The following is a 115,343-nucleotide window of genomic DNA, read 5'->3' as shown; positions in this document are numbered from 1 at the left end:
AGGTCTGGCAGCAAGATTTTCTGAAGCTGGATTTGCCGGCTGAGCGCTTTGACGGGATCTTCGCCAATGCGGTGTTGTTTCATATCCCGCGTCAGGAACTGCCTAGGGTGTTGAAGGAATTGCGCGGGGCTTTGAAGCCGGGTGGGGTGTTGTTCAGTTCCAATCCGCGTGGCGAGAATCAGGAAGGGTGGAATGGGCCGCGTTATGGGGCGTACCACGATCTTGAGACGTGGCAGCAATTGCTGACGGCGGCGGGGTTTGTAGAGTTGGAGCATTACTACCGGCCGGCGGGGCTGCCGAGGGAGCAGCAGCCTTGGTTGGCGAGTGTTTGGCGTAAGGTGTGAAGACTTAAGACTTGCTGTGTCCGTACTGGTGCCTTCGCGAGCAAGCCCGCTCCCACATTTGACCGAGTTGTTCAGACGAACGCGGTCAAATGTGGGAGCGGGCTTGCTCGCGAATAGAGCGCGCAGCGCTCTGCTTTACCGGGCCTCTTTCTTCGGTTCGCGGATTTTGTACCAGGCCACATAAAGCGCCGGCAAAAACAGCAGCGTCAGCAACGTCGCAATAATAATCCCGCCAATCATCGCGTAGGCCATCGGCCCCCAGAACACTTCCCGGGCGATAGGAATCATCCCCAGGCTCGCCGCCGCAGCCGTCAGCAGAATCGGCCGGCGACGATGCTCCGTGGCTTGCACCACCGCATCCCACGGTGCATGACCGTCCTTCTCCAGGGCATCGATCTGCGTCACCAGAATCACCGAGTTGCGGATGATGATGCCGATCAGCGCCAGAATCCCCAGGATCGCCACAAAGCCCATCGGCGTGCCCGTCGGGATCAGCGCTATCACCACGCCAATCAGCCCGAGCGGCGCGACGCTGGCCACCAGGAACAGCTTCTGCACGCTGTGCAACTGGATCATCAGGAAGGTCGCCATCAAAAACAGCATCAACGGCACAACCTTGGCAATCGGCCCCTGGGCCTTGCCGCTTTCTTCGACGGTGCCGCCGGTGGCGACCTTGTAGCCCACCGGCAAACTGGCGGCGAATTTGTCGATGTCGGGTTGGAGTTGTTTCACCAGATCGGTCGGCTGAATTTCGTCGCGCACCGCAGCCTTGATGGTGATGGTCGGTTTGCGGTCGCGGCGCCAGACCAGCGGTTGCTCAAGTTCATAGCGCACGGAGGCGAACGCCAGCAACGGAATCGACGTGCCGCCCGGCGTGACGATCTGCAAATTCTGCAGGGTTTCCGGGGTGCCGCGTTCGGCGTCTTCCGCACGCCCCACCACGTTGATCAAGTAGATATCGTCATCGACCTGAGTCACTGGTGCACCGACCACGATGCTGTTCATCAGGTTGGCCACGTCTTCCGACGACAGTCCCAATTGCCGTGCCTTGTCCTGTGCGATGTCGATGCGCAGGACTTTGCCCGGTTCGTTCCAGTCGTAAATGATCTCGCCGATGTGCGAGTTTTTATCCAGTTCGGTGGCCAGGGCGATGGCGTGCTTGCGCACCTGATCAATGTCCTTGCCGCTGACCCGGTACTGGATCGGCCGCCCCACCGGCGGGCCCATTTCCAGCGCCTGGACGTAGCTGCCGATACCGACAAAATCCTTGCGCAGCCGCTCGCGCAAGCGCTGGCTTAGCGCGTTACGCGATTCCAGACCTTTGCTGACGATCACCAGTTGCGCGTAGTACGGGTTCTGCAATTGCTGGTCGAGGGGCAGGTAGAAACGGATCGCACCTTCGCCGATGTAGGTGCTCCAGCGCACGATGTCCGGGTCGCCCTTGAGCGTCGCCTCGAGCTTGTCCACCGCCTTGCGGGTTTCGGCGATCGAGGCGTTTTGCGGCAGGTTCAGGTCGACGAGGATCTCCGGACGGTCCGAAGACGGGAAGAACTGGTTCTGCACGAACTGCATGGAAAACACCGACGCCACAAACAGCGCAACGGTGATGCCGATCGCCCACCAGCGATTGCGCATGGCCCAAAGCAAGCCGTAATTGAACGCCCGACCGATGCGCCCCGGTTCTGCGTCGTGAGGTTTCACATTGGCGCTGAGGATGTGCACGCCGATCACCGGGGCGAACAGCACCGCGACAATCCACGACACGATCATGGCCACCGCGATCACCGCGAACAGCGTGAAGGTGTACTCGCCGGCCGAGCTCGCGTTCAAGCCGATGGGCACGAAACCGGCCACCGTCACCAACGTACCGGTGAGCATCGGGAACGCGGTCGAGGTGTAGGCGAACGTGGCCGCTTGCTCCTTGGTCTCGCCCATTTCCAGGCGCGTGACCATCATTTCGACAGTGATCATCGCGTCATCCACCAGCAGTCCGAGCGCAATGATCAGCGCACCGAGGGAAATCCGCTGCATGGTGATGCCGCTGTATTCCATGAAGACAAAGACCATCGCCAGCACCAGCGGAATCGAGCACGCCACCACCAGACCGGCGCGCACGCCGAGGCTGATAAAGCTGACGATCAGCACGATCACCACCGCTTCGAACAGTGCGCTGGTAAAGCCGCCGACGGCTTTTTCCACCACTTCGGCTTGGTCGGAAACGTTGTGCACGCCGACGCCCACCGGCAGATCGGCAGTCAGGTCGGTCATGCGCTGGTGCAGCGCTTTACCGAACGCCTGAATGTTGCCGCCCTTCTTCATCGCAATGGCGAGGCCGATGGCTGGATGGCCGTTAAAGCGGAATTCCGGTGTCGCCGGGTCAACGTAGCCACGGCTGATGTCGGCGACATCGGCGAGGCGGTAGAAGCGGTCGTTGAGTCGCAGGTTGACGTTTTCCAGGTCTTTCTCAGAGGCAAACTGCCCCGTCGTACGCACGGAAATCCGCTCGGGGCCTGCCTCGATCACCCCGGCCGGGGTCACCGCGTTTTGCGATTGCAGGCTCTGCACCACCTGACGCTGATCGATGCCCAGCGCCGCCAGTTTGCGGGTGGAGAAGTTCAGGTAGAGGACTTCGTCCTGCTCGCCGACCATCTCGACCTTGCCCAGCCCCGGCACTTCGCGGATCTCGGCGCGGACCTGCTCGACGTAATCGCGCAATTGGCGCATCGACAAACCGTCGGCGGTAAAGGCGTACACCGAACCAAACACATCACCGAACTCATCGTTGAATCCCGGTCCTTGCAGGCCTTGGGGGAAGTCGCCGCGAATGTCGTTGATCTTCTTGCGCACCTGGTACCAGATTTCCGGAATGTCCTTGGCGCTGGTGGTGTCACGCAAGTTAACGAAGACCGTCGACTCACCGGGGCGGGTGTAGCTTTTCACGTAGTCGAGAGAATCGAGTTCTTCGAGTTTTTTCTCGATCCGGTCAGTGACCTGCTTGAGGGTTTCTTCCTGGGTCGCGCCCGGCCAGCGGGTCTGGATCACCATGGTTTTGATGGTGAACGACGGGTCTTCCTCGCGGCCCAGGTTCAGGTACGAGAACACGCCCATCAGCAGCGCGACGAACATCAAATACCAGACAAACGACTGATGCTTGAGGGCCCATTCGGATAAGTTGAAACTCCCTTTCATTGCGGGCTGTCCTCATCGATTTTTACTTTTTGCCCCGGTTTCAGGCTGTTCACGCCGGCACTGACCACTCGCTCGCCGGACTTCACGCCGTTGGCCAGGACCATCGTTGAATCCGTGCGGCTGATCAGGCTGACGTCTCGCGGGGAAACGGTTTGGGTCTGCGGATCGACGACCCAGATCCGCGACTTGCCATCGACTTCCTGAAGCGCGGTCAGGGGCAGCTCGATACGCGGTTTGATCGTGGAGCTGAGGGTCACGCTGATCGCCGTGCCCAGGCGAAACCCCGGCGGCGTGTCGGCCAGTGTCAGGCGGGCGCGACGGGTGCGGGTGGCGCTTTGGGCTTGAGGTTCGATTTCGCGAATGATGGCAGTGGTGGTGACGCTCGGCTCGAGCTGGACAGCCACCTGAAACACCACGTCTTCCGGCAACTGGTCGACCAGGGTGTCTGGCAGGTCGATCACCGCTTCCTTGATGTCCGGCTGCGCCAGGGTCACCACTTGCTGGCCGGCGCTGACGACTTGCCCGGCTTCGGCGTTCCACGCGGTGACGATGGCCTTGTGATCGGCGCGCAGTTCGACGTAGTTGAGCTGGTCCTTGGCCTGATCGACCGCAGCCTTCGCTTGATCGAGGGAGGCCTGGGTGGTTTTGAGATCGGTCTGTGCGATGTCGAGTTGCGCCTGGGCACCCACGCCACGATCGAACAACTCTTGCTGACGCCGGGCGTTGGCCTGGGCGTTGATGAGTTGCGCCTGGACGTTGGCCAGATCGCCCTGAGCGGAACGCAACTGGTTCTGCTGATCGGTGGGGTCGAGCGTGGCGAGCAGCGCGCCCTTATCGACTTCGGCACCGACATCGACATTACGGCTGGCGATACGCCCCGGCACCCGGAAGCCGACATTGGTTTCATACCGGGCCTGGATGCTGCCGGCGAAGCGGCCCAGGCTTTCTTCGTCCAGGGACTGGACCTTGATGGACAACACCGGGCGCACTGGCTCCGGTGGCGGTTCTTTTTTCGAGCAGGCCACCAGCATCACACCGGCGCAAACCAGTAACAGACGCTTCATGGCTGGGCTCCCTCGGCTAAATCCTTATAGGTGTTTTCGGCGATTTCCACCTTCACGCCGGGGTGCAGTAACTGGCCGCCGGCGATGACGACTTTTTCGCCCCCCTTCAGACCGGCGCTGATGATCACTTTGCCGGTCAGGTAGCGACCGACCGTGACGGTGTGCAGCTGTGCCTTGCCCTCATCGTCCACCAGCCACACGGCCGGGTCGCTGAGATTTTTCGTCAGCGCCGACCAGGGCAGTTCGACCGCCGATTTGCCCGGCGTCTTGGCCGTGGCACTCACCACCGAACCGAGCTGCATGCCTTCCGGCAGTCCGTTGAGAGTGACTTTGACCTGCACCGTGCCGGTCTGCGCAGAGACGGCCGGGGTGATTTCCCGAACGGTGCCGGTGGTTTTGATCTCAGGTTTGTCGAGCAGGCTGACGACCACCGTTTTACCCTCTGGCGGCTCTGTCAGCAGCGATTCGTAGACGTTGAACACCGCATCGCGCTCACCGTCCCGGGCCAGGCTGAAAATCGGCACGGTGGCCTGCACCACCTGGCCGACCTCGGCCTGGCGTGCGGTAATCACCCCCGGCGCGTCGGCGACCAACGCGGTGTAGCTCAGTTGCTCACGGGCGTTGGCCAGTTGCGCCTGGGCCGCCGTCAGGGCGCTTTGGCTGCTGCGCAAGGCGGCTTGGGCGGAATCGTATTCGCTTTGGCTGGTGTAGCCCTTGGGCAGGAGTTTTTGCTGGCGAACAAACGCGGCGGCGGTCTGTTTGACCCGGGCCTGTTCGGCAACAACCTGCGCCTGAGCCGAGTCGACGCTGGTTTGCAGGTCCTTGGGATCGAGCTTGGCCAGCACTTGTTTAGCCGAAACCCGATCACCGACATCGACTGTACGCTGGATGATCTTGCCGGCAACGCGGAACGACAGGTCGGTCTGGACCCGCGCCTGAACATCACCGGTCAGGGTCACCGTCGCCGCGTAATCCGCAGGTTTTACTTCCTGCACGAATACCCGCGGACGGTCCTTTTCGACCGGCTTTTTATCGCCACAGGCGCTCAGCAGGACAAGGAGGCTCAGGCCAACCACTGTTTTCAATCCGGGACCCACCATGCAGACTCCTTTGCGTAGCACGAACGTGCCAATGGCGATACGACTGTGAGCTTAGAACAGGGTTCCCAGGGTGCACCTCACGGGTTGAAATAAAGCCTGGCGCACGATGACGTCGACAATAAAGCAGAATCGCGCGCCACGCAGCAGGAGAATCCCGAGTGCAATTGCATTGTGCTGGAGAAGATTCTGGGCCAAACCGGGGCAGCGGATACTGGATGATCCGGTGTGGTATTGGCCGGACTAATCAGCACCTGTTAAACCGAATCGCGAGCAAGCTCGCTCCCACAATGATCTTCAGTGGACACAAAATCTGCGTCTACTCCGAAACCTGTGGGAGCGGGCTTGCCCGCGATGGCGGCTGAAAGATCACTGCAAAGGTTGAAGTATTACCCCTGCCACTTCCCACCCTCGACAATCACGCTCTCAGGCTTGGTGTCATCGCTCAGTTCTTTGCGCACATATTGGTCATACAGTTTGAGCAAAAACTTCTCTTCACCCAGCTTCGCCAACTCGACATTCACCCAATCGCGCAGCTCGATGTTGCCCTTCTTCACTGCCGGCGCAATCGGTGCTTCAGCGCCCAACGTCTGGGTCAGCACGCGATAGCCAGGGTTCTGTTTCGCCCAGCTGAACAGCACCAGATTGTCCTGCGCATACGCATCGCCGCGCCCATTGGCCAACGCTTGCAGGGATTCAGAGTTTTTCTCGAACTTCAGCAGTTTCCAGTCCGGGTGGTTCTTGGTCAGCCAGATGTCGGCCGTAGTGCCAGTGGTGACGATGGTGGTGCGGGTCGCCAGGTCATCAAGGTTTTTCACCGAACTGGCCTGCGGCACCAACGCCTGCACCGCCACCTTGAGGTTCGGATTGGTGAATTCCACCGCTTCCTTACGCTCCGGGGTAACGGTCATGTTGGCCAGAATCAGATCGACCTTGTCGCTTTGCAGGAACGGAATCCGGCTCGCCGGTTCTACCGCGACGAACTCGACCTTGTTCTCATCGCCCAGCAGATCTTTGGCGAATTGACGGCCGATGTCGGTATCGAAACCGACATAACGCCCGGCTTCATTGACGAACCCAAACGGCGGTTTATCGGTGAAGACACCGACGATCAACTTGTCCCGGGCTTTGATTTTTTCCAGATAACTGGCACTGGTGGCCGCCGGTTTGGCGGGTTCTTCGGTTTTGTTGCAACCGGCCAGCAACGCGAGGCCGAGCAGCGGGAGTAGCAGCAGAGACGACTTGGCAGTTTTCATAGCAGTTCCAGTTCCTTTGTTTGAGTCGTTTTGGGTAGTGCGGCGACGTAGGAGAACTTCTCCAGGAACTGCTGCGCTCGTGCGGTTTGCGGGTTCGTAAAGAAAATCTCGGGAGGGTTTTGCTCAAGGATTCGCCCGGCATCCATGAACACAATGCGGTCAGCCACGGCGCGGGCGAAGGCCATTTCGTGGGTGACGATCAACAGGGTCATGCCCTCGCGGGCCAGGCCCTGAATGACTTCCAGCACTTCCTTGACCATTTCCGGGTCAAGGGCGGCGGTGACTTCATCGAACAACATGACTGTCGGGTTCATGCACAGCGAACGGACGATGGCGATGCGTTGCTGCTGGCCACCCGAGAGCTGACGCGGGAAGGCATCTCGCTTGTCCGAAAGTCCCACGCGCTCAAGCAACGCTTCGGCCTGGGCACGGGCCTCGCGGCGGTCGCGCTTCTGCACTTTGACCGGGCCGAGCAGCAGGTTGTCGAGCACGCTCATGTGCGGAAAAAGGTGGTAACTCTGGAACACCATGCCGATCTGCTGCCGAACTTCGCGCCAGTCGGTGCCCTTGTCCAGCAACTCGCGACCGGCAAAATTCAAGCTGCCGCTGTGGGCGACTTCAAGACCATTCAGGCAACGCAGCAAGGTGCTTTTGCCGCAGCCGCTGGGGCCGAGGATGACGATCACTTCGCCCGACTTCACTTGCAGGTCGATGCCGTCAAGCACCTGCTGCTCGCCGAAAAACTTGTTGAAACCCTTGAACTCGATCAATGCGCTCATGCTTGCGTCCAGCTCCGCTCCAGCACGCGCGAGGCGGCCGAGAGCGGGTAGCAGATGAAAAAGAAAAACAGGAACAGTGCGCCGTAGATCAGCACCGATTCGTAAGTGCGCTCGATGATCTGCTGGCCAACCTTGATCACGTCGACCACGCCGATCAGCACCGCCAGCGAGCTGGTCTTGATGATCCGCGTGTAGACGTTGATGGTCGGTGGCGTCATGCGTTTCAGCGCCTGGGGCAGCAGCACGTAACCGTAGAGTTGCGGGCCGTCCAGGCCAATCGACAACCCCGCTTCACGCTGCCCGCGCGGCAGCGAATGCAGCGCGCCGCGCACCACCTCCCCGACTTCGCTGGCGCCCCACAGCGACAACACCAGCACCTCGCACCAGAAGCTCGGAATGCTCAGGCCGAAAAAGATCGGCAGGCCAAAGAACAGCAAGTACAGCCAGACCAGCACCGGAATTGCGCGGAACAACTCCAGATAAACCCGCAGGATTGCGTTCAGCCATGTCGAGTTCAGCGTGCGCAGCACACCGTAAAGCACGCCACCAACGGTGCTGATGGCGATGCTCAGGAAAGAGATCGACAAAGTTTGCGCGGCGCCCTTGCCCAGTTGCGGCAACGACACCCACAGCAATTCAAGACCCGAACTGGCCATGCTGGAGCCTCCTTTCCAGACGGCTGAGCAGTAGCGACAGCGGTAGAAACAGCAGCACGCAAATCAGCGTCAGCACGGCGAGCATTTCGTAGGTTTTGTAGTAGAGCGCGATGTAGCTCTTGGTGGTGTAGAGAATCTCCGGCACCGCCACCGCCGAGACCACGGTGGTTTCCTTGAGCAGGAAAATGAAATTGGCGAACAGCGACGGCAGGCTGAGGATGCCGGCCTGCGGCAGGATCACGTAGCGCAGCAATTGCCCGTGGGACAGGCCGATGGACCGCCCGGACTCGAGCTGCGCCTGAGGCACCGCGTCGACGCCGGCACGCAGCACTTCAGTGAGGTAGGCGCCGCCGAGGAAGGTCATGGTGATGATCGCCGCCGCAAAGCCCGAGACCTTGATGCCCAGCGCCGGCAAGGCGAAGTAGACGAAGAACAGTTGAATCAACAGCGGGGTGTTGCGCGCCAGTTCCACATACAGCCCGACCAGGCGCTGCAAGTAAGGCGTGCGGAACACCAGAATCGTCGCGTTGATCAGCGCCACCAGCAGCGATGTGCCGATGGCGATAAAGCCGACCTGCAACGTCACGCCCACGGCTTTAAGAAACGCCGGCAAGGTGCTGAGGATAAATGCGTAATCGAAGTTCATTGAACATCCTGGACGCCGCAGGGTAAGCGACGGTGGTGCAGTCCATGGGCAGTGGATAACTACCCCGCAGGCATCGACTTTAAAGGTATAAAAAGAAGAATTTAAATACCGTTAAAGCATATTGATATCACGCAAAAAACTATCTTCCGCATTTGCCGCGGCAGCGGAAGACGACTATTTTTCTTTGCGCTGTAGGAAGGATCTTTTTTTCAAAATACCCCTCCAAGGACGGACCGATTTTGGCCAGACTCCCCCGGCCGAACCATCACAAGGAAGAGAAAATGGCTGACGTAAAAGTGCCACAGCGGCTGGATCCGCAGGACATCGTGAAGTTGTTGATGGCGTTGCGCAGGGCTTTGAATACGCGGGGGTAGTTAGAACCTACCCTCACCCTAGCCCTAGCCCTAGCCCTCTCCCAAGGGGAGAGGGGACTGACCGATGTGTTTGTTCGAAATTCTGCGACCTGCAAGTTCAAGTCGAACTCAGGACTTGAAAGGCATGAAGATCTGCTCCCTCTCCCCCGTGGGGAGAGGGCTGGGGTGGCTCTCAAGCCAACTCATTTCCCAAATGCCCTCCAGCACCCAACAAAAAAACGCCGACGCTATATCAGCCGTCGGCGTTTGAAACCTTGAAGGGGTTTACCTCGCGAATCAGAACGCCGGCAATACCGCGCCGCTGTACTTCTTCTCGATGAATGCTTTCACTTCAGGACTGGTCAAGGCCTTGGCCAGTTTCTGGATGGCAACGCTGTCCTTGTTGTCCGGACGGGCCACCAGGAAGTTCACGTAAGGCGAATCTGCACCTTCGATTACCAGCGCGTCTTTAGCCGGGTTCAGACCGGCTTCCAGCGCGTAGTTGGTGTTGATCATGTCCAGGTCGACCTGGTCCAGAACACGCGGCAGCATGGCCGATTCCAGTTCCTTGAACTTGAAGTTGTGCGGGTTCTTGGCGATGTCTTTCGGGGTGGCCAGAGCGTTTTTCGGGTCTTTCAACTCGATCAGGCCAGCCTTCTGCAGCAGGATCAGGGCACGACCGCTGTTGCTGCCTTCGTTCGGGATAGCGATGGTTGCGCCGTCTTTCAGCTCAGCCAGGGTTTTGACTTTCTTCGAGTAGCCGCCGAACGGTTCGACGTGCACGCCGATCACGGTCACCAGGTGGGTACCTTTGCCTTCATTGAAGCTCTTCAGGTACGGCAGGGTCTGGAAGTAGTTGGCGTCCAGACGCTTCTGGTCGACCTGCACGTTCGGCTGAACGTAGTCGGTGAAGACTTTGATTTCCAGGTCCACGCCTTCTTTGGCGAGGGTTGGTTTGATCAGTTCAAGAATCTCGGCGTGTGGAACCGGGGTCGCCGCAACCACCAGTTTCTCGCCAGCCTGAGCCAGGCCCGCGGTCAGGGCAGCCGCCAATGCGGTGAACAACAGAACCTTTTTCATGCAGTGTCCTTATCGAAAATCGCGGTCGTGATCGACGACGGCTTGTTTATTACGAGTGGTTTTTGTAAGTGCTAATGAAGTGCTATCGCTGGCGTGACGCGGACAATACCGGGATTTTTTATTCCCGAACAATATCTTTTATTCACTTTCATATTCCATTTTGTTCATACAGATCGCTACAGCGTCTGCGTCAGGCTTTCGAGCAATTGCTTGAGTGCAGATCGCTCGGCAGCCGTGCCGTTTTTAATCAGCCGAGCCGCTTGTTGCTCGATCTGCACCAAAGGCGGCGGCGCCTCGGGCAGGTTCAAATGCTCCGGCAAAATCTCATCGCCGGTGCTGACCAACAACGCAAAGTGAATGACGTTTTCCAGCTCCCGGGTGTTGCCCGGCCAACTGTGTTGCTCTAACAAATGCTGCGCGGCTTCGCTGATCAGCGGCACCGGCAGGTCCAGGCGTTGGCTATAGATGCCGAGGAAATATTCGGACAGCGACAGAATATCGCCCACCCGCTCACGCAAGGCCGGCAGTTCGAGCTGGCCTTCGCTGAGGTAGTGGTAGAGCCGCTCATTGAATTTTCCGGCGGCCACCGCTTGGGCCAGGTCGATGCTGGTAGCAGCGACCAGGCGCACGTCCACCGGGCTTGGTTGGTGAGCGCCGACCCGAGTGACTTCGTGGTTTTCCAGCGCCGCGAGCAATTTGATCTGGATCGGCAGCGGCAGGTCGCCGATCTCATCCAGGTAGAGCGTCCCGCCGTTGGCAGAACCGAACCAACCCGCGCGACTGCTGGCCGAACCGCTGTAACTGCCAGCGGCATAACCGAACAATTCAGCATCAGCGTAGGTCGGACTGATCGCGCCGCAGTTGACCGAGACGAACAACCCGCCGCGATCACTCGCACGATGGATGTGCCGCGCGAGCAACTCCTTGCCGCTGCCGGTTTCGCCACGGATCAACACCGAGATCGAGCGTGGCGCCAATAGCTCCAGCTCCTGGCGTAGCTGACGGGAACGCGGATCGACAAACACCAGCGCCTTGGCGCGAATGCTCAGGGGACTTTTTTCTGCGTCGGGGAAGGTCAGCAGCGGCTGACCGAAGGCTTCAAAACTCATGGCAGACTCCCGCCCTGAACCGCCGGGAGACGGGGGCGATTTTAAAAGAAGAAAAGGTTCAAGCACGTCGCAGGGCGTGGTGTTCCATTCGGTTTTGCAGGCGATAGAGATAGGCAAAACCCTGCTCCCAGCGCTGGTGACCGGACTTCACGTTGATGTGTCCCGCACCCGACAAAATCCCCGCCTCGGCGCCCCACTGACGAGCCAGTTCCAATGCACGCGGTGTGCTCACGGCGCTGTCGTTGTCGGAGCTGACAACCTGACTCGGGAACGGCAGCAGGTGGGTCGGAATCGGTGCGAAATTGCGCAGGGCCGGTGCGCAGGCCGCACGCTCGACGTCCGCGGGGGCGACCAGCAAGGCGCCGCGAACCTGACGTAAAAACTGCACGGGCGCGGTGGCCGCCCAATGCGCGACAGTGATGCAACCCAGGCTATGGGCGATCAGGATCACCGGCGTGCTGTCGGCGGCAATCGCCTCAGCCAGTGCCGCGACCCAGTCTTCACGACGCGGCGTCAGCCAGTCGGCCTGCTCCACCCGCGCGCTGTTCGGCAGGCTGTTCTGCCAATGGCTTTGCCAATGATCTTCTGGCGATCCTTGCCAGCCCGGCACAATCAGATAGCGAATTGATTCGTTGCGCATGGGGGAACTCTCCTGCTGCGTGTCTGTTCCTGAGCAAGTATAGGGAGGAGAGTTATATTCGTTAAGGAATAAGAAGCTATTTATTAAGACTCATAAGGAATATGCAGCACTTTTGAACAGACAAAAAAGGGGCCGCACCCTGCCAAGGAGACGGCCCCGGAAACTCAAAATCTGCTAGCGCGAACAACATCACTGGATGGGATGATTGACTGAAACGGTTAGCCAATAAAGGAATATTTAATTACTTTATTAGGCCTAAATCGCATATATCGATCACTCCTTGCGTCACAACTTAGCGCCCCTTTGGGTCAAATTGATGACCAACGTTTTGAGTTTCCGAGTGCATCGATCAAGCCTGAGCGGCACGAACCTCCTGCGCCTCTGCTGTTTCCTTGCGCACAAACCGGTTCGCCCGCCCAAACGTTCCGAAATCATTGAACCGCACGCCCATCTCGCGCATCACTTTATGCGCCACCGGCACGGTCATCTGACGGATGTAAAACGGTTCCTTGACCACGAAGTGATGGATGCCGTGACTGCTACCGAAGTTGAAGCAGAACGCCTGCAACGGCCACATCCACCAAGGGTTCAGCACTTGGGTCTGCTGGATCACATTGCCCGGCTCCACGTCACCGTAGTAGTGCATGTTCGAGCTGACGAAATGCAGGCAAAAGGTACGCAACACGTTCGGGCCGATGATCACTACGGCAGCGATATCGATGACTTGCATCACCGACAACGTGGTCGCCGACCATTCGATCGACGTCCCCATCAGATAGGCCATGCCATTGGCTGCATGGAAGCCCAGAAACATGTACCACGCCCCCCAATGCACCAGCGCCAGCGGCGCGTAGACCTTCAGCGCGCGCTTGATGATGCTGATCTTGTGAACCCAGGTCTTGGCCCGCAGCATACGAATGAACGCTGACATCACGTTGTCACCGACCATCAACAGCCGCGCAAATCCCCAGGGTTCGCCGTTGGTGATGGCGCGCTCTTCCATGTCGGATTCTGTGCCGGAGACTTTGTGGTGATTGAGGTGCAGATGTCGACGAATCCACGGATTGATCGTGCTCGGCCGCGCCAGCCACACCAGTCCCATCATCAGGTTGTGCGGCACACGCTGTTTGCGGAAGTACATGCTATGTATCAGGTCGTGTTCCAGCTCGTGGGTCAGCGAGGCAAAAAATGCGTTGAGCAACAGGCATGCCCACCAGGCCATGTCCCCGGTCATGTAGAGCGCCGCCGAGCCAATCATGCCGACCAGCGCGAAGGCCAGAATGCCCGCGCCCAAGGCGTCCTGATGGTTGAGAATCGGGTAGCGCTGACGCAGTTCGACGCCCTTGGCCAGCACCACTTCACGAATATGCGCTGATCGTTGTGCTGCATTCAGTCGCTGGGGACTTGCAGAAGTACCGTGCATGCTTCCATCCTCTGGTTATTGATGTTCGCATCCTGCCTTGTGAACCCTCGCAAAGCGGTAGCCGTGAACGCCAACCTGTTGACCGGAAGCGCCAATCAGCATGACTGAACCGACCTCCCTCGCCAGCTGGACCCGCGCCCTGCGCAAGCAACTCGATGCCCTGGGCCTCGACAGCACCGCCCTGTGCCAACAGGCGGGGCTCGACCCGCAACTGATGGACGACCCGAACGCCCGTTACCCGTTGTCCGGCACCACGCGTCTGTGGGAAATCGCGGTGCAGGTCAGCGGTGATCCGGCGATTGGTTTGCGCGTATCGCGCTTCGTCAGCCCCACCACGTTTCACGCACTCGGTTATGCGCTGGTCGCCAGCGGCAGTCTGCGAGAAGTGTTCGAGCGTATCGTGCGTTATCACCAGGTGGTCAGCGATGCCCTGGATCTGGAACTGACCCGCGCCGAGGACCGCTACCGCTTCCGCCTGAAGATCCCGCCTGGCAATCCGGCCCCGGCCTTCGAAGCCATCGACGCCTTCACGGCGATTTACGTACGCACCTGCCGCAATCGCCTGGGCCGCGATTACGCCCCGCTGGCGGTGTACCTGCGCCGCCCGGAACCGGCGGACCCGCATCAATGGCACAAAGTCTTCCGCTCACCGGTGTACTTCGCCGCCGATGAAGACCGACTGGAATTCGCCGTCGTGGACTTCGACAGCCACCTGGACGACGCCAACCCGGAACTGGCCGAACACAACGAAGCCGTGCTCAAGCGCACCCTCGCCCAACTCAAACCCCTGACCTGGGAACGCAAGGTTCGCGACGCCATTGAGGAGCAATTGCCGGAAGGCGAGCCCAGCGCCGAACACATCGCCCAGGCCCTGCACCTGAGTTTGCGCAGCCTGCAACGGCATCTGGCGGACGAGGGTTGCCGGTTCGATACGCTGCTCAACGAAAGCCGCGAGAATCTGGCGCTGCTGCACCTGCGCGATCCGCAATGCTCATTGAGCGAGATCAGCTACCTGCTGGGATTTGCGGACACGAGCAGCTTCAGCCGCGCATTCAAGCGCTGGACCGGGATGACACCGGGGCAGTTTCGGGATGGGTTGCGGTAATCAGCTTTTGAGCAAGCTGCGCGCTATGCCTGATTTCCACTGTTCGATCATCGCTTCGCCAACCATGGCAAAGGCGCCATTACCCCTGATGTAATCAACCATTTCTGCCATCGCTACATCCATTCCATGAACGACTTGCTGCAGCAATTCATTGCACCGTCCCTCGGTCAGGTTGCAAGCCGACCGACCAAAACGCATCAACATTTTGTGTTTGGGCCACGCCTTTGATCCGCCTAGCAGCAACGCCATGCTGTCTGCCTTGATGTAGACCGAAGTCGTGACGATGTCATAGGCCGGAGCCAGTCTGATTTGCGCATCAGCCCCGCAATGTTCGTACAGCACACCGAAGTTCTTGAGGTGAGCATCGCCATTCTTCAGAGCAGATGACAACGCCACTATTTTGAAAAAAGACTCAAGGGCGTTATTGAGCAATGGCGGGGAGACAAATTCCTTGATCTGCCTCGCGGCGCCTTCGTACGAACCATCGTATTTGGCCTTCGAAGGCCAGGCATTGAGCACGCAAAAATCCTCAAAGCCCAAATAGCCTCTTTCACTCAGATCGAAACGTTCGACGACCAGAAATTTACCGTGATCGCTCAGTTCGAAAACCGGCACTTCAAGGCCCGAATGCAACGCAGCCCTCATGCAGAAGTATTCGTTGGCGGCGAGTTCCGGGTATTCCTCTGGCCGGAACGATTTGACCAGATGCGTTGCCCCGCGATGGGTCAATCGATCGACAGTTGTCGCACTGTCACGGATAAGCACCTTCGGCTGCACACCGGAAACGCCCGAATATTGGCCATAGGTGTGCAGCAAATCTTCGAACAAACCTTGCGCACCGTCATGAACCAGCAGATCCGCAAGGCTGGTTTCAGGGAGCCGGTCGTTCGCCTCTTGCGCGTTTTTAATTCCCACTCGCCCAAGCTGGTGCGGGCCGACGATCGCCAGCATCGCGAAGTCGTCAAACCCTCGAATCGCTTTGCTGAAGCGACGAGTCAATTCATCGCGCAGAGAACCTTCCGGCAGATTCATCTCAAAAACCGGCGGGACTCCTCGCTCCCACGTGTAGCTCTCGAGGCGAGCGGGCATGGTCAATGAGACGGCATTTTCTTCTAGCGCGTCTTCGGCGTAGGCAAACACTGAATCAATGCGAGACTGACCACGGCCGAGGGTTCCGACCGTTGTGCCGGAAACACTGATGTGCAGCCGGTCCTTTTCCTGCTGCTCACCCATGGAAGTTCACCTTTTTGAGGGTGTCCAATGTAGGACGCATCGACCGCCGCGGCACGGCCGTCAGTTCGTACCCGAAGCCATTGAGGATCGCTTCAACCTTGCGCAGGCCAATTTCGGAAATGGTGTTGTTCTCAATACCCGAAATCGTGGAACGGCTCATGCCGTACTGCTTTGCCAGGTCCTGTTGAGACATTTTTCGTTCTTTGCGCAGCAACCTGATCAGTTCGCCGAGGTTTTCCATTCCACTCACCCGCATCATATACAGTGCATATTTACTGAAATGTTTTATTTGCATTGTATTTAATGCATAACCAAGTCGAAGTCTAGCTCATTGATTGATCGGACCCGGTTTCAGCGCCCCCGATCCCGCCGCAACAACTTGCGCACTCGCTTCACCAACTCGCTCACGGCAAACGGCTTGAGCAGGTAATCATCCTCATGCAACTCCAGGTCGCGCAGGCGATCCTCGATACCGTCCTTGGTGGTCAGGAACAGCACCGGCGTATCACCGAGCTTGCGGATCTGCTGCAGCAACTGCCAGCCATTGAGCCCCGGCAGCATCACGTCGAGGATGATCAGCTCGTATTCGCCAGACTCGATGAAACGACGGCCGTCCATACCGTTGACCGCCACATCGACTGAGTAACTTGCCTCGTTCAGACCTTTAGCCAGGAGTTTGGCGGTCTCAGGTTCGTCTTCCACTAACAGCACACGCATGGCACACCTCGATTGTCGTCATCACAGGCTAGGCGCCTTCGCGCCCAAAGCCCACCCCTAACGCCGGGTTTCAGATAATCGCCAACTTCCGCAATCGTTGCGCATCCAGAATCTCGATCTCGCCGTACTTGAGATTCACAATCCCCTGCCCCTGCAAGTCCTGGAGAATCTGGTTGGTGGTCTGGCGCGACAGCGACAGCATCGACGCCAATTGTTCCTGGGGCAGTTGCAACACCCGTCGCGGCGGGTCGATTTCGCCGTAACCCTCGGCGATCATCAGCAAGCGATGCGCCAGTCGAGCGGCGGTTGGCATGAGGCTCAGTTGTTCGAGATTGATGAAGGTCAGGCGCAGTTTCTGGCTCATCAGCAATGCCAGTTGCCGCCAGTACGCCGGTTGTTCATCAAGCAACGTCAGCAGCACGGTTTGCGGAATGTGCAACAGGACGCATTGACCCAGACCGAACGCATCATGAGTGCGCGGCTGACCATCAAACAGGCAGATTTCGCCGAACCAGTGGGGCGACTCCACCAGGCTCAACAGCGCCTCCTTGCCCTGCTCGCTCACGGCGCCGATGCGCACCGAACCTTCGAGCACCGCGTACAGCCCGCACGGTGGATCGCCGCGCTTGAACAGCCGCTGGCCTGGCGACAACCGCCGCACCCTGGCGGCGGCCAGCAGACTATCCTGTAAAGAAACAGGTAAATGGCTGAACCACTGCCCTTTATCCAGCCGCGAACGCCAAACCTGCATGCCCATGAAAACTCCTGGAGATTGTCGCCTGCCTGACAGAGCGAAATGTGGACCCGGGGCATGATCCATCACCCAACAGGAGGAACAACAATGAAAAGCCTCGTCGACCATCTCAGTCAATACGCCGCCTACCACCGTGACCCGCGCAATATTGCCAGCCACTTTATCGGTATTCCGCTGATTGTGGTGGCCGTGGCGGTATTGCTGTCGCGGCCGCAATGGGCCGGGGGCTGGGTTTCGCCGGCGGTGCTGGTCGCGCTGGCGTCGGCGTGGTTTTACCTGCGCCTGGAGTTGCGCCTCGGGGTGTTGATGACCGTGTTGCTCGGCCTGTGCATTTGGGCGGGTCAGGTTCTTGCGCAGCAAAGCACGCTGGTCTGGCTGGCGAGCGGCATCGGGATGTTTGTGGTGGGTTGGGCGATTCAGTTTGTCGGTCATCACTACGAAGGACGCAAACCGGCGTTTGTCGATGATGTGACGGGGTTGATTGTCGGGCCGTTGTTCGTGGTGGTTGAGTTGGCGTTTTTGCTGGGGTTGCGGCATGACCTCAAAGAGCAGATCGAGGCGCGGGTGGGTGGCGTGCGAATCAATCCGAATCGCGCTGCCATATAGATCGCTTTCGCGGGCAAAGCTCGCTCCTACAGGGATATCCGTGACCTGTAGGAGCGAGGCTTGCCCGCGAAGCTTTTGCTTTAGATGTTGGCGACTTTCTGCCAGACCTTGGGCTTGAAGAACAGCGTCTCGCCCTTCGCCAACCCGATCAGGCTGTCGTGATCTTTCACCACCTCGGCCTCGATCAATTCGCTCTGGCCTTCGACCTTCAGCGTCACCCGTGTCGTCGCGCCCAACGGACGAATATCCCGCACCTCGGCCGCGTGGTGATCCTCCAGCTCATGACGCGACAGCGACACTTCGTGAGGACGGAACAGCACATGGTTGTCTTCACCCAGATGCAGCCGGTTCGAATCGCCCAGGAAGTGATAAACGAAATCGCTGGCCGGGTTTTCGTAAACGTCGCCCGGTGAGCCGATCTGCTCGATCACGCCCTTGTTCATCACCACGATGCGGTCGGCGACTTCCATCGCTTCTTCCTGGTCGTGAGTCACGAACACCGAGGTCAGGTTGATGTCTTCGTGCAGCCGCGCCAACCAGCGACGCAGTTCTTTACGGACCTTGGCGTCGAGGGCGCCGAAGGGCTCGTCGAGCAGCAGGACTTTCGGTTCCACCGCCAACGCGCGAGCCAGGGCGATACGCTGACGCTGGCCACCGGAGAGTTGCTCCGGGTAGCGATCCGACAGCCAATCCAGTTGCACCATATTCAGCAGTTCGTGGACTTTCACCGCGATCTGGCTTTCGCTCGGGCGCTGGTTTTTCGGTTTCATGCGCAGGCCGAACGCGACGTTGTCGAACACCGTCATGTGGCGGAACAGCGCGTAGTGCTGGAACACGAAACCGACGTTGCGATCACGCACATCATGGCCGGAGACGTCTTCACCGTGGAACACGATGTTGCCCTTATCCGGGGTTTCCAGACCGGCGATGATCCGCAGCAGGGTGGTTTTGCCGCAGCCGGACGGGCCAAGCAGCGCCACGAGTTCGCCGCTTTGAATGTCCAGGCTGATGTTGTCCAGCGCCTTGAACGCGTGAAAATTCTTGCTGACGTTACGCACTTCGATCGACATGACTTATTCCTCCGCGGCGCTGGCGCGCAGGCGGTTAATACGGTTTTCGCTCCACTGCTTGAGCAGCAGGATGAAGAGCGCCAGGATCAGCAACAGGCTCGCCACGGCGAACGCCGCCACGTGGTTGTATTCGTTGTAGAGGATCTCGACGTGCAGCGGCAGGGTGTTGGTCACCCCGCGAATGTGCCCGGAAACCACCGACACCGCACCAAACTCCCCCATGGCCCGCGCCGTACACAGCACCACGCCGTAGATCAGGCCCCATTTGATGTTGGGAACGGTGACGTGCCAGAACATCTGCCAGCCATTGGCCCCGAGCAAACGCGCGGCCTCTTCTTCCTGCGTGCCTTGTTCCTGCATCAGCGGGATCAGTTCGCGCGCCACGAACGGCACGGTGACGAAGATCGTCGCCAGCACGATGCCCGGCAACGCGAAGACGATCTGGATGTCATGGTCCTGCAACCACGGACCAAACAGGCCCTGAGCACCGAACATCAGCACGTAGACCAGACCGGCGATTACCGGCGACACCGAAAAAGGCAGGTCGATCAGCGTGACCAGCATGCTCTTGCCGCGGAACGAGTACTTGCTCACGCACCACGCGGCGCTGACACCGAACACCAGGTTCAGCGGCACTGAAATCAGCACGGCGATCAGCGTGAGTTTCAGGGCCGACAAGGCGTCGGGTTCGAAAATCGCGGTGAAAAATGCGCCGAGGCCATTTTTCAGTCCCTGGGACACCACGATGAACAGCGGCAGCAACAGGAACAGCGCAAAAATCAGCCAGCCAAGGCTGATCAGGATTCGCCGCGAAGTGGCACTGCCACGGCGGGCGGCGTTGGCCGAGGAAGCGGCGCTAATAGACGATTGGGACATTTTCGCGCCTCCTTATGGGGTTTCGATGCGCCGCTGCAGCAAGTTGATCAGCAGCAACAGGACGAAGGAAACCACCAGCATCAGTACACCAATGGACGTGGCGCCGGTGTAATCGTACTGGTCGAGTTTGACCATGATCAGCAGCGGCAGGATCTCGGTTTTCATCGGCATATTGCCGGCGATGAAAATCACCGAACCGTACTCGCCGACCCCGCGGGCAAAGGCCAACGCAAAACCTGTCAGCCACGCGGGCAACAACGCGGGCACCAGAATATGACGGAAAACCTGCAACGGTTTTGCACCCAGGCACGCCGCCGCTTCTTCCACTTCACGAGGGATATCAGCCAATACTGGCTGTACGGTACGTACTACGAATGGAAGTGTCACAAAAGTGAGGGCAAGGGTGATGCCGAGGGGGGTGTACGCGATCTTGAAACCCAGGTCCGCTGCAAACTGACCCACCAAACCGGTGGGGGTGTACAACGCAGTGAGCGCGATACCGGCCACCGCAGTGGGCAACGCGAAGGGCAAGTCGATCATCGCGTCGATGACTTTGCGTCCCGGGAAGGTATAGCGCACCAGCACCCAGGCCAGCAGCGTGCCGATGATGCCGTTGATGATCGCGGCATAGAGCGCGGTGCCGAAACTGAGCTTCAACGCCGCCAGCACCCGTGGCGCCGAAATAATTGCCCAGAACTGGTCCCAGGTGAGTTGAGCGGCATGCACGAACATCGCCGCCAGTGGAATGAGCACAATCAGGCTGAGGTACACCAAGGTGTAGCCCAGCGTCAGCCCGAAGCCGGGTATGACGGGGGAGATACGACGCGACATAAAAGTCCTTGGTTGAGAACGCGCAAAGCCTCGAATCGGAATTCGAGGCTCGTTGATGGCTTATTTCAGGTTATTGCGCCTGATAAATCTGGTCGAACACGCCACCGTCGTTGAAGAATTTCGGTTGAGCGGTTTTCCAGCCGCCGAAATCCTTGTCGATGGTCACCAGGTCCAGTGTCGGGAACTGTTTGGCGTACTTGGCGGCAACATCCTTGTCACGTGGACGATAGAAGTTTTTTGCCGCGATTTCCTGGCCGGCCGGGCTGTACAGGTGCTTGAGGTACGCTTCGGCGATCTCGGTGTTGCCCTTTTTCTCGGCGTTTTTGTCGACCACGGCCACCGGAGGTTCGGCGAGGATCGACAGCGATGGCACGACAATGTCGAACTTGTCAGCGCCGCCGTCTTCTTTCAAGGCCAGGAAGGCTTCGTTTTCCCAGGCCAGCAACACATCGCCCTGACCGTTGTTGACGAAGGTAATAGTCGAACCGCGAGCACCGGTGTCCAGCACAGGAACGTGCTTGAACAGGGTTTGCACGTATTCCTTGGCTTTCGCTTCGTTACCGCCATTGGCTTTCAGGCCATAGGCCCACGCCGCGAGGAAGTTCCAACGTGCGCCGCCGGAGGTTTTCGGGTTCGGGGTGATGACTTCCACGCCGTTCTTGGTCAGGTCGCCCCAGTCCTTGATGCCTTTAGGGTTGCCCTTGCGCACCAGGAACACGATGGTCGAGGTGTAAGGCGTGCTCGCTTCCGGCAGACGCGTCTGCCAATCCGATGGCAGGGTCTTGCCGAGCTTGGCGATTTCGTCGATGTCACCGGCCAGGGCCAGGGTCACCACGTCGGCACGCAGACCGTCGATCACTGCCCGACCCTGCTTGCCCGAACCACCGTGGGACTGCTGGATTTTCACACTGTCGCCAGCGTGGTCTTTCTGCCAGAACTTGACGAATTCAGCGTTGTAGTCCTGATACAGCTCGCGAGTCGGGTCGTACGACACGTTAAGCAGTTCGTAATCCTTGGCAACCGCGGAACCAGCAAAAAGGGCACTGGCCAAGGCGGCCAAAGCGAAATGACGAATCGACGACATGGTGAAAGCTCCTGGAATTCTGATTGTGTTGGCTTTTTCTTATGGTGTGCTGGTATCGGGTTGCCGGTTTTTAACTCGGTTTGTTGCTTGGGTTCTGCAACCGGAATTTTTCTTTGCGTTCGATCTGGACCACCTGGGCGTTGTGCACGGTGATTTCCACTGCGCCAAAACGCAGATCGCGCAAGGCGCTCTGGATCTCACGCAAAATGGTTGCTTCGTCCTGGCCGTCAACGCTACGTAGGGATGCGCTCATGGTGCTGCTCCTTCAACTAGAGGTTGCCTGGCAGTGGCGGGACTGCTTGCGGCGTGAAACCAATAGTAGATAAGCGCAGATATTCTTAAAAAGACTATTTAAGAATTTTAATATAACCAAAAACTGATAAAGGACCGGGGACAGGGACGCGGAGCGTCCCGGGCGGCATTCCCACTCAGAGGGGGGGGGAACGATCAGTGCTGAAGAATCAATGGAGCACCCTTCCAATCCACTTGCCCAGCCGGCACTGGCCGTCCAAACCAGTACCCCTGCCCCAGATCGCAGCCGTGTTCGAGCAGAAAGGCCGCCTGCTCGACCTGCTCGATCCCCTCGGCATGAACCTGCATCCCCATGCTCCGGGCCAGCGCGATGATCACCCGCACAATCGCCGCGTCATCTTCATCCCACGGCAACCCGGCAACGAAGCCCTGATCGATCTTGAGTTTCTGTACCGGCATTCGCTTGAGGCGCAGCAACGACGAATAGCCTGTACCGAAGTCATCGATGGCCAGCCGCACACCTAATTCGCGCAACCTGTGCATCTGCTCCAGCGCGACTTCCGGGTCATCCATCACGGCGCTCTCGGTGACTTCCAGCTCCAGACAGGCAGGATCCAGCCCGGTTTCGTGCAGCACCTTCGCCACCTGCCCAAACAGCTCACGGCGGGCGAACAAACGAGAAGAAACATTCACCGCGACAAACGACAACACCACCCCAGCCTGCTGCCATTGGCACATCTGCTCACACGCCTGGCGCATCACCCAGGCATCAATTTCGGCGATCAGACCGGTGCGCTCGGCAATGGGAATGAATTCTGCCGGCGACACCAACCCTCGCTGCGGATGCTCCCAGCGCACCAATGCCTCGACGCCGATCAGGCGGCTGGTCTTGAGGTCGTGAACCGGTTGGTAATAAACCCGCAACTCCTGCTGCTCCAGTGCACGGCGCAATTCGAATGCAGTCTCGACCCGTTGCTGGGCATGGGCGGTCAATTCTTCGGTATAGAGGGCGTAGCCGTTGCGGCCGGCCCCCTTGGCCTTGAACAGCGCCGAGTCGGAGTTGCGCAACAGCTGCTCGGCGCTCAAGGCGTCGCCGGGGAACAGGCTGATGCCCACGCTGATATTGACGAACAACTGATGCCCGTCGATCTGGAACGGTTCTTTTAGGCCATCGATGATCCGCTGAGCCAGCGCCGCCGCGTGCACCATTTGCGGACAGCTTTCAGCCAGCACGGCGAACTCGTCACCGCCAAGGCGCGCCAGCGTGATCCCCGGACCGACCATCGCTTTCAAACGCTCGGCAACGCCCTTGAGCAACTGGTCCCCAATGCTATGCCCGAGGCTGTCGTTGATCATCTTGAAGTGATCAAGATCAATCATCAGCAACGCGCAGCCGCGCTTGTGGATCTGCGCCGAAGCCAGAGCCTGCTCGGTGCGGTCGGTGAACAGCAAACGGTTGGGCAGATCGGTCAGCGGATCGTAGTGAGCCAGGTGCGTCAGCTCATGTTCGGAGTTCTTGATTGCGCTAATGTCGGAAAACACCGCCACGTAATGGCTGCGCCGCCCGTTCTCGTCGTCAATGATGCGGATGGTTTGCCATTGCGGGTAGATCTCGCCGCTTTTGCGGCGGTTCCAGATTTCCCCGCTCCACTCGCCGGTGCTGTTGAGTGTCGCGAACATCGCCCGGTAGAAGCCCGGCGGGTGATGACCGGACTTGAACAAATTGGGTTGCTGACCCAGCACCTCCTCACGCTGATAACCGGTGATTTCCATAAAGGCCCGGTTCACATGAACGATCAGGCCTTCGCTATCAGTGACCAATACCCCTTCACGCGTGCAATCGAACACCGCGGCCGCCTGACGCAAACGCTCGCGCTCTTCAGTGCGCTCACGCAATTTGGCGCCGATCCCCAGGCAACGAAACAATCGCGCCCGCGCGAGAAAAATCAAACCGGCACTGAATGCCGCCCAGGCATAACCGTTGATCAGTTGCCATCGCATTAGCTCAGCAGAGCTATCGAAGAAACTGTTCAATAAATGACCGCTGAACAGCAGCCAACCTATAGAAACCAGAAGGTAAAGCAGGGCTGCACGCAAAGCATCGCGATAGGTGGCAGACATTCGGCTATCCATGTCCCTTCAAAATGGATGGAATTATAGTTTAAAGAAACATCCAGCCACTCTTATCTGAAAGGGCGACTGGTTTTATCTGTGAGCTAAGTGATAATGCAACGGCTGTTTTTTTCTTTATCGAGGGCGCAATAGCCTATGTGGTACGAAGGTTTTCTCGGCTTGTCGCCCTGGTCACTGGTGGCAGTCACCCTGCTGATGACCCACGTGACGATCATCGGCGTCACGGTCTATCTGCATCGTTATTCAGCCCATCGCTCGCTTGAGCTCAATGCTGGCCTGAAACATTTCTTCCGCTTCTGGCTGTGGCTGACCACGGCACAGAACACCCGTGAGTGGACCGCTATCCACCGCAAGCACCATGCCAAATGCGAAACCGTCGATGACCCGCACAGCCCGGTCATCAAGGGCCTGTCCACCGTTCTGCGCAAAGGTGCCGAGCTGTACCGCGCCGAGGCGGAGAATCCGGAGACCCTGCGCATCTACGGCAAGAACTGCCCCGAAGACTGGATCGAGCGCAACCTGTACAGCCGTTTTCCGCTGCTGGGCGTGGCGATCATGGGCGTCATCGACCTGCTGCTGTTCGGCACCATCGGCATCACCATCTGGGCGATCCAGATGATGTGGATCCCGGTCTGGGCCGCTGGCGTGGTCAATGGCCTGGGCCATGCCATCGGCTACCGCAACTTCGAATGCCGCGATGCGGCGACCAATCTGGTGCCTTGGGGCATCCTGATCGGCGGCGAAGAACTGCATAACAACCATCACACCTACCCTAATTCGGCAAAACTGTCGGTGAAGAAGTGGGAATTCGATCTCGGCTGGGCCTGGATCCAGGTCTTCAGCTTCCTGCGTCTGGCCAAGGTTCAGCGGGTCGCGCCCATCGCCCATCGGGTCGAAGGCAAAGGCAACCTGGACATGGACACCGCCATGGCGATCCTCAACAACCGCTTCCAGATCATGGCCCAGTACCGCAAATTGGTGATCGCACCGCTGGTCAAACAAGAGCTGGAAAAGGTCGATCACTCGGTCCGTCACCAGTTCCACCGCGCCAAGCGCCTGCTCTCGCGGGAAACCAGCCTGCTGGATGACAAACACCACATTCGCATCCAGACCATGCTCGAGCACAGTCAGGCGCTGAAGGTAATTTACGAGAAACGCCTGGCCTTGCAGCAGATCTGGGTCAAGACCAGCTCAAATGGTCACGACATGCTGGCCGCCATCAAGGATTGGGTACACGAAGCCGAAGCCAGCGGAATTCAATCCCTGCGCGACTTCGCCGATCAGTTGAAAACCTACTCCCTGCGCCCCGCCGCTGTCTGACGCCGTTGATCGGTGCGCCCCGCTCATGGGCGCACCCTTCGGAACTAAGCTCCAAATCCCCTATCTCAAAAGACACTTCGCCATCCAGGCGGGCTCTGGTATTGGCCGCTTTCGAACCTCGAGCGGCACACGCCCTTTGAGATTTGTGTCGATGCTCAATAAAAGCCTACAAGACTCATCCCTCCCGCAGTGGCCCGAAGCCGCGCAAACCCTGCTGGCGCTGATGCATGCACAAGGCGAAGTGGCGCGCTTGAGCGAACGCGAACAACTGTTCAGCGCGCTGCTGGTGAGCGTCAACGCGGTGCTTTGGGCTTTCGACTGGGAATCCCGTCGGGTGCTCTATGTCAGCCCTGCGTATGAACGGATTTTCGGCCGCTCCGCTGGCTTGTTGCTGTCCGACTACAACCAATGGCGCGACAGCATTTACCCCGACGATCTGGACTATGCCGAACGCAGCCTGGCCGAAGTACTGGTGAAAGGTTCCGTTGAAGACCGCGAATACCGAATCATTGCCGCCGACGGCCAGGTCCGCTGGCTCAGTGACAAGTGCTTCATCAACCGTCAGGCCGAGCCGGGGCAACCAGTGATCATCGTCGGCATTGCCGAAGACATTACTGACAAGAAGCAGATGGAAACCGAGCTGCAACGCCTGGCCACCACCGACGTGCTGACCCAGAGCAGCAACCGTCGACACTTCTTCGACTGCGCCCACCGTGAATTCGAACAGGCACGGCACCAAGGCACGCCGCTGGCCTTCCTGCTTCTGGACATCGATGACTTCAAAGTAATCAACGATACCTACGGCCACCAGGAAGGCGACAACGTGCTGCAACGAATCGCCGAGAGCGGTCGCGCGGTGTTGCGTCGCGGTGATGTGTTCGGGCGAGTTGGCGGTGAGGAATTCGCAGCCGTGTTTCCCGGCTGTGCGACAGACATGGCCATGCAAGTGGCCGAGCGCCTGCAACGGGAGATTCAGCGCTTAAGCTTCAGCCATGGCGACCAGACATTCGGCATCACCGTCAGCCAGGGCCTGACCAGCCTCACCGACGAGGACGAAAGCGTCGATAGCCTGTTTGCCCGCGCGGATGCGGCAATGTACAAAGCCAAACACCAGGGCAAGAACCGCATCGTTTCCGGCTAGGTTTTTGGATCGTTCCCACGCTATGCGTGGAACGATCTACTTCTTGCGCAAGCGCATCAATTCCGGCAACCCAATCTTGAGCAACCGCGCCGTCCGGCTTTTCGCCAGTTCCTCAATGCCCTCATGCTCGGTCAGTCGCGCCAGTTGCGCAGCCATGTTCATCACCAGCGCTTCGCGGGAGTAAACCCCGCCACCGAGCTGGTAGACCGCCGCAATCAGCTCTCGCAGCTCCAGCGGCAGGCGCCAGCGAGTGCGAAGCGCCGAACCATAGCCCGCGCCGAATTCGGCCAGCGCCTCGCCGACCTCCTCCCACTCATCCAGCTCACCACCGGCCTGCCTCCATTCCTGCAAACACCGCAACAGCGCAAGGTCGCCGAGGCGATGCAACATGCCGGCGCAATAACAGCGCTCCTGATCCAGATCCAGCAAGCGCGCCAGGGTCCGGCCATACTCGGCGGTGCGCAGCGACAGCTCCCAATAGCGCTCGGCATAGTCGGCCAGAAACGGATCGCTGAGACGGGCGCTGCGTTTGAGGGCCAGCCCCAGAATCAGGTTCATGCTTTGCCCGGTGCCGAGGCGGTGCAGTGCCTGGGACAGGGTCTGCGCCGCGGCTCCCAAGTGATGGGCAGCACTGTTGGCGGCGGCGATCAGCACAGCGGTGATTTGCGGATCGGTACGGATCTCGTCATGCAGCACGGTCAAATCGAGGCCATTGGGATTGAGGCTGCGTTTGACCGCCAACTGCACGTCAGTCATCAACGGCGCACCGTCCGCAGACTCTCGACGACGCTCCAGGTACACCGACAAGGTCATGCCCGTCGCCAATGACGGCGTCTCGCAAGATAGCTCTTCACCAGCGTTCAGCAGCAAGTCCTGCAGACGGTGGGTCAGGCTTTCCATGTTCAGGGGTTTGGTCAGGTACGCCGCAGGCGCCAGGGGCAAGACTTCGCGCACACTGGCGCTGTCGTTGCGGCTGCTCATCAGAATGAACGGCAGGGGTGGATTGCGCTTGCGTTGGCGAACATTGCGCAAGACATTCAAACCATCGACGCCGGGCAGCTCCCAGTCGACGATCACCAGGTCGTAAGGATTTTCCGCCAACAGGTGCAGCGCTTCCTGACCATCGGCACACAGATCCAGCCGTGCGTCGCAGCGCACATTCAACAAAACCTGCTGGAGCAGGTCGCGGGACCAGGGGTCGGCCTCGGCAATCAGCACACGCGGTGCAGCGGGTAACACCACAACAGTCATTTACACACTCCAAAGGTAGTGCCTGCACCTTAGTCAATGCTGGCCATTCGATACAGCGCATTCGCCATCGATGTGTTCCTGGGACACAAAAAAACCCGCCGAAGCGGGTTTTTTTGTCGATCAGTTCACAAATCGATCAGAGCTTGGAGATCACAGCTCGGAGAAGCACTCTTCGATGATCGCCAGACCTTTGTCCAGTTGCTCGTCCGGCGAAGTCAGCGGTACCAGGACGCGCAGAACGTTGCCGTAAGTGCCGCAGGACAGCAGGATCAGACCCTTGTCGCGAGCCTTGGCCACAACAGCGGCTACCGCTGGAGCATTCGGCTTGTGGCTGTCGCCGTCAACGAACAGCTCGACCGCGATCATCGCGCCCAGGGCACGGACTTCGCCGATCACCGGGTACTTGGCCTGGATGGCCTTGAGGCCAGTGACCAGACGCTCGCCGACAGCCTTGCAGCGGTCCAGCAGGTGCTCTTCTTCGAACACTTCCATCACGGCCAGAGCCGCGGCGCAAGCGATCGGGCTACCAGCGTAGGTGCCGCCCAAGCCGCCTGGAGCAATGGCGTCCATGTATTCGGCCTTGCCGCAAACACCGGCCAACGGGAAGCCGCCAGCGATGGATTTGGCGAAGGTGGTCAGGTCGGCAGCAACGCCCATCTGTTCCATGGCAAAGAAAGTACCGGTACGACCAGCGCCAGTTTGTACTTCGTCAGCGATCAGCAAGATGCCGTGCTGGTCGCACAGAGCGCGCAGACGCTTCATGAACTCTTTTGGCGCGACGTAGAAACCACCTTCGCCCTGAACCGGCTCGATGATGATTGCAGCGATGTCACGCGGCTCGGCGTCGTTCTTGAAGATGCGTTCGATGCTGGCGATCGAATCGTCGATGCTCACACCGTGCAGTTCGTTCGGGTACAGCGCGCGGAAGATGCCGCCTGGCATCAGGCCCATGCCGGCCGAGTAAGGCACGACTTTACCGGTCAGGCCCAGGGTCATCATGGTGCGGCCGTGGTAAGCACCGGTGAACGCGATCACGCCAGCACGGCCAGTGGCGGCACGTGCGATCTTGATGGAGTTTTCCACGGCTTCGGAGCCGGTGGTCACCAGCAGGGTTTTCTTGGCGAAATCACCTGGCACCTTGGCGTTGATTTTTTCGCACACTTCTACGTACGGCTCGTAAGCCAGTACCTGGAAGCACGTGTGGGTCAGCTTGTTCAGCTGCTCGGTCACGGCGGCGATGATTTTCGGGTGCACGTGGCCGGTGTTCAGTACGGCGATACCGCCGGCGAAGTCGATGAACTCGCGACCTTCAACGTCGGTCACGGTGGCGTTCTTCGCGGACTCGGCGAAGATCGGGTGAATCTGGCCAACACCGCGTGGTACAGCGGCTTCGCGGCGTTTCATCAGGGATGCGTTAGTCTTGCTCATAAAGTCCTCATTCACCGCTCATCGGGCGGCGTGGTTCAAGGAAAATGCGGCGGGGAGGCAACTACGGCAGCATGCGATGATCGACTGCCACAGCTTTCCCGGCCACAGAGAAAATTCCGTTTGAAGCACGCAAAGGGACAGCGCTCTCGTGCCCTTTGCGTTTGAAGCAATGCCTTGCCGGGCTTATCCCTTGGAGCTTAGATGCCCAGGCAGAGGTATTTGATTTCCAGGTAATCTTCGATGCCGTACTTGGAGCCTTCACGGCCCAGGCCCGACGCCTTGATGCCGCCGAACGGCGCGACTTCGTTGGAGATCAACCCGGTGTTGACGCCGACCATGCCGTATTCCAGGGCTTCAGCCACACGGAACACACGACCCAGGTCGCGAGCATAGAAGTACGAAGCCAGACCGAACTCGGTGTCGTTGGACATCGCGATCACTTCGGCTTCGTCTTTGAAGCGGAACAGCGGAGCCAATGGACCGAAGGTTTCTTCCTTGGCCACGGCAGCGTTCTTCGGCACGTTGGTCAGGATGGTCGGCTCGAAGAAGTTGCCTTCCATGACCTTGCCACCCGCCAGAACGGTTGCGCCTTTGCTGATCGCGTCAGCAATGTGTTCTTGAACCTTGGCCACGGCTTTTCCGTCGATCAGCGGGCCAGTGGTGGTGCCTTCTTCCAGACCGTTACCGATCTTGAGTTTGGCCACCGCCACTTTCAGCTTCTCGGCGAACGCGTCGTAGACCGAATCCTGAATGTACAGACGGTTGGCGCAGACGCAGGTCTGGCCGTTGTTGCGGTACTTGGAAATGATCGCGCCTTCGACGGCCTTATCCAGGTCTGCGTCGTCGAACACGATGAACGGCGCGTTGCCGCCCAGTTCCAGGGACACTTTCTTGATGTCCTTGGCGCATTCAGCCATCAGCTGACGACCGATTTCGGTCGAGCCGGTGAAGGACAGTTTGCGTACGATCGGGTTGCTGGTCAGCTCGCTGCCGATGTCGCCGGCGCTGCCGGAAACAACGCTGAACACACCGGCAGGAATGCCGGCACGCTGGGCCAGTTCAGCCAAAGCGAATGCGGAAAACGGAGTTTGCGAAGCAGGCTTGAGCACCATGGTGCAACCGGCGGCCAGGGCCGGGCCGGCTTTACGGGTGATCATCGCGGCCGGGAAGTTCCACGGAGTGATTGCAGCGGTCACGCCGATTGGCTGCTTGATCACGATCAGGCGCTTGTCTGGCTGGTGACCCGGAATCACGTCACCGTAGACGCGCTTGGCTTCTTCAGCGAACCACTCGATAAAGGAAGCGGCGTAAACGATTTCGCCCTTGGCTTCAGCCAATGGCTTGCCTTGTTCGAGGGTCATCAGGCGAGCCAGGTCGTCCTGGTTCTCGATGATCAGTTCGAACCAGCGACGCAGCTTGTTGGCGCGGTCCTTGGCGGTCAGTGCACGCCAGGCCGGCAGCGCTTTGTCAGCGGCTTCGATTGCACGGCGGGTTTCGGCAGCGCCCATTTTCGGCACGGTGCCCAGAATGTCGCCCGTTGCCGGGTTGGTGACATTGATCGTCTGACCATTGTCCGCATCAACCCAAGCGCCATCGATGAAGGCTTGTTGGCGGAACAACTGGGTGTCTTTAAGCTGCATGTCGGCTTTCCTTAACAGCACCGCGGCCAGCGCGGAGCGAATTATGATTGTAGAAAGGCGCCTTATAGGCTGCCGTCAGGGAAATCATTCACCGGGCTGAAGCACATAAATAGCGCACTGATTGAAACTCGTGCGGTTCAGCACCCAGACAAGAGCGTTTGAAATCTCAAACGAATCCTAGGATCAAAGGGGGTAAAGGACAATAGCCTGTTCGAAAAAAAGAACGAAAACGCCGCATTTGCCTAATTTTTCTGATCAACGTAGCAATCGCAGGTTACGCTTTGGAAAAACGCAGGCGATTCAGCAGCATGGACGCCCGCAGTGCATATGAGTATCATGGCGCCCGCATCGCACCAGTAGCTCAGCTGGATAGAGTACTGCCCTCCGAAGGCAGTGGTCGTGGGTTCGAATCCCGCCTGGTGCACCAAACGTAGAAACGAGAAAGCCTCAGATCTTAGGGTCTGGGGCTTTTTTGTGGGTGTTGCTTCGTCCTGAGTAAGGTTTACACCTTCTGGCTTCTTTTCAGGAAGGTGCAATGGCAGTGGTCAGGCATGCACCTCACGATCAAGAACCTCAGCTACCCACTGATTGATACTCTTGTGGGCTAGCTGTGCTTTTACGGCGACAGTTGCGTGGAGTGCCGGCGCTAAACGCAGACTGAGGTGGCCAGAATAGGGCTTCTGCGGCGTGCGCCCGAGCTTGGCGCAAGTCTCCAGATAATCAGTGACGGCCTCTTCAAATGCATCTCGAAGCTCCCGTACTGACTCGCCATGAAATCCAACAATATCTCTGATACCAGCAATATGGCCGACAAACAGGCCATCTTCCTCGCTGTATTCAATTCGGGCGGCATAGCCTTTGTAATTCATTACGCTCATGGGGTGACTCCTGCTTGTTCAAGGAAAGCCCGAGCATCACGAACCTGGTAGGGCTTTGCTTCTTTGTCCGGGTGTGGTCGGTGAAAGGTGGCGACCACACCGTTCAGCTCAAAGCGCACCCGGGACCCATTGCCTTCAATGGTCTTGGCGCCAGCGGCACCGAATAAAGACTCGATACGGGCCCACTCCAGCGCGGCTGGGGTCGGCCTTGAGAATACTGCTTTCAGGGTGCTGAGCTGTTTGTTATTCATGGTATGAAATTATGATACCGCGCAAAAGAAAGCAACCGTGAATCCTGACTCATCGGCCCTGTCCACACCCCAAGCGCATGGCGACCAATTGATGCTCCCAGCTGGAAAGTGGCTTCGTCCTTAAAATACAAACGCCCGATGCGATGCATCGAGCGTTAGGGTGAAACAGGTGTAAACCTATTTCAGGACTAGACAATCGTCGGGATCTGCAATCTGAAAGAGTAGCGCTTCCTACGAGCCGCTTTGCTCTGCATCAATGAGCGCATCAATCTCTGCAAACACTGTTTCGGCAGCAATATTAGGACGTGGATCGATACGGCTAGCTGCAATGGCTTCAATAATTGCGGAAGCTTGTAACCGATCAAACTGTGAGCCCGTGTCATCGTCGGAAACGGGCTTAATGCGGTTATTCATTCAGTCGTCCAATCGAACTCGTCGTATTCATCATCCTCTTCGTCCTCAACCTCTTCATCATCAAGGACATCTTCCTCAAACGCTTCTTCTGCCTGCTTCGCCAGCAGAAACTCCTTACGACTCTCAGTAACAGCTCGCCGTAATTCCTCGCCCTTCTGCGGGCAGTTGAGCATTTGGGCGATGCGGTCGATTTTTTTCGCCATGGCTACCTCCAACGCATCGGCTATGGGTCGATAGTGCGCGCTTTCGGGTGTCGATGCCAAATGACTGACCGCTCTGCCTCTCAGTTTTTCTGCAAATCCTTGAGTCTGGCCGTGAGATTTTCCTTGGGAAAGCGTTTGTGCAATGTCGCCATCAGGTCAGCGGCCGCTTGAGCCTGACCAGCCTTTTGCAGGCGGATCACTTCCCTTAATTGATCGTCGATAAACTTTGCCGGCGCTATCGCCGGGCGTTTGCTGACTTTCGCTTCGTCAGCCATTTCAACGCTGATCGATTCGCTCTGTGCTGGGGCGGCAAGATCGGCCATTGGGGCCGCAAGCTCTGGCGCGGACATGGCGCCGGCCGGGGCAGCCAGAGAACGCGCTACCGATGATGGTGCTTCTTTTTTGGCGACCGGTGCAGACGCCTTAGGTGCAGGGGCGAAGTCGTAACTCGGCGGTTGCTCCTCCGTGCGTTGCACCAGTGCAAGCATCAGGGCGACACCGACGAGGCTGGCAAATGCGACTTGCCAACGGGGTTTCTGGCAGGCTTGGACCCTGCGTTTCCACAGACCCGGCTTCTGCACAGGGACTTCTCGGTGTGCGGCCGCCAGGAGGAAAGCGTCGAGATGGGCCGGCGGTTCGCTGGTCGCGTGTTCACGATAGTGCTTCAACACTTCGTCTTCTGGCGTAGGACGGGCGTCAGTCATGTCAGTACCTCCTCGGCCAGCAGCCGACGCAGTTTTTGCTGGGCGTAGCGCAAGCGGCTTTTGACGGTTTCCAGCGGTGTTTCGGTGAGGGTGGCGATCTGCGGCAGGTCGAGATCGCCGTGGGCGCGCAGCAGGAACACTTCGCGCTGGTCAGCAGGCAGGTTTTGCAGGGCCGCTTCGAGGCGCTGATTGTCGCGGCTAAGGCTCAGCAGTTGTTCGGGATCAGCAGCGTCATCGCTCAGCGCGTGGAGCTGTTCGTCATAGCTGTCGTGCAAGGGGTTGTGGATTCCGTGTTTGCGCCAGTGATCGATCAGGCGGTTGCGGGCAATCTGGTAAAGCCAGGTACGAAAATTCGCCCGGCCTTGTGGCTGACTGGTGCTGCGGATCAGGCTCAACCAAGTGTCCTGGTAAACCTCTTCGGCCAGCTCGGACTTGCCGCTCAGGCCGAGCAGGAATCGGTAGAGCCCTTGGCGATGACGGGCGTACAGAATCTCGAACGCCGGCCCGTCGCCTGTGCGATAACGGGCCAGCAGCGATTCGTCGCTCGGTTCAGGTGCAGACATGTCAGTTGTAGCCTCCTTTAAGCGGCTCACTGTTCGATGCAGTCGTGGTTCGCAGACTTTGCGCCAACTCCACCAATTGCACGAACTCTGCACGCAGACCAAATCGATCCTCGCCCCGCGCTCCGCGAGCCAAAGTCTCGGTGTCCTTCAGGCTGAAATCGCCGGTATAGCGCCCGTCCTTGAGCTGCTGGGAAAACGCCGCCACGGCCGCCGCAAATCGCAGGTCGTCGCTGGCTTTGACTTCCAAAGCACCCGCAATGGGTCGTTCGATCAAACGACTATTCCCACCTTCCGGCAGCTGATAACGCACACGCAGCATCGCCAATTCCCCGTTTGTACCGGATGCCACCGACTCCGACTTTCCATACCGCAACGGCTCCAACCAACCCTTCTCGCCCTTGGGCACAATTTCGTACAACGCCGTCACCGTATGTCCTGCGCCGATTTCACCGGCATCGACCTTGTCGTTACTGAAATCCTCACGCTTCAACGCACGGTTTTCATACCCCAACAGCCGATATTCGCTGACCTGCGCCGGGTTGAACTCCACTTGCAGCTTCACGTTCTTCGCCACGACCGCAAGGGTCGAACCGAGCTGATCCACCAGCACCTTGCGCGCCTCGCGCAGGTTGTCGATGTAGGCATAGTTGCCGTCGCCCGCATCGGCCAACTGTTCCATCAGGTGTTCATTGTAGTTATCCACACCAAAACCCAATGTGGTCAGGGAAACACCGGTCTTGCGCTTATCCACAGCCATTTGCTTGAGGCTGTCGAAGTCGCTGATACCGACGTTGAAGTCACCGTCGGTGGCCAGCAGGATGCGGTTGATGCCCTTGGGGATAAACGCCTGCTGCGCCATTTGATAGGCCAGTTCGATGCCTGACGCCCCAGCGGTGGAGCCGCCGGCGTTTAACTGATCGATGGCGGTACGAATTTTCGCTTTGTCGCGTCCGGACGTCGGCTCCAGCACCACACGCGAATCGCCGGCATAGACGACCAATGAAACCCGATCCTGCTCGCGCAATTGATCGACCAGCAATTTCAGGGTGCTTTTGACCAGCGGCAAACCTTCGCGTCGGTCCATCGAGCCGGACACGTCCACCAGAAACACCAGGTTCGCCGGGGCCAGTTCCGCGACCGCGCGGTCCGAGGCCTTGATGCCGATGCGCAGCAATCGGGTATGCGGGTTCCACGGCGACGGCGCCAGCTCTGTGGTCACGCCGAAGGGGGAGCCATCGGTGGGCAATGCGTAATCGTAGGGGAAGTAATTGACCATCTCCTCCAGTCGCACCGCACCTTCCGGTGGTAAGCGCCCCTGATTGAGCAAGCGGCGGACGTTGGCGTAAGCGCCGGTGTCGACGTCGGCGCTGAAGGTCGAGACGGGCGCTTCGGCCACGCTGTGAATCGGATTATCCGCCAACGCTTGATACTGCTCCCGCTGCTCATCCCGATATCCCTGTGGAGATGCCTCGCCCGCCAGCATCGGCGCATAGCTCGACATCGGTGCCGGACGCACGCTGCGCTTGGCCATCGAAGTGTCTGCCATGACCGCCTCGCTGCGCACCACGACTTCAGTCGGCAGCGCACCTTGAGCCGGTGGCGGAGCCGAGGCGGAATCAGGCGTGGATGAAACGCCGCAACCGGCAATGGCCAGCAGCAACCCGGCGGCGAAACCCTGGGCGGCCGGGCGGAGGAAATGCAGAGGGAGGGACATGGGGGCTGACCTCAGGAGGAAGTTGATCCATTCATCCTCTGAGACGAGCCCCTTTTCAGGTTCGGGTTAAACCGGCCGAAAAAATTTCAGCGGTGATAACGCCGCACCACACTGCTGTTTTTCAGCACATGGCCTTTGATTTTTTCCAGTAGCTGCGCGCGCGTCAGGCCGGCGGGCAAAGCTTCCGGCGCCAGGTCCAGGGCATAGAGCTGGATGATGTAGTGGTGCGCACTGTCGCCGACCGGCGGGCAAGGGCCCATATAACCGGCGGTGCCTTTGCTGTTGGTGCCACTGACGCCTTCAAGGGCGGATTTTGCGCCGACGCCGGCGGCAATCTGATGCGTCGTGGCTTTGATGCCGTAATGCACCCAGTGATCGACGCCTTGGCCTTTTTGGCCGTCAGGATCGTGCATGACGATGGCGTAACTGAGAGTGCCCGGTGGGCCGGCGTTCCAATTCAAGGCCGGTGACTGGTTGTGCCCACCACAATTGGGCGCATCGCTGGCGGCAGCCGAGGTGAACAGTCGATCGTCGGTGACACCTGGGATGTTCAGGGTAAAGCGCTCCTGGGCCTGCGCCGGAAATTGCACGCAAAGGGCGACTGCAACGGCCGCCAGCCAAGGGTTCAGAGAGGTCAATCGGGTCATACCGGAGCACCTTGTGCGGGTGGGGCCGTCGTCGGCGTGCAAACTATAGCCGGACCGTTCATTCGGTGGCAGCGGGAATTGGCTGAACCTCAAGATAAGCGCCAAACTCTTAAGTGAAACGCTTGCCTGGAGAGTGATCATGGCACTGCATCGCGTCGCCCGTTTCGCCGATGTGTCCGAAAACCGGGGCCTTGAGGTCCAGATCGCAGACACGAAAATTGTCCTGTTGCGGGTGGGCGATCAACTACGCGCCTTTCAGGGCGAATGCCCCCATGCCGGGGCGCCGCTGGCCGAAGGCGCACTGTGCGACGGACGTTTGATCTGCCCGTGGCACAAGGCTGTTTATCGGATCGAAGACGGTGCGCTGTGCGAACCACCGGCCCTGGACAGCCTCAAGCGCTATCCGCTGGAAGTGCGCGGTGACGAGGTCTGGGTCGACGATCAGCCGATGTCCGACGCTCATACCCCACCGGCCGACGACGCGCGAACGTTTGTGATCATCGGTGCCGGTGCGGCAGGCACGGCGTGTGCGGCAGCATTGCGCGAAAAGGGCTTCGGTGGCCGAGTGCTGTTGATCGACCGTGAAACCGACGCCGGTTACGACCGCACGGTCTTGAGCAAATTCGTGATTGCCGGGGAGATGCCGCCGGAAGAAGTCCCGCCACTGCGTGATGAAAGCTTTTACCGCGAACAGCGCATTGAGCGAATAAACGCTGAAGTGACGAGCCTGGACGCCGCGAACAAAACGTTGCACCTGTCTGATGGTCAATCGCTGAGCTACGACGCTGCCCTGCTCGCCACCGGTGGCACACCCAATCCGCTTACGCTGCCTGGCGCCGACCTGCCGCAAGTGTTCGTGCTGCGGTCGAAGGATCAGGCGCAGCGGATTCTGGGTTCGGCAAAACCAGGCCAACGGGCGGTGATCATCGGCGACAGCTTTATTGCGATGGAGTCCGCGTCGTCCCTGCGTCAATACGGCCTGGACGTCACCGTTCTGGCCCGCCACGCAGTGCCTTTTGCTAAACAGTTTGGCGACGCCGTCGGTAAGGCGATTCGTGCCCTGCACGAGGCCAACGGTGTGGTGTTTCATACGGATGGCAACGCAACGCACATCGAAGGAACAGCCAACGTCGAAGCGGTGCGCCTGGACAACGGTCAACGTTTACCCGCGGATCTGGTGTTGGTCGGCATAGGCGTCAGCCCGGCAACCGCATTTACCGGCCTTCCCCTGGAAAAAGACCAGTCGCTGAAGGTCGACGGCGGGATGCGCGTGACCGATGGGCTTTGGGCCGCCGGCGATATCGCGACCTTCCCGCTCAACGGCCAGCCCCAACGGATCGAACATTGGCGTCTGGCACAGCAACAGGCACGGATCGCGGCGATGAACATGCTCGGCGGCGACGAACATTACCTCGACGTGCCCTATTTCTGGACCTGGCACTTCGGTAAAAACTACGACTACCTCGGCCACGCCGCGACCTGGGATGAGGTCGAGTTCAAAGGCGATCCTGACCACCCTCCCTTTATCGGCCTGTTCGGCAAGGACGGGTTGGCGGTCGCTGCAGTGGCTTGCGATGAAGAACGTGCGATAGCGCTGCTCGCCGAACGGATGAAACGGCCGTTGTCGGTGGACGAGGCGTGGCGGCTGATTCGGGACCTGAATTAACGGGATGTGGGAGTCCTTCGGCTTCCAGCGGGAGCAAGCTCCCTGGCCACAAGCCAGACAGCAAAACGCCCGGCGTCTGCGTTGCGCAGAGGCCGGGCGTCGGTCTGTAAGCCTCGGCTTTACTCGACGGCGACGTTACCGCCGAATTTGCTCATGACAAACCCGACAAACTCTTCGACGGTCATCTTCTGGCCGTTGAATTCCACCTGATTGTTGGCGTAGTGCAGTTTGGCGACGATGTTGTTGTCATCCAGTTTTGCCAACTGCGTACCGACTGCCATGCTGCCAAACATATCGGCGGTGGCAGTGGCCTGATCGGCGATGAGCTTGGCGTCGGTCTGACCCTCGATTTGCGACTGCACGCTCAGCAGGTCAACGAGCATTGGCTTGGACACTTTCACGTTGACGTCCAGCAGCGCGATCAGTTGTTGGGTCAACTGGTCCGGCGGCAGGTCCATGGATTGTGGTTTGGTCAGGTCAAGCACCAGGTTGGCGCGACTTTCGCCATTGGGGGTGTTGAACGACAGATTCTCCAGGGCGACCTGCGGACCGGCGGCCAGCAGTTTCTCCAGGCCGGTTTTGACCTGCGCCTCTTCGGCCGGGGTCAGGACCAGCTCTGGCGCCGGTTCACCCGCAGCGACAGCCTCAGCGGCGGCCCGCTCGTACGGCTGCAGTTTGGTCTGGTAAATCTGCATCAGCGACATTGTTGCCGGGATGTCGAGGTTCTTCAGGCTCATGGCCATCTGCGCAGAACCGACAGCCTTGCCGTTCAGGCTCACCTCACCCACCTTGTAATCGGCACGCCCCGAAGCGCTGGTACCGGATTCCTCGGTCTGGTTCTTCATTTCAAATTTCTTGAAACCCAAGACCGACTGCTTGGCGCCGAAGGTGGTCTTGCTGTCGGTCAGCTCGACGGTATTCTCGCCGGTGTAGTAGCCGTAGGTACTTTTAGTCAGGTTGCTGGCCACGGTCAGGCCGTTCAGTTCAACCTTCACCGGCGTCTGATCTTCAGCCACCGTGCTCAGGGTCAGGCTGTCCATGTAACCGTCGGCCTTGACCTTCTGCGCTTGAGCGCTGGCGGCGACATCGAGGTTCAGCCCGGAAAATTTCAGGTTGGACTTGTCGTCCAGCGCCACGTCCAGCGGCAGCAATTGCAGGGTACCGTTGGTGGCATTGTCGTAGCCGATGTTGACCACACCCGTGAGCGGGGATTTGTCTTTGGCAGCGACGAACCACTTCTCGGTGGTCGGAGTTCTTTCCAGTTCGTAGTGACTGGTGGCCAGGACCGGCAGCCACTTCAACGACATCAGGCGCGAAAACGGCAGCGGACCGTGCTCGATGCGATCGACGAACAGCAACTCCACCGGAGCTTCACCGAACATCTCGCCTTCGCCCTTGAGGCGGTAGTGCGCGGTGCTGCTGAACACATGGCGCTCCAGCGATACCAGCTCCAGCGACGCCGTGCCGTTGGAACCGACCAGCGCGGCTTGCAGCTCTTTGTTGGCGTCGGCGATCGAGGTGTTCAGCACACCTTCGAGTTTGGTGCCGGTGTACCAGGCACCGCCGGCGCTGATTGCACCGATGGCAATGACGATTCCAAGAAGCACGCCTGCTGATTTATTCATGAATGACCCGATCAATGTCCGTTGTTTGAAGTGTGGTCGTCTTCCCTGAACCCATGACGGGTTACGGTCACGACTGCGCTAAAAGAGCGATGGAGATTAGCATCAGGCGCACCAGGCGACCCAATGATTAAAGGTTAAAGAGTGTCTATGGACCGTATGCAGGGGTTGAGAGTTTCGGCGGGTATGAAATCGCCTTCGCGAGCAGGCTCGCGAAGGCGTCAGTGCAGGCGACATCCATTCAGGAATACTGAACCTCAATCTCATCAAGCTGATGATCAAAGCTCTTGAGCCGTGCGGTCCACGTATAGACCAGCACTTCGAAGTCGCGATTGATCACCGCCGTGCCGCTTGGGGATTCCGAGCGGGGGTCGCAGAAGTCCAGTTGATAACGTTCGCGGGCCATGGCGGTGGCGACATCGGAGAGTTCACGGGCGTTATTGAGCCAGTGCCAGCCGTCGTCGGACACTTGCTTGTCCAGCGCCTGGCATTGTTTTTTCAGGGTTTCGAGGCTTTTTTCCAGCGGCGTGCCGGTGAGTTCGCCCATGACTTCCTGGAACGTACGCCCCGGTTGCCAGTAACTGCCCCAGAAATACCGATCGAACACCGTTTCGACACGGCGCAGCGCGACTTTGGTGTCCCAGATGAGCACAAGGGTCTTGCCTTGTTCGAGCTGTCTTTTTTTGATGCGTGCGCCCTGGACTGAAGCCCAGGCCACCACCACGATTGCCATCACGGCAATCAGTGCCGCGGCGCTGTCGAGGAACACCAGCGCTTTGTCGATCTGGTGGGCCAGCATGATGCCGTAGAAATAAGTGGCCGACAGCAACACCAATGCCGCTATAGCGCACCAGAAGCCGGGAGCATAAGGGTTTTTCATTATTGGAATCCCCATGACCAACGCGAGCCTTGATTGATGAGTTCGACGCGCGACCTCATCAAGTCAAAGCATAGCAACGGCCTCAGGGTTTGCCGGAGTTCGTGCCTTGCGTTCGTCCGCTTTCCCAGCCGCCACCCAAGGCCAGGAACAAATCGATCTGGCTCATGGCAACCTGCGTGCTGGCGGAAGCCAGTTGCGCCCGCACGTCGGTGTAGGTGCGGGTCGCTTGCAAGTCTGCCAGGAACGATGCGCGGCCGGCCTGGAAGAAGCGGTGGGTCTGATCTGCCGCCAGTTGCGCCGATTGCTCGGCATCGGCCAGTGCGTCGCGACGTTGTAACAACGCGGAGTACTGTGCCAGGCCGGTTTGGGTCTCGCGGATGGCGTTAAGCACTACGCCATCGAAATGTGCCAGCGCGCCTTGGGTCGTTGCTTCGGCCTCGCGGATTCGCGCCCGGGAGCCGTTGGACGGCACGGTCCAGGTGAGCAACGGCCCGAAGCCCCAGCGATTGGTCGCCGGTTTGCCGAGGTTTTCCAGGATGCCGACGGTACCCACGGTCGCGCCGATGCTGATGTCCGGGTACAACTCGCCCGTGGCGATGCCGATGCCGGCGGTCGCGGCAGCCAATCGACGCTCGGCCTGCCGCACATCGGGACGGCGCTTGAGCAACGTCGCACCGTCACCGACCGGCAACAATTGCGCAATCTTTGGCAGTTCGGCGCAGCGGTCAGTGCCGGCCGGCAGTTGATCCAGCGGTTTGGCCAGTAGCATCGACAACCGGAACAACCCGGCCTGACGCGCCGCCTCATAACGCGGCATGTCGGCGCGCAGGGATTTGAATTGGGTTTGCGAGCGGGTGACCTGGGTTTCATCGCCACGCCCGGCGTCACGCAAACGCTGGATCAGCGTGGTGCTCTGGGCTTGCAAGTCGAGGGAATGCTGGGCGATTTCCTGCTCTTCGTTGGCCGCGCAGACTTGGGTGTAGGCCCGGACCACATCGGCTACCAAGGTGATTCTCGCGGTATCGGCCGCGGCTTGGGTCGCATCGGCATTGGCCTTGGCCGCCTCGATGCCGCGCTGCAACGTGCCGAACAAATCGAACTGATACGAGGTGGTAATGCCAATGTCGCCGACGTTGGCCACCGGCACTTTCTCCGGCAGCAGGAATGCTTCGCCAGATTCCTGCAAACGCTGGGCGCCCATCTTTACCCCGCCGCTCCAGCCACCTGCCGCTTGAGCTTCATCGACCTGCGCACGCGCCCGGGAAAGGTTCGCCGCCGCCACGCGTAAATCAGTGTTGGAGGCCATGGCCTGCTCGACCAATTGATCGAGGCGCGGGTCCTGATACAAGCGCCACCAATCGCTGGGCACGGGTGCCGAGACGACATTTTTGCCGTTCACCGCCAAGTCGCCCTGCAAGTCTTCACGGTGTACGGCGGCCTCATCCGGCACGTGATAATCCGGCCCGACCACCTGGCAGGCCGACAGCAACAGACCTAAACCGGCGATAGCCAAACCCGAAGCCCTGCTCATTTCGCGGGCTCCTGGGTTTGATCGTCAATGATCGACACGGTGGCGGTACGCCCGGCGATCATGCGGAAGTCCGCCGGCACGTCATCGAATGCAATCCGCACCGGAATCCGCTGCGCCAGCCGCACCCAACTGAACGCCGGGTTGACGTTGGGCAGCAGGTTGCTGCCGCTGCTGCGGTCGCGGTCTTCGATGCCGGCGACGATGCTTTCCACATGCCCGCGCAGGCGAGCGCGGTCGCCGATCACCCGAATATCGACGCTCTGGCCGACATGAATGCCGTCCAGTTTGGTTTCTTCGAAATAACCGTCGATGTGGAACGAATTGCTGTCCACCACTGACAACACCGGACGCCCGGCGGTGACGAATTCCTGGTTGCGCGGCGCACGGTCGTTGACGTAGCCGTCCACCGGGCTGCGGATGGTCGAGCGGTCGAGGTTGAGCTGGGCGCTGTCCACCGCCACCTGGGCTTCCATCAACGCCACTTCGGCGCGGGCCACCCGGGACTGGCTCTCTTCCAGTTGCTCACCCGGCACCAGATTGCCGAGGCCACGGTTACGCTTGGCTTCGCGTTGCGCCTGCGCCAGGGTTTCCTGACGGTCGGCGACCGCCGCCTTGGCCTGACGCAGGGCCAGTTTGAAACGGTCCTGATCAATGCTGAACAGCACCTGGCCACGTTTGACTAATTGGTTGTCACGCACGTCAACTCGCTGGATCAGCCCGGACACGTCCGGCGCGATCTGCACAATGTCGGCGCGAATGTGGCCGTCCCGGGTCCAGGGCGCGAACATGTAATACATCACCATGCGCCAGACCACGACAACGGCGAAGGTCACGATCAGCAGGGTCAGCACTACGCGACCGATGGTTAAAAAAGGTTTTTTCATGTCATCAGGTATCGACTGAGTGAGTCCACGGCGCCGAGCAGCACAGCGTAGAGAGCCACGTTAAACAATGCCCGGTGCCAGACCAGACGGTAAAAGTGCAGTCGCGTCAGCAACCCGTGCACCAGCAGGAACAACACGTACGTAATGCCCATCAGCACCAGCAGCGTGGGCAGGAACACCCCACTGATATCCAGATCACCGATCATAAAGGCGCTCCATCGATGCCATGGGGAAGCGGTTCTTCGAGCTCGCCGGCGCCGACGAATTCCACCCCCGGCAGCAACGACAGACGCAGGCCGCTCAAGGCGTGCAGCAAATGCAGACGCGCACTTTCATCGCACTCCGTGTTGAGGGCACGGCGGGTGCGGTCCAGGGTCATCAGCAACGGACTCGGCGCCGGCAACCGCTCGCCAGCCTTGAGGCAGGCCTTGAAATACTCGCCAACCTCGGCCACCACCTGGTGCAGCAGCACTTGCGGTGCGCCGAGGACGCGCGGTGTATAGGCGAGCAAATCCAGCAGGTTCAGCGCCACGCGCACTTCCCGCAGGGCAATGCCGGTGTCCTGGCCGGTCATGGCCAGGCGCGGCAAATGCTGCATCAGACGATCGAGCATCTGCACACCCAAGTGCCGGTGCTCAGACAACGTCGCCGGTTCGGTCAGGCTGACAATGTCGCGCCAGCTGAAACGGGTCAGACGCTTGGCCGCCAGATCGGCGCCGAACGGCCGGGCGATCAGGGTCCAGACGAACGCGAACAATAGGCCCACGGGCCCGGCTAGGTTGGAGTTGGCGAAGCTGAGGAAATCCGCGTCGTAGGCGCCCTGAATACTGATGAAAGACGACGTGTTGACGAGGGTCAGCAGCATGCCCAGATAGAACTGCGGCTTGACCGTCAGGGTGCCGATGCAAATGAACGGCACGGCAAACGCGAGCACCAGCATCGGGAAGTCATGCAGGTTGGGCAGGACCAGAAACAGATAGAGGCTGGCGAACAACACCGACATCGCCGTCCAGAAAAAGAATCGGTAGATCTGCGGCGCCGGGTCGTCCATCGAGGCGAAAAAGCTGCACGCCACCGCCGCCAGAATCACCGCAGCGCCACCGTCGGTCCAGCCGAGCAGAATCCACAGCACCGACGCGACGATGATGGCGGTGACGGTGGACGCCGCCGAATAGAGCATCAGCCCACGGTCGAGAAACGGCGACAGCCGACCGAGCCGCCAGTGCCGATAGACCGCGCGCCAGCTGTCCTGGCTTTCGCACTGGATGGCGTACTGCAGGCTGCGGCAGTCCTGCCACACATCGATCCACTCGCCGAGGCGATACAGGGCGTTCGAAAACAGCAGCTGCTTGCGATCATCCAGCGCCTCGGCGGACGGTTGCAGCGCTTCGAGTTGATCTTTCAGCGCTTGCCAGCGCACGAGGTCGGCGTCTTTGTGGTCGAGCCATTCGGTGGTCGCGGCCAGCAGCGGCGCGAACTTATCCACAAGCTCGGGCGTGCGCCGCTCAAGGGCATAGAGCGCGTCGTCGAGGGCGTCGATCACTGGCAGCAGGTGAATCATGCGGCCGCGCAGTTCCTTGGTGTTGCGCACCGTTTGCGGCCGTGCGCCTTCGTGGGGCAACTGACCGATCATCAATTCCAGCGTGTTGAAGGTCGCAACCATCGACGAACGCAGCGCGCTGACTTCGTCCGGCTGCACGTTGAGGCTGAGGAAGCGCAGGCTGTAAGTCGAGGCATCGGCAAACCATTTATTCACCGAATCGTTGAACACCGGCGCCAGCCGCCGAGGCCAGAACATGGCGCCAACCACCGCGGCCACGGCGATGCCGAGGAAGATTTCTTCGGTCCGTGCTTCGGCGATGTCCCACACCGCAAAGGGGTTATCCACCACCGGCAGGGCGATCAGCGGCAAGGTGTAACCGGCGAGCATCAGGGCGTAACTGTTGGCCGTGCGCAGGTGCAGCGACAGAAACAGCAGAATCCCGGTCCACAGCGCAATGACCACCACCAGCGCATAGGGGCTCTGGACAAACATCGGCACGAAAAAAACCGCGGCGGCGGCACCGAGAAGGGTGCCGACTGCGCGGTACAGCGCCTTGGAACTGGTAGGGCCGACAAACGGACTGGAAACGATGTAAACCGTGGCCATCGCCCAATAAGGCCGGGGCATTTGCATGAGCATGGCGATGTACAACGCGATCATCGATGCCGCGAACGTTCGCACACCGTAGAACCAGTCCCGCGCTGGGGGCATGCCGGTAAAAAATCCGCTCAAGGGTTGATCACCGGCAAATGATTGGCCGATTCAAAAGCCCTCAGCACCCGCAACGCCGCTTCCAGATCACTCTGATCGATCCCTTCGAGCACTTCATGGCGCAAGCGCACCAGCTCGATTTCGACGGCCTGCACCAACTCACGGCCGGTCTCGGTCAGGCTCAGGCATTTGGCGCGCCGGTCATGGGTGTCTTCGGTACGGCAGACGTAGCCGGCATGACACAACTGATCCAGCAGACGCACCAGCGACGGGCTCTCCATCCCGGCCGCCTGCGCCACCGTCACCTGCCGCACACCCTCGCCCAAACGCCCGATCATCAACAACGGAACGGCGCAGGCTTCGGAGATTCCATAGTTGACCAGCGTGGTCTGGCAGATCTTCCGCCAATGCCTGGCGGCCACCACCATGGAGCTGCTGATGTTCATTTGGAGAGCGTCGAGGTTGTTCGGCACGAGGGAATGCACACACTGTTAGTTTGCTAACTATCAATATGGCATTTGAGGGGAAAGTTGGTCAAGTTTTGAAACAATTCTCAGGCGAACGGACAGCCTTTTTACGATCCATCAGGACGCCAGGTTGAAATCGCCTAGACGTACCAGCATCGCTTCATAAAGATCTGCCGAAACCAGATAGGCCTTGATCTTATTGTTTTCCAGCACCGCAATAGGTCCGGCTTGCGCTTCGCGTACTGTAGCTCCTGCGTTTTTCGCGAGCTCAGAGATGCTGATGACTCTTCCTGCCAAAACACGTTGCATGACTCGGTCTCATGGTCGGACTCAACGCCATGAAGCTACTTCAGCTCAGGTAATACCTTTCAGAAAAGCTGTGACAAGGTTTTGCGCTCAGATTTTTTACACCCCCCGCCCCTTCCTCAACAGCACATCCAACTGATCCACCACCTCTGCCCAATCGGCGTCATCCAGAATATCGTCGCGCAAAAACTGCGCTTGGCTCTCGCTCCAGAAGAACGCATCCGCCAGGTGCAATTCGGGCTTGAGCGGTGAATGGGTGGCGATAAATTTGTCGATGCTTTCGGCGTCATCAGGCAGGCCGAGTTGTTTGAACAGGGAGGGGAGGCTGTGGGTTGGGGATTCCATGTCGGGCTCCTTTTTCATGGCAAATGATTGGGTGACTGCTAAGCAGTCAATCGCGGGCAAACCTCGCTCCCACAAGAACGGCGTGAACCCTGTGGGAGCGTGGCTTGCCCGCGAAGGCGTCATGACTGACGCCGAAAAACTACTGACTCAACTCACACACTTCAGCATGCGGCACCATTTTCAGGAATTCCGGCACGCTCATGTGCACCAGGTTGTTGTGGTTACCAGCCTCCAGGTAGATGTCTTTTTGCCGGGTCAGCAGTGGGTCGATGACCATGTCCAGGCCATAGGATTCGCCCAACGCCGGCACAGCGCCGCGTTCGCAGTCCTGGAACAGATGCGCCAGGGTGCTTTCCCGGGTGATCTGCCATTCGCCACTGCCGCGTACTTTGCTCAGGTCCAGGTGACGGCTCGCTGGCAACACAGCCATCAGATAATGGCCGTGGTGGTCGTCGAGGATCACCGATTTGGCCACCCGTTCGGCAGGAATACCCGCGACCCGCGCCGTTTCAAGGCTGCTGGCCGAGTGCGGATGGGTGACGACGTCAAATTCGCATTGAGCCTTGTTCAGGCTGTCCTGCACAGTTCTTGCCATACGCATGATGCACCTCGGAGTCCGCAACAACGTTTCGCGGACGATGGTTAAAGCTTTTCTCTTCACTAAAAGTCTAGGCCCGCTGGCGCCATCGCGCGGGAAATCTGCCCGCCGGAATAACGTCAACAACTGATCAAAATTCGTACAATTCAGAGCTCAGCTAGACTGTATAAAGAACCATCAATGACTCTCCCGGAGGGTCACGTGAACACTCGTTGTTGTGCAGTTGCGCTGCTGTTGGCCTTGAGCGGATCGGTATTCGCGGCGGACACCGTCGTCTTGCTGGTGCCCAACCCCATCGGGATCTGGCTGATCACGTTCGGCATCGCGTTTCTGGTCGCCGAAGCGGCCCTGCCCAATTACGGCGTGATCGGTCTGGGCGGCATTGTGATGTTCGTGATCGGTGCGGTGATTCTGACCAACACCGAGGTGCCGGTTCCGTTGATGATCGGCCTGGGACTGATCAGTGCCCTGTTGCTGATTTTCCTGCTGATCCACGCCCTGAAAACCCGACCGCGCGAAAACGTCAGTGGCGATGCAGGACTGGTGGGTAGCGTGACCCCGGTGATGTCGCTGGCGGGCAATGCCTACAACGGTTGGGTGCACCTGCAAGGAGAAAAGTGGCAAGTGCTCAGCGCCACGCCGCTGCAACCCGGGCAACGGGTCCGGGTGGTGGCACGCAAGGGATTATTGCTGGAAGTGGCCGCGGCTGACGCGGCGCCGGGTGGAGAATAACCATGGGCTTGCAACTGGGTTTTGCCGCGCTGCTGTTACTGGTGATTGCATTGGCGGGGTCGACCTTCCGCATCCTGCGCGAATACGAGCGCGGGGTGGTCTTTCAGCTCGGGCGCTTCTGGCAGGTCAAAGGCCCTGGTCTGATCCTGCTGATTCCGGTAGTACAGCAAATGGTTCGCGTCGACTTGCGCACCGTGGTCCTCGACGTGCCGCCACAAGACGTGATCACCCGCGACAACGTCTCGGTCAAGGTCAACGCGGTGCTGTATTTCCGCGTCCTCGATCCGCAGAAAGCGATCATCCAGGTCGAAGACTTTCTCATGGCCACCAGCCAATTGGCTCAAACCACGTTGCGGGCCGTGCTCGGTAAACATGAACTCGATGAACTGCTGGCCGAACGTGAGCGGTTGAACATCGACATCCAGCAAGTGCTCGACGCCCAGACCGACGCCTGGGGCATCAAGGTCGCCAACGTCGAGATCAAGCACGTGGACCTCAACGAATCGATGATCCGCGCCATCGCCAAACAGGCTGAAGCCGAACGGGAGCGCCGGGCCAAGGTGATCCACGCTGAAGGCGAATTGCAGGCCTCGGAAAAACTGATGCAGGCCGCCGAAATGCTCGGGCGCCAGCCTGGGGCCATGCAGCTGCGGTACATGCAGACATTGAGTTCGATTGCCGGGGACAAGAGTTCGACAATTGTCTTTCCGCTGCCGATCGAGCTGCTCAAGGGGATGGCGGATTTGTCGTCCAAATCCTGACCTTCTGCGCAAACACCAACGTCTGGTAACTCCGTCGGAGATTTCCTTCAAGTTGTAGTGGTGTTGGTGAACTTGTTCCGGTCCGGACCCAGGTCTAGTCTGGCTTTGTCACTGAATAAACGGTGACACGGACGTGCAAGTCCGACGAAACTGTTTGGGTCGCAATTGCCATGGCTCATTGCTTTATGGCGGCTGCGCGCAGGAGATCCTCGGATCTGCTGGGTGTCCTAAACAGTCCCGGTCTTGCACACCTGCGCACGGCCGCCACCCTATTCGCGTGCAAGCGAACGGTGACGGCCCCCACTTACTGTTTAGGATCTTTTATATATGCACAAAATTACTCCGAATCCTCCAGAGAACTCTGGAACCGATTCCCAAGATTCCCTCGAAACCGAAAAACTCAAAGAAGCCGCCGACCGCGCCTTCGCCCACTACTTCCCCCCGACCACCGAAAAACCGCCCAAACACCGCAAAGGCAACCTCTTCACCGTCGCCCCCGATGTCAACACCGAATCCCTTCTGGCCAACGCCTCCGAAGACCTGCTGTCCATCAGCGCCATCGCTGCCAATCTGGCGGACGATGTGGACGGCACGCGGCGCTCGGTAGCCTTGGCGCTCAGCCGCATGGCCGATGGCGTGCAGTTGCTCGTAGAGCGAGCGCTGGATCATTGGGAGGAGTCGGAGGTCATGCAGGCTCGGGTCAAGGTTTAGCCGGGTACATTTGCGGTGATTTGACCACCGCTTTCGCGAGCAGGCTCACTCCTACAGGGGAATGCATTCCAAATGTAGGAGCGAGCCTGCTCGCGATGGCGTCAGTACAGTCAATAAATGAATCAGCGATTATCACGGCGATCTTTTTCCAATGCCTCATAAGGCGCTCGCGCCCAACGCTCCACACGTTCATGCAAAAGCGCCGTGGCCTCGCGGCGCTTGCTATCGCTGTCCCCGACAAACTCGTCTGAAGGCCGTTTGGCATGCTGCCCCACCGCAGCAAACACTTGCTCACGCTGCACGTCATCCAACCCAAAAAACTCAGCCAACCGCCCGGCCATCGCCCCCGGCAATTCGCTGTAATTCACCGCCAACCCACCAAACTCCCGACAGTGCGCCAACCCCGATTCCAACAACCTTCCCAACCGTCGCGCGATGTAATCCTCGCGGCCATCAAATGGCAGCTCATCAATCATCCCTGGCACCATGTGCATGCCCGGACGACGCAGATGCGAAACAGCAATTTCCAACGGATCGCGGTACAGAAACAACCACGGCGTCTCGGGAAAAGTCTCGCGCAACAGCGGCAGTTCAGCGATGTTCCAGGCATCGAGCTTGATCACCAGTCGCTGCTCGACGCCGAGCCGACGCTGGCCATAGGCGGACAACAACCCTTCAATGGCGGCACGCCTTTCGGCTAACGGCAAACCACTGCGCAGCAAAGCATCCAACGGCGGTGGCTCACTGATGACGATGTGGCTGTCGAGTCGGGCGAGCATCTGGCTGATCAGGGTCGAACCGCAGCGGGACGCATGAAAAATGAAGGCACTGGGCGTCAGTCCAGGACTGCACACCTGCCAGTCAGTGAGCGCCGACAACGGCGTTTCCCGGCGAAATGCCTGATTGAACGGCAGCCTCAACGCGTCCTCCACCGCATCGCGAAAAAACGGTTGATGCAGCCGCGCGTCACCGAACCAGCACCAGTCAACCCGCCACTGACCTGCGACTGGCCAGACGCGAATCGGCAACCACCCCTCGAGATTCAGGCGCTCCATTGTTCGTTCCATCGACGCCGGCCGTCGCGCATCGCCGCACGCAGTTCTTCGCGGGTAAATGGCAAGCCCCGCTCGGCACCCAGTTCCAGCGCGCGGGCGATAAACACTTCGCTGTCCTGCATACCCTGCAAGGTTTTACTCAGTTGTGGATCGGTTTCCACCAGCGCTTTGAACGGCGCAAAAAAACCATGACCGACATCAGGACGCGGCGTCGTCGCCACCCCGTCAGAAATCGCCTGCTCCAGCCAGGCGCCGGGCCGACAATCGAGCACCAGATGAATGCGCGCCTGAGTATCACGATTGTCCACGCGATGAGGTCGTGACAGGTCGAGAAACCAGCATTCACCGGCAGCCATCGGCATGCGCTGGCCGTCCAGCATAAAGTCCACGTGAGGCGGGCTGAGCAGTGGAATGTGCAGACGTAAATCGGCGTCCGACTCGCCCAGATCATAGTCGCGATGTTCGTGAATCTGCCCGCCAGGACCGAGCCGCAATAGCCGCGCGCTGACGATGTCCAGCGGCAGATCGCGCAAGCCTTGCTGCCATCGGACATCCCGCAACCACGGCGCGCGTAGCAGCGGTTCGCCGCGACCCGGTGCCAGTTCGGTCAACGCATCCGCCGCTGAAATCAGCGCTACACCGCTCCAGTCGCCAGCGTAATAAGCGTTGTTGAAATGCCCCCGCCACATGTCCTCGTCAATAGCGGCCAACGCCTGCAACAGCAGCGGCAAATCCACCGCCACCGGCAAGCGCGAGAAGGCCGGTCGGTTCATCGCTTCGGCAACACCGCGCACTCGCCGAGCCAGGTCAGCAAGTGGTCGAGACAGGCCTCAACCGACTGCACGCCGGTATCGAGCACCAGGGAGGCGGACGGCGGCGATTCATACGGTGCAGACACACCTGTAAATCCTGGCAAATCGCCCCGTCGTGCTCGGGCGTAATGACCTTTCGGGTCGCGCTGCTCGCAGACGGCAAGGGAGGCGCTGCACCAGACTTCGCGGTAATCCTCGCCCAGCCGCCGGGCAAACACCTCACGCAACTCCACCAGCGGCGCGATCATCGCGAGGATGACGATCTGCCCATTCTCCACCAGCAGCGCCGCGACTTCGCTGGCGCGACGGATGTTCTCCAGACGATCACTGTCGGCAAAACCCAGATCGCGATTGAGCCCGACCCGCAGCCCGTCGCCATCGAGCACGATGCTCTGCACGTCGCGCTCGAACAGCTCGGCGTGCAGCGCCTGGGCCAGGGTCGATTTGCCCGCCGCCGGCAACCCGGTCAGCAAAATCGCCGTGCCGCGATGGCCGTTACGGACCTCTCGTTGTGCGCGGCTGATGCTGGCGGTCGGCGCCCGCAGATTATTGGACGGGGGCATGGGTCACCGGCACGGTGATGTTGCCCGACGCCCACGCCGCTTCGCGGGTGGCTAATGCGGTGGCAATGGATTGCACTTCGGTGGATTGCACCTGATCCGGCAGCGGATCGAGCCCCGCACTGGCAAAAATCTGGCCGTAAGCGTTACGCAGATCGGCGTACGACAGGTCGCGACGCAAATCGGCCTGCAAGGTGTTCAGTTCGCCCTGGATCAAATCCAGTTCACCCAGACTGGCCGCCTGATAACGGTTGCGCAGTTGGCCAACGATCTGTCCGTCGATGTCCGACAGTTGCTGATTGGTCTTGAACTGCCGCAATGCCTCGCGGTAGTTGGCGTTGGCCACATAAAGCTGCGCCAATACCGCGATCGACATGGCCTGACGGCGCGCGGCGGCAACTTCTTCGCCAGCCTTGGCAACGTTGATCGCCGCTGGGGCAGAAATCACGTTGAACAGGTTCCACGTCACTTTCACGCCGTAGTCGGCCCAGCCCTGCTCCACCAGGAACGAGTTGCTGTCGTAATGCCCGCCGGCCGAGAACTCCAGACCTGGCAGCAGCCGCAACATGGCTTTGCGGGTTTCGGCCGCACTGATGCGGCTTTGGTAATCCTGTTCGCGCAGCTCGGGACGACTGGTCAGGGCTTCCTGTTCCAGGCTGGCGAGGTCAACGTTCAATTCCGGAATGACATAGTCGTCCTGGGTCGCCAGGGTCAGGTCGGTGCCCAGCGGCAGATTGATCAGGGTCGCCAGTTCGGTTTTCGCCAGCGACAGCGCACGACGCTGTTCTTCCAGTTGGCGCGTGGCTTCGATCAGCGAACGTTGATAACCCAGTGCCTGAATCGGATCGCCGATTCGCTGCTGGCTCATGCTTTGGCTGTTGCCGCGCGCGGTGTCGACCCGGGCCATGAGGCTGTCGATCTGCTTGAGCAAACGCTCGGCGGCCATGGCCCGCCAATAGGCCGAACGCACGTCCTGAACGATGGTGTTGATCACCTTGCGCCGACGTTCCTGAACAATCATTCGCTGGTCGCCCTGTTGCTTGGCGCTGATGTAGCTGACGCCAAAATCGAGCACGTTCCAGACCATGGTCAGGTCAGCGACTTCACGGTCGCGGTCCTGTGAGGTCGATGGCTCCAACGACTGGGTGCCGGTCCGTACGCTCTGGCTGCTGGAGGCGTTGACGTTGTTACGGCCGACGTACCCGGCGTCCAGCGCCATGCGCGGCAACATGTCGAAACTGGCGAGGTCGAGTTGGCGCTTGGCCAGGGCCTCTTCCATGATTTTGAGCCGGCCTTCGAGGTTGTACTTCACCGCACGGGCCATGGCTTGATGCAGGGTCAGCGGACCGCTGAGGGGCTCCTGATCCTTGTACATATTTTGCAGATCGCTTCTGGCGCGCTGTTCGCTGACGCTGCGTTCGATCGGTTCACTGGTGACGGCACATCCGCTTATCGCAAGCGCCAGCAGGCTGGCGCCGAACAACATGTGACTTCTATTCATCCTTGACTGCCCCTGGGTACTGCATTGTTTTAAGGGTTTTTCAGGCCTGCATTTCGCTGATGCCGACTTGCTTCAACGCCGCGGCCAGGGTGTCGACCTGCCGCTGCTCGGTGTCTTTGATCTGTTGCAATTGCTGGTTCAATGTCAACGCGCCGAACACGCCGCGCAGCCCTTGGGAAACATCCCCGCCCTTGATCGAATGACTGCCGAAAGAATTCAGCTCGCCTCGTTCGCTGCCGGAGTACTGATTGAACAGACCGGACAACGTACTGGTGCTAAACACCCCGCCATCGCCACCACCAAAGCCGAGGAAGCCGTTGCCCGAGCCATCGCCACCGTTGTCGCTGCTGCTGAATACCTGGGCGATGAAGCTGGGCGCCAGCGCACCGTGGTTGATGAAGATGTCGCCCAGCGGCCGGATGCCATTGCCGATCACGCGGCTTTCGAACAATGGGGTAAAGGTCAGCGGTGAGCCGAGATCACCGGTGGGTGGGGCAAAGATGATCGGTTGCAGAGGCACGTTGGGCTGATCGGAGACGGTCACCGGTGGTGGGACCCGGGCCAGCGGGTCGGGCGTTACGACCACGGCAGGCGTCTGCACTGGCACGGTGTCGATGGTGTAGTTATTGGACACCGCCACACCCGTGCCGGTATTGCCCGAACCGTCGCTGACGTTGCTGGTGTCCAGCGCGATGAAGTTGCTCGGGTCGGTGATGCTCGCGGTCGGCGTGAAGGTCGCCGTCCAGGTCTTGCCGCCATCGCTGCTGGTCAGGTTGGTCAACTCGCCGTTGGTGACGCTGAGGTCCGACAGATCGAAATCGCTTACCACTTCGCTGAAGGTGATCGTCACCAGCGTGGTCTGGCCGATGCTCAGGTTCGGGTTGGCGACGACGATTGTGGCGGTCGGCCGAGTCGCATCGAGTGCGTAGTTGTTGGAGATCGCGATTGTCGCGCCGAGGTTGCCAGCAGCGTCGGCCACGTTGCCGGTGTCGAGCAGGATCAGGTTGGTGGTGTCGTTGATATTGGCGGTCGGGGTCAGCGTGGCGGTCCAGGTCTTGCCGCCATCGCTGCTGAGCAGGTTGGACAACGTGCCATTGGCGACGCTGAGGTCCGACAGGTCGAAACCAGAAACCGCCTCGGTGAAGGTGATCGTGACCGTGGTCGTCTCGCCGATGCCCAAGCGGTTATCCGCCACCGCAATGGTCGCGGTCGGGCGAGCGGTGTCGATGGCGTAGTTGTTGGAATCGGTTACGCCCACGCCACTGTTGCCCGACGCGTTGGTCACACCGCTGTTGTCGAGGCTGATCAGGTTGGTGGTGTCCGTCACGTTGACGGTTGGGGTGAAGGTGGCGGTCCAGGTAACGCCGCCATCGCTGGACGACACGTTGCTCAGCGTGCCGTTGGCAATGCTCAGGTCCGCGTTGGTGAAACCGCTCACCGCTTCGCTGAAGGTGATGGTCACCCCTGAGGTTTCACCGGCCTTGAGGGCGTTGTCGGCCACCACGATGGTTGCGGTCGGCACCTGGGTCTCCACCACATAGTTGGCGGAGTTGGTCGTGCCCGAGCCCGCGTTGCCGGCCAGGTCCGAGACGCCGGTGTTGTTCAGGGTGATGAGGTTGGTGGCGTCGGTCACGCCGATGGTCGGGGTAAACGTCCCGGTCCAGGTGATACCGCCGTCGCTGCTGCTGACATTGCTCAACGTACCGTTGGCGACGCTCAAATCGCTGTTGTCGAAACCGCTTACCGCCTCGCTAAAGGTGATGGTCACCAGTGAGGTTTCGCCCGGTTTCAGGGTGGTATCGCTCAGCACGATGGTCGCGGTCGGGCGCTGGCTGTCGATAGCGTAATTATTGGAATCGGTGGTGCCGCTGCCGGCGTTGCCCGACAGGTCCGTGACTCCGGTGTTGTCCAGAGTGATCAGGTTGGTCGTGTCGGTGATGCCGGCGCTCGGGGTAAAGGTCGCCGTCCAGGTGACGCCGCCGTCGCTGCTGCTCACGGCCGTCAACGTGCCGTTGGCAATCGTCAGGTCGGCGTTGGTGAGACCGCTCACCGCCTCGCTGAAGGTGATGGTCACCAGGCTGGTCTGGCCAACGCCCAGAGCTGCATCAGCCACCACGATGGTCGCGGTTGGACGCTGTGTGTCGATGGCATAGTTGTTGGAGTCGGTGGTGCCGCTGCCGGCATTGCCCGAGGCGTTTTGCACGCCCGTGTTGTCCAGGGTGATCAGGTTACTGGTGTCGGTGATGGCGATGGTCGGGGTGAATATTGCGGTCCAGGTGATGCCGCCATCGCCGCTGGTCACCGCCGTCAACGTGCCGTTGGCGATGGTCAGGTCGGCATTGGAGAAACCGCTGACGGCTTCGCTGAAGGTAATAGTGACCAGCGACGTTTCACCGACGCTCAGCGCATTGTCGGCGACGACGATGGTGGCGGTCGGCAGCACGGTGTCGATGGTGAAGTTGGCCGAGTTGGTGGTGCCGCTGCCCGCGTTGCCGGCAATATCGGCCACGCCGGTGTTGTTCAGAATGATGAGGTTGCTGGTGTCCTTGACGCCGACGGTCGGTGTGAAGGTCGCGGTCCATGTGATACCGCCGTCGCTGCTGCTGACCGCGCTCAAGGTGCCGTTAGGAATGCTCAAGTCACTGTTGTCGAAACCGCTGACTGCTTCGCTGAACGTGATGGTCACCAGTGAAGTTTCGCCGGCGCTTAGCGTGCTGTCGGCGACCACAATCGTGGCGGTCGGACGCAGGCTGTCGATCACGTAGTTGTTGGAATCGGTGGTACCCGAGCCAGTGTTACTGGCCGCGTCCGCAATGCCGGTGTTGTCCAGCGTGATGATATTGGTCGCATCGTTGATGCTCGCCGCCGGCGTGAAGGTCGCGGTGTAGGTGATGTTATCGCTGGTGCTCAAGCCGCTCAGGGTGCCGTTGTCGACCGTAAAGTCGGCAAGGGTTAAACCGGTCACCGCTTCGCTGAAAGTGATGGTCACCAGCGAGGTTTGGCCAAGCGCCAGTGTTGGATCCGCCACGACGATGGTCGCGGTTGGTCGCACGGTATCGATGGCGTAGTTGTTCGAATCGGTAGTCCCGCTGCCGGCGTTGCCCGAAGCATTTTGCACACCGCTATTGTCCAGGCTGATCAGGTTGGTCGCGTCGGTGATGCTCGTCGTTGGCGTGAAAGTCGCTGTCCAGGTAATCCCGCCGTCGCTGCTGCTCACCGCGGTCAATGTGCCGTTGGCGATGGTCAGGTCGGCGTTGCTGAAACCGGTCACCGCTTCAGAGAACGTAATGGTCACCAGGGATGTTTCGCCGATGTTCAGCGCGTTGTCGGCAACCACGATAGTAGCGGTCGGCAGCACGGTGTCGATTGTGTAGTTACCGGAGTTGGTAGTGCCGCTGCCCGTGTTGCCAGCCAAGTCAGCCACGCCGGTATTGTTCAGGGTGATGACGTTGCTTGAGTCATTCACGCCAACGGTGGGCGTGAAAGTCGCGGTCCAGGTGATGCCGCCGTCGCTGCTGCTCACCGCCGTCAACGTGCCGTTGGCGATGCTCAGGTCGGCGTTGGTGAAACCGCTGACCGCTTCGCTGAACGTGATGGTCACCAGCGAGGTTTCACCGGCACTCAGGGTCGGGTCGGCCAGAACGATGGTCGCCGTAGGTCGAACCGTGTCGATCACATAGTTATTGGAATCGGTGGTGCCGCTACCGGCGTTGCCCGACAGGTCCGCGATCCCGGTGTTGTCCAGGGTGATCAGGTTGGTCGTGTCGTTGATGTTGGCGCTCGGAGTAAAGGTCGCCGTCCAGGTGATGCCGCCGTCGCTGCTGCTCACCGCCGTCAACGTGCCGTTGGCGATCGTCAAATCGGCGTTGGTGAAACCGCTGACCGCTTCACTGAAGGTGATGGTCACCAGCGAGGTCTCGCCGATTTTCAATGCAGTGTCCGCCACCACGACCGTGGCCGTCGGGCGCACAGTGTCGATGGCGTAGTTGTTGGAATCGGTGGTGCCGCTGCCGGCGTTACCGCTGCTGGTGGCCTGCACGCCGCTGTTGTCCAGGGTGATCAGGTTGGTCGTATCGGTGATGCTGGCGGTTGGCGTGAAAGTCGCCGTCCAGGTAATCCCGCCGTCGCTGCTGCTCACCGCCGTCAATGTGCCGTTGGGGATGGTCAGGTCGGCGTTGGTGAAACCGGATACAGCCTCTGAGAAGGTGATGGTTACGAGGGACGTTTCACCAATTTTCAGCGCAGTATCCGCCACCACGATGGTGGCGGTCGGCGGCACGGTGTCGATCGTGTAATTGCCCGAGTTGGTGGTGCCGCTGCCCGAGTTGCCGGACAAGTCCGCCACACTGGTATTGTTCAGGGTGATGACGTTGGTCAGGTCATTCACACCAACGGTTGGGGTGAAGGTCGCGGTCCAGGTGATGCCACCGTCGCTGCTGCTCACCGCCGTCAATGTGCCGTTGGCGATGGTCAAATCCGCATTGGTGAAACCGCTGACCGCTTCGCTGAAGGTAATGGTCACCAGCGAGGTTTCGCCCGCTGTCAGGGCGCTATCGGCCAACACAATCGTGGCGGTCGGCCGGACGGTATCGATGGCATAGTTGTTGGAATCGGTGGTGCCGCTACCGGCGTTGCCCGACAGGTCCGCGATCCCGGTGTTGTTCAGGGTGATCAGGTTGGTCGTGTCGTTGATGCTCGCGGAAGGCGTGAACGTGGCGGTCCAGGTGATCCCGCCGTCGCTACTGCTCACCGCGGTCAAGGTACCGTTGGCAATCGTCAGGTCGGCGTTGGTGAAACCGCTGACCGCTTCGCTGAAGGTGATGGTCACCAGCGAGGTTTCGCCGATTTTCAGCGCAGTGTCCGCCACCACGATGGTTGCTGTTGGCCGCACGGTGTCGATCGCGTAGTTGTTCGAATCGGTAGTGCCGCTGCCCGCGTTGCCGGACTGATCGCTGACCCCGGTGTTATCCAGGGTGATCAGGTTGGTTGTGTCAGTGATGCTGGCGGTTGGCGTGAAGGTCGCGGTCCAGGTGATGCCGCCGTCACTGCTGCTCACGGCGGTCAAGGTGCCGTTGGCGATGGTCAGGTCCGCGTTGGTGAAACCGGTCACGGCCTCAGCGAACGTAATGGTCACCAGCGAGGTCTCGCCGATTTTCAGCGCAGTGTCGGCCACGACGATGGTTGCTGTCGGACGTAGTGTGTCGATCACATAGTTGTTCGAATCGGTGGTGCCAGCGCCGGTGTTGCCCGACAGGTCCGCGATCCCAGTGTTGTTCAGAGTGATCAGGTTGGTCGTGTCATTGATGCTCGCGTTCGGGGTGAAGGTCGCGGTCCAGGTGATGCCGCCGTCGCTGCTGCTCACGGCCGTCAACGTACCGTTGGCGATGGTCAGGTCCGCATTAGTGAACCCGCTGACCGCTTCGCTGAAGGTGAATGTCACCAGCGAGGTTTCGCCGATTTTCAGCGCATTGTCCGCCACCACAATGGTCGCCGTTGGCCGCACGGTATCGATGGCGTAGTTGTTCGAATCGGTGGTGCCGCTGCCGGCGTTGCCGGCCAGGTCGCTGACCCCGGTGTTGTCCAGGGTGATCAGGTTAGTTGTGTCAGTGATGCTGGCAGTCGGGGTGAAGGTGCCCGTCCAGGTGATGCCGCCATCGCCGCTGCTCACCGCCGTCAAGGTGCCGTTGGCAATCGTCAGGTCGGCGTTGGTCAAACCGGTGACCGCTTCGTTGAAGGTAATCGTCACCAGCGAGGTTTCGCCGATTTTCAACGCATTGTCCGCCACGACAATTGTGGCGGTCGGGCGTTCGGTGTCGACGACGTAGTTATTGGAATTGGTGGTACCGACGCCGGCAGTGCCCAGGCCGTTGATCACGCCGGTGTTGTCCAGAGTGATGAGGTTGGTCGTATCGGAAATACTGGCAGTCGGCGTAAACGTTGCCGTCCAGGTGATGCCGCCATCGCTGCTGCTCACCGCCGTCAATGTGCCGTTGGCGATGGTGAGATCCGCATTGGTGAATCCGGTCACGGCCTCGGAAAAGGTGATCGTCACCAAGGACGTTTCACCGATGATCAGGGTGGTGTCAGTGACCACAATGGTCGCGGTCGGTGGTGGCGAATACGCCGTATTGAGTACACCGCCGTCGTTGTAGATGCTCGCGAAGGCGGTCGGCGAGGTGCCGGTTGAACCTCCGCCCTGCGCGGTACCGCCTGCACCACTGCCCGCCGCATTACCGGCCAGGGCCGCGAAGTTGGCGGCCGTCATCAGCAGTGTGCCTTTGTTCCAGATCGCGCCGACGCCCCGGCCGCCGATGCCGCCATTGCTGGCATTGCTACCTTGGCCGCCGCCACCGCCGCCGCCGCCACCCGCGCCAATGTTATTGCTGATGGTCGACGTGCCGATGACGGTGATGGTGCCGCTGCTGGCGTTGTAAATCCCGCCCACCGCGTTGCCGCCGGCGCCACCCACCTTGTCCCAACCGGCCCCGCCGCCACCGCCACCAATGGAAATCGTGCCGTTGGTGGCCGTCGAACCGTTACCGCCGTTGCTGTAATAGGAAACGCCCACCCCGCCCGCACCGCCAGTGGTGGTACCGCCGCGACCGCCCATGTGGGTCGCGTCATAACCGCCGCCGTAACCGCCGACACCGCCGCTGCCCGCCTGGCCGCCCAACGTACCGGTGCCCGGGCCTGCCGACCCACCATGCCCGCCGCCCTGGCCGCCCAAGCCACCACCGCCACCGCCACCGCCGCCGTAATTCGCTGGCGTCACTCCGCCACCACCACCGCCACCGGAAGCCCCGTTGGAGGTCACGGAAACGTTGTTCAGGGTCAGAATCCCTGCGTTGAAAATGCCCCCGGCCATCGCGCCCGTGGCACCGTAGCCACCGTTGCCGCCATTCCCCGACACCAGGCCTCGGGTGATCACCAAACCATCGAGCGTCACGGTACTGCCAGACGCTACTTCAATTACTCGGGTCCTGTACTGACCATCAAGAATCACGTCAGCCGCGCCGTCATTATTCAGGTCGCCATCAACGGTGATGTTTTTGTTGATCAGCAGTTCGGACGTCAGTTGCACCGTCATGCCGGTGCTGAAGGTGACGATATCGCCGTTCTGCGCCGAGGCCATGGCGGCACGCAGTGAGCCAACCCCGGTGTTGGCGTTGTTAGTGGCGGTCCAGGTGGCCAGGCCCCACTGATACTCGCTCATGGCCGTGGTCGAGAGGACGTTGGCGCTTTCGATGTTGCCGGTGGCAATTTCCAGATCCCAATCGCCGCCGACACCGGTGCGATTGCTCGAAGCGGCCACATCCCGGCCGGTCAGTTGCGCCAGCGAATCGACGAAACTCAAGCCGCGCTGGCCTTCGGCGGTGTAGCAGCCGTAGATCATGATGTCGCCGCCGACATTCATGTCTTTGCCGATTTCCGCCAGCACGGCGCTGCGAGCCGCGACGTTGTCGGCGGACAGATAACTATCGCCCAGCCACAGATCGCCCGCGTTGCCGTGGGCAATGATCTGCACCGAACTGATGCCCTGATGGTGATCTAAGTAGTCGGCAATCTGCTGCAAGCCGTCCCTGCTCGCATCCAGCTGAACCACTTGAGTACCGGGCGCCACCCCTTTGAGCAGGCTGTCGGCGTCCTTGACCCGGGAATCGACGAACACCACGCTCTGCCCCGGCACGGCAACGGGCGCCGTCGCAGGCGTCGCATCGGCCTGGCCGTGGGTGTCTTTGCTGGCGACCGCTTGATCGGCCGTCGGCGTTTTGGCCGCATCGGCGGTGGGATGGCTGTCAGGCTGAGCGGCATCCGCCACCGTAGCCGCGACCGCGCCGTCGAACAGCATGCGCGGTTCCAGGGACATGATCATTGGCGAGGCCAGCGCCCGTGCGCCTTCGGTAACTCGCGACTTGCCGTTGCTCCACCACATGCTGCTCACCCGGACTCGAACTTGTTTGACGCGCCAATGAAAACGCCGCGATCAACTGATCGCGGCGTCGGCCTTCATACGAATGACATTGGCGGCGCTGGCTGAGCCATCGAGCCAAAAGGACAATTCAGCGTATTGCTTGAACAAATCCGGTGGCAGGATCGTGCGCCGCGATTGCCGTTCGACTTTGGGTTTGACCCTGTGCAGGCCAGAGACGCCGAGGGCTTGATCGAACTCCGGCGCGTCGTAGGCGAGGTTGTCAAAGTCATGCTCGAACCAGGGTTCGCCGATGAAGTCGTAGACCAGCCGCATGACCCGATCAGGGGCCTGGGTCAGCAAGTCGTAATCGACAATCAGCAACGAATCGGCGTGTTCGCCGTAATAGGCTTCCTTGAGCGCTGCCCAGGCAAAACCCACCAGACGATTGCGTTGCGCCAGGGTTTCACAACGGCTGTAGACGGTGTTGCGTTCGACCGCGTCGCCGAACAGCTTGGTGTTTTCAAAGGGGTTGGCGCGGTATAGACGCTCGATGCTGTCCATGACCCAGGCGACATTGCGCACGCAGGCAATGACCTTGGCTTGGGGGAACAGGTCGCTGATGGCCGGCAGGCGCGAACTCCACAAGCGGTTGGTGTCGAACACCACCGGTTTGTCGGCCTTGTCGGCGTAGAAGGAATCGAACAGACCGCGAAGCAAACGACGGCGCAGATCGGTATCGATCACCGCACCGAACTCGCTGCCGGCGCTGCACTGCTCCAGAACACCGGAAAACAGGGCGCCAACGGGGCTGGTCATGCCGGCATGAAAGCGCGGGTTTTGCAAAAGAATCGCAGAAAGCAGGGTCGAGCCTGAGCGCGGCAAACCGGAAATAAAATGGAACTGTGGCAATCCCTTCACCCTAGTCACAAATCCTTTATGTACGACGGAGCGTAGACCATGATCAGTCTTACGGGTAATGGTGTTTTGATATCAAATCGAAACTAAATCGTCTGAAAAAAGCGATTTTGGTTACAAGCTCAATGCAACACGAACAAACGCGCGTTGGCGCCTCCCGCCTGCGTTACGCCAACGTTCTGCCAGCCTGCGGGCAGCGGCGCGAATTCGTCCGGTACATCGACGGTGCCGATCAACCACACGCGTCCGCTGCCTTTGGGCAAATCGCCGAGGCTGTCGAGGTAAATATCCTGGGTCACCAGCGTGCCGAAACCATAGGCATTCGGCCGACTCGAAACACCCTTGGCCGACGGCGGGGTGTACAGCAGCGGTTTGGCGTCGGTGCGGTTGTAGTAGACGTAACTGAGGTACCAGAGCATATCGCTGGTGACGATCCGGTCACCGGCAACGAAGTGCTGGTTCACGTAGTCGACCATGACGCTGATTTGATCGTTGGTATCGACCGTGGCGTTGTTGTTCAGCCCCACCAGTTCGACGCCGATAAACAACACCAGCACCGTCACGGCCAACACCCGGAAGACGGCGTACAGGCGATCGATGGCCAATGCGGCAATCATCGGTAAGCCGAGGGCGTACGCGGTGAGGTAGCGTTCGATGAACACCGGCGAGATGAACGACGCCGAAAACACCAGCAACACCGGCAAAACGGTGTAGATCACCACCAATGCACTGCCACGAATGACACTGCGATCCCGCGCCAGCGCCACCCACACCAAGGCCAGCGACGCCAAGGGCAACGTGATGAAAACCCATGTGGGGAGGTTCTCGCCATCGTCCTGGATCAGGAACGACCAGATCATCGAAGGCAACGAGGCGAAGGTGACCGGTGTCTCCCACCCTACATCGCCATTGGCTTTTAGCTTATCCATGTGCTGCATCAGATCAATCAGGCTGGGCACCCATGGCATGTACACCAACACGATCGCCATGTTCGCCACCCACCAGCCGGGCTGCTGGATATGCCGCAAACGATAACCAGGCCGTACGCAGATCAGCCCCAGATACAGCCAGTGACACAGCACGCACAGGGCGGTGAAGTAATGGGTGTAGAACGCCGCGCTCATCAGCAGTGCGTAAATCACCAGATAGCGCTTATGTCCCGGGTGTTTGATCCAGTAAACCAGGGCGATCGTGGCACCGATCAGCCACAGCCCCAGCAACGAATACATGCGCACTTCCTGGCTGTAACGCACGGCGGTAGGCAGCAACGCCAACAGGACGCCGGCCAACAATGCGGCGCGGCGAGTGGCAAGCAAGTCCACCAGCCAGACACCCAGCGCCACGGTGGCAATCCCTGGTAGCGCGCTTAAGGTTCGAATCGAAAAAATGCCATCGCCAAACAGCTCGATCCAGCCATGCAGCAGCATGAAATACAGCGGAGGGTGCACATCATGGGCGGCATGCACCCAGATCTCGCTCAATGAATATTGGCTCAACAGCAGGCTGGAACCTTCGTCGCCCCAAATAGCCGCCGCCGTCAGGTCGTAGAAACGCACCAGCGCGGCCAAGGCCAGGATCGGCAACAGCCAGTGCTCCCGCGCCCATCGCAGCATTCGCTGAACAATCGCCCAGACGCCGGGTGCCTCGTGCGGGCCTTGGGTGCCGTCAATCGGCGTTTCTCTGTGTGCCTCCATTGCCTCCCCTCAAGACTGCCGGTGAAAAACCTTGATGCTTGCAATCACTGTAGGACAGCGACAGTGCCGTCGTCGATGCTGGCTTTACGACCAACGACATTCGGCAATCAGGCCGATCAACTACGCTCTGGCGTGGCGTGATCCAGCCACGGAGATGAATGGAGTCGGCTGTACGCAACGATGTGCCCGCACGGGCAATCTGCGTGGCGCGCCAGACAACTAACCTGAGGGATAAGGAACTATGGAAGTATTCATGGGCACTGTTCAGTCTTTTGCCTTTAACTTCGCCCCTAACGGCTGGGCCCTGTGTAACGGCCAGACACTGGGGATCTCGCAATACCAGGCGCTGTTCTCGCTGCTGGGAACCTACTATGGAGGCAATGGCACCACCAACTTCATGCTACCCAACCTGCAAGGCCGAATGCCGATAGCACAGGGCAACGGGCTGAACCTGACCCCGCGCGTCATCGGTGAATTCTCCGGGACCGAGAACGTCACAGCCACCATCACCAACCTGCCGAACCACACCCACGCCTTGTCCGGGCTCACGGCCAGCACCACCCTGCAACTGGCCAGTCCGGCGAGCAACCCGGTCACCAACCCAACCGCGATCAACTCGTACATCGGTGCCTCGGGCGGCGGTCCGGGTTCGGCGAGCATCTACTCCGACGCGCAAGGCGCTGCGGCCGTGCCACTCAAAGGCGTGGCCACCACGGTCACAGGAGAAATCTCGTCCGCCGGTAACGGCCTGCCCATGGAAACGATGAACCCGTTCCTGGTGCTCAACTTCAGCATTGCCTTGAACGGGTTATTCCCTTCGCGCAACTGAGGTTCGGCCGGGGGATTCAATCCCCCGGCCATTTAAGATTTCTGGAGGGATGCCATGCTGCAACAGGTGCAAAGCCAACACTTTCAGGCGTTGCTGGGCAAGACGGGAACGCTGCGGCTACCGGATGGAAGTGAATTGCCGATCCATATCGGCAGCCTTGAAGAAACACCCTGCTCGCGGATGCCCAACAACGAGCGCATGCCGTTCAGTGTCGAATTCAACAGCCTGGAACCTACAGCGTTTGTCGATGGGTTATGCACGCTGGAATTGCCGGAATTGGGTCAGGTGCAAAACATCTTCGTCTCCCGGGTGCCGGCCATGGGACGTGACCCGGGCAAGGGATATTTCTACATCGCCTTCAACTGAACACACCGAAATCCAATGTAGGAGTGAGCCTGCTCGCGATAGCGGAGTGTCATTCACCCAAAATGTTGAATGATCCACCGCTATCGCGAGCAGGCTCGCTCCTACAGGGGGAGCAGTGGTGGATTCAGCTATGCGGATACCACACCAACCGCTCCGCCGCCGGGTTTCGCTCTTCGACCTGAAACCCCAGCGCCAGGTAATGCTGGCGCGCGCGGGGATTGTTGGCCCAAACCACCGTCGCTACCGGGCAACGAACCTGTTGCGCGGCTTTCTGCACACCTTGCAGCACCTTGCGGCCATAGCCCTGGCCGCGCGCCTGCGGAATGAACGCGAGGTACAGCACACGAATTTCATTAGGGCCAAAATCGGTGGTCAGCGCGCCGATGGCCGTGTCGAGTTTTTCCACCACGTAATGCATCGCGTTGGGGTAACGCTCACCCAAACCTTGCTCCTGCACCTGAAATTGCTGGGCGACCACCTGCTCAACCACTTCCCGCTCATCGTCGATCCATTGCAGGTCCGGTCGCGCCGCCTGGTAAAGGCGCTGCAAAAAAGGCCCATCGCTGGTCCGCGATGGCCGCACCACCAAACCATCCGCCGCCACTGAATCGCTATTCGCCATCGCTTGCTCTCCCTAGAAACCGCTTTCCCTGACACCCAGTGCCGCCAGACGCCGCCACGCAACACCCAGCAACGACTCGCCGCGCCCCTGCAACACCACAATGCCGCGCAAGGGTTGCACCGGCGTCGGTACCTCCTCGAGGACGCTCAACCGCGCCCCATATTGAGCCTGTACCGGCTCCGCTCTTTGATGCTGATCCCGGCGCACGGCAATCGGCCCATGGTGATCGGAGGTCAACGCTTCCTGATCGACAAATTCCGCGCCGTTGGTGTCGATTTCGCTCAGTTGCACGGCGATCGCCGGGTGCATCGGATCGTCGGCGATGAAGCGTCCGCTGGCACCCGTGGCGACACGCCAGAGTTCGACCTCGGCCAGATAACCGCGCAACCGCGCGCCGTCTTCGACCACCCGAGCCAACGGATCTTTGGTCGACAACCAGCGACCGACCGCCAACTGCGGCAACAGATCGCGCACCTTGCCGGCATGGGGCGCCCGCAGCAGCAGGCGCTCACGCTGGGCGACCAGGCCTCGGTATTCGGCGACCGCTTCGGCCAGGCGCTGTTCGACGATACCGGCGTCGGCAGCGGTTTCACTGCGACTGGCCTGGCGGCGCATCTGCAACTGCTGGATCTGGATTTCGCGACGGACGATGGCCTGACGCGAATCGAGGTCCGGGGATTCCAGCTCAATCAAAACCTGGCCCTGGGCAACCGCTTCACCATCGTGAACATTCACCGTTTTGACCCTCGCCGCGACTGGCGCGTGCAAGGCACTGGCGCGGCCAGCCTCCAGCATCGTCGGCAACTCGACGGCGCTGCGCCACGGCATGACCAGCATCAGCAATAGCCCAAACAAGGCCAGGCCACTGAGCAGCACCCGAGGCGCATGCGCCTGTTCGCGGCGAGTCCACCATTGCCGCCACTCACTCATGATCGGCAGGAAGATGAACCACACCAGCTCCACCAGCATCAGGAAAATCCCCAACACCTTGAAGAACAAGTGGTAGACCGCCAGCGCGATCCCGAAAAACAACGCCGCGCGCCACAGCCACGAGCCGTAACCCCAGATCAACAAACGCCGTTGCATCTTCGGCGACCAGGGCTCCGGCGCTGGCGCACCGTAACCGAATAAAAACTCACGCAAGCGCCAGCGGCACAGGGCAAACGCTCGGCCTTGAAGGTTGTCGACTTCCCAATAGTCGCTGAGCAAAAAATAGCCATCAAAACGCATGAACGGGTTGAGGTTGATCACCAGCGTGGTCATCCAGGTGGCACTGGCGAGCATGAACGCCGCCGTGCGTCCGGGACCGTCGGGCAGCAGTGACCAGGCGAGCAGCGCGATGCTCGCCAAAAGCAATTCCGCCAGCACGCCACCGGCGCCGATCAGCAGCCGCGCGCGGCGATCATTGACCCGCCAGGCGTCGCTGACGTCGGTGTAAAACATCGGCAGCAACACCATGAACGCCACGCCCATGCTCTGCACCCGACAACCGGCGCGCTTGGCCATGAAGGCGTGACCGAACTCGTGGCAGAGCTTGGCAAAGAACAGCGCCACGCCGAACGCCAGCGCGCCGCCGAGGCTGAACAAATGCGGGAAGGTCGCGATAAAGCGCTGCCAGTCCCGGGACACCAGAAACACGCCGAGCCCCAGGGTTGCCGGCAATCCGTAGCGCAACACGCGCGGACCGAAGCGCTCCAGCCATGGCCAGGCGCGATTGAGAAAAGCGTCCGGGCGCCACAACGGAATGCGGAAAAACAGGTACTGGTGCAGCAAGATCTGCCACAGCGACTGGCGTTGAGCGGCCGCTTTGAGGCTGTAACTGGCGCGCTGTTGCGGATCGAGGGCGGAGATCAGGTCGTGGCTGCGCAGAAAGCCCAGCAATTGCTCAAGCTCCGCGCCATCCAGCGGCAAACCTGGCTCGCGGTTGGCTGCACGCAGCACTTGCTCGGGATCACCCAAGGACCAATGGCGCAGCAAGCGCATCGCCGCCACGCCGAGTTTGAAATAGCGACCGCGCACCGGATCGGCCAGGGTCCAGCGCGGCGAGCCATCGAGCGCCGGTGATGCAGGTGTCAGCTGCAAGTCTGCACGCAGGTTGGGCAGGCTCATCTAAAGGCCCACACTCTGGCGCAAACCGGCCAGGGGTTTACGTAACAGGTACAGCGCCAGCGGCGCACGGTCACCGAAGACTTTCGCCGTCCCGCGCAGCCCGATACGCGGTGGTGTTTGCTGGAAACTGGCGTCGAGTCGATAAGCCAACTGCCCGCCGGCCGTGGGTTGTGCTTCATAAGCCGCGCGCTCGAGCCGGGCCAGATGCCGTTGCAACGGATCACTGTCGAGGAACAGCGCGACCTGCGCGCCAGGCTCCAGCGCAATCGCATCGCCCACCGCGAGTTCGATGCGCAACTCAGCCTGGGTCGGGTCGGCGATTTCCATCAGCCGCTCACCGGTCTGCACCGGTTTACCGGTCCAGCGCTCCGCGTCCGCGAACACCGCAATGCCTCCGCGCTCGGCGCGCACTTCGCTGCGCTTGAGCAGTTCGCGGGCGTAATCCCGCTCAGCACGTTTTTGCTCGACTCGCGCGGCCAGCAGATCGATTTTCGAGCTCGATTCGGCGTCGGCGAACGAGCGTTGGGAATTGGCCTTCAGCTCAGCTTCAGCAACCCCCAAGGCGCGCTCGGCCACATCGGCCTGGGCCCTGAGCGTGGTGCTTTCAAAGCGCAACAACAGGTCGCCAGTTTTCACCGTCTGATTGGGTTTGACCAGAAACTCGGCAATCACCCCGTCCAGCGGCGCCGCAACGACTCGGCCGCCCAGCGGAACGACTTCGGCCGGAGCCAGCACCGATTGGCGCACCGGAATGAGCAGCCCGAGCAACACCACCGCGACCAGCGCCACCTGACGTTTTCGTGTCCAGCGCAGTCGCCACGGTTTGCGCGGTTGCAGCGCCAGCCAGGCATGGCTGTAGGTGTCACCCAATTGCGACAGCAGCACTTGTTCGGAAGGATTCCACGGCAGGTCCCGCGCCAGCCACAGACCACCAAACACCTCACCTTGGTGATCGATCAGCGGCAGCCAGAACACCTGAGCCGCGGAAAGACTTTGCCAGTCCGCCTGAATCGATTCGCTGAGAACATTCGCCGGAATCACCCGCGCCTGTTTCAGCACCTCGAGCTTGAACAGCTGAGCCACGGCCTGCTCGACAAACGCCACGAACGGCGCATTCGGCTCCACCGCACTGACACCCGTCACGGCCTGCACCTTGCCGGCAATCAACAGCGCCGCGTGGCGAAAACCGAACAGCGCCTGGCTGTCATTGACCAGGCTGTAGGCCAATTGCGAAGGCGTGCGAGCGGCGCGGGTCAGGCGTTCGAGATCCAGAAACCTTGCGAACACCTGTTCAGCGCCACCCGTGACCGGGGCGTTCACTTGAACTCCGCGAAGCGTGCCGTGCCACTCATGCCAGCCAGCAAACCGTTGGCGTTGGGCAGCGTCGCCACCAGCAGCAAGGTCTGACTGCCTTCATCAATCCGTGCGCCGAGGCGTTTGACCGTGGCATCCAGTGGCTGACCGGTTTCATCGGGAACAAAGCTGAAGGTCTGGCCAGGCTTGAGCCGGGCCATCCAGCGCGACGGCACCAGCAAATGGATTTCCAGCGTGCGGTTGTCGACCACGTCCAGTAACGGCGTGCCGGCAGCGACGCTTTCATAACGCTTGACCTTGCGCTCGACGACCTGGCCATCGAACGGCGCCAGCACGCTGCAGCGCTTGACCTGGACCTGATAAACCTGGGATTGCGCCTGAGTCTCGCTGACCTTGGCCTCGGCCCGCGCCACTTCAAAACGCCCGACCGAATTCAACGCCGCCAATTGCTTGTTGTGGGACAACTCTTCACCGGCGCCACGATTGGCAGCCTGGGCCGCGTTGAGCTGGGCCTGATAAGCCGAGCAATCAAAACGCGCCAGGGTGTCACCCTTCTTGAACGACTCGCCCTCACTGAACGGCAACTCGACAATACGCCCGGACAACTCACTGGCCAGCACCGCCTGATCCCGGGCTCGCAGCACACCACGGGCCTCACTGCTGGCATTTGCACTGCCGCTGCTGTCCAGCAATGGATCATCGGGCGCAGGCGTTTGCGCCTGTACTACGCACGTTACAAAGGTCAATCCAATAACCCACACACGAACACGCCGCATAACCGTTACTCCCTGACGGATGAGCGGAGTCTATGACAGCGTGGGTGGGCGTCAAGCGGATGGGCGTCATTGGATAGAAATGTGCTGTATCAAAATAGACAAATTTCTCAGCACAGATACTTGGGCTTTCCTTCAGCACCCCTCGGTAATAAATCCCACATCAAATTGGGAACATACATTCAATTGATACGGAGAGCAGCGGTCGACACTTCAAACTTTTATCGAAATGCAGCACCTCAACACTCTTCCTGTAACAATCACTAATAACTCAGGCCAACAACGCCTTGACCATCACCTAGGTCGGTGATCAAAACTGACTCGTCGGCGCTGGAGTGCATGCCGTCGTGTAGCTCCTGGTCAATCGGTGGTTGACGTGCGTGGCGAGCACGACTTAGGATCGCTCCAACTCAACCCCGTACGCAGAGATTCAATTCTCTGGCAGTTGGGGTGAAGAAACCGGCCTAGGCCGGTTTTTTCGTTTTTGAGGATTCAGTTCGTGCGCACCGCTTTTTTTGTTGATGGCTACAATCTGTTTTATGGGTTGCTCGCGGGCACTCCCTATAAGTGGCTCAACCTCAACGGCCTGCTGGCCCATGTCGCACATATCGAAAACCCGCAAAGCTCAATCATCTCCGTTGATTACTTCACTTCTTCCGTCAAACCGATACTCGCCACTCGGGGCAGAATCTCGAAAGAGGCGCAGGACTCCTATGTGCGAGCACTGAAAGCTACCAAAGTAACGGTGCACTATGGCCGGCACTCGCTCGAACCGGCGAAAGCTCCGCGCTTCATCGACAGGAAAACAGGCGCTTCCCGTCAAGACAAGGTCGACATTTGGAAGCTTGAAGAGAAAGAAACGGATGTTCACATCGCGATCAGCATGTACCGCACTGCTACCAAGCAAGCCGCTCTTGAAGTGCATGACCGTATTGAACAACTCGTACTGGTTTCCAGCGACACAGACATGACTCCCGCCCTTAAAGCTATTCGCGAAGATTTTCCTGACATAACTATCGGGGTCATTCTTCCTCATCGAGCTGAATTGAACTGTCCTTCACCAGGTTCGCTGAAGGAACATTCCCATTGGATGCGTCGAGTCATCTCTGCAGAAGAGTTGCAGTCACACCAGTTTCCAGCTCGAGTACCAACTCATAAGGCCCTCGCCATCAAACCGGATTACTGGTAACTACATTTGCCACTGGATAAACCGACTCCCATCCCCCACCCAACGCCTTGTACAACCCGACCATCGCCAACGACACGCCGGTCGAGCTCTCCACGAACTGTTCCTGAGTCGCCAACAGCGCGCCTTGCACCGTCAGTACGTTAACGAAATCCACCACCCCTTCCACGTATTGCTGTTGCGCGGCGCGCAGGGCGATCTGGTTCTGGCGGACGGCTTCGGCAAGGCTGTCGCGACGCAGTTGGCTGGCGTTGTAGGCGGTCAGTTGATCGTCGATTTCATGCCAGGCGCGCAGCACGGTTTGCTGGTAGGCGATAGCGGCTTCCTGTTGTTGGGCTTCGCGCAAGTGCAGCATGCCGCGCAGGCGACCGCCGTCAAACAGCGGCAAGCTGAATTGCGGGCCGATACCGAAAGACCGCGAGCCCCAGGAACCGAAATCACTGAGCTGCATGGCTTGCGATCCGATGTTGCCCGACAGGGTGATCCGCGGATAGAAATCACCCTTGGCCACACCAATGCTCGCGGTTGCGGCATGCAGACGGGCTTCGGCCTGGCGGATGTCCGGGCGGCGTTCGGCCAGTTGCGACGGCAGGCCGATTGCGACCTGACGCGGAGTTTGTGGCACCGGGGCGTCTGTGGATAACTCGGCAGACAGCGCTTGCGGCGGCTCGCCCATCAACAGGCTCAAGGCGTTGATCAGTTGCGACTGGCGCTGCTCCAGCGCGGGCAGACGCGACTCGATAGCCGCTACCTGGGCGGCGGCTTCGGCGACATCCAGGTCGGTGGCGACACCGTCAGACAGGCGCAGCTGCGAAAGCTTCAGACTGTGGCGGGCGACGTCGAGATTCTCCTCGGTGACGGCGCGCGTACTTTGCACACCGCGCAGCTGAATGTAGTCCTGAGCGGTTTCGGCGAGCACCGACAGCAGCACGCCACGTCGGTCGTTTTCCGCGACTTCCAGGGTGGCGTCGGCGGCTTCAGTTTCGCGACGCACACGGCCCCAGAAATCCAGCTCCCAGGATGCGGAGAAGCCTGCATCCCACAGGTTGTACGCCGAGTCACCGTTGTGTCCCGACGGATCGTTCAAGCCTTCGCCGCTGTTGCGTTTACGCCCGTAGCTGCCAGTGGCGGCGGTATTCGGGTAACGCTCGGCGGTGATCACCTGACGCACAGCGCGGCTTTGCTGCAAACGGCTGCTGGCGAGTTTCAGGTCGAGGTTGTCGGTCAAGACGCGCTGAGTCAGGGCCGAGAGTTTCGGGTCGTGAAACACCTCCCACCAGCGTTCGTCCATGGTTTCAGCGATGACTTGGCTGGCGGCGGACTTGGATGGTTTCGACCACTCGGCCACTTGTTGCGGCTGAGGTTTTTGGAAGTCAGGGCCGACGGTGCAGGCGCTCAGTGAAAACAGACTCAACACAATAGCTACTGAAGGAAAGCGGCTCTTGTAGCGAGGGGGCTTGTCGGAACGCCGCACCGTCCCGCTGGGCCGCGAAGCGGACCCAAAAAATGCGAGCGCTGCGCACTCGAGCGGGAGCAAGCTCCCTCGCCACAGGGTTGGGTGACTACCGAAATTCATCGCTGAACAACCTCATGCTTATCGGCACTGGCCGTATCAATACTCGCCTCAACCGACATCCCCACGCGCAACCGCTCCGCCAATGGCTGACCCGGATCGAGGACGATTTTCACCGGAATCCGCTGCACCACCTTGGTGAAGTTCCCGGTGGCGTTGTCCGGTTTGATCGAGGCGAACGTCACACCGGTGGCCGGGGCGATGCTCTCGACGCGACCACTCAGGGCCTGGCCACCGAGGCTGTCGACACGCACTTGCACGCCCTGCCCCGGCTGCATATCGGTCAGTTGGGTCTCCTGAAAATTGGCGACCACATAGGCTTGCGCAAGCGGCACCACCGCGAGGATTTTGCTCCCCGGCGTGACATAGGCGCCGACCCGAACGGCGCGCTCGCCAACCATACCGTCCTGAGGTGCAACGATGCGTGTGTAGGACAGCTCGTAGCTGGCCATTTCCAGCGCCGCTTGCGCCCGTTTCAATCCTCCTTCCGCTGCATCACGCTGGGCGGTGAGGATCTCCACCTGCTTGCGTTCCGCCGCCAGCACCGCCGTCACGTTAGCCAACCGCGCGGTGGCCTGATCGATGCGGGTCCGCGCTTGTTGGGCGTTCTGCACCGTGCCCGCACCCACCCCGGCGAGGTGGTTGTAGCGATTCAGTTCATGCTCGGCGAAGGCCATTTCCGCCTTGGCCGACACCACGGAGGCCTGGGCCTGAGCGATCACCGAAGCCTGGCGTTCAAGGGTCGCACGGGCATTTTGCAGTTGCGCCCTGGCCACCAGCGTTTCGGCGTCTGCCGCTTGGGCGGCGGCACGCAGATCACGGTCATCAATCAACGCCAGCAACTGCCCGGCCTTGACCTGCTGGTTGTCCTCCACCAGCACTTCCTTGATGAACCCGGCCACGCGCGGCACCACCAGCGTAAAGTCCGCCGAGACGAAGGCGTCATTGGTGTTCTGTTGTGTGCGCTTGCCGAACAGGCCGGGCGCCAGCAAATAAACCAGCACGCCGAGCGCCACCACCGCGGCGACGCCGACGGCCACTTTTTGCTTTGATTGAGTCGTCATAAAAACCTTCTGTTTCAGTGAAGCATTCAAGTCGGCGCGCGCGGCGGATAAATCCGCGTCGGCAGCCAGAAAATCAGCAGGATCAGCGCCAGTGCGACGCCGGCCATGCACAGATAAAGATCCGATGCCGTCAGCACCACGGCCTGCTCATGCAGCCGGTGGGCAAGGCCCGGGCTGTCGCTGTCGACCAGGGGGGAGTTGCCAAGGTTGTCCACCAGCATCACCGAGTGAAAATGCAGCCGTGAGGTGGTCAACGCCTCCAGCACGCCGGTGGCGACCACCGCCGCCAGGCCTTTTACGGTGTTGAACCAGGCTGAAGCGAAGGGCCCTTCCATCGGGCTGATGCTGCCGGTGGAGAGCATCAACAGCGGCAGCACCGCCATCGGCTGACCGAAAATTTGCAGCAGTTGCAGCACATAGAAGTCGTCGCGAATCCACACCGACGTCAGCTGCGACCCTCCGATGCAGGACAGCGTCAGCATGCTCAGACCGATACACAGCACCCAGCGGCAATCGACCCAGCGCAGGTTGCACAGCGCCGCCACCAACGGCAGCGCGATCAACTGCGGCAGCGCCGCCAGCAACATGATTGGCGCGGTCTGAACCGGGCGATAACCCTGCACCTGTGCCAGGTAGCTGGACGGAATGATGATCACCGCCAGCAGCACCACCAACACCCCGGCCAGGGTCAGCAAAGCGAACGAAAGGTTGCGGATGCCGAGCATCTGCATCTTGAAAAACGGCATCGGTTGCGACCATTCGTTGATCAGGAACAGCACCAACAGCAGCAATCCACCACCGAGTAATCCGCTGATCAGGTTCGACTCGAACCAGTCCAGCCGATTGCCTTGCAAAATGCCGATTACCAGCATGCAGATCGCCGGAAACCCCAGCAGCAAGCCGCGCCAGTTGAATTGTTTGAAGCGCTCGAGGCGCAACGGGTCCTGGGGCAAGCCATACGCCACCGCGACCATGGCGATCAGGCACGGTGCGATGATTTGCCAGAAGGTCCATTGCCACCCGACGTGTTCGGTCCACAACCCGGCCAGTGGCGTGCCGAGCCCCGGGCCGAACGTCGCGGTCAGGGCGTAACCAGCCAGACCATAAAGCTTCACGTTGGCCGGCAAAAAGCGCAGCGCGACGGTCATCAGCATCGGCGGCAACGCGCCGCCGGCCAGGCCTTGCAAGGTGCGCATAACCAGCAGGCTTTCATAGTTTGGAGCGAACGGGCACAACACGCCCAACAGAGTGAACGCGCTGATGGCGCAGAGGGTGAACCGTCGCAGCGAGAACGTCACCGAGCACCACGGGGCGAAAGCCATGGCCGCCACCGAGGTCGCGGTGTAACTGGCGACCAGCCAGGTGCCTTCGTCGTAGCCGATGGCCAATGCGCCGCGAATGTCGGCGAGGGCAACCTTGGTCACCATCTCGTTCAGGCCTGACACCAACACCGCCAACAACACGCCCACCAGACCGATGATGATCCGCGGACCAAAGACCGGTGGCGTGACGGCAGCCGGACTGGCCGCGGCGAGAGGTGCCGTGACCGTGAGGGAAGTCATGACTGCAAGCTCCGGGGTTTGAATACCGAAGCATTCTAAGAAGCGCGGGACCTTACGAAAATTGACTTATTGGCAGCTTATAAGTGCGTTTGACGCAGCAATACAACCCCCCCTGTAGGAGTGAGCCTGCTCGCGATAGGGCCATCACATTCAACATAGATGTTGACTGATCCACCGCTATCGCGAGCAGGCTCACTCCTACAGTGGAAGCGTTCACTTCAGGAAGGCTGCGCAGCTAACCACGTCTCGTCGCAGCAAGTTTTCAGGGTTTCGCGCAACCAACGATGGGCCGGATCCTTGTCGAAGCGTGGATGCCAGGACTGGGTCAGCATAATGGTCGGCAGCGGAATCGGTAGTGTGAAGGAACGCAGCTTCAGGCCCAGGCGCTGGACGCTCAGCAATGCCTCCTTGGGCACCGGCAGAATCAAATCGGAATCAGGCAAGGCAAACATCGCCGCATGGAAACTCGGCGCAATCACCGCCACCCGCCGCTCCAGTCCCAAGGCGTTGAGCGCGGTATCGATCGGGCCACGGGCGATGCCGCGACGGGACATGCTGATATGGGAAAACCCGGCGTAACGCTCGGCAGTGATTTCTTCGTCGAACAGCGGATGGTCTTCGCGAACCAGGCCGACGAAATGAGTAGAGAACAGATTCTGAATCTTCACTTCCGGGGTCAATGGCCGGGTATTGCTGATGCTCAGATCAATCCGCCCTTCGCGCAGCGCCTCATCATCGCCATCGCCTTCCGGCACAAAACGCAGTTCGCAGTGCGGCGCCTGACGATCCATAGTGTCGAACAGCTTTCCGCCGTAAACGCCGACAAAAAAGTCATTGGCCCGAATGTTGAACCGACGGCGCAACGTGCCCAGCTCCACCGCATCGGCCGAGCGAAACAACAACGCGGCCTGCTCCACCACGTCACGCACCTGCTCGCGCAACGCCAGCGCCTTGGGCGTGGGCACCAGGCCACGACCGGCGCGCACCAGGATCGGATCGCCGATGGCCTCGCGAATGCGCGTCAGCGTCCGGCTCATCGCCGCCGGGCTGAGGTTCATCCGCCGCGCGGCGCCCACCACGCTGCCCTCGTCGAGCAAGGCATCGAGGGCGACCAACAGGTTCATGTCCGGGAGTTGCATGCTGAGCACTCGTGTCTGATCTGGATTGATTCAGACGCAATGCTAGCAAACATCCGTGGGCTGATGTGCTGGTTGGGCGGGCCCCTTCGCGGGCAAGCCCGCTCCCACAGGGTTCTGTGTTGAACACATAGTCCACATCCACTGAAGATCACTGTGGGAGCGGGCTTGCCCGCGAAGGGGCCGGACCTGCCACCACAGAACTTAGCGCTGCATCCCCCAACGCTTCACCGTGACCCGCTCCAATGTGCTGAACACCAGGTTTTCCACCAGCAGGCCGATCAGGATCACCACCGCCAACCCGGCAAACACCTTGTCGGTGTACAGCTCATTGCGGTTCTGGAAGATGTACCAGCCCAAGCCGCCCTTGCCACTGGTGGCGCCGAATACCAGTTCGGCGGCGATCAGCGTGCGCCAGGCGAAGGCCCAGCCGATTTTCAGCCCGGCGAGAATCGATGGCAGTGCTGCCGGGATCAGAATGAACAGCACGAAGCGCATGCCTTTGAGGCCGTAATTGCGCCCGGCCATACGCAGGGTTTCCGAGACGCCGAGGAACCCGGCATAGGTGTTCAAGGCCAGCGCCCAAAGCACCGAATGCACCAACACGAAAATCAGACTGTTCTGCCCAAGACCAAACCACAGCAACGCCAGCGGCAACAGCGCAATCGCCGGCAGCGGGTTGAACATCGAGGTCAAGGTACTCAACAGGTCGCGACCGAATTGCGTCGACACCGCCAGCGTAGTCAGGGCAAACGCCAGCACGATGCCGATCAGGTAACCCTTGAGCAACACCACCAGCGAAATCCACACCTTGCCCAGCAACTCGCCACTGAGCAAACCGTCGTACAGCGCGCTCCCGGTTTGCAGAAAACTCGGCAGCAGCAGGTCGTTGTTCTGTACGCGGGCAACCACCTCCCACAGGACCGCGAGCAAAATCAGGATCAGGCTTTTGCGTAACCAGCCTTGTTGCCAGAGGCGCTGACCGAGCGGTAATTCACGCTCCAGCGGCACACTCGTCAGCGGCTGCAACACCGTTTCAAATTCTTCACGCGGGGATGATAAAAGGCTCATCGGGCACTCCTCTCAATGGCTCAATAAGCGATGCGGATGTCGGAGAAATCCAGCTCACGCCCGGTTTCCGGGGACTGACCTTCATCGAACAACAACCGATGGATGCGTCGCGCCGACTCCTGAAAGGCCACGCCGCCGAGGCTGTGCAAGTCGTATTGATGGCTGTGGACTTCCGCGCGCACTCGCCCCGGATGCGGCGACAGCAGCAGAATCCGGTTGCCCACCACCAACGCTTCCTCGATGGAGTGCGTGACGAACAGCAGCGTGAAGCGCACTTCTTCCCAGAGCAGCAGCAACTCTTCCTGCATCTTGCGGCGGGTCAGTGCATCGAGGGCGGCGAAGGGTTCGTCCATCAAGAGGATTTTCGGCTGCATGGCCAACGCCCGCGCAATCGCCACGCGCGCTTTCATGCCGCCGGACAAGGTATGCGGGTAGGCATCGGCAAACGCCGCCAGACCAACCTTGTCCAGGTAGTGCAGCGCTCGCTCCTCGGCCTCTTTGCGCTTGAGGGTTTTCGAGGCAAGCAGCGGAAACATCACGTTCTGTTTGACGGTTTTCCACGGCGGCAGTTGATCGAATTCCTGGAACACCACGATCCGGTCCGGTCCCGGGGCATGAACGGTTTGCCCCTGAAGCCGGATTTCCCCTTCACACGGCTGGATGAACCCGGCGACCGCCTTGAGCAGCGTTGATTTGCCGCAACCGGACGGACCGAGCAGCACAAAACGGTCTGCCGGATCGATTTCAAAACTGACCTGATGGGTCGCACGAACCACCCGCTGAGGCGTGCGGTATTCGAGGCTGACATTGTCGACCGACAGCAGCGCCTGGGCTGCCGCGATCGGTTTGCTGACCGTGTGGCCTTGCAAAGGGGCGTTCATCTCGGTCAGCTCCCTTGCAGCGGTTTGGTGTCCTGGAAGAAGTAGTCCTTCCACGAATCCGGTTTGTTTTTGATTGCGCCGACGCGGTAGAGGAATTCGGCCAGCGGGTAAGTATTTTTCGGCGTGACGCTGAATTCGAACTGCGGGTTATCGATGATTTTCAGCAGCGCGGCACGGTCGATTTTGGCCTTGGTGACACGGATGTAAGTGTCCGCCGCCGCGCCTTTATCGTTCTGGGCAAACTCGGCGGCCTCAGTCAGCGCCTGGACGAACGCCTTGTAGGTTTTCGGGTTTTCATCACGGAATTTCTCGGTGGCGAACAGCACCGTCGGCGAGTTCGGGCCAAGTACATCGTTGGAATTCAGCACAACGTGGACGTTAGGGTTGGCCAGCTCTTGATCCTGGAACGGAGGGTTGGAAAAGTGCCCGGTCAACTCGGTGCCGCCGGCAATCAGCGCCGCCGTGGCGTCGGGGTGCGGAACGGCGATGGTGTACTTGTCGAGGCGATTGAATTCCTTGTCGCCCCACTGCTTGGCGGCCGCGTATTGCAGGATGCGCGACTGCACCGACACGCCGACCGCCGGCACCGCGATGCGGTCCTTCTCGGTGAAGTCAGCGATGGTTTTGACCTTCGGATTGTTGCTCACCAGGTAGTACGGGAAGTTGCCGAGGGAGGCGACGGCTTTGACGTTCTGCTTGCCGTGAGTGCGGTCCCAGATGGTCAGCAGCGGACCGACGCCAGCACCGGCGATATCAATCGAACCGGAGAGCAACGCATCGTTGACCGCCGCACCACCGGAGAGCTGGGTCCAGTCGACCTTGATGTCGATGCCTTCCTGCTTGCCGTACTTCTCGATCAGGTTCTGATCGCGCACGACGTTAAGCAGCAGGTAAACGATGCCGAACTGCTCGGCGATGCGAATTTCACCTTCGGCGTGAGCCACGGTCGGTGCCACCAGGCTGCCGGCGATCAGGCTGAAACCCAGGCCGATGGCCGCGGCCAACGGTGCAAATGGAAGACGTTTGGACATGAGAGTTTCTCCGGCAAATCAGAAAGGCGCGTCGCCCTGGATGGTGGTGCGATACAACTTGCGGCGCAGGTGGCTTGGGCATCCGGCGGCGAGATGAATCAGCGAGCGGTTGTCCCAGAACACCAGGTCGTGGGCCTGCCATTGATGGCGGTAGATGTTTTGCGGCAGCACGCTGTGGGCGTAGAGCTCGTCGAGCAGTTGCTTGCTCTCGTCTTCCGGCAAACCAACGATGCGGGTGGTGAAACCCTCGCTGACGAACAACACCTTACGGCCGTTTTCCGGGTGAGTACGGACGATCGGGTGGACGACTTCTGCGACCTGAGCCAGTTGTTCCGGCGTCAGCGTCGGACGCCAGTTACCTTCGAACTTGGTCTCGCTATAGCGCGCGGTGTAAGAGTGCGCGGCGGAGCGGCCTTCGACGGCTTTGCGCAGCGTTTCGGGCAGGTTGTCCCAGGCTTTGTGCATGTCGGCGAACAGCGTGTCGCCGCCTTCGGACGGCAGCTCCTGAGCGTGCAGCATCGAGCCCAGGCTCGGCAGTTCTTTATAAGAAAGGTCGGAATGCCAGAACTTGCCGGCATCACCGAGGCCGATGGATTGGCCGTTTTCGATGATGTTGGAAACGATGAGAATTTCCGGATGCCCGGCCAGCAGGAACTGCTTGAGCACATGAATCTGCAACACACCAAAACGGCGGCTGAAAGCGATGTGCTGCTCGGGGGTAATGCGCTGGTCGCGGAACACCACGACATGATGATCCAGGTGCGCGCGGTGGATGCGGGCGAAGTCCTGATCATTGATCGGGCGGGACAGGTCGAGGCCGATGATTTCGGCACCGACGGCGCCACTGATCGGGCGGATATCGAAGGTTTGCGGCGCGATGTTCGCGGCGCTTGGGGAAGCCGTTGCTGCAGACATAAATCACTCCCACGCACGGCACGCTCAAGGGCGCGCGCGTCGATCAAGAAACTCACGGAGGACCCGTGTTGGTTCGTGTCGTGCGGCGCGCCGATTGGTCGGCAGGTACGCAGGAGAGTGACTTTATAGATATAAGAACTGAAGTTTAAATACCGTTAGCGAATAACTATATGGCAGAACAAGCGATGAGTCCCCTGTGGCGAGGGAGCTTGCTCCCGCTGGACTGCGTAGCAGTTCCCTTTTTTTTGGGGTAAAGAGGGGGCCGCTTCGCGCCCCAGCGGGAGCAAGCTCCCTCGCCACAGGTTTAGCGTCCTACCGCTCGTGCAGTGCTTCAGCCCGCGCCCGAATGATCGGTTTCAGCAGATAGCTCAGTACAGTTTTCTTGCCGGTAATGATATCCACCGAAGCCACCATCCCCGGGATGATCAACAACGGCTTTTCATCCGTCCCCAAGTGGCTGCGGTCAGTGCGCAGCTTGATGATGTAGTAAGTGGTTTTCTTGTCTTCGTCGGTGATGGTGTCAGCACCGATCTGTTCAAGCTTGGCCTTCAGCCCACCATAAATGGTGTAGTCATACGCCGTGAACTTCACCGTCGCTTCCTGTCCCGGATGCAGGAAGGCGATGTCTTGCGGGCGAACTTTCGCCTCAACCAGCAAGGTGTCGTCCAGTGGCACGATTTCCACCAGGTCGCTGCCCGGCTGGATTACGCCGCCAATGGTGTTGACCAGCAGTTTGTTGACGATACCGCGCACCGGCGATGTCACCAGCGTCCGGCTGACCCGGTCTTCCAGCGCCTTGCCGGTGGCCTGAGCCTTGTTCAGATCAGTGCGTGCTTCGTTGAGTTGAGTCAGTGCTTCGCTGCGGAACTTGCCGCGGGTCTCGTCGATTTTGCGCTGCACTTCCTTGATTGCCGATTGGGCGCGAGGAATGGCCAGGGTGGTCGCGTCCAGTTGCCCGCGGGTTTCAACCTCGGCGCGCTTGAGCCGCAGCACTTCAACCGGCGATACCGCGCCCTGGGCCACCAGCGGTTCGGACATGTTGATTTCCTGACGCTGCAGCGCAAGGCCGTTGCGGTACTGCGACTGCTTGGAAGTGAACTCGCGCAGCTCTTGCTGACGCTGGATCAACTGCTCCTCCAAACCACCAATCTCATCGTGCAGCTGCTGACGGCGGCTGATGTACAGCGACTCCTCGCTGGCGGCCTGACCGGGCACGGCCTTGAGCACGTCAGCCGGGAAGTTCAGCGGACGGTCGTCGACTTCCGCGCTTAAGCGTTCCACTCGCAGCAGCATCGACAACCGATCGGCCTCGGTTTCGCCGACGTTGGAGGCGAATCGCGTGTCGTCCAGGCGAATCAGCGGCGCACCGGCTTCGACGATCTGCCCTTCGGTCACGTACAACTCGGAGACGATACCGCCCTCCAGGTTCTGGATTTTCTGGATCTTGGACGACGGAATGGCTTTGCCGTCGCCCTTGGTGACTTCGTCGATCACGGCGAAGTTGGCCCAGAGCATCAGGAACACGAAGAAGCCGATGATCGCCCAGATGGTCAGTCGCACCACGCGTGGGGCGTCTTCGATCAGCGCTTTGTTGACCTCGGGAAGTGGCTGGCCATGCAGCGAATCGGAGCCTTTGAAATAACGGCCGATCGAATTCTTGAAACCCGACTTAAGCAACACTGATCTGCCCCTTTTTCAACGCTTCCATCACCGCGGCTTTCGGGCCGTCGGCGAGAATCTGTCCGCGGTCGATGACGATCAGACGATCCACCAGCGACAACAGCGAAGCCCGGTGCGTCACCAGCACCACGGTCTTGTTTTCAATCACCGCCGCAAGGCGTTGCTTGAGGCGTTCTTCGCCGGTGTTGTCCATGGCGCTGGTCGGTTCGTCGAGCAGCAGGATCGGCGGGTTGAGCAGCAACGCACGGGCCAGGGCGACGTTCTGGCGCTGACCGCCAGACAGGTTCTGCCCACGCTCGCCGACTTGCAGCTCATAACCTTGTGGGTGCAGACGGGCGAATTCGTGGACGCCGGCCAACTCGGCCGCTTGCAGCACCATTTCGTCTTCGACATAGCGCGCGCCCGACACCAGGTTGTCGCGCAGGGTGCCGGCCAGCAGCTGGATGTCCTGGGCCACGTAGCCGATGTTATGGCGCAATTCGCTGACGTCGATCTGACGGATATCGACGCCATCCACCAACAGGGCGCCGTCGTCCGGCTGGTAGAGACCTACGAGCAGTTTGGCCAGGGAGCTTTTCCCCGAGCCACTGCGCCCGATGATGCCGATCTTCTCGCCGGGCTTGATGATCAGGTTGATGTTCTTCAGCGCCGCGTTCTGTTGGTTCGGGTAGGTGAAATTCATCTGCCGGCATTCGATGGCGCCTTGCAGCACCTTGCGGCTCAGTGGGCGTTCCTCGAAGTTGCGCTCTTGCGGCAGCTCCATCATCTGATCGACCGAGGTCATGGTCACCCGCGCTTGCTGGTAACGCGTCAGCAGGCCGGACAGCGAAGCCAGCGGGCTGAGCGCGCGGCCGCTGAGCATGTAGCAGGCGATCAAACCGCCCATGCTCAGGTGACCATCGATGATCTGGTACACGCCGAAGACGATCATGATCACGCCGGCCAGTTGCTGGATCAGCAAGGTGATGTTCATCGCCAGACCGGAGAGCATTTTCACCCGCAGCTCGAGGCGGCTGAGGGTGCCGATGGTCTGCTCCCACTGATATTGGCGTTCGCTTTCGGCGTTGTTGACCTTCACCGCATCGAGACCGGCAAGGGTTTCGATCAGGCTCGACTGCCGCTCGGCGCCCAGCGCCATGGTCCTTTCCATGGTCGCCACCAGCGGTTTCTGCAAGGCATAGCCAATCAGCAGGGCGATCGGGAACGCCAGCACCGGAATCCACACCAGATGCCCGCCAAGAATCGCGATGACCATGAAGATCAGCAGCGTAAACGGCAGATCGATCAGGCTGGTGAGGGTCAGCGAGGCGAGGAAGTCCCGCAGGCTCTGAAACTCATGGATGTTCTGGGCAAAGCTGCCGACCCGGGCCGGGCGGTACTTCATGGCCATGCCGACGATGCGCTCGAACAACGTGGCCGAGATGATCAGGTCGGTTTTTTTCCCGGCCAGGTCCAGGCAGAGGCTGCGCAGGCTCTTGAGGATCAGGTCGAACAGGTACGCCCCGGTGATGCCGATGGCCAACACCCACAGGGTCGATTCGGCCTGGTTCGGCACGACGCGGTCGTAGACGTTCATCACGAACAGCGGCGCGGCCATGGCAATGATGTTGATCAGGAAACTGGCGGCGATGGCGTCGGCGTACAGCCAGCGCGAACGCTTGAGGGTATCGCGGAACCACGAGCGAGCGCGCGGGATCAGCGTGCCGTGATTAACGTCGAATTTGTGCTGGGGTTGAGCGAAGAACACTTTGCCGATGTAGTCATCGGCCAGCAGTTCGCGGCTGACGACACTTTCGCCACCGTCGCTTTCACTGGTCAGCAGCCGCGCCTGGTCTTCACCTAGCCAACCAAGCAGGACGGCACTGCGACCGTCCTTGAGCAGCAACAGCGCCGGCATGGCAATCGCCGGGATCTGCTCCAGTTTGCGCACCAGCACCCGCCCTTGCAGGCCGGCGCGAGCGGCCGCGCGGGGCAGCAATTCAACGCTCAGGCGCTGTTTGGGCAACGGCAGGCCGGTGGTCAACATCGCGGCGCTGGCCGGTTTCTGATGCAGGGTGCAAAGAGCCAGCAAGCCGTCCAGTAGTGGATCGTCGTGCAGCGCGCGTGGATCATGAATGAGTTGAACTCGACTGACTTCTGATTCCACGCTCGGCACTCTTGGCTAACAATTGAACAATGAAGGTTCTGCTCAATTCATACCGGGCAGTTGAACCTTGGGCTTCACGTCGTTCTGCACAACGGATGCCAACGGTGCGACCACTCCCTGGCTCTTGAGCAACTCGCCCATGGTCGCCTTGATTCGGTACTGAGTAAATAACTGAATGTTCTTGATCTCCGCCAGGCGACGAGACGCCGAGAACAGCTCGTTCTCACTGTCGAGCAGGTCGAGCAAGGTACGCTCGCCGAGGCTGAACTGCTTCTGGTACGCGGTGCGCACGCTGGTGCTGTGATCGACATATTGCTGGGCGATCGGCACCTGGGCATTGGCGTTGTTCAAGGCATTCCAGGCCAGGCCCAGCTCTTCGTTCAACACGCGCAAGGCGTTGTTGCGAATATCCAGTGCCTGGTTGGACAGGTAGGACTTGGATTCCAGATCAGCCTTGTTGCTGCCGCCGGCATACAGATTGAAGCGCATGCGCAACATGGCCTGCCATTCATTGCTGTGACCGTTCTGGCCATCGAGATCGTTGTCGGCGGTGCGGCCCAATTCAGCATCGAAGCGTGGGTAGAAGCTCGACTTGGCGGCGTCGTACTGTTTCTCGGCAGCGGCAATGTCGGATTCGGCAGAACGCAGGATCGGGCTGTTTTCCAGCATCTGCGCCCGGGCTTCATTCAGGTTGGCTGGCAACAACGCCATGAAATCGGAAGGACGTTCCAACTGATCGGGCATCTGGCCGACGGCGCTGAGGAAGTTGGTCTCGGCGTCAGCCAGGTTGGTCTGCTCGGTGATCAGGTTGTTGCGGGCCTGAGCCATGCGCGCTTCGGCCTGATCGAGGTCGGCGCCGCTGCCCACACCGCGCTGGGTGCGCAGTTTGATCTGATCGAAAATCCGTTCGTGGCTCTTCAGGTTCTCGGTGGCCAGGCGCACGAATTCGCGGCGGGTCAACACGTCGAGATACACCTGAGCGACGGTGAGTGCAGTGCGTTCGGACGTGCCAAGCAAGGAGTAAGCGCGGGAATTAACGGTGGCTTGTTGACGCCCCACTTCACTCGACGTCGCAAAACCGTCAAAAACCATTTGCGACAACCGCACACTCGACTCGCTGCGATTCAGGTTTTCCCAGTGATTGTTGTTGCCGGCGGCACGCGTGGTGACGTTGTCAGTGCCTTCGCGACCATAACCGCCCAGCAGATCAACCCGTGGGAGGTATCCACCTTTTGCTGCCTTTAACTGATAATCCGCGGCCAATCGACTGTTAACGCCTGCCTGGATTTCCGGATGGACATCCAGTGCCTGTTGCATGGCTTCCGGAAGGGTCTGCGCCTGAACAAAACCGGCGGCAAGGACGAAGGGTAAAGCCGTGAGCAGGTGCAAACGCATTATTGGAGTTTCCCGGAATTGCTTGTCTTGAATCACTGCAGAACGTGCCGCTGCATCGGATGATGACAACCGAAATGACCGCTTGTCGGAAAATTGGATTTTGGAACTGCGTCACACTCTGCGGGGCAGGTCGGCACCGAAATATCAATGTGACATTACAGAGGCGAGTGTTTAGGATGACAGGCGGAAGGTCAATAGTTTGGCATAAAGTTTATAGCGAAAAAATATAGCCAAATTGTTGACGAATACCCGCGTCAAAGTTGTGCCTCTAATACCTTGAAAGAACATCCAGACTGTTTGGCAAACACGCCGCCAGGTTCATGGAAGTCAACTGAATGCGACACCCGGAGAGTCTTCAATGAGCAGTGTTGTGGCCATCGTCAAAAGCATTGTCGGTCAGGTTTTCGCGGTGTCCCCAGAGGGCGTGCGCCGCGTGCTCGTTGAAGGCGACCGCTTGTTTGTCGGCGATCAGGTAGACACTGGCGCGGCAGGCGCCGTCACGCTCGAACTGGCTGACGGCCGGACCCTGGACCTGGGCCGCGACACTCAGTGGAGCGGCAGCGACCCCGACTCCAGCGCTGACCTTGCACAAGCCACAGCACAAGCCGCGCCATCGGTTGAAGAGCTGCAGCAAGCCATCGTTGCCGGCGCCGACCCGACCACCGACCTTGAAGCCACCGCAGCCGGCCCGACAGCTGCCGGCACAGGCGGCGCCGCAGGTGGCGGCCACAGCTTCGTGATGCTGGATGCAACCGCTGGCCGGGTCGACCCGACCATTGGTTTCCCGACCGCGGGCATCGGCACTGCCGCGTTGGCTGCACAGAACACCATCGGTGGCCAGACAGCCGATACCAGCGCCAACGTGCAGCGCGAATCGACCCTGACCTTGAGCGCCACGCCGACCATCACCGAAGCCGGTGGCGTGCTGGTTTACACCGCGACGTTGACCCAGGCTCCGCTGACCGACCTGACCATCACCCTGTCCAATGGCTCGGTGATCGTGATCCAGGCCGGCCAGTTGACCGGTACCGTCAACGTCCCGCTTGCGCCGAACGACACTGTCTATAGCGACCCGACCCAAATCAACGTATCCGTCACCGGCACTACGGGCGGCAGCGGCATCATCGTCACCCCGCCGACAACCCCGGCCGTGACCCAGGTCACTGACACCGTCGATACCACCACGGTCACCTTGACCGCCGGCGCCAACGTTACCGAAGGCGGCCAGATCACCTACACCGCGACATTGACCAACCCGGCGCAGACGCCGGTCACCATCACGTTGTCCAACGGCTCGACCATCACCATCGACGCCGGCAAAACCACCGGTTCCGTGAACGTCGACACCCCGGCCAATGACGTTTATCAGAACGGCAGCACCGTCAGCACCACGATCACTGGCGCCACCGGCGGTAACTTTGAGAACCTGGTGCCAAACCCGGCTCCGGCCGTGACCACCATTACCGACTCGCCGGACACCACCACCGTCACACTGACGGCGGGATCTACCGTCACCGAAGGCGGCCAGATCACCTACACCGCGACCCTGACCAATCCTGCTCAAACGCCGGTCACTGTCACCCTGTCCAACGGCTCGACCATCACCATCGAAGCCGGCAAAACCACCGGTTCCGTGAACGTCGACACCCCGGCCAATGATGTTTATCAGAACGGCAGCACCGTTAGCACCACTATCACTGGCGCCAGCGGTGGCAATTTCGAGCAGCTGACCCCGAGCACCGAGCCGGCGCTGACCACCATTACCGACTCGAAAGACAACACCGGCCTGAGCCTCACCGCCACCGGCTCCGTCGTCGAAGGCGGTCAGATCACTTACACCGCCACTTTGACCAACCCGGCCGGCACGCCGATGACCGTGACATTGAGCAATGGCTCGGTCATCACCATCGAAGCGGGCAAGACCACCGGCAGCGTGACCGTCGATACCGCAGCCAATGACGTCTACAACAATGGCAGCACTGTCAGCACCACCATCACCGGGACCACCGGTGGCAATTTCGAGCAACTGACCCCGAGCACCGAGCCGGCGCTGACCACCATTACCGACTCGAAAGACAACACCGGCCTGAGCCTCACCGCCACCGGCTCCGTCGTCGAAGGCGGTCAGATCACTTACACCGCCACTTTGACCAACCCGGCCGGCACGCCGATGACCGTGACATTGAGCAATGGCTCGGTCATCACCATCGACGCGGGCAAGACCACCGGCAGCGTGACCGTCGATACCGCAGCCAATGACGTCTACAACAATGGCAGCACTGTCAGCACCACCATCACCGGGACCACCGGTGGCAATTTCGAGCAGCTGACCCCGAGCACCGAGCCGGCGCTGACCACTATCACTGACTCCAAGGATGACACCGGCCTGAGCCTGTCGGCGTCCACCGTAGTGGCCGAGGGCGGTTCGATCGTTTACACCGCAACCCTGACCCACGCTGCCGGCACTCCGGTCACTGTCACCCTGAGCAACGGCGCAGTGATCACCATCGCCGCCAACGCCACCAGCGGTTCCGTCACCGTCGACGCGCCGAAAGACGATGCCTACATCGACGCCGGCAAAGTCAGCGCCACAATCAGCACCGCCACCGGTGGTAACTTCGAGAACCTGGTGCCGAGCACGGTTCCGGCAGTGACCGAAGTGACCGACACGATCAATACCTCGACGGTCAGTCTGACGGCTAACGGCTCTGTGACCGAAGGCGGGACCGTGGTTTACACCGCATCCGTCACCGCGCCAGTGACCGACTCACCGGTGGTTGTGACCTTGTCCAACGGCCAGACCATCACCATTCCGGTCGGATCGAGCAGCGCCAGCGTGAACTTTGTTGCGCCGAACGATGCACTGGCCGGCGGCGGTTCGCTGAGCGTCAAGATCGACGACGCCAAGGGCGGTAACTACGAGAAGCTGGAAGTCGACAGCAAGCCGGCGAATACCTCGATTACCGATACGGCTGACACCACCACCGTTAGCCTGACCGCGACAGATTCCGTGGCGGAAGGCGGCTCGATCGTCTACACCGCCACCCTGACCAACGCTGCCGGCACGCCAGTGACCGTGACATTGAGCAACGGCGCAGTGATCACCATCGCTGCCAACGCTACCAGCGGTTCCGTCACCGTCGATGCACCAAAAGATGATGCCTACATTGACGCCGGCAAAGTCAGCACCACGATCACTACGGCCACCGGTGGCAACTTTGAAAACCTGGTCAAAAGCCCGGCTGCAGCCGTCACCACCGTCACCGACACCCTCGACACCTCGACCGTCACCCTGACCGCCACCAGCAGCGTGGCCGAGGGCGGCACCGTGGTTTACACCGCCTCGGTCGGTGCACCGGTCACCGGTTCACCGGTGGTGGTGACCTTGTCCAACGGTCAGACCATCACCATTGGCGTTGGCCAAAGCAGCGGCACGGTCAATGCCGTGGTCTCGAACGATGTACTCAGCGGCCACGCGCCGTTGACCAACTCGATCACCAAAGTCAGCGGCGGCAACTACGAAAACCTGGTCGCCGATAAAACCCCCGTCAGCACCAGCGTGACCGACACCGTCGACACCACCACCCTGTCGCTGAGCGCCACCGGCAACGTCAAAGAAGGCGGCCAGATCACCTACACCGCCACCCTGACCCATGCGGCCGGCAGCCCGGTGACCGTGACGTTGAGCAACGGCGCAACCATCACCATCGATGCCGGTAAAACCACCGGCACTGTGAAAGTCGATGCACCGAAAGACGACGTCTACAAGGACGCCGGCAAACTGGAAGTCACCATCAAGGACGCCGCCGGCGGCAACTTTGAAAACCTGGTCACCAGCCCGGCCCCGGCCGTGACCAACGTGGCCGACACAGTCAACACCACACACCTGACCCTCAGTGCTGAAAAGTCGGTGCTCGAAGGCTCGCACATCACCTACACCGCGACCCTCACCAACGCCGCGCAAACGCCGGTGACCGTCAAGCTGAGCAACGGCGAAACCATCACCATCGACGCCGGCAAAACCACCGGTTCGGTGACCATCGCGGCGCCAAGCGATGACGTCTACAAAGATACCGGCAAGCTCACCGTGACCATGACGGATGCCAGCGGTGGCAACTTCGAAAAACTGGACATCAGCAAAGCGTCAGTGACCACCACCGTCAAAGACACGGTCGACACCTCAACCGTCACCCTGACCGCCACCGACAGCGTGGCCGAGGGCGGCACCGTGGTTTACACCGCGTCGGTCGGCGCACCGGTCACCGGTTCGCCAGTGGTGGTGACCTTGTCCAACGGCCAGACCATCACCATTGGCGTTGGCCAAAGCAGCGGCACGGTCAATGCCGTGGTCTCGAACGATGTGCTCAGCGGCCACGCGCCGTTGACCAACTCGATCACCAAAGTCAGCGGCGGCAACTACGAAAACCTGGTCGCCGATAAAACCCCGGTCAGCACCAGCGTGACCGACACCGTCGACACCACCACCCTGTCGCTGAGCGCCACCGGCAACGTCAAAGAAGGCGGCCAGATCACCTACACCGCCACCCTGACCCATGCAGCCGGCAGCCCGGTGACCGTGACGTTGAGCAACGGCGCAACCATCACCATCGATGCCGGTAAAACCACCGGCACCGTGAAAGTCGATGCACCGAAAGACGACGTCTACAAGGACGCCGGCAAACTGGAAGTCACCATCAAGGACGCCGCCGGCGGCAACTTTGAAAACCTGGTCGCCAGCCCGACCCCGGCCGTGACCAACGTCGCCGACACAGTCAACACCACGCACCTGACCCTCAGCGCTGAAAAGTCGGTGCTCGAAGGCTCGCACATCACCTACACCGCGACCCTCACCAACGCCGCGCAAACGCCGGTGACCGTCAAGCTGAGCAACGGCGAGACCATCACCATCGACGCCGGCAAAACCACCGGTTCGGTGACCATCGCGGCGCCAAGCGATGACGCCTACAAAGATGCCGGCAAGCTCTCCGTGACGATGACGGATGCCAGCGGTGGCAACTTCGAAAAACTCGACATCAGCAAGGCGTCAGTGACCACCACCGTCACCGACACCCTCGACTCCACGTCCTTGTCGCTGTCGGCCAGCAATACCGTCAGCGAAGGTGGCCAGATCACCTACACCGCGACCCTGAGCAACCCGACAGACACGGCCATGACCGTGAAGTTGAGCAACGGCGCGGTAATCACCATCGCCGCCGGCGCCACCACCGGTTCGGTCGACTTCGCTGCACCGGCCAACACCCCGTACATCGACGGCGGCAAAGTCCAGGCTACGATTGCCAGCCAGAGCGGCGGCAACTTCGAAAAAGTCGTCACCGACCATTCGCCGGCGGTCACCACCGTCACCGATTCGGCAGACACCACCGGCCTGAGCCTGAGCGCCACCGGCTCGGTCGCCGAGGGCGGTTCGATTGTCTACACCGCGACCCTGACCAATGCCGCTGGCTCCGCCATGACCGTGACGTTGAACAACGGCGCGGTGATCCACATTGCCAAGGGCGCCACCACCGGTTCGGTGAATTTTGCCGCGCCGAAGGATGACGTCTACAAAGACGCCGGCAAAGTTGAAGCCAGCATCACCAAGACTGCCGGCGGCAACTTCGAGAACCTGGTGGCCGACAAGACGCCAGCGGTTACCGACGTGACCGACACCCTCAATACGTCGACAGTCAGTCTGACGGCCAACAGCACTGTGGCTGAAGGCGGCACCGTGGTGTACACCGCGTCGGTCAACGCGCCAGTGACCGGTTCGCCGGTTGTCGTGACCTTGTCCAATGGCCAGAGCATTACCATTCCGGTTGGCGCCAGCAGTGCCAGCGTGAACTTCACCGCACCGAACGATGCACTGGCTGGCGGCGATTCGCTGAGCGTGAAAATCGACGGCACCACCGGTGGCAACTACGAAAACCTGGTGGCGAATCAAACCCCGGCAGTCACGTCGGTAACCGACGTCAAAGACACCACCACCCTGAGCCTGAGCGCTACGGATTCGGTCGCTGAGGGCGGTTCGATTGTCTACACCGCGACGCTGACTCACGCTGCCGGCACGCCGGTCACCGTGAACCTGTCGAACGGCGCCGTGATCACCATCGCCGCCAACGCGACCAGCGGCTCCGTGACCGTCAAGGCACCTGCCGATGACGTCTACAAAGATGCCGGCAAAGTTGAAGCGACCATCAAGGACGCCAGCGGCGGCAACTTCGAAAACCTGGTCACCAGCCCGGCAGCGGCAGTCACTGAGGTGACTGACACCCTCGATACTTCGACAGTCAGCCTGACAGCCAACGGCACTGTGGCTGAAGGCGGGACCGTGGTTTACACCGCGTCCGTCACCGCGCCGGTGACCGACTCGTCCGTGGTTGTGACCCTCTCGAACGGTCAGACCATCACCATTCCGGTTGGCGCCAGCAGTGCCAGCGTGAACTTCACCGCGCCGAACGATGCGCTGGCCGGTGGCGGCTCCCTGAGCGTCAAGATCGACGACGCCAAGGGCGGCAATTACGAGAAGCTGGAAGTTAACGGCAAGGCGGCGGACACCTCGGTGACTGACTCTGCCGACACCACCACCCTCAGCCTAAGCGCGACTGACTCGGTCGCCGAAGGTGGTTCGATTGTTTACACCGCCACCCTGACCAACGCGGCCGGCACGCCGGTCACCGTGAACCTGTCGAACGGCGCCGTGATCACCATCGCCGCCAACGCTACCAGCGGTTCCGTGACCATCAAGGCACCTGCCGATGACGTCTACAAAGACGCCGGCAAAATCGAAGCGACCATCAAGGACGCCAGCGGCGGCAATTTCGAAAACCTGGTCACCAGCCCCGCAGCTGCCATCACGGAAGTGACTGACACCCTCGATACTTCCACGGTCAGTCTGACCGCCAACGGCACTGTGGCCGAAGGCGGGACCGTGGTTTACACCGCGTCCGTCACCGCGCCGGTGACTGATTCGCCCGTGGTTGTGACCCTCTCGAACGGTCAGACCATCACCATTCCGGTTGGCGCCAGCAGCGCCAGCGTAAACTTCACTGCGCCGAACGATGCCCTCGCCGGCGGCGGCGCCTTGAGCGTCAAGATCGACGACGCCAAGGGCGGCAATTACGAGAAGCTGGAAGTTAACGGCAAGGCGGCGGACACCTCGGTGACTGACTCTGCCGACACCACCACCCTCAGCCTAAGCGCGACTGACTCGGTCGCCGAAGGTGGTTCGATTGTTTACACCGCCACCCTGACCAACGCGGCCGGCACGCCGGTCACCGTGAACCTGTCGAACGGCGCCGTGATCACCATCGCCGCCAACGCGACCAGCGGCTCCGTGACCGTCAAGGCACCTGCCGATGACGTTTATAAAGACGCGGGCAAAGTCGAAGCGACCATCAAAAGCGCCAGCGGCGGCAACTTCGAAAACCTGGTCACCAGCCCGGCAGCTGCGGTCACAGAAGTGACTGACACCCTCAATACGTCGACGGTCAGCCTGAAGGCAACGCCCACCGCAGCCGAAGGCGGCAACGTGGTGTACACCGCTTCCGTGACTTCGAAGGTCACCGGCAAGGACGTGGTCGTCACCTTGGCCAATGGTGAAAAAATCACCATCCCGGTCGGTGAAAGCACGGCCTCGATCACCGTTAAAGCCCCGAATGATGCATTGGTCGGCCACGAGCCGCTGACCAACGCCATCAAGGATGTAACCGGCGGCAATTACGAGAATCTGGTCGCCGACAAGACCCCGACCTCGACCGCCATCAGCGACACCCTGGACACCACCAAAGTGACCATGACCGCCAGCGGTCAGGTGCTTGAAGGCGGCAACATCACCTACACCGCCAACCTGACGAATGCGGCCGGCACCGACATGACGGTCAAGTTGAGCAACGGCGAAAGCATCGTGATCAAGGCCGGCGACAAGTCGGGCTCCATTACCGTTCCTGCACCGGCCGATGACGTCTACAAGGACGGCAGCAAAATCACTGTCCGCATCGACAGCACCAGCGGCGGCGACTTCGAGAAGCTCGACGTCAACAAAGCCGCGCACAACACGATCGTCAAAGATACGATCGACACCACCACGCTGAAACTCAGCGCAGACGTGGGCACCGTCGGCGAAGGTGGTCAGATCAACTACACCGCGACACTGAACCACCCAGCGGACACGGCGATGACCGTGACCCTGAACAACGGTCTGGTGATCAACATCAAGGCTGGCGAGTCCAGCGGCTCTGCGTCTTTCACCGTACCGAATAACGTCTACACCGGCGCAGCGGACGTCCTTGCTTCGATCAAGGAAACCACCGGCGGCAACTTCGAAAAACTGGACACCGATCACTCGGCCGTCGTCACCAAAGTCACCGACACTGCTGACACTACCAACCTGACCTTGAGCGCTAGCGGCTCGGTGCAGGAAGGTGGCCAGATCGTCTACACCGCGACCCTGTCCCAGGCCGCCGGCAGCAACATGACCGTGAAGCTGAGCAACGGCGCGACCATCACAATCCTCAAGGATGCGGTGTCCGGCCATGTCAGCGTTGCCGCACCGAAAGACGACGTCTACAAAGACGCCGGCAAAGTTGAAGCGACCATCAAGGATGCCAGCGGCGGCAACTTTGAAAACCTGGTGACCAGCCCGGCGGCGGCAGTGACCGAGGTGACTGACACCATCAACACCTCGACAGTCAGCCTGACGGCCAACGGCACTGTAGCCGAAGGCGGCACCGTGGTTTACACCGCGTCCGTCACCGCGCCGGTGACTGATTCGCCGGTGGTTGTGACCCTCTCGAACGGCCAGACCATCACCATTCCGGTTGGCGCCAGCAGCGCCAGCGTGAACTTCACGGCGCCGAACGATGCACTGGCCGGTGGCGGCTCCCTGAGCGTCAAGATCGACGACGCCAAGGGCGGCAATTACGAGAAGCTGGAAGTTAACGGCAAGCCTGCGGATACCTCGATTACCGATACGACTGACACCACCACCGTTAGCCTGACCGCTACAGATTCGGTGGCGGAAGGCGGTTCGATCGTTTACACCGCAAACCTGACCCACGCGGCCGGCACACCGGTCACTGTCACCCTGAGCAACGGCGCGGTGATCACCATCGCGGCCAACGCCACCAGCGGTTCCGTCACTGTCGATGCGCCGAAAGATGACGTCTACAAAGATGCCGGCAAAGTCGAAGCGACCATCAAGGATGCCAGCGGTGGCAACTTCGAAAACCTGGTCCCGAGCACTGTCCCGGCAGTGACCGAGGTGACTGACACAATCAACACCTCGACAGTCAGCCTGACCGCCAACGGCACTGTCGCCGAAGGCGGCACCGTGGTTTACACCGCGTCTGTCACCGCGCCAGTGACCGATTCGCCAGTCGTTGTGACCTTGTCCAACGGCCAGACCATCACCATTCCAGTCGGTTCGAGCAGCGCCAGCGTGAACTTCATCGCGCCGAACGACGCCTTGGCTGGCGGCGGTTCCTTGAGCGTCAAGATTGATGATGCGAAGGGCGGTAACTTCGAAAAACTGAGCATCGACAGCAAACCGGCGGACACCGCTGTCAGCGATACCGTGGACACCACCAAAGTGACCATGACCGCCAGCGACTACGTGGTCGAGGGCGGCACGATCACTTACACCGTCAACCTCAGCAACGCCGCCGGTACTGATATGACGGTCAAGCTGAGCAATGGCGAGGTCGTGGTGGTCAAGGCCGGCGACAAGTCGGGCTCCATTACTGTTCCCGCACCAGCCGATGACGTCTACAAGGACGGCAGCAAGATCACCGTTGGCATCGCCAGCACCGACGGCGGCAACTTCGAGAAGCTCGACGTCAGCAAGACCACCCACACCACCACCGTCAATGACACCACCGACACCACGACACTGAAGCTCAGTGCCGATGTGAGCACCGTCGGCGAAGGTGGTCAGATCGTCTACACCGCCACGCTTAGCCACCCGGCCGACACGGCGATGACCGTGACCCTGAACAACGGTCTGGTGATCAACATCAAGGCTGGCGAGTCCAGCGGTTCGGCGCCATACACGGTGCCAAATGATGTCTACACCGGCGCCTCGCCCGTCAGGGCAGCGATTGCGGACAGTGCTGGTGGCAACTTTGAAAAACTGGACACCGATCGCTCAGCCGTCGTGACCAAAGTGACGGACACCGCTGACACCACTAGCTTGGCCTTGAGCGCTAGCGGCTCGGTCCAGGAAGGTGGCCAGATCGTCTACACGGCGACCTTATCCCATGCCGCTGGTAGCGACATGACGGTAAAACTGAGCAACGGCGCGACCATCACCATCCTCAAGGATGCGGTGTCCGGCCAGGTCAGCTTTGACGCACCGAAAGACGATGCCTATATCGACGCTGGCAAAGTCAGCGCCACGATCACCACCGCCACCGGCGGCAACTTCGAAAACCTGGTCCCGAGCACTGTTCCGGCAGTGACCGAGGTGACTGACACCCTCGATACTTCGACGGTCAGCTTAACGGCCAACGGCACTGTAGCCGAAGGCGGCACCGTGGTTTACACCGCGTCAGTGTCTGCTGAAGTCACCGGTTCGCCGGTCGTCGTGACCTTGTCCAACGGCCAGACCATCACCATTCCGGTCGGTTCGAGCAGTGCCAGCGTGAACTTTGTTGCGCCGAACGATGCCCTCGCGGGTGGCGGCTCGCTGAGCGTCAAAATCGACGACGCCAAGGGCGGCAATTACGAAAAGCTGGAAGTCGACGGCAAGCCGGCGGAGACCTCGATTACCGATACGGCTGACACCACAACGGTCAGCCTCAGCGCGACTGGGGCGGTGGCTGAAGGTGGTTCGATCGTTTACACCGCCACCCTGACCAACGCTGCCGGCACGCCAGTGACCGTCACGCTGAGCAACGGCGCGGTGATCACCATCGACGCTGGCAAAACCACGGGCACCGTGACGGTTGATGCGCCGAAAGACGACGCCTATATCGACGCCGGCAAAGTCAGCGCCACGATCAGCACGGCCACCGGTGGCAACTTCGAGAACCTGGTACCAAGCACGGTTCCGGCAGTGACCAGCGTCACCGACACCATTGATACTTCGACCGTGACCCTGAAAGCCACGGAGTCGGCAGCCGAAGGCGGCACCGTCACTTACACCGCCACTGTCGGCGCGCCGGTCACCGGTTCGCCAGTGACCGTGTCGTTGACCAACGGCCAGGCCATCACCATCGAAGTCGGTAAAACCACCGGCACCGTAACCACCCTCGCACCCAACGATGCGCTGAACGGCCACACACCGCTGACCAACGCCATCACCAACGTCAGCGGCGGTAACTACGAAAACCTGGTGGCTGACAAAACCCCGGTCAGCACCACCGTGACCGACACTACCGACACCACCAACCTGTCGCTCAGCGCCAGCAACTCAGTGGCCGAAGGCGGCTCGATCGTCTACACCGCCACCCTGACCAACGCTGCCGGCACGCCAGTGACCGTCACGCTGAGCAACGGCGCGGTGATCACCATCGACGCTGGCAAAACCACGGGCACCGTGACGGTTGATGCGCCGAAAGACGACGCCTATATCGACGCCGGCAAAGTCAGCGCCACGATCAGCACGGCCACCGGTGGCAACTTCGAGAACCTGGTACCGAGCACGGTTCCGGCAGTGACCAGCGTCACCGACACCATTGATACTTCGACCGTGACCCTGAAAGCCACGGAGTCGGCAGCCGAAGGCGGCACCGTCACTTACACCGCCACTGTCGGTGCGCCGGTCACCGGTTCGCCAGTGACCGTGTCGTTGACCAACGGCCAGGCCATCACAATCGAAGTCGGTAAAACCACCGGCACCGTAACCACCCTCGCACCCAACGATGCGCTGAACGGCCACACACCGCTGACCAACGCCATCACCAACGTCAGCGGCGGTAACTACGAAAACCTGGTGGCTGACAAAACCCCGGTCAGCACCACCGTGACCGACACTACCGACACCACCAACCTGTCGCTCAGCGCCAGCAACTCAGTGGCCGAAGGCGGCTCGATCGTCTACACCGCGACCCTGACCAACGCTGCCGGCACACCAGTGACCGTCACGCTGAGCAACGGCGCGGTGATCACCATCGACGCCGGCAAAACCACGGGCACCGTGACGGTTGATGCGCCGAAAGACGACGCCTATATCGACGCCGGCAAAGTCAGCGCCACGATCAGCACCGCGACCGGCGGCAACTTCGAGAACCTGGTACCAAGCACGGTTCCGGCAGTGACCAGCGTCACTGACACCATCGACAATTCGACCGTGACCCTGAAAGCCACTGAGTCGGCAGCCGAAGGCGGCACCGTCACTTACACCGCCACTGTCGGCGCGCCGGTCACCGGCTCGCCAGTGACGGTGTCGTTGGCCAACGGCCAGGCCATCACCATCGAAGTCGGTAAAACCACCGGCACCGTAACCACCCTCGCACCCAACGATGCGCTGAACGGCCACACACCGCTGACCAACGCCATCACCAACGTCAGCGGCGGTAACTACGAAAACCTGGTCGCCGACAAAACCCCGGTTTCGACTTCTGTCACTGACACAGTCGACACCACCAACCTGTCGCTCAGCGCCAGCAACTCGGTCGCCGAGGGCGGCTCGATCGTCTACACCGCGACCCTGACCAATGCTGCCGGCACGCCAGTGACCGTCACGCTGAGCAACGGTGCGGTGATCACCATCGCCGCCAACGCTACCAGCGGTTCCGTCACCGTCGATGCGCCGAAAGACGACGCCTATATCGACGCCGGCAAAGTCAGCGCCACGATCAGCACGGCCACCGGTGGCAACTTCGAGAGTCTGGTGCCGAGTACTGTTCCGGCAGTGACCAACGTCACCGACACCCTCGACAAGACCGAAGTCAGCATCAGCGGCAGCACCTCGGTAACCGAAGGCCAGGTCGCCAGCTACACCGTCAGCCTGACTAACCCGGCGCAGACCGACGTCACCCTGAAAATAACCTACAGCGGCACCGCCGCCGACGGTTCGGATTTCACCGGTGTGTACAACGTGAAGATCCCGGCGGGCGGCAGCAGCGCGAACTTCAACGTCGCAACCCTGGACGACAGGATCACCGAAGGCACTGAAAACTTCGTGGTCAAGATTGACTCGGCCACCGGAGGCAACTTCGAGAACCTGGCGATCAGTGCTTCCAACGGCAGCGTCAGCACCTCGATCATCGACAATGATGCTCCACCGGTCCTTGACCTCGACGCCAACAACTCCAGCGGCGCCACGGGTGCCAACTACAACGTGACCTTCACCGAAGGCACCACCGGCCAGGGCGTATCGATCGGCGACACCGATCTGAAAATCACCGACCCGGACAGTACCTTGCTGACCGGCGCGACCATCGTGCTGACCAACCGTCAGCCGGGTGACGCACTGAACCTGGGTAACAGCGTCAACGGCATCACCATCAATGCCGACAGCAAGGATGGCTCGGTCACGCTGACGCTGTCCGGCAACGCGACGCTGGCCGACTACATGCAACAGATCAAGAACATCAGCTTCACCAACAGCAGTGATGACCCGAGCAGTGTTCCGCGGATCATCACCGTGACGGTGACCGATGGCAGCAACTACTCCAACACCGCGACCACCACCGTCAACGTGGTTGGCGTGAACGATGCACCGACCGCCGCACCGGTTAACGTCACCGGCACCGAAGACACGCCGCTGATCCTCGGCTGGTCGACTTTCGGCGTCAGTGATGTCGACAGCGCCGCCGCTAACCTGGGCGTGAAAATCACCCAGCTGCCGGGCGAAGGTAAATTGCAGTTCCTGGCCACTGACGGCAAGACCTGGACCGATGTAGAGAGCAACCAGACGTTCACCAAGGCTGACATCGACGCTGGCAAGTTGCGCTTCCTGCCGGATGCCAACGAGTCCGGCAGCAACGGCTACAACACCGGCCTGGGTAATAATCTGGCGGACTACGCACAGATCAAATTCCAGCCAACCGACGGCTCGCTGCTGGGCAACACCGGCACGATCAAAATCGACATCACGCCAGTGGCCGACGCCCCGTCCCTGAGCGTTGCCGACAACAGCGTCAAATCCACAGGCCTGATCAAGGAAGTCTGGACCGGCCTGCCGCTTGGCACCGACGGCAGCGGCGCAGCCACCGGCACCCTGAAAAGTGTCATCGACGGCGCAGGCAAACCAAACTCCAGCGACACGGTGACCAACGTGCAGTCCGACGGCAGCGTCGCGGCTGGCACGGCGTCGAAAACCTCCGGCCTGATCTACCTCGAAGCCGGCAAGACTTACACCTTCAGCGGCACCGGCGATGACAGCCTTTTGGTGACCATCGGCGGTAAAAACGTGGCGGCCACGACGTGGGGCGCTGGCGGCAAACTGAACGGTTCGTTCACCCCGACCACCAGCGGTTACTACACCCTGGACATTTACCACCACAACCAGAGTGGCCCGGGTAGCTATGACGTCAACCTGTCGGTCAACGGCAGTGCCGCGGTCGACCTGAGCAGCGCCGGCGTGCCGCTGTACACCGGCGTGGCGGACCTTGCCGCTTCCGGCGTGACAGTGTCCGATTTGCACGGCACCAGCGGCGAAGGCTACTACGAAGGCTACAAACTCAATGAAGCCGCGGAAGGGACCAGCGTTCATCTGTCTGCGATCAAGACGGCCCTGACTGACATCGACGGCTCCGAAAGCCTGAGCGTGAAAATCAGCGGGATTCCGGCAGGCTCGGTACTGACCGATGGCGCCGGCCACACCTTCACCGCCAGCGCGACGTCCGGCGAAGCCAACGTCACCGGCTGGAACCTCGGCTCCCTGACCGTCACTCCGCCGCCGTACTACAACGGCCAATTCAACCTGACCGTGACCTCGGCCTCCACCGAATCGCTCGGCGGTTCGGCGCAAAGCACCGCGACAATCCCGGTCACGGTTTACCCGGCGGTCTACAACGCCACCACCGCCACGGCGGCGGACGACACCATCACCGGCACTGACGGCAACGACATCATGGTCGCCGACATCGGCGGGCTGACCGTGGTGCCGGGCACCAACTACAACATCGCGTTCATGGTCGACAGCTCGGGCAGCATGAGCGCGTCGTCGATCAACTCAGCCAAGGACTCGCTGACCTCGGTATTCAACACCCTCAAGCAGAGCATGGGCGGCAACTCGGGCACCGTGAACATCTTCCTGGTGGACTTCGATACCCAGGTCAACAAGTCGGTATCGGTCAACCTGAACGATCCGAACGCCCTGACCACGCTCAAATCGGTACTGGACTCGATGTCGTCCGGCGGTGTGACGAACTACGAAGATGTATTCAAAACCACGGCCAATTGGTTCCAGAGCGCTGCCGCCGTGGCCAACACCGGGGCGAAGAACCTCACATACTTCATCACCGACGGCCAGCCGAACTACTACCAGAGTGGCGAACAGACCAACCCGACGCTGTACGGCAACGTGAAGCTCGATGACGTGGTGAAAACCAGCAATTACAAGCCGGGAGATACCTTCTCCACGACAATCGACAGTACTCACAAACTGACCATCGACAGTGACGGGAATGCGACGCTGTACACCTTAAACGGCTCCAAGAACTGGAAAGCCAGTGACGTGGGTAGCGTTCACGCGCAGGGCGATGGTACTTACGAGTTGTCCCTGACGGACAGCGGCAGTACACAGACCATCGTCGACAACTCCACCTCCAGCTTCGCGCTGCTGAGCAATGTGTCCAACGTTGAAGCCATTGGTCTGAACAAGGGCGTCACCCTTGCCGACCTGAGACCGTACGACTCGGACCATACGCCGCAAACCAACATTGATCCGAGTAACTTGGCCAACTCGATCATCGGTCACACCGAAGCGACGATGCCAGGCGCGGACACGGTCAATGGCGGTGACGGCAACGACATCCTGTTCGGCGACCTGGTGAGCTTCAACGGCGTTGCCGGTGAGGGTTATCAGGCGATGCAGGCGTTCGTCGCAAAAGAAACCGGCGTGGACGCCAGCAAAGTCACCACCAGCAACGTGCACCAGTTCATCACCGAGCACTACACCGCGTTCGATGTGTCCGGGGCGCATGACGGCAATGACTCGCTGCTGGGCGGTGCCGGCAATGACATTCTCTTCGGCCAGGGTGGCAACGACCTCCTCGACGCCGGCAAGGGCAATGACATCCTGCTCGGTGGCAGCGGTAACGACTCGCTGATGGGCGGTCAGGGCAACGATATTCTGATCGGTGGCTCAGGTGCCGACACCTTCGTCTGGAAGGCTGGTGACACCGGCAGCGACGTGATCAAGGACTTCAAGGCCAGCGAGGGTGATCGCATCGACTTGCGCGATCTGCTGCAGGGTGAAACCGGCAGCACCATCGACAACTTCCTGAAGATCACCACCGTGGATGGCGTTTCGTCCCTGCAAGTCAGCTCCGCCGGCAAGTTCAACGGCGCCGACGCCGCAGCGGCACCGGATGTGACGATCAAACTGGAAGGCAACAACTGGTCCAGCGCCAACATTCACTCGTTGATTGCCGGCAGTGACCCGACCATCAAAATCGATCACAACAACAGCTGATCCAACGAAAAACGGCCGCCCTTATGGGGCGGCCGTCACGTTTGCGCCCAACACCCCGGTGACGATTTCGTCGCCGCACCGCATACTCGTGTCCAGTTGGCCTATGCTGCTGACAGCATGACGCTGGTCCATTTCCGAGGGATGTTCAATGTTCTACGTGCAACGCGATGCGCAAGGTCAGTTAGTGCGCGTGGAAGCCGCGGCCTACGCCGAGGCCACGGAAACACTGCCGGCCGACCACCATGAAATCCAGGCCTGGTATGCCAATGAAGTCGTGGAAACCAGCCTCAAACAGCTCAAGCAGAGCGACCTGGAAATGATCCGGGTACTCGACGACTTGATCCAGGTGCTGACCAGCAAAGGCGTGATACGCGTCACCGACCTGCCGCCGGCCGCACAAGCCAAGCTGATGGACCGGACCCAGGCCCGTGAGGCGTTGGGCGGGTTGAGTCAATTGATCGATGATGATGAGCCGGGGTTGATCTAAAGTCCAAAGTTCATTGGTGTCTGCACTGACGCCATCGCGGGCAAGCCCGCTCCCACAAGGGCAATGCAAAACCCTGTGGGAGCGGGCTTGCCCGCGATGAGGGCATCACTGACGACTCAGCTCAAAAGCCTAATGCCAAGGCTTCGGCTCACCAAACAACTGCCCCTGAACCCCATACAATCCCATCTCACGAATCACCATCAACTCCCCTTCCGTCTCGACCCGCTCGGCAATCAACGGCAAATCGATGCTGTGCGCCGCCCGCTGAATCGCCTCGATGAACAGGCGCTTGTCACTCTCCTGATCAATCGCCCGGATGTAACTGCCGTCGATCTTCAGATACGCCAACCCAAGTCGCGCCAAGTTGCCGATCATGCTGAAGCGCCCGCCAAAGCGTTGCAGGCTCAGGGAGAACCCGAGTTCGTGCAGACGTCGCGTCAGTTCTTCCAGCATGGCTTGCTCCGGCAGCTGCTCCTCGCCGATTTCCAGGGTCAATCGCGCCCCGAGATCCGAATGCTGGCGCAGGATTTCAAAGACTTTATTCAACGCCTGCGGATCGGCCAGCGTGGCTGAAGACAGGTTCAGCGCCAACGACTCTTCATGGTCGGCCATCTGCTCAAGTACCAGCTCCAACATCAGCCGATCAAGGCGCGCGGTCCAGCCAAAGCGCTCGAGCCACGGCAGGAAGCGTCCGGCGGGAATGGTCTGGCCCTCGTCGTCGATCAAACGCGACAACACCTTGTAGTGCAGCACCAACTGCGTGTCCTGGGCGGCCACCACCGGTTGGAAATACAGCTCGAAACGCTGCTGATTCAACGCCTGTTCCAGTAAGTTGTTCCAGGCATGATGGTCGTCGCCGACGCTGGCCGACGCGCTGTGATCCAGGCAAACCCAGCTCGAATCGCCCTGGCCTTCCGCCTGAGCCAACGCCTGATCACCCAACCCGAGTACCGCTTGCGGGGAATCGCCATAAACAAACGGCGCCAGCCCGATCGAGGCCACCGAGGCCACGTCGGTGGCGCCCGTCGCGTGAAGGCTGCCCAAGGCACTGTCGAGGTTCTGCGCCAGTTGCAGCGCTTCTTCGCGTACCAGCCCCGGCGCCAGCACGGCGAACTCACCGCCGCGAATCCGCGTGACGAGGTTCAGGGTTTCCGGGTATTTGGCGCACTCTCGGGACAACTGCTCGCCCACCGCTTTCAATAACTGGTCAGTGCGTTGACCGCCCAACCGCTGGTTCAACCCGGCCAGGTCCCTGACCCGCAATAGCAGCAAATAACCGGAACTCGCCTGCTCCGGATTGCTCACTCGGGCGTTCAATTGCATTTCGAAATAACGACGGTTGGCCAGCCCCGTCAGGTTGTCCTGATAGGACTCGGCCCGCAGCTTTTCACTGCGCTCGGCCTGTTCCTGGAACAGCGCTTTAAGCTTCTCGACCATCTGGTTCATGGCCTGCACAACACGCCGCAGTTCCGGCGTGCGCGGCAGTTGCGGCAGGCTGAGGAATTCGCGGCGAGCGATGGCGTGGGATTGCTTGACCATGTAATCCAGCGGCTTCAGTTGCCGGCGCAACAACAGTGCGCCCAGCACCGCGCTCACCGCACCGCAGATCAACAACCAGCCAAGACTGCCGAGTGCGCTCTGCCAGAGTTTGGCCAACGCGAACATCGGATGGCTGACCACCTCGACCCGCGCCGCCTGCTCCCAGCCACGGCTGACGAGGGCATCACCCCCGGCCGCTTCCAGCCCGATCATTTTGACGAACCAGTCCGGCACGTTGTTCACCGCTGGAATGCCGCTGCGCTCGACGATGGTCTGATCGGTCTTGAGATCGACCACACGGATGCTCGCGTAATAACCGCTGTCGAAAATCGAGCTGACCAGCAACTCGACCATCGCCGGGTCGTCGATACTCGGCGTCAGGGACAGTGCCAATGCGGTCGCGGCGTCCTGGGCGTGGGAGCGCAACTGGTTGACGTATTGGGTGCGCGAGCTTTCCAGGCTGACCACGAAGCTTCCGGTGAAGGCGATCACCAGGAACAGACAGATAGCGATCAACAGCTGTTTGAACAAGGACATCTGAGCGCGTGCTCCTAGTTAGTCGTCTCGACCGGGAAACCTTCGGCCTGCATTTTCTTCAACACATCCTGCCAACGAGACAGGCGTTTGGTGTCACCGACTTTCTTGTTGCCCTTGGCGCCCGGCAGCCACAACCCTTCGGCATTAAAAGAGTACACCGGCAGCAAATCGGTTCGTTGGCTGGCCGGCTTGATCGCATCGATCAGGCTGTCGAGTACCAGCGGCATAGCCTCGGGGCTTGAGTAGTAGGTCAACACCATGTGCGCCCGATTCAGGCGCAAGGCCTTGACGTAAGTGATGCGCAGCTTGTCACTGGCCACGCCGAGATGACGCAGGCTGAAATACTTGGCGATCGCGTAATCTTCGCAATCGCCGGCGCCCTTCCAAAGGGCCTCGATGGGTGTTTCCCAATAATCGACCTCGTGCCACAGGTCGATGTCTTCCTCGTAACGCATCTGCTTGTTGAAGAACTGGTTGACCACTTTAAGCTGTTCGAGCTCGCCCACTTGTTTTTGCGTGACCAATAAGTGCTGCCAGGCATCAATGCGTGGCTGTCCTTCGCCCAATGGCCCGTACAATGCCTGCGCGCGACGGCTGATCAGCGAAAAATCCCAATCGGCATGCAGCCCGCCCAGCATAACGCCGGCCAGCAGCAACGCGCAGCACAGCCAGCGCAAAGTCCGAGGGATCGCGAAACGTACCGCCAATGCGAGGCATCCAGGTCAGGCAAGTGGAAATCGGTCGATGGTGCAGGTTAGCCAAGTAAAAGACAATGGCACGGTGAGATCACTGCTGGCGCGCTAAACTTTGTATGGCAGGTGTCATTAAAAACATTGGGGCCACGTCAGGCTGCGCGCTTGTGTCCGTTTGACAACCTGTCAGGCAGTCACTAGTGTCCCCTTGGATCCAAATTCATTTCAGTCAAACAGGGTGCGTAGTTGTGACACAGAAGCCCAATCCTCTGAACAGCATCAAGGTCAACGGGCCGATTCCCGCTCACCTGGCACGCTCGGTGATCGAAGAAACCCTTCGCTCGGCCATTCTCGACGGTCGCATTCCCTGCGGCACCGCCCTGCGTCAGCAAGATTTGGCCGATCTTTTCGGTGTCAGCCGCATGCCGGTGCGCGAAGCTTTGCGCCAACTCGAAGCCCAGGCGTTGCTCAACGTCATCGCCCATAAAGGTGCAGTGGTCGCACCGCTGGTTCAGGGCGATGCCGTGGAAACCTACGCGCTGCGGATCCTGCTGGAATCCGAAGCCCTGCGCCTGTCGATCCCGTTGCTCGATAAGGAGGATTTCGAACAGGCCGCCCGCTACATCGACGAACTGGAAACGCAAAACAACTACACCGAAATCGGCCGGCTCAATCGGCTCTTCCACATGGCGCTGTACTGCAAGGCGCCGAACCAACGGCTGTTGAGGCTGGTGGAAGACGGATTGAACGAAGAGGAGCGTTTCCTGCGCTTCAACCTTGAAGCCATGGGCCTGGGCAAACTGTCCCAGGAAGATCACCGGGCGCTTTTGCTGGCCGTCGAAGACCGGGACGTCGAGCGCGCAGTGAAGTTGCTCGAACAACACCTCAACCGGGGCGTCGAGGTCATCACACGCTACCTCAACAGCCCCGAAGCGCTGAACAAAAAAACCTCCAAGTAAACCGCGTCGGCAAGCCTGAGCGAGCAGATCGAACTGCTCATTCTCGCTTGCCGCGCTGCGCTACACCCCTCTCTAAAGCCCTGCCCTCGATTTACCCCTCTCAAGACCCACAATGACTCCGAGTCGATGACGCGGCGGTGATAGCGGCTGTCGTGATTTACGCTCACTCTTGGGCTGCAAACAAACAATGAACGGGCGACGCACCGCACGAGCGGAGCAGTCCCCGCACCAAGAACCTACGGAAGGAGTCTTGCCACGGGAAAGGAAGAACCGGCGTTGATCCCAGTCAACTTCCGCCCCCTCAATTCACCTCAACGACTCAGTTAGAAAGTTGCTTCGAGTGAGGCATTCACTCTTTATATAAATTCTGACGTTTATCAGTCGGAAGGAGCAACTACGCCAAAATAAAACTTAAACCAAAAGTCTTATTGGAACTTCTCGCGCCGAATAAATATGAACTATTAATTAATTAAAAAATAACTTGCCCGACACTTTATTCGTGTATTAGTTTTTCTCCGCCGCCCTGAATACAGTCGGCAAGCCATTACCCGGCAACTTAATTTTAATGCACACACATCAATTAGTTTGAGGCGTTCACTCGCCAACAGAAAACTTAAACCGACAGTCACTTATTGATCACAGCACCCATAACGGCATTCCAGATCACTTATAGGCCCACTCATGAAAACGAATAAAGACCGCCTCAACCAGAAGAAAGCAGAACTTAGTGCGCATCCGATCTTCTCTGAAATTCATTCGCTGTCGGTACTTCAACGTTTCATGGAAACCCATGTCTTTGCGGTGTGGGATTTCATGTCGCTGACCAAACGTCTGCAACAGGAGCTCACCTGCGTGCAACTGCCCTGGTTGCCGCCAAGAGACCCGCAAGCGGCTCGGCTGATCAATGAAATTGTGCTGGGCGAGGAGTCCGATGACCGCCCAGCCCAGGGTCACTACAGCCATTTCGAGTTGTACCTGGATGCCATGCGCGAAGTCGGCGCCAGCACGGCGGTGGTCGAACGCTTCGTCGCGCTGCAAAAAGAAGGCGTGAGTTACGACGTGGCACTGCAAAGCGTGGACGTCGATCCGGCGGCAGCACAGTTCGTGCGCAACACGTTGCACACCGCGTTGCATGCGCCGGGGCACAGCGTTGCGGCGGCATTTCTGCATGGTCGCGAGAGCGTCATCCCGCAGATGTTCCAGCGCATTCTCGATGATTGGGGCATCGGTATCGAACAAGCACCGACCTTCCGTTACTACCTCGAACGGCACATCGAAGTCGATTCCGAAGACCACGGCCCCGCCGCTGAAAAACTCCTCGCCCGGCTGGTCAATGGCGATCCGCAACGCGAGGAAGACGTCTACGCCAGCGCCATCGCTGCAGTGGAAAGCCGCATCGCCTTGTGGGATGGCCTGCGCCTGAGCATGAGCGAACCGGTCGCAGAGGTGAACGCATGAACGCCGCCGACTACCAATCCTTCGCCGATGCCTGGGAAAGCCGCGCGACCATCCGTACCCGCCCCCGGCGGGTGCTGGAGAACGACGACAAGCTGATCTATCCGTTGAGCCGCCAACCGTTGGTGCTGAGCGAAACCTTCCTGCGCGAATGCCCGGAGCAGCGCGACTTTGCGCTGGTGCAGACGCTCTACAAATTCATCAACGACGTGGTGATTTTCGAAACCGAAATCGTCGACAAGACCGCCCGCAGCATCGCCAAGAATCGCTTCGCCGTGGCCTTCCCGTTCGCCTGCCGCTACGACGCCATGACCGTGGTGGTGGACGAGGATTACCACGCACTCGTGGCGATGGATTTCATGCAACAGACCGTCGCCATGACTGGCATCACGCCCATCGAACTGCCGGATGAAATCGAACTCAGCCGAGCCATTCCAGCGGCCGTGGCGCTTGCGCCGGAACACTTGCGCAGCGCCGTGGAATTGATCTGCGTGGCCATCGCTGAGAACACCGTGACCGGCGATGTCGCCGCGTTCGCCAAGGACGACACGGTCAAGCAGTCGATCAAGGGCCTGATGGCCGACCACTTGCTCGACGAAGGTCGCCACTCCGGGTTCTGGGCGCGGCTGGTGCGCATCTACTGGCACACCGCGAGCGAAGACGACCGCCGCTGCATCGCGCACATCCTGCCGGTGTTCATCGGCCATTACCTGACCAACGACATTCAGAAGTCGTTCGACTTCCGGCTGATCGAATCCTTGCAGATCAGCGATGGCGCACGCCACGCACTGAAGAGCGAAGTGTCGGGGCTGGCCTTCCCGATCAATCGTCATCACCCGCTGGTCGCCAACATCGTGCGGTTCTTCCGCAGCAGTTCGCTGCTCGATTCGCCGTGCGTGCAAGACGCCCTCAGCGATTACCTGGTTTAACGAGGAGCCCATCATGAGACGTCTCGACATTCTGCTCATTGGACACAGCCAGGCCTTGACCGACCTGGCGCTGGAACTTGAACAACACGGTCATTCTTTGGTGCGCCTGACAGCCGTCGACGAGCAGCCGTTGGGTAACGCTGACTTGCTGATCGACGACACCAGCCTGCCTGTTCAAGACGTCGGCGATACACCGCGACTGACGCTGCAACTGGGTATCGGTGTGCCTGGGATTTCTGGCCTGCCACCGCTGGACGTACTGTGCACCTACGGTTCAACGCTGTTCACTCGCGTGCCGATCACCGACGAACCTTCGGGCAACGGCCAGGCATTGCGTCTGCGGGCAGTGGCGGAACTGGTCGACCACGTGGCGCTGCTAGTCAGCCGTCTCTCTCGCGATGCCGACTATTTTCTGCTGGCCGACCCTGCTGTTCCCGCTCGTGTCGAGCACGTGGAAAGCCTGCTCTATTTGGAGAACCTGGCGTTTTTCCATCGACTCAATCTCACGGCGGCACCCGCACTGCTGGCGCTCAGTCAAATCCCGATGATCGAGCGGCTTGAGCAGCGCCTCATCCAGTGTGCCGATCGACCCGCCCTGAGCATTGCCGGCACGTCCCTGAGCTATCGGCATTTGCACGCCCACAGCCGCGCCATCCAGCAGCGTTTGCAGCCGTTGCTCGCGCAGCATCATGGGCCGTTGGTGATCGGGATCTGCCTGCCGAAATGCAGCGCGTTGTATGCGGGGATTCTCGCGATTCTTGGCAGTGGCGCCGTGTACCTGCCGCTGGAGCCGAGCCATCCTCTGCAACGTCAGCAGTACATTCTGGAAAACGCCGGGGCAGTGTTGTTGCTGCATGACGGTGAACATCCGCTCGCGGCGCAAATGCCGGGACTCGACATCAGCCGCATCGACATCGGCGACGTGGATCTCGATCAACCCTTGATGCGCCAACGACCCGCCCCTGACGCGCCGTGCATGGCGCTCTACACCTCGGGCACCACCGGCCATCCCAAAGGCGTGTTGCTCAGCCAGGCCAACCTCGCGCACTTCACTGCGTGGTACGCCGACTATGTGCAACTGAGCGAGCACAGTCGGGTGCTGCAGTTTTCGTCGTTGAGCTTCGACTCGTCGCTGATCGATATCTTCCCGACCCTGCTCCAGGGCGCCGAGCTGATCGTGCCCGGCGACGATCAGCGCCGCGATCCGTTGCAACTGGTCGAGCTGATCCGCCATCAACAACTGAGTCACGCCTTTTTGCCGCCAGCGTTGTTGAGCATCCTGCCGCTGGATCAATTGCAATGCCTCGATCATGTGATGACCGGCGGCGATGTCTGCGAACCCTACGTCATCGAGCAGCTCACCCGTCAGGGCAACCTCTATAACCTCTATGGCCCGACCGAAGCGACGGTGTTGATCACCGCGCGGCAACTGCGCACCGGCGACAGCAACCGCACCCTCGGCGCACCAATCGCTAACAGTCAGGTGCTGATTCTCGATGAGGAATTTCAACCGGTGGCCGAGCAGACCGTTGGTGAGTTGTACATCGTCGGGCCGGGCGTGTGCCTGGGGTATCTGAATAACCCGCAGCAGACCGCCGAACGTTATCTGAACCTGAGCCTGCCGAATGGCCAGGGCCTGCGCACCTACCGTACCGGCGACATGGCGAAGTGGACCCGCGACGGCATCGAGCTATGCGGGCGGCGAGACAATCAGGTGAAGATTCGCGGCTTTCGGGTCGAGCCAGAAGAAATTGAACGCTGCCTGCGCGACAGTCAGTTGTACCGCCAAGTGGCAGTGGTTATCGACAGCCATCGACGGATTCTGGCGTTCCTCGCGCAGCCTCAGGAGGATCAACCCGGCACCGCTCGCGAAGCCCTGAAGGCTCACGCGACACAGTTTCTGCCGGATTACATGCAGCCCATCGCCTGGACCGAACTGCCGGGCATGCCGTTCGCCAGCAACGGCAAGGTCGACCGCAAGGCGCTGCTGGCGATGCCCGTGAATGTCTCCGAAAACACGCTGCGGCGCTTGCCCGTCAGTGCCGATGAGGCGTTGTTGTTGGAGATCTGGGCCGAGCTGCTGGAGCTGCCGGCCAGCGATATTTCCACCGACGAAAGTTTCTTCAACCTGGGCGGCCACTCGATCCTGCTGTCGCGCATGCTCTTGCGGTTGCGGGAAGAGTTCGGTCGCAGCATCTCGATCAACCGCTTCATCGAATTGCCGACCATCGCCAAGTTGGCGACCTTGGTGCGCGGCTCCGGCACCGAAGAAGTGTTGAGCGAAAAGGCCTTGGCCGATGCCTTCCGCGAGCTGGATATCCAGCCGTTGCCAGTCAACCGTATGGGCGATGTGCACAAGGTGATCGTGACCGGCGCCAACAGCTTTGTCGGCGTGCACATCGTCGAAGCGTTGCTCGCCTGGGGCGCCAGCGAAGTCGCCTGCCTGGTGCGCGACGGCGGTGGACAATCGGCGGCCGAGCGTTTTGCCCATGCGTTGCGAGAAAACCGCCTGGAGCACCTGGACCTGAGTCGAGTGCGGGTTTATGCGGCGGACATTACGCGTCCGTCATTGGGGCTCGAAGCGGATGTTTACGAGCGACTGGATCGGCAGTTCGGCGCGTTGGTGCACAACGCCGCCAACGTCAATCACGTACTCGATTACGAGTCGTTGGCGCGGGACAACGTCGAGCCGATTTTCGAGTGCCTTCGGTTGTGCGAAGGGCGCAGCAAAAAGATCTTCAATTTCGTCTCGACGCTTTCGGCCTCCAGCACGATTGCCGCCGATGGCCGGGTGCTGGAATTACCCGCTGCGCAAACCCCTCCGATCTACATCAAGAACGGCTACAACCTGTCCAAATGGGTCGGTGAGCGGATCCTCGAACGCGCTCGCGAACGCGGCGTACGGGTCAATCTTTATCGTCCCGGCAACATCAGTTTCAACAGCCTCACCGGTGTCTGCCAGCCTCACAAGAATCGCTTGATGCTGATGCTCAAAGGCTCGATCCAGCTCGGCCAGGTGCCGGAGTTTGCGCTGAATTTCGACCTGATGCCGGTGGACTTTCTCGCCCGGTTCATCGCCTTCCATGCCAGCCGTTATTCACCCGAAAAAGCGGTGTTCAACCTGCACAACCCCGAGCCTCTGAGCTGGGATGCCTACGTCGCCTCATTTCGTGAGGCGGGGCGGGAATTTTCCATGGTCAGCGTCGCCGACTGGCAGCAGCAACTGGGCCGGGTCGACAGCGAAAACGCGTTGTTCGGCGTGCTCGGTTTCTACCTCAACGGCTTCGAGGAAGACATCGGCGACATCTCAATGATCGGCCACGCCAACGCCCAGGCGGGCGTTCGGCAGATGGGTGCGCATTACCCGGAAAAATCCCCGGCGCTGCTGCGTCGCGGCTGCGACTACCTGAAAGAAATCAACTTCATCTGACTCACTCAACCGGAGCAAAACCATGAAAACCCTACAACCCGATACCCTGATCAAAAACCCTCAAGGCTGCCACGTCGTGTCCTCGGTGGAAGTGCCGGCCGATACCAAGAAGGTCTGGGCGGTGGTCGGCAACTTTGCCGGCTTCGATCAATTCATTCCGGCGCTGTCGCACATCGAGATGACCGGCGAAGGCGTGTCGTCCCTGCGCAAGAAATTCTTCAAGGACGGCAACCTGGTGGTGGAGCAACTCAACTCCCGGGATGACCAGGCGCTGAACATGACCTGGACCACGATTTACAACACCTTGGGCGTGGCCAATTTGTGGGCGGCGATGAGTGTCGAACCGTTGGGCACGGGCAAATCCCGAGCGACCTGGACCATCATCGCCGAACCCGTGCAGGGCGGCGCCGAGGCATTGCCGGGGTTCAAGGATTTCGTGCAGGGCTTTGCCGATGATTCGATGAACAATGTGCTGAAGCTGTTTGCGTAAGGCATGAAAAAGCCCGCTGTGGATAACTCCACAGCGGGCTTCTTTTACATCGTTTGATCAGATTTTGAAGCTGTCGACCAACTGCTTCAACCGGTTCGCCTGCAAGGACAATGCATCACAATCCTTCAACGTTTCATTGAGGTTGGCCACGCTCTGCTGGTTCAGCAGGTTGATCTGGTTAACGTCGACGTTGAGGGTTTCCACGACCGCCGTCTGCTCTTCGGTCGCCGCGGCCACCGACTGGTTCATGCCGTCGATTTCGCCGATGCGCTGGGTCACGCTGACCAGTCGCAGACCGGCCTGGTTCGCCACTTCGACGCTCTGTTCGCTGGAGACCTGACTGGCGTTCATCGTGGTTACCGCTTCACGAGAACCGATCTGCAGCGAGGTGATCATCTTGTGGATCTCCTCCGCCGATTCCTGGGTACGGTGAGCAAGGTTACGCACCTCGTCCGCCACCACCGCAAAACCACGACCGGCTTCACCGGCACGGGCCGCTTCGATGGCTGCGTTGAGCGCCAGCAAGTTAGTCTGCTGGGAGATGCCTTTGATCACATCCAGAATGTGCCCGATGTTGTCGGTGCTGGCATTCAGGGTTTCGATCTGCGTGCAGGACAGGCTGATTTTCTGCGACAACTCCGTCATCGCCAGAATGGTTTTCTCCACCACCTGACGACCGTCATCGGCTTGCTCGCTCGCGCCGCTGGCGTGCTGGGAAGCATCGGCGGCGTTGCGGGCGATTTCCTGGGTGGCGGCGCCCAACTGGTTGATCGCCGCAGCCACACTGTTGGTGCGGGCGCTTTGCTCGTCGGAGCCGACGATCGAGGCGTTGGACGAAGCCATCACCCGTTGCGACAAGTCGTGAACCTGGCGGGTTGCCGACGACACTTCGGAAATCGACGCGTGAATTCGCTCCACGAACTGGTTGAACGAACCGCCCAGCTCGCCGAATTCGTCTTTGCTTTCCACGGCCAGACGTCGGGTCAGGTCGCCCTCGCCTTGAGCGATGTCTTGCATCGCACGGCTCATGGTGGTCAGCGGACGCATCAGCACGTTGATCAGTAGGCTCAGCAGCACGGCAATGGCCGTCACGGCGATGAACATCGCGATCAGCGCAGAAGTACGGAACTGGCTGAGTGGGGCGTAGGCCTTTTCCTTGTCGATCGACAGACCGATGTACCACTCGGCATTCGGCAGACCACTGACCGGCGTGAACGAAAGGATACGGTCCTGCTTGTTCAGGGTGACTTCCTGATTGCCCTTCTCGATGCGCACACCAGCGTTCGGGTAGATGTCCTTCAGGTTTTTCATCACCTGGTCTTTGTCCGGGCTGACGATCACCTGACCGTCGGCGCTGACCAGAAATGCGTGACCGATGCCACCGAAGTCCACCGAGTTAATGATCTTCACCAGGGTTTCCAGGCTTAGGTCACCACCGACCACGCCGAGCAACTCGCCGTTCTTTTTCACCGGCAGGGCGATAGTCACCACCAGGCCACCGACTGCGGCCATGTAAGGCGGGGTCAGCATGGTCTTGTCGGCAGCCACGGCCTGTTTGTACCAGGGACGCTGACGCGGATCGTAACCGTCAGGCATCTTCGCGTCCGGGCGCTGAGTAAACACGCCGTTGGCCTGACCCACGTAGGTGAACTGGAAGTTCGAGGTCAGGGCCGGTTGATTGACCAGCCCCGGGAGGTCGGCATTGGCGCCTTGATGGGCAACGTTTTGCGCGAGGTTTTCCAGCACCAGCACACGGCCGCTCATCCAGTTCTGCACACTGCTGGCGGTCAGATCCCCGGCCTGCTGGACGCTCGACTCAAGGTTTTGGCGGATGGTGTTTCGCTGCAGATAGTCGTTGTACAAAGTGAACAACGCAAAAGCCAGCACCACGACGCCGGAAGCGGCCAGAAGGATTTTATGGCTGAATTTGAGATTCATTTGATGGGACTTCTTATGCAAAAAAGTGGGGATGCGTTCCGAGTTGCAACATTCCATGTAACAGCGCAGGCAGGGTTCTGTAGCCGCTCTACTTTGGTGCACGCATGTCTCATCAGGCTGTCGGCACAAACCGGAGAAAACTTAGGGGTTTGTACGAAATGATCGGCATTCCTGTCAGATACCCGCCGAACGGTGTGTCAGCGCGCCTGATCAGTCTATTTTGTGATGACGGTTATTCGTGCGGCAGTTGCAAATTTCCCCGCGCCTACGTCAGCAATGCGACGTCTGGCGGGCGAACACCATGAAGACGAACCTGCCTTGGGAGTGGAAGCGCATTTGCAGCTGATGACCCATTGAGCCTTTAGCGAGCCCATAACGACAAAACCCCTGTCTGCGTTAGCAGACAGGGGTTTCGGAATTCAATCTTGACGATGACCTACTCTCACATGGGGAAACCCCACACTACCATCGGCGATGCATCGTTTCACTGCTGAGTTCGGGATGGGATCAGGTGGTTCCAATGCTCTATGGTCGTCAAGAAATTCTGTGACTAGCCCGTTACGGTGTAACGTGCCAGCAAAACTGGTGACTTCTACTAAAACAAAACCCCTACCTGCATACGCAGATAGGGGTTTCGGAATTTAATCTTGACGATGACCTACTCTCACATGGGGAAACCCCACACTACCATCGGCGATGCATCGTTTCACTGCTGAGTTCGGGATGGGATCAGGTGGTTCCAATGCTCTATGGTCGTCAAGAAATTCGGTAGCCAGATCGTTTGCCTTACGGCATACGCTCCAGCGAATGGGTAAGTGATAGTTTGGTGTTTTATGAGTATCTCGAACTTTCGGTTCGTTTCGTCTTCACACACCGCAATCTGGTGCCTTTTCAGGTCAGCAAATTGCTTGGGTGTTATATGGTCAAGCCTCACGGGCAATTAGTATTGGTTAGCTCAACGCCTCACAGCGCTTACACACCCAACCTATCAACGT

General features: G+C 60.1%; 86 protein-coding genes, 1 tRNA gene and 3 rRNA genes (1 of these 90 running past the window's edge). 20 read left to right on the top strand and 70 right to left on the bottom strand.

Features of this window, described 5'->3' with window-relative positions:
* Nucleotides 1-344: the 3' portion of a class I SAM-dependent methyltransferase gene (locus QF010_RS15080; RefSeq protein WP_033058516.1), read on the top strand. The gene continues 283 nt to the left of window position 1, outside the view; 344 of the gene's 627 nt are visible here — the last part of the coding sequence; its start codon lies beyond the left edge, outside the window; it ends in the stop codon at nt 342-344.
* Nucleotides 345-479: 135 nt separating this feature from the next.
* On the opposite strand, the gene QF010_RS15075 is transcribed toward QF010_RS15080, so the two are convergent.
* The 11 genes from QF010_RS15075 to QF010_RS15025 all read right to left on the bottom strand — a co-directional run bounded on the left by QF010_RS15075 (nt 480) and on the right by QF010_RS15025 (nt 13,636).
* A complete protein-coding gene (locus tag QF010_RS15075; protein ID WP_429533424.1) occupies nt 480-3,533 on the bottom strand; it encodes an efflux RND transporter permease subunit in 3,054 nt (1,017 codons plus the stop codon).
* Nucleotides 3,530-4,597, bottom strand: coding sequence for an efflux RND transporter periplasmic adaptor subunit (locus QF010_RS15070; RefSeq protein WP_033058522.1), 1,068 nt, complete (start codon nt 4,595-4,597; stop codon nt 3,530-3,532). The genes QF010_RS15075 and QF010_RS15070 overlap by 4 nt, the downstream gene beginning before the upstream one ends.
* Nucleotides 4,594-5,697: an efflux RND transporter periplasmic adaptor subunit gene (locus QF010_RS15065; RefSeq protein ID WP_033058525.1), complete on the bottom strand. Its 1,104-nt coding sequence runs from the start codon at nt 5,695-5,697 to the stop codon at nt 4,594-4,596. The genes QF010_RS15070 and QF010_RS15065 overlap by 4 nt, the downstream gene beginning before the upstream one ends.
* A gap of 386 nt (nt 5,698-6,083) precedes the next feature.
* Complete coding sequence (locus QF010_RS15060; protein WP_033058528.1) at nt 6,084-6,950, bottom strand: transporter substrate-binding domain-containing protein; 867 nt, start codon at nt 6,948-6,950, stop codon at nt 6,084-6,086.
* Entirely contained in the window at nt 6,947-7,729 is a 783-nt protein-coding gene (locus QF010_RS15055) for an amino acid ABC transporter ATP-binding protein (protein WP_033058531.1), read from the bottom strand. Before QF010_RS15055 ends, QF010_RS15060 begins: the two co-directional genes overlap by 4 nt.
* A complete protein-coding gene (locus tag QF010_RS15050) occupies nt 7,726-8,385 on the bottom strand; it encodes an amino acid ABC transporter permease (protein WP_429533423.1) in 660 nt (219 codons plus the stop codon). The genes QF010_RS15055 and QF010_RS15050 overlap by 4 nt, the downstream gene beginning before the upstream one ends.
* Entirely contained in the window at nt 8,366-9,031 is a 666-nt protein-coding gene (locus QF010_RS15045; protein ID WP_008148239.1) for an amino acid ABC transporter permease, read from the bottom strand. The genes QF010_RS15050 and QF010_RS15045 overlap by 20 nt, the downstream gene beginning before the upstream one ends.
* A gap of 650 nt (nt 9,032-9,681) precedes the next feature.
* Nucleotides 9,682-10,464 (bottom strand): MetQ/NlpA family ABC transporter substrate-binding protein, encoded by a 783-nt coding sequence (locus QF010_RS15040; protein ID WP_033058537.1) that lies wholly within the window; start codon nt 10,462-10,464, stop codon nt 9,682-9,684.
* Nucleotides 10,465-10,640: 176 nt separating this feature from the next.
* Nucleotides 10,641-11,573 carry a sigma 54-interacting transcriptional regulator gene (locus QF010_RS15035; protein WP_429533422.1) on the bottom strand — a complete coding sequence of 311 codons (933 nt, stop codon included), beginning with the start codon at nt 11,571-11,573 and terminating at the stop codon, nt 10,641-10,643.
* 58 nt (nt 11,574-11,631) lie between these two features.
* Entirely contained in the window at nt 11,632-12,213 is a 582-nt protein-coding gene (locus tag QF010_RS15030) for an alpha/beta hydrolase (protein ID WP_429533421.1), read from the bottom strand.
* Between the two features lie 349 nt (nt 12,214-12,562).
* Nucleotides 12,563-13,636 (bottom strand): fatty acid desaturase, encoded by a 1,074-nt coding sequence (locus QF010_RS15025; RefSeq protein ID WP_429533420.1) that lies wholly within the window; start codon nt 13,634-13,636, stop codon nt 12,563-12,565.
* 100 nt (nt 13,637-13,736) lie between these two features.
* Here QF010_RS15025 and QF010_RS15020 point away from each other — a divergent pair, with 100 nt between their 5' ends.
* Nucleotides 13,737-14,741 (top strand): AraC family transcriptional regulator, encoded by a 1,005-nt coding sequence (locus QF010_RS15020; protein ID WP_033058545.1) that lies wholly within the window; start codon nt 13,737-13,739, stop codon nt 14,739-14,741.
* Here QF010_RS15020 and QF010_RS15015 read toward each other — a convergent pair whose 3' ends face one another.
* From QF010_RS15015 to QF010_RS15000, 4 genes are all read right to left on the bottom strand, one after another.
* On the bottom strand, nt 14,742-15,974 hold the full coding sequence (locus QF010_RS15015; protein WP_429533419.1) for a type II toxin-antitoxin system HipA family toxin: 1,233 nt from the start codon (nt 15,972-15,974) through the stop codon (nt 14,742-14,744).
* Entirely contained in the window at nt 15,967-16,215 is a 249-nt protein-coding gene (locus QF010_RS15010) for a helix-turn-helix domain-containing protein (protein WP_033058548.1), read from the bottom strand. The genes QF010_RS15015 and QF010_RS15010 overlap by 8 nt, the downstream gene beginning before the upstream one ends.
* A 110-nt stretch (nt 16,216-16,325) precedes the next feature.
* Nucleotides 16,326-16,691 (bottom strand): response regulator, encoded by a 366-nt coding sequence (locus QF010_RS15005; protein ID WP_008148221.1) that lies wholly within the window; start codon nt 16,689-16,691, stop codon nt 16,326-16,328.
* Nucleotides 16,692-16,761: 70 nt separating this feature from the next.
* A complete protein-coding gene (locus QF010_RS15000) occupies nt 16,762-17,448 on the bottom strand; it encodes a Crp/Fnr family transcriptional regulator (RefSeq protein WP_429533418.1) in 687 nt (228 codons plus the stop codon).
* An 84-nt stretch (nt 17,449-17,532) separates the two neighbouring features.
* Between QF010_RS15000 and QF010_RS14995 the strand changes: the two genes are divergently transcribed.
* Nucleotides 17,533-18,051, top strand: coding sequence for an Mpo1 family 2-hydroxy fatty acid dioxygenase (locus QF010_RS14995; protein ID WP_033058551.1), 519 nt, complete (start codon nt 17,533-17,535; stop codon nt 18,049-18,051).
* Between the two features lie 80 nt (nt 18,052-18,131).
* Here QF010_RS14995 and QF010_RS14990 read toward each other — a convergent pair whose 3' ends face one another.
* From QF010_RS14990 to dibA, 6 genes are all read right to left on the bottom strand, one after another.
* Nucleotides 18,132-19,121 carry a sulfate/molybdate ABC transporter ATP-binding protein gene (locus tag QF010_RS14990; protein WP_134419292.1) on the bottom strand — a complete coding sequence of 330 codons (990 nt, stop codon included), beginning with the start codon at nt 19,119-19,121 and terminating at the stop codon, nt 18,132-18,134.
* A 3-nt stretch (nt 19,122-19,124) separates the two neighbouring features.
* Nucleotides 19,125-19,997: a sulfate ABC transporter permease subunit CysW gene (gene cysW, locus QF010_RS14985; RefSeq protein ID WP_033058554.1), complete on the bottom strand. Its 873-nt coding sequence runs from the start codon at nt 19,995-19,997 to the stop codon at nt 19,125-19,127.
* 12 nt (nt 19,998-20,009) lie between these two features.
* The gene (gene cysT, locus QF010_RS14980; protein WP_033058556.1) at nt 20,010-20,828 is read right to left on the bottom strand and encodes a sulfate ABC transporter permease subunit CysT; all 819 of its coding nucleotides are present in this window, start codon (nt 20,826-20,828) and stop codon (nt 20,010-20,012) included.
* A 70-nt stretch (nt 20,829-20,898) separates the two neighbouring features.
* Nucleotides 20,899-21,912: a sulfate ABC transporter substrate-binding protein gene (locus QF010_RS14975; protein WP_429533417.1), complete on the bottom strand. Its 1,014-nt coding sequence runs from the start codon at nt 21,910-21,912 to the stop codon at nt 20,899-20,901.
* A 70-nt stretch (nt 21,913-21,982) separates the two neighbouring features.
* Entirely contained in the window at nt 21,983-22,165 is a 183-nt protein-coding gene (gene oscA / locus QF010_RS14970; protein ID WP_007945260.1) for a sulfur starvation response protein OscA, read from the bottom strand.
* Between the two features lie 194 nt (nt 22,166-22,359).
* Nucleotides 22,360-24,285 carry a phosphodiesterase DibA gene (dibA, locus tag QF010_RS14965; RefSeq protein WP_429533416.1) on the bottom strand — a complete coding sequence of 642 codons (1,926 nt, stop codon included), beginning with the start codon at nt 24,283-24,285 and terminating at the stop codon, nt 22,360-22,362.
* A gap of 147 nt (nt 24,286-24,432) precedes the next feature.
* Here dibA and desA point away from each other — a divergent pair, with 147 nt between their 5' ends.
* Nucleotides 24,433-25,617: a delta-9 fatty acid desaturase DesA gene (gene desA / locus QF010_RS14960; protein WP_056745676.1), complete on the top strand. Its 1,185-nt coding sequence runs from the start codon at nt 24,433-24,435 to the stop codon at nt 25,615-25,617.
* Nucleotides 25,618-25,768: 151 nt separating this feature from the next.
* On the top strand, nt 25,769-26,758 hold the full coding sequence (locus QF010_RS14955) for a GGDEF domain-containing protein (RefSeq protein WP_429511402.1): 990 nt from the start codon (nt 25,769-25,771) through the stop codon (nt 26,756-26,758).
* A 36-nt stretch (nt 26,759-26,794) separates the two neighbouring features.
* Here QF010_RS14955 and QF010_RS14950 read toward each other — a convergent pair whose 3' ends face one another.
* The 3 genes from QF010_RS14950 to gabD all read right to left on the bottom strand — a co-directional run bounded on the left by QF010_RS14950 (nt 26,795) and on the right by gabD (nt 31,077).
* Nucleotides 26,795-28,009: an HDOD domain-containing protein gene (locus QF010_RS14950; protein ID WP_429533415.1), complete on the bottom strand. Its 1,215-nt coding sequence runs from the start codon at nt 28,007-28,009 to the stop codon at nt 26,795-26,797.
* A 150-nt stretch (nt 28,010-28,159) separates the two neighbouring features.
* Nucleotides 28,160-29,437, bottom strand: coding sequence for a 4-aminobutyrate--2-oxoglutarate transaminase (gene gabT / locus QF010_RS14945; RefSeq protein ID WP_033058568.1), 1,278 nt, complete (start codon nt 29,435-29,437; stop codon nt 28,160-28,162).
* A gap of 197 nt (nt 29,438-29,634) precedes the next feature.
* Nucleotides 29,635-31,077, bottom strand: a complete 1,443-nt coding sequence (gene gabD, locus QF010_RS14940; protein WP_033058570.1) for an NADP-dependent succinate-semialdehyde dehydrogenase — start codon at nt 31,075-31,077, stop codon at nt 29,635-29,637.
* Nucleotides 31,078-31,427: 350 nt separating this feature from the next.
* Here gabD and QF010_RS14935 point away from each other — a divergent pair.
* Nucleotides 31,428-31,504, top strand: a tRNA-Arg gene (locus QF010_RS14935).
* A gap of 118 nt (nt 31,505-31,622) precedes the next feature.
* On the opposite strand, the gene QF010_RS14930 is transcribed toward QF010_RS14935, so the two are convergent.
* The 8 genes from QF010_RS14930 to QF010_RS14895 all read right to left on the bottom strand — a co-directional run bounded on the left by QF010_RS14930 (nt 31,623) and on the right by QF010_RS14895 (nt 36,451).
* Nucleotides 31,623-31,955 (bottom strand): type II toxin-antitoxin system HicB family antitoxin, encoded by a 333-nt coding sequence (locus QF010_RS14930; RefSeq protein WP_033058605.1) that lies wholly within the window; start codon nt 31,953-31,955, stop codon nt 31,623-31,625.
* Nucleotides 31,952-32,206: a type II toxin-antitoxin system HicA family toxin gene (locus tag QF010_RS14925; protein WP_046047280.1), complete on the bottom strand. Its 255-nt coding sequence runs from the start codon at nt 32,204-32,206 to the stop codon at nt 31,952-31,954. Before QF010_RS14925 ends, QF010_RS14930 begins: the two co-directional genes overlap by 4 nt.
* Before the next feature lie 231 nt (nt 32,207-32,437).
* Nucleotides 32,438-32,620, bottom strand: coding sequence for a hypothetical protein (locus QF010_RS14920; RefSeq protein WP_050482829.1), 183 nt, complete (start codon nt 32,618-32,620; stop codon nt 32,438-32,440).
* The gene (locus QF010_RS14915; protein WP_231670549.1) at nt 32,617-32,883 is read right to left on the bottom strand and encodes a hypothetical protein; all 267 of its coding nucleotides are present in this window, start codon (nt 32,881-32,883) and stop codon (nt 32,617-32,619) included. The genes QF010_RS14920 and QF010_RS14915 overlap by 4 nt, the downstream gene beginning before the upstream one ends.
* Before the next feature lie 20 nt (nt 32,884-32,903).
* Nucleotides 32,904-33,527, bottom strand: coding sequence for a hypothetical protein (locus tag QF010_RS14910; protein ID WP_429533414.1), 624 nt, complete (start codon nt 33,525-33,527; stop codon nt 32,904-32,906).
* Entirely contained in the window at nt 33,524-34,090 is a 567-nt protein-coding gene (locus QF010_RS14905; protein ID WP_429533413.1) for an RNA polymerase sigma factor, read from the bottom strand. The genes QF010_RS14910 and QF010_RS14905 overlap by 4 nt, the downstream gene beginning before the upstream one ends.
* A 1-nt stretch (nt 34,091) precedes the next feature.
* The gene (locus QF010_RS14900; RefSeq protein WP_429533412.1) at nt 34,092-35,804 is read right to left on the bottom strand and encodes a vWA domain-containing protein; all 1,713 of its coding nucleotides are present in this window, start codon (nt 35,802-35,804) and stop codon (nt 34,092-34,094) included.
* A gap of 86 nt (nt 35,805-35,890) precedes the next feature.
* On the bottom strand, nt 35,891-36,451 hold the full coding sequence (locus QF010_RS14895) for a YbhB/YbcL family Raf kinase inhibitor-like protein (RefSeq protein WP_429533411.1): 561 nt from the start codon (nt 36,449-36,451) through the stop codon (nt 35,891-35,893).
* A gap of 139 nt (nt 36,452-36,590) precedes the next feature.
* Here QF010_RS14895 and QF010_RS14890 point away from each other — a divergent pair, with 139 nt between their 5' ends.
* Nucleotides 36,591-38,117 (top strand): FAD-dependent oxidoreductase, encoded by a 1,527-nt coding sequence (locus tag QF010_RS14890; protein ID WP_429533410.1) that lies wholly within the window; start codon nt 36,591-36,593, stop codon nt 38,115-38,117.
* Nucleotides 38,118-38,236: 119 nt separating this feature from the next.
* Here the strand turns inward: QF010_RS14890 and QF010_RS14885 are convergent, their stop codons facing one another.
* The 10 genes from QF010_RS14885 to QF010_RS14840 form a co-directional block, all read right to left on the bottom strand.
* Entirely contained in the window at nt 38,237-39,742 is a 1,506-nt protein-coding gene (locus tag QF010_RS14885; RefSeq protein ID WP_033058621.1) for a YdgA family protein, read from the bottom strand.
* Between the two features lie 238 nt (nt 39,743-39,980).
* Nucleotides 39,981-40,619, bottom strand: a complete 639-nt coding sequence (locus QF010_RS14880) for a hypothetical protein (RefSeq protein ID WP_033058623.1) — start codon at nt 40,617-40,619, stop codon at nt 39,981-39,983.
* Between the two features lie 82 nt (nt 40,620-40,701).
* Nucleotides 40,702-42,150 (bottom strand): efflux transporter outer membrane subunit, encoded by a 1,449-nt coding sequence (locus QF010_RS14875; protein WP_033058625.1) that lies wholly within the window; start codon nt 42,148-42,150, stop codon nt 40,702-40,704.
* On the bottom strand, nt 42,147-43,034 hold the full coding sequence (locus tag QF010_RS14870) for an efflux RND transporter periplasmic adaptor subunit (RefSeq protein ID WP_033058627.1): 888 nt from the start codon (nt 43,032-43,034) through the stop codon (nt 42,147-42,149). Before QF010_RS14870 ends, QF010_RS14875 begins: the two co-directional genes overlap by 4 nt.
* Nucleotides 43,031-43,240 (bottom strand): DUF1656 domain-containing protein, encoded by a 210-nt coding sequence (locus QF010_RS14865; RefSeq protein WP_033058629.1) that lies wholly within the window; start codon nt 43,238-43,240, stop codon nt 43,031-43,033. The genes QF010_RS14870 and QF010_RS14865 overlap by 4 nt, the downstream gene beginning before the upstream one ends.
* Nucleotides 43,237-45,309: an FUSC family protein gene (locus QF010_RS14860; RefSeq protein WP_429533409.1), complete on the bottom strand. Its 2,073-nt coding sequence runs from the start codon at nt 45,307-45,309 to the stop codon at nt 43,237-43,239. The genes QF010_RS14865 and QF010_RS14860 overlap by 4 nt, the downstream gene beginning before the upstream one ends.
* Nucleotides 45,306-45,734 (bottom strand): MarR family winged helix-turn-helix transcriptional regulator, encoded by a 429-nt coding sequence (locus QF010_RS14855; protein ID WP_033058633.1) that lies wholly within the window; start codon nt 45,732-45,734, stop codon nt 45,306-45,308. The genes QF010_RS14860 and QF010_RS14855 overlap by 4 nt, the downstream gene beginning before the upstream one ends.
* 138 nt (nt 45,735-45,872) lie before the next feature.
* Nucleotides 45,873-46,064 (bottom strand): type II toxin-antitoxin system Phd/YefM family antitoxin, encoded by a 192-nt coding sequence (locus QF010_RS14850; protein WP_033058634.1) that lies wholly within the window; start codon nt 46,062-46,064, stop codon nt 45,873-45,875.
* 96 nt (nt 46,065-46,160) lie between these two features.
* Nucleotides 46,161-46,406: a DUF2789 domain-containing protein gene (locus tag QF010_RS14845; protein WP_033058635.1), complete on the bottom strand. Its 246-nt coding sequence runs from the start codon at nt 46,404-46,406 to the stop codon at nt 46,161-46,163.
* Between the two features lie 139 nt (nt 46,407-46,545).
* Nucleotides 46,546-47,007, bottom strand: coding sequence for an aminoacyl-tRNA deacylase (locus QF010_RS14840; protein WP_033058638.1), 462 nt, complete (start codon nt 47,005-47,007; stop codon nt 46,546-46,548).
* Between the two features lie 198 nt (nt 47,008-47,205).
* Here QF010_RS14840 and QF010_RS14835 point away from each other — a divergent pair, with 198 nt between their 5' ends.
* From QF010_RS14835 to QF010_RS14825, 3 genes are all read left to right on the top strand, one after another.
* A complete protein-coding gene (locus QF010_RS14835; RefSeq protein WP_046052332.1) occupies nt 47,206-47,736 on the top strand; it encodes an NfeD family protein in 531 nt (176 codons plus the stop codon).
* A gap of 2 nt (nt 47,737-47,738) precedes the next feature.
* Nucleotides 47,739-48,497 carry a slipin family protein gene (locus QF010_RS14830; protein WP_008148132.1) on the top strand — a complete coding sequence of 253 codons (759 nt, stop codon included), beginning with the start codon at nt 47,739-47,741 and terminating at the stop codon, nt 48,495-48,497.
* 327 nt (nt 48,498-48,824) lie between these two features.
* Nucleotides 48,825-49,208 (top strand): DUF6124 family protein, encoded by a 384-nt coding sequence (locus QF010_RS14825; protein ID WP_033058640.1) that lies wholly within the window; start codon nt 48,825-48,827, stop codon nt 49,206-49,208.
* Nucleotides 49,209-49,330: 122 nt separating this feature from the next.
* On the opposite strand, the gene QF010_RS14820 is transcribed toward QF010_RS14825, so the two are convergent.
* The 7 genes from QF010_RS14820 to QF010_RS14790 form a co-directional block, all read right to left on the bottom strand.
* Nucleotides 49,331-50,263, bottom strand: coding sequence for a sulfotransferase family protein (locus QF010_RS14820; RefSeq protein ID WP_429533408.1), 933 nt, complete (start codon nt 50,261-50,263; stop codon nt 49,331-49,333).
* Entirely contained in the window at nt 50,251-51,036 is a 786-nt protein-coding gene (locus QF010_RS14815; RefSeq protein ID WP_429533407.1) for an aspartyl/asparaginyl beta-hydroxylase domain-containing protein, read from the bottom strand. The genes QF010_RS14820 and QF010_RS14815 overlap by 13 nt, the downstream gene beginning before the upstream one ends.
* Nucleotides 51,033-51,638: an adenylyl-sulfate kinase gene (cysC, locus tag QF010_RS14810; RefSeq protein ID WP_429511416.1), complete on the bottom strand. Its 606-nt coding sequence runs from the start codon at nt 51,636-51,638 to the stop codon at nt 51,033-51,035. The genes QF010_RS14815 and cysC overlap by 4 nt, the downstream gene beginning before the upstream one ends.
* The gene (locus QF010_RS14805; protein ID WP_429533406.1) at nt 51,622-53,136 is read right to left on the bottom strand and encodes a TolC family protein; all 1,515 of its coding nucleotides are present in this window, start codon (nt 53,134-53,136) and stop codon (nt 51,622-51,624) included. The genes cysC and QF010_RS14805 overlap by 17 nt, the downstream gene beginning before the upstream one ends.
* A 40-nt stretch (nt 53,137-53,176) precedes the next feature.
* Nucleotides 53,177-61,069, bottom strand: coding sequence for an Ig-like domain-containing protein (locus QF010_RS14800; RefSeq protein WP_429533405.1), 7,893 nt, complete (start codon nt 61,067-61,069; stop codon nt 53,177-53,179).
* Nucleotides 61,070-61,120: 51 nt separating this feature from the next.
* On the bottom strand, nt 61,121-61,966 hold the full coding sequence (locus QF010_RS14795) for a sulfotransferase family protein (protein WP_429533404.1): 846 nt from the start codon (nt 61,964-61,966) through the stop codon (nt 61,121-61,123).
* A gap of 119 nt (nt 61,967-62,085) precedes the next feature.
* The gene (locus QF010_RS14790; protein ID WP_429533403.1) at nt 62,086-63,657 is read right to left on the bottom strand and encodes a glycosyltransferase family 39 protein; all 1,572 of its coding nucleotides are present in this window, start codon (nt 63,655-63,657) and stop codon (nt 62,086-62,088) included.
* Nucleotides 63,658-63,898: 241 nt separating this feature from the next.
* Here QF010_RS14790 and QF010_RS14785 point away from each other — a divergent pair, with 241 nt between their 5' ends.
* Both QF010_RS14785 and QF010_RS14780 read left to right on the top strand, forming a co-directional pair.
* Entirely contained in the window at nt 63,899-64,486 is a 588-nt protein-coding gene (locus tag QF010_RS14785; RefSeq protein WP_429533402.1) for a phage tail protein, read from the top strand.
* A gap of 54 nt (nt 64,487-64,540) precedes the next feature.
* Nucleotides 64,541-64,852 carry a DUF6916 family protein gene (locus QF010_RS14780; protein ID WP_429533401.1) on the top strand — a complete coding sequence of 104 codons (312 nt, stop codon included), beginning with the start codon at nt 64,541-64,543 and terminating at the stop codon, nt 64,850-64,852.
* 124 nt (nt 64,853-64,976) lie between these two features.
* Here QF010_RS14780 and QF010_RS14775 read toward each other — a convergent pair whose 3' ends face one another.
* The 4 genes from QF010_RS14775 to QF010_RS14760 are packed head-to-tail and all read right to left on the bottom strand — an operon-like array spanning nt 64,977 to nt 69,673.
* Nucleotides 64,977-65,474, bottom strand: coding sequence for a GNAT family N-acetyltransferase (locus QF010_RS14775; RefSeq protein ID WP_429533400.1), 498 nt, complete (start codon nt 65,472-65,474; stop codon nt 64,977-64,979).
* A gap of 12 nt (nt 65,475-65,486) precedes the next feature.
* A complete protein-coding gene (locus tag QF010_RS14770; RefSeq protein ID WP_429533399.1) occupies nt 65,487-67,583 on the bottom strand; it encodes a site-2 protease family protein in 2,097 nt (698 codons plus the stop codon).
* Nucleotides 67,584-68,903 carry an efflux RND transporter periplasmic adaptor subunit gene (locus tag QF010_RS14765; RefSeq protein WP_033058661.1) on the bottom strand — a complete coding sequence of 440 codons (1,320 nt, stop codon included), beginning with the start codon at nt 68,901-68,903 and terminating at the stop codon, nt 67,584-67,586. It abuts the gene before it with no gap.
* Nucleotides 68,900-69,673 (bottom strand): efflux RND transporter periplasmic adaptor subunit, encoded by a 774-nt coding sequence (locus tag QF010_RS14760; RefSeq protein WP_033058662.1) that lies wholly within the window; start codon nt 69,671-69,673, stop codon nt 68,900-68,902. Before QF010_RS14760 ends, QF010_RS14765 begins: the two co-directional genes overlap by 4 nt.
* 496 nt (nt 69,674-70,169) lie before the next feature.
* On the opposite strand from QF010_RS14760, the gene QF010_RS14755 reads away from it, so the two are divergent.
* A complete protein-coding gene (locus QF010_RS14755; RefSeq protein WP_429533398.1) occupies nt 70,170-70,859 on the top strand; it encodes an NYN domain-containing protein in 690 nt (229 codons plus the stop codon).
* Here QF010_RS14755 and QF010_RS14750 read toward each other — a convergent pair.
* The 11 genes from QF010_RS14750 to QF010_RS14700 form a co-directional block, all read right to left on the bottom strand.
* Nucleotides 70,840-72,432 (bottom strand): efflux transporter outer membrane subunit, encoded by a 1,593-nt coding sequence (locus QF010_RS14750; RefSeq protein ID WP_429533397.1) that lies wholly within the window; start codon nt 72,430-72,432, stop codon nt 70,840-70,842. The genes QF010_RS14755 and QF010_RS14750 overlap by 20 nt on opposite strands.
* Complete coding sequence (locus QF010_RS14745) at nt 72,429-73,493, bottom strand: HlyD family secretion protein (protein ID WP_429533396.1); 1,065 nt, start codon at nt 73,491-73,493, stop codon at nt 72,429-72,431. Before QF010_RS14745 ends, QF010_RS14750 begins: the two co-directional genes overlap by 4 nt.
* A 26-nt stretch (nt 73,494-73,519) precedes the next feature.
* Nucleotides 73,520-75,055 (bottom strand): MFS transporter, encoded by a 1,536-nt coding sequence (locus QF010_RS14740; protein ID WP_429533395.1) that lies wholly within the window; start codon nt 75,053-75,055, stop codon nt 73,520-73,522.
* 218 nt (nt 75,056-75,273) lie between these two features.
* Nucleotides 75,274-76,194 (bottom strand): LysR family transcriptional regulator, encoded by a 921-nt coding sequence (locus QF010_RS14735; protein WP_033058671.1) that lies wholly within the window; start codon nt 76,192-76,194, stop codon nt 75,274-75,276.
* 201 nt (nt 76,195-76,395) lie between these two features.
* Nucleotides 76,396-77,262, bottom strand: coding sequence for an ABC transporter permease (locus QF010_RS14730; RefSeq protein WP_033058673.1), 867 nt, complete (start codon nt 77,260-77,262; stop codon nt 76,396-76,398).
* Nucleotides 77,263-77,282: 20 nt separating this feature from the next.
* On the bottom strand, nt 77,283-78,143 hold the full coding sequence (locus QF010_RS14725; RefSeq protein WP_033058675.1) for an ABC transporter ATP-binding protein: 861 nt from the start codon (nt 78,141-78,143) through the stop codon (nt 77,283-77,285).
* A gap of 5 nt (nt 78,144-78,148) precedes the next feature.
* The gene (locus QF010_RS14720; protein ID WP_150656914.1) at nt 78,149-79,174 is read right to left on the bottom strand and encodes an ABC transporter substrate-binding protein; all 1,026 of its coding nucleotides are present in this window, start codon (nt 79,172-79,174) and stop codon (nt 78,149-78,151) included.
* A gap of 18 nt (nt 79,175-79,192) precedes the next feature.
* Nucleotides 79,193-80,089, bottom strand: coding sequence for a TauD/TfdA dioxygenase family protein (locus tag QF010_RS14715; protein WP_429533394.1), 897 nt, complete (start codon nt 80,087-80,089; stop codon nt 79,193-79,195).
* Between the two features lie 312 nt (nt 80,090-80,401).
* Entirely contained in the window at nt 80,402-81,769 is a 1,368-nt protein-coding gene (locus QF010_RS14710) for an HlyD family type I secretion periplasmic adaptor subunit (protein ID WP_429533393.1), read from the bottom strand.
* Nucleotides 81,759-83,915 (bottom strand): type I secretion system permease/ATPase, encoded by a 2,157-nt coding sequence (locus QF010_RS14705; protein WP_033058683.1) that lies wholly within the window; start codon nt 83,913-83,915, stop codon nt 81,759-81,761. Before QF010_RS14705 ends, QF010_RS14710 begins: the two co-directional genes overlap by 11 nt.
* Nucleotides 83,916-83,957: 42 nt before the next feature.
* Complete coding sequence (locus QF010_RS14700; RefSeq protein ID WP_429533392.1) at nt 83,958-85,310, bottom strand: TolC family outer membrane protein; 1,353 nt, start codon at nt 85,308-85,310, stop codon at nt 83,958-83,960.
* Between the two features lie 358 nt (nt 85,311-85,668).
* On the opposite strand from QF010_RS14700, the gene QF010_RS14695 reads away from it, so the two are divergent.
* Nucleotides 85,669-101,892 carry a LapA family giant adhesin gene (locus tag QF010_RS14695; RefSeq protein WP_429533391.1) on the top strand — a complete coding sequence of 5,408 codons (16,224 nt, stop codon included), beginning with the start codon at nt 85,669-85,671 and terminating at the stop codon, nt 101,890-101,892.
* Between the two features lie 148 nt (nt 101,893-102,040).
* Entirely contained in the window at nt 102,041-102,379 is a 339-nt protein-coding gene (locus QF010_RS14690; protein WP_033056176.1) for a hypothetical protein, read from the top strand.
* 129 nt (nt 102,380-102,508) lie between these two features.
* Here QF010_RS14690 and lapD read toward each other — a convergent pair whose 3' ends face one another.
* A complete protein-coding gene (gene lapD / locus QF010_RS14685; RefSeq protein ID WP_429533390.1) occupies nt 102,509-104,455 on the bottom strand; it encodes a cyclic di-GMP receptor LapD in 1,947 nt (648 codons plus the stop codon).
* A 14-nt stretch (nt 104,456-104,469) separates the two neighbouring features.
* The gene (gene lapG / locus QF010_RS14680; RefSeq protein WP_033056174.1) at nt 104,470-105,162 is read right to left on the bottom strand and encodes a cysteine protease LapG; all 693 of its coding nucleotides are present in this window, start codon (nt 105,160-105,162) and stop codon (nt 104,470-104,472) included.
* A gap of 233 nt (nt 105,163-105,395) precedes the next feature.
* On the opposite strand from lapG, the gene QF010_RS14675 reads away from it, so the two are divergent.
* The 5 genes from QF010_RS14675 (at nt 105,396) to QF010_RS14655 (ending at nt 112,410) form a co-directional block, all read left to right on the top strand.
* A complete protein-coding gene (locus QF010_RS14675; RefSeq protein WP_033056173.1) occupies nt 105,396-106,106 on the top strand; it encodes a GntR family transcriptional regulator in 711 nt (236 codons plus the stop codon).
* 681 nt (nt 106,107-106,787) lie between these two features.
* Entirely contained in the window at nt 106,788-107,564 is a 777-nt protein-coding gene (locus QF010_RS14670; protein WP_033056172.1) for a DUF3050 domain-containing protein, read from the top strand.
* A complete protein-coding gene (locus tag QF010_RS14665; protein WP_223433171.1) occupies nt 107,561-108,490 on the top strand; it encodes a diiron oxygenase in 930 nt (309 codons plus the stop codon). The genes QF010_RS14670 and QF010_RS14665 overlap by 4 nt, the downstream gene beginning before the upstream one ends.
* Before the next feature lie 13 nt (nt 108,491-108,503).
* On the top strand, nt 108,504-111,920 hold the full coding sequence (locus tag QF010_RS14660; protein ID WP_429533389.1) for an amino acid adenylation domain-containing protein: 3,417 nt from the start codon (nt 108,504-108,506) through the stop codon (nt 111,918-111,920).
* Between the two features lie 22 nt (nt 111,921-111,942).
* Nucleotides 111,943-112,410 carry an SRPBCC family protein gene (locus QF010_RS14655; protein WP_429533388.1) on the top strand — a complete coding sequence of 156 codons (468 nt, stop codon included), beginning with the start codon at nt 111,943-111,945 and terminating at the stop codon, nt 112,408-112,410.
* 57 nt (nt 112,411-112,467) lie between these two features.
* Here the strand turns inward: QF010_RS14655 and QF010_RS14650 are convergent, their stop codons facing one another.
* The 4 genes from QF010_RS14650 to QF010_RS14635 all read right to left on the bottom strand — a co-directional run.
* The gene (locus tag QF010_RS14650) at nt 112,468-114,348 is read right to left on the bottom strand and encodes a methyl-accepting chemotaxis protein (protein ID WP_033056167.1); all 1,881 of its coding nucleotides are present in this window, start codon (nt 114,346-114,348) and stop codon (nt 112,468-112,470) included.
* Nucleotides 114,349-114,771: 423 nt separating this feature from the next.
* Nucleotides 114,772-114,887: ribosomal RNA gene (gene rrf / locus QF010_RS14645) — 5S ribosomal RNA — on the bottom strand.
* A gap of 106 nt (nt 114,888-114,993) precedes the next feature.
* Nucleotides 114,994-115,109: ribosomal RNA gene (gene rrf / locus QF010_RS14640) — 5S ribosomal RNA — on the bottom strand.
* 158 nt (nt 115,110-115,267) lie between these two features.
* Nucleotides 115,268-115,343: ribosomal RNA gene (locus QF010_RS14635) — 23S ribosomal RNA — on the bottom strand; the annotation flags it as partial.

It is taken from the genome of Pseudomonas silensiensis, from assembly GCF_050434865.1.
Taxonomy (GTDB): Bacteria; Pseudomonadota; Gammaproteobacteria; order Pseudomonadales; family Pseudomonadaceae; genus Aquipseudomonas; species Aquipseudomonas fluorescens_W.
Note: the sequence above shows the minus strand (reverse complement) of the source record. Positions and strands in the feature narration are given on the sequence as shown.

Excerpts from the sequence above, each read along its gene's own strand:
- QF010_RS15050 (WP_429533423.1), bottom strand. The coding sequence starts at position 8,385 with ATGGCCAGTTCGGGTCTTGAATTGCTGTGGGTGTCGTTGCCGCAACTG.
- QF010_RS14955 (WP_429511402.1), top strand. The coding sequence starts at position 25,769 with ATGCTCAATAAAAGCCTACAAGACTCATCCCTCCCGCAGTGGCCCGAA.
- QF010_RS14880 (WP_033058623.1), bottom strand. The coding sequence starts at position 40,619 with ATGAAAAACCCTTATGCTCCCGGCTTCTGGTGCGCTATAGCGGCATTG.
- QF010_RS14905 (WP_429533413.1), bottom strand. The coding sequence starts at position 34,090 with ATGTCTGCACCTGAACCGAGCGACGAATCGCTGCTGGCCCGTTATCGC.
- QF010_RS14750 (WP_429533397.1), bottom strand. The coding sequence starts at position 72,432 with ATGAATTTCGGTAGTCACCCAACCCTGTGGCGAGGGAGCTTGCTCCCG.
- QF010_RS14855 (WP_033058633.1), bottom strand. The coding sequence starts at position 45,734 with ATGAACATCAGCAGCTCCATGGTGGTGGCCGCCAGGCATTGGCGGAAG.
- QF010_RS14695 (WP_429533391.1), top strand. The coding sequence starts at position 85,669 with ATGAGCAGTGTTGTGGCCATCGTCAAAAGCATTGTCGGTCAGGTTTTC.
- QF010_RS14815 (WP_429533407.1), bottom strand. The coding sequence starts at position 51,036 with ATGAACCGACCGGCCTTCTCGCGCTTGCCGGTGGCGGTGGATTTGCCG.
- QF010_RS15010 (WP_033058548.1), bottom strand. The coding sequence starts at position 16,215 with ATGGAAAACCTCGGCGAACTGATCAGGTTGCTGCGCAAAGAACGAAAA.
- QF010_RS14745 (WP_429533396.1), bottom strand. The coding sequence starts at position 73,493 with ATGACGACTCAATCAAAGCAAAAAGTGGCCGTCGGCGTCGCCGCGGTG.
- QF010_RS14850 (WP_033058634.1), bottom strand. The coding sequence starts at position 46,064 with ATGCAACGTGTTTTGGCAGGAAGAGTCATCAGCATCTCTGAGCTCGCG.
- QF010_RS15000 (WP_429533418.1), bottom strand. The coding sequence starts at position 17,448 with ATGGGCATGCAGGTTTGGCGTTCGCGGCTGGATAAAGGGCAGTGGTTC.
- QF010_RS14735 (WP_033058671.1), bottom strand. The coding sequence starts at position 76,194 with ATGCAACTCCCGGACATGAACCTGTTGGTCGCCCTCGATGCCTTGCTC.
- QF010_RS14920 (WP_050482829.1), bottom strand. The coding sequence starts at position 32,620 with ATGAATAACCGCATTAAGCCCGTTTCCGACGATGACACGGGCTCACAG.
- QF010_RS14825 (WP_033058640.1), top strand. The coding sequence starts at position 48,825 with ATGCACAAAATTACTCCGAATCCTCCAGAGAACTCTGGAACCGATTCC.
- QF010_RS15040 (WP_033058537.1), bottom strand. The coding sequence starts at position 10,464 with ATGAAAAAGGTTCTGTTGTTCACCGCATTGGCGGCTGCCCTGACCGCG.
- QF010_RS15005 (WP_008148221.1), bottom strand. The coding sequence starts at position 16,691 with ATGCGTGTGCTGTTAGTGGAAGACGAACCTGAGACCGCCAAACTCCTG.
- QF010_RS14995 (WP_033058551.1), top strand. The coding sequence starts at position 17,533 with ATGAAAAGCCTCGTCGACCATCTCAGTCAATACGCCGCCTACCACCGT.
- QF010_RS15020 (WP_033058545.1), top strand. The coding sequence starts at position 13,737 with ATGACTGAACCGACCTCCCTCGCCAGCTGGACCCGCGCCCTGCGCAAG.
- QF010_RS14665 (WP_223433171.1), top strand. The coding sequence starts at position 107,561 with ATGAACGCCGCCGACTACCAATCCTTCGCCGATGCCTGGGAAAGCCGC.
- QF010_RS14865 (WP_033058629.1), bottom strand. The coding sequence starts at position 43,240 with ATGATCGGTGATCTGGATATCAGTGGGGTGTTCCTGCCCACGCTGCTG.
- QF010_RS14670 (WP_033056172.1), top strand. The coding sequence starts at position 106,788 with ATGAAAACGAATAAAGACCGCCTCAACCAGAAGAAAGCAGAACTTAGT.
- QF010_RS15045 (WP_008148239.1), bottom strand. The coding sequence starts at position 9,031 with ATGAACTTCGATTACGCATTTATCCTCAGCACCTTGCCGGCGTTTCTT.
- QF010_RS14720 (WP_150656914.1), bottom strand. The coding sequence starts at position 79,174 with ATGTCCAAACGTCTTCCATTTGCACCGTTGGCCGCGGCCATCGGCCTG.
- QF010_RS14775 (WP_429533400.1), bottom strand. The coding sequence starts at position 65,474 with ATGGCGAATAGCGATTCAGTGGCGGCGGATGGTTTGGTGGTGCGGCCA.
- QF010_RS14660 (WP_429533389.1), top strand. The coding sequence starts at position 108,504 with ATGAGACGTCTCGACATTCTGCTCATTGGACACAGCCAGGCCTTGACC.
- QF010_RS15065 (WP_033058525.1), bottom strand. The coding sequence starts at position 5,697 with ATGGTGGGTCCCGGATTGAAAACAGTGGTTGGCCTGAGCCTCCTTGTC.
- oscA (WP_007945260.1), bottom strand. The coding sequence starts at position 22,165 with ATGAGCGCATCCCTACGTAGCGTTGACGGCCAGGACGAAGCAACCATT.
- QF010_RS14785 (WP_429533402.1), top strand. The coding sequence starts at position 63,899 with ATGGAAGTATTCATGGGCACTGTTCAGTCTTTTGCCTTTAACTTCGCC.
- QF010_RS14650 (WP_033056167.1), bottom strand. The coding sequence starts at position 114,348 with ATGAATCTCAAATTCAGCCATAAAATCCTTCTGGCCGCTTCCGGCGTC.
- QF010_RS14800 (WP_429533405.1), bottom strand. The coding sequence starts at position 61,069 with ATGTGGTGGAGCAACGGCAAGTCGCGAGTTACCGAAGGCGCACGGGCG.
- QF010_RS14925 (WP_046047280.1), bottom strand. The coding sequence starts at position 32,206 with ATGAATAACAAACAGCTCAGCACCCTGAAAGCAGTATTCTCAAGGCCG.
- QF010_RS15025 (WP_429533420.1), bottom strand. The coding sequence starts at position 13,636 with ATGCACGGTACTTCTGCAAGTCCCCAGCGACTGAATGCAGCACAACGA.
- desA (WP_056745676.1), top strand. The coding sequence starts at position 24,433 with ATGTGGTACGAAGGTTTTCTCGGCTTGTCGCCCTGGTCACTGGTGGCA.
- QF010_RS14700 (WP_429533392.1), bottom strand. The coding sequence starts at position 85,310 with ATGCGTTTGCACCTGCTCACGGCTTTACCCTTCGTCCTTGCCGCCGGT.
- cysT (WP_033058556.1), bottom strand. The coding sequence starts at position 20,828 with ATGTCGCGTCGTATCTCCCCCGTCATACCCGGCTTCGGGCTGACGCTG.
- cysW (WP_033058554.1), bottom strand. The coding sequence starts at position 19,997 with ATGTCCCAATCGTCTATTAGCGCCGCTTCCTCGGCCAACGCCGCCCGC.
- QF010_RS15070 (WP_033058522.1), bottom strand. The coding sequence starts at position 4,597 with ATGAAGCGTCTGTTACTGGTTTGCGCCGGTGTGATGCTGGTGGCCTGC.
- QF010_RS14950 (WP_429533415.1), bottom strand. The coding sequence starts at position 28,009 with ATGACTGTTGTGGTGTTACCCGCTGCACCGCGTGTGCTGATTGCCGAG.
- QF010_RS14910 (WP_429533414.1), bottom strand. The coding sequence starts at position 33,527 with ATGACTGACGCCCGTCCTACGCCAGAAGACGAAGTGTTGAAGCACTAT.
- QF010_RS14760 (WP_033058662.1), bottom strand. The coding sequence starts at position 69,673 with ATGCGGCGTGTTCGTGTGTGGGTTATTGGATTGACCTTTGTAACGTGC.
- QF010_RS14690 (WP_033056176.1), top strand. The coding sequence starts at position 102,041 with ATGTTCTACGTGCAACGCGATGCGCAAGGTCAGTTAGTGCGCGTGGAA.
- gabT (WP_033058568.1), bottom strand. The coding sequence starts at position 29,437 with ATGAGCAAGACTAACGCATCCCTGATGAAACGCCGCGAAGCCGCTGTA.
- QF010_RS14715 (WP_429533394.1), bottom strand. The coding sequence starts at position 80,089 with ATGTCTGCAGCAACGGCTTCCCCAAGCGCCGCGAACATCGCGCCGCAA.
- QF010_RS14990 (WP_134419292.1), bottom strand. The coding sequence starts at position 19,121 with ATGTCGATCGAAGTGCGTAACGTCAGCAAGAATTTTCACGCGTTCAAG.
- QF010_RS15060 (WP_033058528.1), bottom strand. The coding sequence starts at position 6,950 with ATGAAAACTGCCAAGTCGTCTCTGCTGCTACTCCCGCTGCTCGGCCTC.
- gabD (WP_033058570.1), bottom strand. The coding sequence starts at position 31,077 with ATGCAGCTTAAAGACACCCAGTTGTTCCGCCAACAAGCCTTCATCGAT.
- QF010_RS14805 (WP_429533406.1), bottom strand. The coding sequence starts at position 53,136 with ATGAATAGAAGTCACATGTTGTTCGGCGCCAGCCTGCTGGCGCTTGCG.
- QF010_RS14845 (WP_033058635.1), bottom strand. The coding sequence starts at position 46,406 with ATGGAATCCCCAACCCACAGCCTCCCCTCCCTGTTCAAACAACTCGGC.
- QF010_RS14740 (WP_429533395.1), bottom strand. The coding sequence starts at position 75,055 with ATGACTTCCCTCACGGTCACGGCACCTCTCGCCGCGGCCAGTCCGGCT.
- QF010_RS14655 (WP_429533388.1), top strand. The coding sequence starts at position 111,943 with ATGAAAACCCTACAACCCGATACCCTGATCAAAAACCCTCAAGGCTGC.
- QF010_RS14730 (WP_033058673.1), bottom strand. The coding sequence starts at position 77,262 with ATGAGCCTTTTATCATCCCCGCGTGAAGAATTTGAAACGGTGTTGCAG.
- QF010_RS15030 (WP_429533421.1), bottom strand. The coding sequence starts at position 12,213 with ATGCGCAACGAATCAATTCGCTATCTGATTGTGCCGGGCTGGCAAGGA.
- QF010_RS15075 (WP_429533424.1), bottom strand. The coding sequence starts at position 3,533 with ATGAAAGGGAGTTTCAACTTATCCGAATGGGCCCTCAAGCATCAGTCG.
- QF010_RS14870 (WP_033058627.1), bottom strand. The coding sequence starts at position 43,034 with ATGAAAAAACCTTTTTTAACCATCGGTCGCGTAGTGCTGACCCTGCTG.
- QF010_RS14875 (WP_033058625.1), bottom strand. The coding sequence starts at position 42,150 with ATGAGCAGGGCTTCGGGTTTGGCTATCGCCGGTTTAGGTCTGTTGCTG.
- lapD (WP_429533390.1), bottom strand. The coding sequence starts at position 104,455 with ATGTCCTTGTTCAAACAGCTGTTGATCGCTATCTGTCTGTTCCTGGTG.
- cysC (WP_429511416.1), bottom strand. The coding sequence starts at position 51,638 with ATGCCCCCGTCCAATAATCTGCGGGCGCCGACCGCCAGCATCAGCCGC.
- QF010_RS15035 (WP_429533422.1), bottom strand. The coding sequence starts at position 11,573 with ATGAGTTTTGAAGCCTTCGGTCAGCCGCTGCTGACCTTCCCCGACGCA.
- QF010_RS14780 (WP_429533401.1), top strand. The coding sequence starts at position 64,541 with ATGCTGCAACAGGTGCAAAGCCAACACTTTCAGGCGTTGCTGGGCAAG.
- QF010_RS14820 (WP_429533408.1), bottom strand. The coding sequence starts at position 50,263 with ATGGAGCGCCTGAATCTCGAGGGGTGGTTGCCGATTCGCGTCTGGCCA.
- QF010_RS14890 (WP_429533410.1), top strand. The coding sequence starts at position 36,591 with ATGGCACTGCATCGCGTCGCCCGTTTCGCCGATGTGTCCGAAAACCGG.
- QF010_RS14725 (WP_033058675.1), bottom strand. The coding sequence starts at position 78,143 with ATGAACGCCCCTTTGCAAGGCCACACGGTCAGCAAACCGATCGCGGCA.
- QF010_RS14840 (WP_033058638.1), bottom strand. The coding sequence starts at position 47,007 with ATGCGTATGGCAAGAACTGTGCAGGACAGCCTGAACAAGGCTCAATGC.
- QF010_RS14770 (WP_429533399.1), bottom strand. The coding sequence starts at position 67,583 with ATGAGCCTGCCCAACCTGCGTGCAGACTTGCAGCTGACACCTGCATCA.
- QF010_RS15055 (WP_033058531.1), bottom strand. The coding sequence starts at position 7,729 with ATGAGCGCATTGATCGAGTTCAAGGGTTTCAACAAGTTTTTCGGCGAG.
- QF010_RS14790 (WP_429533403.1), bottom strand. The coding sequence starts at position 63,657 with ATGGAGGCACACAGAGAAACGCCGATTGACGGCACCCAAGGCCCGCAC.
- QF010_RS14885 (WP_033058621.1), bottom strand. The coding sequence starts at position 39,742 with ATGAATAAATCAGCAGGCGTGCTTCTTGGAATCGTCATTGCCATCGGT.
- QF010_RS14900 (WP_429533412.1), bottom strand. The coding sequence starts at position 35,804 with ATGTCCCTCCCTCTGCATTTCCTCCGCCCGGCCGCCCAGGGTTTCGCC.
- QF010_RS14975 (WP_429533417.1), bottom strand. The coding sequence starts at position 21,912 with ATGTCGTCGATTCGTCATTTCGCTTTGGCCGCCTTGGCCAGTGCCCTT.
- QF010_RS14930 (WP_033058605.1), bottom strand. The coding sequence starts at position 31,955 with ATGAGCGTAATGAATTACAAAGGCTATGCCGCCCGAATTGAATACAGC.
- QF010_RS15015 (WP_429533419.1), bottom strand. The coding sequence starts at position 15,974 with ATGGGTGAGCAGCAGGAAAAGGACCGGCTGCACATCAGTGTTTCCGGC.
- QF010_RS14830 (WP_008148132.1), top strand. The coding sequence starts at position 47,739 with ATGGGCTTGCAACTGGGTTTTGCCGCGCTGCTGTTACTGGTGATTGCA.
- QF010_RS14895 (WP_429533411.1), bottom strand. The coding sequence starts at position 36,451 with ATGACCCGATTGACCTCTCTGAACCCTTGGCTGGCGGCCGTTGCAGTC.
- dibA (WP_429533416.1), bottom strand. The coding sequence starts at position 24,285 with ATGTCTGCCACCTATCGCGATGCTTTGCGTGCAGCCCTGCTTTACCTT.